The sequence below is a fragment of the Pontibacter sp. MBLB2868 genome (assembly GCF_051904785.1).
In the GTDB taxonomy this organism is placed as follows: Bacteria; Bacteroidota; Bacteroidia; order Cytophagales; family Hymenobacteraceae; genus Pontibacter.
In genome coordinates, this window is record NZ_CP196710.1 from 4,091,847 (window position 1) to 4,207,189 (window position 115,343).

A 115,343-nucleotide genomic window follows, 5' to 3' on the forward strand; every position below is an offset into this window, starting at 1 on the left:
TGCTTGAAGATATAGCTAGTTATGAGGCATTGAAGCAAGGAAGAGTTAGGACAATACGTGTAAATTCATTTGATGAACTACCAATCGCACTAATTAAGGCTAGAATAGCTTCAGGTTTAACTCAAAAAGATTTAGCTGAAATATTGGGAATAAAGGAGCAGCAAGTTCAAAGGTATGAAGATACAAGTTATGAAGGTGCTAGTTTCAGAAGACTTAAAGAGATTGCTCAAGCTTTACAGCTCAAGATCAAGGAAGATGTTTTTGTATCTGAAGATTTGATCTCTAAGTCTACTATGTTTTCTAACTTAGCTAAAATTGGGTTTAAGAAAGAGTTTGTATTAAACAGACTTTTGCCTCAGAATTTAGCTTTACAATTATCGGGCTCAATACATGCAAGTAAAGATAAAGTTTTACAAGCTGCATCAGTTATTTCAAGAATACTGAATGTTGATGTTGAAAAACTGCTAACTGGCTATGACCTGAACCTAGATATAACTCAAGTATATCAAACACGATTTAAGAAGCCTAGTAATGCAAAAATAGAAAAAATAGCTCCTTATACTATATATGCACAAATGGTAGCTATGATACTATTAGAAGCATGTAAACATTTAACTAGAAAAGAAATACCTGAAGATTATATAGCTTTTCGAAATCAAATAATTCACAGGTACAATGTAATTAATTTTGAAACGGCTCTGCAATATACATGGGATTTAGGCATTCCTGTGTTGCCTCTTAGTGATTCTAGTTATTTTCATGGAGCCTGTTGGAGAGTAGATTTTAAAAACGTTATTGTTTTAAAACAGAAGACAAATTCTGGTACTAGATGGCTATATGACTTGATCCATGAAGTAAGGCATGCCGCTCAACATCCAGATAATCCAAGTCTTAATTTTATTGAATCCAATGATGACTTCAATGAAGAAATGGTTCTCTCTAAGGATGAAAAAGATGCTAATATTTTTGCAGGACAGGTCTTGTTAAACGGTAAGGCTAATGAACTATCTAGAAGAGCTATAACAGAAGTTAATGGTTACCTTCCAAAGTTAAAGGCAAAGGTTGTGGAAGTGGCTAATAATGAGGGTGTTGATTCGGGGGCTCTAGCTAATTACATTGCTTTTAGGCTAATGGCTGAACAGAGGGTAAACTGGTGGGGAGTAGCAACAAACTTACAATCTGATCAGGGTGGGCATTGGGAGATAGCTAGTAATTTGCTGCTAAAAAATGCAAAGTTAGATGTCTTATCAGATATAGATAAAGAAATTCTAATTAATGCATTAAGAAAAGTTTAAATCAACGCTGTTGTAATGGAAAGTTTAGATTTTGATGAGCCACTACCAAAAGTCACTTGTACTAGTACTGATTGTGATGAAGGGCTCCATTGTTTTAGGCCTAAACGAGCTAAGCCCGAGTTGTTGACTGGCGGTAATTGTCATGCTTGTGATGTTAGTTTAGTCGATTGGGAAAACCTGTCAACTTTAAAAGTTGATGAACTTTTCATTGCAATGCGGCAAGAGTTTATAAGAGAAAAGTTCTGGACAATTCCACTTAGTAAAAGTTTAAAGAACTCTACCTTCATTAAAGGCAGAACTAAACTTGAGAAAGAGGTTAAGGCTAGATTGTCGAAATCTATTAAAAACCCAGGTAGAGAAATTTTTAGAGATGGGATTCAAACTCCTGTAGACAAAGAAAATATCATTTTTTATGCCCAACATGCTACTGCAACTTGCTGTAGAAAGTGCATCAAATATTGGCATAGGATTCCTTATGATAAAGTATTGTCTAATGAAGATTTAGATTATCTTGGAATGCTTATTATGAAATATATTGATGAAAGAGTGCCGAATATTCCTAATAACGAGGCACAACAGGAGTTAAACTTTTGATATAATTTTACGAGAAAACCCTTGGCAGAACACATAAATACATTAGAGCGCTCTGAGCATTTGAGAAATAAAGGGGTTGATTTAGAAACTCGGAAAGTACTTATAACCAGCTTTAGGGAGACAGAGCAAAGTAAAGATATTACCCTATCGTATAATTGTAATGGATATGGTCGTATCCATCACTTTAGAAGAGAGAGTGATACATTCTTTCCGCCTAATTCTTTACCTATTGACCCTGCTTCAAGAGCCTTAGGACTGCCTTATGAAGACTTAATTAAGGTGCAAGTCTTTCAGAATGCTATATGCAGTTGGCGGTGCTGGTATTGCTTCGTTGATTACAGTTTGTTAAATGCAAATATGAAAAGATCATCATTTCTATCCGCTGATGATTTGATTGATTTTTACCTAGATGAAGACTTCAAGAGCCCTATAATTGATTTGTCTGGGGGGCAGCCTGATCTTGTTCCTGAATGGGTTCTATGGTTTATAGATGCTCTAGTTGCGAGAGGTCTTTCACAAAAGGTTTACCTGTGGTCAGATGATAATCTAAGTAATGACTATTTGTGGAAGCACTTAACTAAGCAAGAACTAGTTAGAATTGCTTCATATCCTATGTATGGAAGAGTAGGTTGTTTCAAAGGGTTTGACCCCAACTCATTTTCTTTTAATACTAAAGCTAGGCCTGAGTTGTTCTACAACCAGTTTCAAATTATGAAGCGACTAATTGCTACTGGAATTGATATGTATGGGTATATTACACTGACGTCTAATACAGATAAGGATTTAGGAAGAAATATTTCTAATCTTATTGATAAACTGCAAGAAGAGGTTCATCCTTTGTTTCCTCTAAGAACCATCCCTTTGCAAATAAAAGAATTTACACCTACTCTGTCTAGAATGAAAGAAGACCATTATCGCTCATTAGAAATTCAAAAAGATGCAGTAATGTGTTGGAACAATGAGTTGCAAAATAGATTTTCAAAACAAGAGTTGTCTAAAAGGATTTTTGAGCATAAGCTTTACTAAGTATTATATAAATCAACAATGAGTCTTCCTGCTTTAGAATCCACTCCTGATTATTTGGAGCACCTCCAATCTCACATTATATATTATCTTAAAAAAGAAAGCCCTGCAGAGAAGACTCTTTATAATATTATAGCTAATGCAAAAGGGGCTTATCCACTAGATGTATTATACATATTGAAGAAAGAAGGTATCACATATATAGAAGACAAGCAAGCATACCTTGTAAAGGATAAAGTCGCACTACTGCACTTATCCAAGACTGTATCATCAAATAGAATGTTTTCTGATCCTCACCCTGCAGATTATGACTGGAGATTCGACGCTTCAACTGCTTCGTTTATAGTAAATCATTCAATAAAAAATCTAGGTAAATGTGATGGAGAAATAGCCTTACTTGGTGCTAAAACACTTTACCCTCTGCTTATTAATAAAGGTTATCCAGCCAAACTTTACATTAAGAGCTCTTCTTTGATAAAAGAGCTAAAGGATGCAGGCTTTGAACATGGATTAATCGAAGCTGACTTATTAAATCCAATAAAAGAATCCTTGAAGGTTTTTTCTGCTGTAATCGCTGATCCTCCATGGTATAATGAGTTTTATGAGGCTTTCATGTTACGTAGTAGTGAGCTGTTACATATTGGTGGCAAATTGTATCTAAGCGTGCTGCCAGAGCTAACAAGACCTTCTGCAAAAGAAGATAGAGCTAGAATAATTGAGTTAGCATCATCTATGGGACTTGTGTTTATTGATGAGCTTGAAGGAGAGTTATCCTATGAAACACCAAGATTTGAGTATAATTCATTAATCGCTAATGGTGTATTTTGTGCTAACTGGAGGAAAGGTGATCTTTGGGTTTTTAAGAAAGAAAACGAAATTGATTATTTCATAAAACAATGGCCAGTAGATGAGAATGAGCAATGGGTTGAATTCACTATTGGGAATAAGAAAATCAAACTTAGGGAAAAAAAGGAAATGGCTTTTAAAGCTTTTGAATTCTATCCTGCAGATCCTAAAGGGTTTACATTTTCCTTTGTTTCTAGACGCTCACCGCTAAGAAAAATGATTGATCTTTGGACTTCTGATAACATAGCATTGAGAATCGATAATTTGCCCTTAGTAGAGCTCTATCTGAAAAACCTAGAGAAAGGATGTACTATAAGTGAGGTAAGTTCTATGTTAGATCAAGACATAAATGTCTCGTCGTACGAGAAAAATAGACTTTTGGAGCTAATAAAGATAATTGTTACTGGCCAAATTCAATAATGATGTTTGATATAAAGTATTCGGCAAAAGGTGTCGAAGAGTGGAAGGATAGTTTGTATACTGCTCTTAATAGAGTTTTACTATATGATGATTACTGGAGACAAGTATTTAACAATGAATTGTATAAATGTAATATTAGGGTTCATCTAGGCGTTTTTGTGGAGCCATATCTTCAATATATTCTGGATGGGCAAAAAACACTAGAGTCTAGGTTTTCTGTAAATCAAACATCCCCTTATAAGAAGGTAGGTAAAGGAGATATAATATTAATAAAAAAATCAGGTGGACCTATTGTTGGAGTTTGTAGAGTTACAGAGGCTTGGTCATATGAGCTTGATAAAAGCCTATGGGAAGAGATTAAAGGTGTTCATGCAAAAGCTTTATGTATTAATAATCCAGAATTTTGGGAAAGAAAAAAGAATGCTAATTATGCTACCCTAATGAAGATTACCAATGTAAAACTATTGGAGCAATCTATAAACTTCATAAAAGCGGACAGAAGAGGTTGGATTGTCCTTGATACAAAATAAAAGTGTAGGTAGATTGATGGTATTAGCATTTTCAGGCAAAATAGGTAGTGGTAAATCATCATTAGCAAAAAAAGTAGCGAAAGAGTTAGACTGGAAGTTGGTGAGTTTTGGTGATTTTGTTCGTAAAGAAGCCACTAATAGGGGGATTGAGCACCAACGCGAATATTTACAGGATCTTGGAGAAGAGCTATTGCAGGTTAACTCTTACATATTCTGTAAATCTGTTCTTGATCAGATAGAATGGCAAAACAAATCCTTTATCATTGATGGGATTAGGCATTGGGCAGTTTATAAAATTTTGCAGGAGCTAGTGTCTCCAATGCCAATCTGCTTGATCTATTTAGCAATAGATGAGTCTGAGCGACTTAATAGGTTGGGGAAGAGGGATGATGTTTCTTCTTTAAGTAAGATGCACAATATTGATAATCATCCTACAGAGGTGGATGTTCAATTGAAGTTGCCTAGTGAGGCTACTTTAGTTTTAAATTCAGAACTTCCTGTAGGCGTTTTAGTTAAGTCAATAACGAGTTGGGTTTTTAATAAAAAGAACCTATAAAAGCAAACTAGATATCCTCCTGGTTAAGATCTTACTGTAGCTTTATATCAATTCTAATAAATCCAATCACTGTGGCTGCAACCTTTCTTTAAAAGCAAATATTTGAAGTTCTTAATGTAGTTTCTAATTTATTTAACATTGAAAGTAACTCTAGTTGATGTTGTAGTGAGACAGTACATGAGACAGATAAGAATTGAATAGTAGCCTTTTGTGCCTAATAGCGTAAACTAGTTAAAGTCTCATCTGTTTAAGTTAGAATAGGAGGGAAGGTTCAGGATTGAGTTTAAAAAGCCCTGTAAAGCCACTAAAACAAGAAACCCTCACCGGTTAAGGAGAGGGTTTTGCTGGTGGTGATGATTGGAATCGAACCAACGACACAAGGATTTTCAGTCCTTTGCTCTACCAACTGAGCTACATCACCAGCTCTTGTTGTGCCCCTTGTTTCTAAAGGGTATGCAAAAGTAGTAACTAACTTTTAAGTAGCAAACATTCTTGAGAAAAATATTTTAAAAAATGGCGCTGCCGTACATCTTTCTCATTATTCTGCTATCTTTATATACCAAATAGTATGTATAACGAATAAATTGCCGTGATAATAGGACTAGAGAATATCATCTTCTTGATTGTGGCCGCTATAGGCATTGGCCTCTTTGTGTGGCAGATCAGCAAGATCCGCAAAAATGTACTCATGGGCCGCGACCTTGTGATAGCGGATAACCCGTCAGAGCGAATTAATAAAACATTGCTGGTAGCCTTTGGTCAGCAGAAAATGTTTAAGCGTATGTTGCCCGCAGTGCTACACCTGTTTGTGTATGTAGGCTTCCTGGTGATCAACATTGAAGTACTGGAAATTCTGATCGACGGTATTTTCGGGACACACCGCATATTGGGTTTTGCCGGTATCCTGTACAGCGGCCTTATGGCGGTAAATGAGATCCTGGCCGCACTGGTTATAATTGCCTGCGTTATGTTTTTATGGCGCAGAAATGTCACGCACGTGCCGCGCCTCTCTAAAGGTGTAGAAATGCGTGCCTGGCCTAAGCTGGACGCTAACCTGATCCTAATCACCGAGATCGTGCTGATGATCGCTCTGTTTGCCTTTAATATCTCTGATCTGAAGCTGGCGCAACTAAGGGGAACGCACCTTGCAGGAGCATTTCCGGTAAGTTCTCTATTTGTGAATGCCCTGGGCAGCGACCCTGACACTTTGCATGTGATAGGCCGTGTAGGCTGGTGGTTCCATATCCTGGGCATTCTGGCCTTTATGAACTATCTGCCAAGCTCCAAGCACTTCCACATCATCATGGCTTTCCCGAACGTGTACTTCTCTAAGCTGTTGCCAAAAGGTAAGTTCACCACAAACCCAGCCATCACACACGAGATCAAGGCCATGCTGGACCCTAGCTACCAGCCACCCGCTCCGGAGATGGATGCCGAAGGAAATCCGATTATCCAGCGCTTTGGGGCAAGAGATGTGGAAGACCTGACCTGGAAACAGCTCATGGATTCCTATACTTGTACCGAGTGTGGCCGCTGCACATCCGTTTGTCCGGCCAATATAACAGGCAAGCTGCTGTCGCCGCGCAAGATCGTGATGGATACCCGCGACAGGATGGAAGAAAAAGGAGAGCACCCGGCAATTTATCACCCTAACCACTATAAAGAAATGGGTGTGGAGCGTGTAGAGGTAACCGAAGAGAAAACGTTGCTTCGTGGCTATATCACTCCTGAAGAGCTTTGGGCCTGTACCAGCTGTAATGCCTGCGTAGAAGCCTGCCCGGTGAATATCGATCAGCTGTCTACTATCATGGACCTGCGTCGCTTCCTGGTGCTGGAGGAGTCTGCTGCGCCGGCTTCGTTGAACGCTATGTTTACCAACATCGAGAACAACGGTGCGCCGTGGGCTTTCTCGCCTGCCGACCGCTTTAACTGGGCCGACGAATTATACGTGCCAAGCAACAACTAATTATCAGATATAAGACATAAGAGGTAAGACACAAGATTCAGGGTTATATGAATGGCATAATAGATAATAAAAAGTCTTGTGTCTTCAGTCCGGTGTCTTGTGTCCTTTTTAAAATAACAGATGGAAGAGAATAAGAGATTAGTGAAAGTGCCTACTATGGCCCAGATGGCCGCGAACGGCGAAGAACCGGAGATCCTGTTTTGGGTAGGTTGTGCAGGTGCTTTCGATGACCGTTATAAAAGAGTAACCCGTGCTTTTGTGCAGATACTGGAGCATGTGGGTGTGAAGTATGCTGTGTTGGGAACAGAAGAAAGCTGCACCGGCGATCCGGCTAAGCGTGCCGGTAACGAGTTCCTGTTCCAGATGCAGGCGCTTACCAACATCGAAGTGCTGAATGCTTACAACGTAAAGAAGATCGTGACGGCTTGTCCGCACTGCTTCAACACCATCAAAAATGAATACCCTGACCTGGGAGGAAACTATGAGGTGATTCACCACTCTACGTTCCTGCAGCAGCTGATAAACGAAGGGAAAGTACACGTAAAGGGCGGAGAGGCTTTCAAAGGACAACGTATTACCTACCACGACTCCTGCTACCTGGGCAGAGCGAACGATATCTACGAGGCGCCTCGCGATGTGTTGGCTGCCCTGGATGCGGACCTGGTAGAGATGAAGCGCAGCCGCGCCAATGGCCTTTGCTGCGGTGCCGGAGGTGCCCAGATGTTTAAGGAGCCTGAGCCCGGGGATAAAGATATTAACATTGAGAGAACAGAAGAGGCCCTGGCTACCTTGGGAGCCGGCAATGGTGTGATCGCCACGGCTTGCCCATTCTGTATGGTGATGATGAATGATGGTGTGAAGAACAAGGAGCAGGAAGAAACCGTAAAAGTTTTCGACATTGCCGAGCTCATCGCACAAGCTGAAGGATTAAGTAAATAAACTATTGCGACATTTCATCATCAACTGTGTAGCCACGCAATAGTTTAACTATTCAACCATTACTATGTATATTCCGTTTGACGAATTGCCGCCACATGCGCGCCTCTGGATTTACCAGGCCGACAGGCCGTTAACCGAGGCGGAGCAAAGCGAAATAAAACCGATTCTGGAGCGTTTTGCTACTGAGTGGAGTAGCCACGGGAAAGGCTTACAGGCATCTGCAAAGTTGCTTTATGGCCAGTTCCTGGTCCTGGCTAATAATGAATCTGCGACATCGGCTAGTGGCTGTTCCATTGATGCCTCTGTGCGTTTTGTGCGGGAGCTGGAGCAGCAGTTCGGAGTTTCATTTTTTGACCGGACTAAGCTGGCCTTTTTAAAAGAAGGTGAAGTAGAGCAGGTTAATCTAAGTGACCTGAAAAGCAAAGTGGCGGCAGGAGAGATAGATCAAAATACTTTATACTTCGATACTTTAGTAAATAATTATGGAGAGCTGCAACAGGCATGGCCACGGCCTGCCGGTACTAGCTGGCTCACCAAATATTTCTGATAAAGCAAACACTAACCATACTTGTTCATGCTTCAAACGCTACATATCGGGCATCTTGCGCATCAGTTTAAACTAGCTGCGCTGCTACTGCTGCTGGCACTGTTTCTGGGCTCCTGCGGGGCTGGTAAAAATATCAGTAAAGGTGATAAGAGGTTTGAGCAGGAGCAGTACGAGCGTGCGATTCAGTACTATACCAAAGGACTTGAAAACGCAGCTAACCCGGGAGAGGTGAATTACAAAATAGCGGAAGCTTACCGCCTTTCTAATCGCCTGTCAGAAGCTGAACCATATTATAAAGCTGCCCTGGATGCAAACTATCGCAAAGAAGATGGTTTTTTCTACTACGGACTTGCCCTGAAGGCTAATGGCAAGTATGATAAAGCACGCGGACAGTTCCAGGACTATATGAAGTTTGGCTCTAACCCGGAGTTAAAAGCAAGAGCTGCCCGTGAGATAGAGAACTTCAGCACCATACAAAGTATACTCGATAAAGCGCCACGCTACGAGATACAGAACCTAGAAGCCCTGAACACAGAAGGCTCAGAATTTGCACCTTATGTGTTGAATAATGACCTGGTCTTTTCTTCCACACGTGGAGCAGATAAAGTATACATGGGCAATGGCGAAGGCTTTATAGACATTTTTGCGACACCACTTGCTGACTCTGTTGCAACTATTGGGGGTAATGTGCGCAAGTATGAGAACATTAACCTGGAGGGGATGCACGATGCGCTGCCAACCTTTACCGACGAAGGCCGCACCATGGTTTTTGCGCGTAGTAACGAAGGGACCAAGAAAGGCCGTCAGAACGTAGACATGTTCATTTCCTTTTTCCGTTCCGGCGCCTGGAGCGAACCAAAGCCGCTAAGCATTAACGACCCTCGCGCCTGGGATTCATCGCCGGCTTTCTCGCCGGATGGCAAAACATTATACTTCTCGTCTGACCGTAAAGGCGGCTTGGGCGGAAATGATATCTATAAATCTACCATTGACGACAACGGACGTTTTTCTGCCCCTGAAAATTTAGGCCCATCTATCAACACCCCAGGCAACGAAAGCTTTGTGTCTGTTGGTCCGGATGGCACGCTTTACATTGCATCGGACGGATTGCCTGGATTAGGTAACCTGGACCTGTTCCGGATAGAAAATGGCAAGCCGGTAAACATGGGGCAGCCAATCAACTCTCCCGGCGACGATTTCGGAATATTTCTGCAGAACGAGAATAAAGGCTTCTTTTCATCTAACCGTGAAGGCGGCAAAGGTGGTGACGATTTATACTACCTGAGCAAATCAGCGCGTAAGTTGGTTAATTTCTTTGTGGATGGAACACTTTACCAACTCCGTGAAGGTGCCAAACAGCGTGCGGCTGTGCCAAGCCATGAGGTAACCTTACAGGATGAGGCAGGTAATGCCCTCCGTAGTACGAAAACAGGCGAAAATGGCCAGTTTACCTTTGCGTTGGATACAGCCTCTACATACTTCCTGATAGCAGAAAAACCCGGCTTCTTTACAGCACGCCAGCGCATCAGCACAGTTGATAAGATGCCGAAGCAGGAGGACCTGACGGAGGAGGAAAATGAGGTGCGCCTGACAGCCACGTTGGTACTGAATGAGATCGTGAAAGAAAAGGCGATCGTGCTGGAGAACATCTTCTACGACTACGACAAAGCAGATATACGTCCGGATGCAGCCGTAGAGCTTGATAAACTGGTGCAGGTGCTAAACGATAACCCAGGTATTTCGATAGAACTTAGCTCACATACCGATGCCCGCGGCAGCGATGCCTATAACCAGGATCTGTCGCAGCGCCGGGCAGAGTCTGCTGTAGAATACATTATCTCGAAAGGTATAGACCGCTCGCGCATCTCAGCTAAAGGCTATGGCGAGAGCCGCCTAGTGGTGAAAAATGCTACTACCGAAGAAGAACATCAGCGTAACCGCCGTACAGAATTTAAAGTAGTGCGTATACAAGAGTAATCAGTGTAGCGCTACAAAAGTAAAGAGCCGCATAAGTTTATACTTGTGCGGCTCTTTTTGTCTGTAGGACCGGATCCAACCACCCCTGCCCCTCCTTATCCTAGGAGGGGAGCTCTATTTCTATTTACCAAAGGCGCTTCTTATGCGCTGTAGTACTGACTCAAGATGTTCGAATACTTCTTTATTCTCAAAACGGAGTACTCGAATATTCAAGCTTCTTAGCCACAGATCACGCTCATAATCGGCATATTCTGCAGCATCATTATTATGTACCTGTCCATCCAGCTCAATAGCCAGCTTCTCAAATGGGCAATAAAAGTCGAGAATATAATTACCTGCACTGTGCTGACGTCTAAATTTTCTCCCTTCCAAGCTACCACCTTTCAAATGCTTCCACAGTTCAGCTTCCGCAGGCGTTAAATTATTTCTCAAATGCCTCCGGTTCTCTTTCAAATACCTTCTGTTGTGCGTTACCATTAAGTAGTAATAACTTGTTATAGTAAAGTAAACGCAAGGAAGTAGGATGAGTAGAAAAAAACTCCCCTCCTAGGATAAGGAGGGGCAGGGGTGGTTGGACCCGGTAGTGCAAAATCGGTTACTTTTATTTCCAGTCCATACTGCTTATCCCGTTCGCTTTGCTAAATTTGTAAGCAAATCATCCACAGCTATGGAAGAAAATAGATATTTGCGCCGCGGCGTTTCTGCCTCCAAGGAAGACGTGCACAACGCCATAAAGAACATCGATAAAGGACTTTTTCCGAAAGCGTTCTGTAAGATCATCCCTGACATACTCACCGGAGACCCAGACTACTGCGCCATCATGCACGCCGACGGGGCCGGTACCAAATCCTCGCTGGCTTATATGTACTGGAAAGAGACAGGCGACCTGAGTGTGTGGAAAGGAATTGCCCAGGATGCCGTAGTGATGAACACCGATGACCTGCTTTGCGTGGGTGCTACTGATAATATCCTGCTTTCCTCTACCATTGGCCGGAATAAGAACCACATTCCCGGAGAGGTGATTGCCGCCATCATCAACGGTACCGAAGAGGTGCTGCAGATGCTTCGCGATAAAGGCGTAGGCATTTACAGCACAGGCGGTGAGACTGCCGATGTGGGTGACCTGGTGCGCACCATTATCGTGGACAGCACCGTAACCGCCCGAATGCGTCGCGACGAAGTGATCTCTAACGACAACATACAGCCCGGCGACGTGATCGTAGGTTTTGCTTCTTACGGGCAGGCAAAGTATGAAGAGGAGTATAACGGCGGCATGGGCAGCAATGGCCTTACGTCAGCTCGCCACGATGTGTTCCATAAATACCTGTCAGCTTCTTATCCGGAGAGCTATGACCCTGAGTTGCCTGTAGACCTGGTTTACTCCGGTAACTACAGGTTAACCGATATTGAGAAAGAAACAGGTATGGAAGTAGGGAAGCTGGTGCTTTCGCCAACACGTACCTATGCGCCTATCGTAATGGAGATACTAAAGCAGCACCGCCAGCACATACATGGCATGGTACACTGCAGCGGAGGTGCTCAAACTAAAGTACTTCACTTTACCGATAAGGTTCACATCATTAAAGACAACCTGTTCCCGGTGCCGCCGCTGTTCCGCATTATACAGGAGCAAAGCCATACCGATTGGAAAGAAATGTATAAAGTCTTTAACATGGGCCACCGCCTGGAGATCTACCTGCCGGAGCAGTATGCGCAGGAGCTGATCGATATCTCGAAATCGTTTGGTGTAGAGGCGCAGATCATTGGTCGCGTAGAGGCAAGTAAGAGTAACGAACTCACCATCAGAAGCAGTAAAGGCGAGTTTTACTACGAAGGGTAAATACAAAGTGTAAACTTATACTTATGAGTAGCCGCAGGTTCATAGCCTGCGGCTATTTTTTTGTCGAGGTATGTTACCTTTTGATGTTTTTCGAGCTTCTATAATATTGTAAAGCGCTTGACTTGTCAGTTTTATTGGCAAGTAATGTTGTTTGTGGCGATAAATTATGATGTTACTTTAAGGGTAAGATCTTCCTGCTTTAATGTTCTTTATTTTATATATGTTTGTTTTATCACTAACTAAATAAAAATTTTACATGAAAAAGCAAACTTTTACCCCCCCCATTTTAATGCCACTTTGCTAAAGTTACTACTCAATAAACTGGATATGAAAACACCGTTGTCCTGTCTTTTCCTGCTCTTTTTTCTCTCATTTTCTGCTTTTGCACAAAAGTCTACTGCTGCAGACACAACGAGTAAAAGGTTTTACGCTGGTATTGAGCTTACAACTGTCGCATATTCAATTGGTGGATTAGATACAAAAGTAAGGGGGAGTATTACGCCCTACGCGCAATTAAACTTTGGTTATCGGCTAAGCAGGAGGATGAATTTACAAATAGGTGTAGGATTTGGCAGAGATAAAGAAAGTGGAGTTTCAAGCATCTACTATGGTCGCAACGATACCATTATCTACTATAACCGCAGCAGGGATAACCACGGGGTAGCGGTTCCGCTTTTGGTGCAGTATACACCCTTTAATCCGGACAGGCGGTTAAACTTTTATGTTACTGCCTCTTTAATACCAGTATTTGGCGAGGTTAATCAACATGAATCAGAAACTTTTGAAGGAGAAACAAAAGATACCTACGAAGCCCATGATTCCGGTATTTATGTGCTTGCCACCGCTGGATTAGTGCTTAACTACAAAATAAGCCAACGCTTTGAGGTCTACGGCAAAGGGAATTTATTGTATAAAGATCTGCAAGGCTATAGTTATTATGCAGAAAGAGCTAAGTCTGTGGCTGTTGGTTTAAACTATAGCTTTTAAAGAACAGGAATAAAACCCTCTGCTCCTCTGCTCTAAATCAAACTTCAGCTTTTAAACATGAAAGCGTGTGCCCTGCAATGGAGCAGAGGTGGTACCACCATAATTAAGGATTTTAAAAGTTCAGAAACACATGGTTTCGGGTATATCTATAATCTTGAATTTATTAAAGATAGTGATTCACTCCCAGCTGCAGAGGACGGTTACACAAGAATTGATGTAGATTTAAATAAAGGTGCAGGGGGTAATACATTTATCTATCTTTTACACGGGACTCGGAGAAAATTAGCAAGTATCATAAAGATTACCCAAATAGATTTTCCCCTGTCACAGATATTCGTGCGCAAGGCTATACAACGGGTTTAAGTGAATGGGTAGCAGCTCCCGAAGGTTGGTCTTACATTTATGAATATACAGGTAATTGGGCTACTCCAAGTGAGTTATTTGATTACAAAATAATTGATCTTTCTTCGGATTTTGATCTAACGGGTGGTCTTATTTCGATTGTTGCCTTAGATAAGATTAATCCTAGATCTGCAGTAATTTGTGGATTCGCGGTAGCAGGTTGTGGAGTAGCTGCAGCAGCGCTCGTTACTACAAGTGTTGCCACTGCTGGGTTAACTGGTATGGTGTTAGCTGGGGTTGGTTATTCTCTTGCAACAGCATCATTAGCTGGCTGTTTTATGTAAAATTTTTGTTTCAATATATGGATAAGTATAAGTTACTCTTTATTATTATTTGCACTATTATTGGTGCACAAGTAGGATATATCATTCTACTAAATGTTACTGGTAAGGAGTTGGTATTTATACTGCTATCAATTATTGGTTTACTATTCGCCTCTATAGCAGTATTAATAAATATGAAGAAAAAAGCTAGCAAACATTAACCTCGGCCGGCACCGTTATCATTGAAGAATCTATGTACTAAGGTATGATTCAATGATAAAGTTGTTTAGGACGTGCAAATAGGCAATACCCAAACGATTTTAACAATAGAGAAATAAGCCCAAAGTAAAAAACAAAAAGGGTTAATAATAGCTGTCTATTGTATAGTCACATAGCCGCAGGTGTATCATCTGCGGCTTTTTTTTGTGTAAAATTAATAATTCATAAAGGTGTGCTAGCTAATAAATGCTATTAGGTAAAAAACTGTATCGTACAAACTCAGTCTCATAGCCAAAGTATAATCCTGGCACAATAATTGGCTTAGCGGAAGTATAAGCAAAAACCTATACTTCGATGAAAAAGCTTCTACTTCCGCTCTTGCTTGTGCTGCTGGCTGTGCCGGTGTTTGCACAAGCCTCTGTCTTAACCTTCACCGCCGAGCGTGGCGAGGTGTTCCATATTCAGCTAGACGACAGAACCGTTAACCACACCGCTTCTAACTTTGTGCGCATTGCGCCGGTGAGGCCGGGCAAGCATTATGTGGAGGTGAGGGTGAGAACACGCCATGGAGTATACACAATGGGGCAACGCATTGTAGTGCCCAATGGGGTAGAGGCTAACTATGCCGTACGCACCGTAGGCAGAAGCGGTAAAGCTTACCTGCGCCTGATCAGCGAAGTGCCCTTAGCGCCTCCGGTACCAAGACCACTGCCCCGCTACCCGGACCGCTATGACGACCACGATCGCGATCACCGCTACGAGCCCGTGCCACCACGCTACGACGATCGCTACAGAGGCGATTGCCGTAACCTGATGACAGGCCACGAAGTGGATCGCCTGATACAGACCATGCACAGCCGAGACTTCGAGAGCACCAAATTAAGTATTGCCCGCGATGCGATGCGCAGCGGAAGTATACTTGCCGAAGACCTGAAGCGCGTACTGCAGCAGTTTGATTTTGAAACCACACGCGTAGAGTTTGCCAAATACGCCTACGACTATCTCTGCGACAAAGAACACTTCTACTACATCTACGACCTCTTCAAGTTCGACAGCAGTGTGCAGGAACTGGAGCGGTATAGTGGCAGGAGGTGAGGAGAGTTCTACTAATGATTGACCCACCCCTAGCCCCTCCAGGGAGGGGAGTTTTAGTTGTACACGATTAAATTTTGTACGATGTTCCCCTCCTCGGAGGGGCTAGGGGTGGGTTCTTAGATCTACTGATGTTTAAGTACCCACCCTTCAATTTCCCGAAGTACGTTTGATATATCTCGTTTTACAGCAGCATCATCAAACTTTAGAAACCTAACACCAAGCTTTTCTAGTTCAGCCTGTCTGGCACAGTCTTCCTCATACTTATAGTCATGACTGTCACCATCCACTTCAATAGCAAGCATCAACTCCTTACAGTAGAAGTCAACAATGTAATTACTCAGGGGCTTTTGCCTATCAAAGTCTAAGCCGAGCAACTTCTTACCTTTGAGCTCATTCCAGAGCAGAGTTTCTGATAGAGTACTATTTTGGCGAAGTTGCCTGGCTAGCTCTTTCAGGTATGGTTTATAAGGGATTATAGTTCGTTTCATGGGTGCATGATTGACCCACCCCTAACCCCTCCGAGGAGGGGAATCGTTCCTGGTATTTGAAATAAAGATGCAGCAAGGTGGCGTAAAATAAAGATGTTATTATGTGAATTCGTCTGCACTTGAATCCACAACTAGTATTTAGTCTTCATCAAAGTGTAATGGTACGAAATTCCCCTCCTTGGAGGGGTTAGGGGTGGGTTTTACAACTGCGAGCCTGTCTAAAACTAAAGAAGCCGCTTCCGGAATTATCCGAAAGCGGCTTCTTTGTCATATGAGTTGTAAGTATAATCACCCATCCACTCATTCAAATTTCATAACTACCTCAGCCTGTCCACAGACCTTACCAGGTCCTCATCCCGTTTGATGAAACGGTTGGCCAGGGCGTTAAGTAGCAGTGCCAGCATCGGCATATAGAAACCAGCCTGATACGCACCGTTGTTATCAGCCTTAACTAATTCTGCACCAACATAGGCAGCGTAGTAAAAAGATGTTCCCAGCAGCGCAGCAATGATCAGCGTGTTCAGCAAGCCAAGCTTCATTTGGTTCAGGCGCTTTTTATATTGGAAAATCTCGAAAAATGCGACCACGGCTGCGGTAATAGCCAGTAATCCGATGGCAAAAGTATTTTCCTGCGGAATGGTGCCAGGCGCTATATTTTCTTCTGTTGCGTATGATTTAATGTTCCAGGCTGTTAGTACAACTTCCTCACCGGTGGTAGCATCAGTCTTAGACCAAAGCGGTAAAAACAGCATAGCTACCATAGCCAGCACCAGCAGGAACAGAAATACGGATTGAATTCTTTGTATCATGAAGCGGTTAATTTAACTTGCAATGAGATGCAAAATTAGACAAAGACCTGTAAAACCAAAACATAGATGTACGCAGCATACATAATTGATATAATTAGAACGCCGGTTGGCAAGTTTGGCGGTACCCTTAGCTCGGTTCGCCCAGATGATATGGCGGCCCTTGTTATGAAGGAAATAGTGGCCCGTAATCCTAACCTAGACCCTGCACTTATCGAAGATGTGGTGATGGGGGCAGCAAACCAGGCTGGCGAGGATAACCGGAATGTGGCGCGTATGGCGCTGTTGCTGGCGGGGCTTCCGCAGGAGATTGGTGGCGTTACCGTAAACCGCCTTTGCGCTTCTGGTCTGCAATCCATTATAGATGCGTCCCGGGCAATTAGTGCCGGAGACGGAGAAGTATACCTGGCGGGTGGTGTGGAAAGTATGACACGCGCCCCATTTGTGATGGCGAAAGCTGAAACAGCTTACTCCCGTACTCCGGAGATTTATGATACTACCATTGGCTGGCGCTTTACTAACGATAAGCTTTCGAAGCTGCACTACCCGTTTGCCATGGGCGAGACAGCCGAGAACGTAGCAGACAGGTACAACATTTCACGTGAAACCCAGGACGAGTTTGCCCATAGCTCACAACTGAAGTATAAAGCTGCTGCCGAGGCCGGTAAATTCAAAGATGAGATCGTGCCGGTGCATATTCCGCAACGAAAGGGTGAGGATATCGTGTTCGACACGGACGAGCATCCGCGCCTTTCTTCAGAAGAGAAGCTGGCAAGCCTGAACCCGGCGTTTAAAAAAGGAGGTTCGGTAACGGCAGGTAACTCCTCGGGTATAAATGATGGCGCTGCGGTGTCTATCGTGGTAAGCGAAGAGTTTGTAAAGCGCTATAACTTAACACCAATGGCGCGCGTGGTTTCTGCTGCCGTTGCTGGCGTAGATCCTGCACACATGGGTATCGGTCCGGTTCCGGCTACACACAAAGCACTAAAACGCGCCGGTTTAAGTATAAACGACCTCGACCTGATCGAACTGAACGAAGCATTTGCGTCGCAGGCAGTGGCATGTATGAATGAGCTTGGCCTGGACCCGTCAAAAGTAAATGTAAATGGTGGGTCTATAGCCATCGGGCATCCTCTTGGAGCTAGTGGTACCAGAATATCCGCTACACTGCTTCATGAAATGAAACGCCGTGAAAACGTAAAGTATGGTTTAGCTACCATGTGCGTAGGTGTAGGGCAGGGTGTAGCCGTTATTTACGAAAAACTGTAATACCCCAGCGCCTGTTGTGCGGGGCTCTCTAGGGCACTCCTCTTAAAAATAAGAATTAAAAGTCCGCTCTTTAGCCAGAGTGGACTTTTTTGCTTTTTAAGGTGGTGTAATAACTATAATTAATTTCGCTATATAGTTTTTGGCACCCACTTTGCATTACCATGCCTGAACCTAAAGAACAAGCATATGAAAAAGTTACTCACAATCGCCTTAATGTTGTCTTTTGCCTTTGCAGGTCAGACTGCATTCGCAGATGGCCACGGACATGGTAACGGTAATGGCAAAGGGAAAGCCAAGGGTAAACCATCTTTTGTTGATAAAAAGCATCGTGCTCATGAGGAGTGGAAGCGGGAGAAAGAGTACGAGAAAGAATATAAGAAGCGCTACAAAAAGCACGACAAAGATGATGATCGTGATGATGATGTATGGAGCCGGCGCAGAGAGGATGAAAGAAGACGTGATGACGACAGGAGAAGAGAGGATGACCGCTGGGAGAGAAGCCGTGAAGAACAGCGCCGCAGAGAAGATAGCCGCCGTAGAACTGAAAACCGTTCTGTGGGGCAAGTTATCTTGGATGGTGTTCGTAACGGACAGGCAGGTTCTAATTAATATAAAGGAACTGGCTTAAAGCTTAAAATATAAAAGCTGTTTGAATCCCTGCACAGGTACTAAGCCTGTGCAGGGATTTTTTATACCTTTGCCACATGCGGTACTTTTTAGAGATAGCTTACGACGGAACCCGTTTTCACGGCTGGCAGGTGCAGCCAAACGCCCTCACGGTGCAGGAGGTTTTGGAAGATTCCCTAAGTAAGATGCTACGTGAGCCGATAAGTACCACAGGCAGTGGCCGCACCGATACAGGCGTGCATGCCAGCCAGCAGTTCGTACATTTCGATACAGAACAGCTTCTGGACCCACAGCATGTTGTTTTCAGGTTAAACCGCATCCTGCCAAATGATATTGCCGCTCTTAATTTATACTTAGTAACTGATGAGGCCCATGCCCGCTACGATGCCTTTGCCCGCACATATCACTACCACATCACCCTCCGCAAAGATCCTTTTAAAAGATACCATGCCTGGTACCACAGCCGTCCGCTGGATATAGCAAAGATGAATGAGGCGGCGGCCATACTGCTGAAGTATGAGGATTTTACTACCTTCAGCAAAGTAAAAGGCGATACCAAACATTATCGCTGCGAAATGTACGAAGCCACCTGGAAGCAGGAAGGGGAGGAGCTTCTATTCACTATCAGTGCCAACAGGTTTTTGCGGGGTATGGTGCGTTTGGTGGTAGGCACGCTGGTAGATGTAGGCCGTGGGAAATTATCGGTGCAGGAATTTGAGAAGATCATAGCCAGCCAGGATAGGAGCAGGTCAAGTGCCGCAGCTCCTTCAGAAGGTTTGTTCCTGGCTAAGGTAGAGTACCCGGAGAACATATTTCAGAAAATCACCCAAACAAAAATATAAAACTATGCAACTGGAAGAAGACCATCTTGGGCCGCATTTAAACGGTAAACACGTGCGGCCTGAAAGTTTAATGATGAGTTACGGGTATAACCCGGAATGGTCAGAAATGGCAGTAAAAGCTCCCATCTATCAAACGTCCACCTTTGTTTTTAAGAACGCTGAAGAGGGCAAAGCCTTTTTTGAGTTGGCTTATGGCCTGCGCGAGAAAGATGCTGAGGAACAGTTGGGCTTGATCTATAGCCGCCTCAATAACCCCGACCTGGAAATACTTGAGAACAGACTGCGTGTTTGGGACGGCGCCGAAGATGCAGCCGTATTCGCCAGCGGTATGGCAGCCATCAGCACAACTCTTCTGGCACTTCTTAAACCGGGCGATGTAATCCTACACAGCGAACCGATCTACGGGGGCTCCGACTACTACATCAAAAACATTCTTCCAAAGTTCGGCATCCAGAGTATCGGCTTCCAGGCAAGCGCTACTTCTGAAGAGGTGTCGCAGTTACTGAAAAACTCAGGTGTGGCGGATAAACTGGCGATGATCTACATTGAGACGCCAGCCAACCCAACCAACCACCTGGTAGACATCGAAGCTTGTGTAGCGCTTGCAAAAGAGCACTCTACAGAAGAGCGAAAAGCAGTGGTAGCCGTAGATAACACCTTTTTAGGACCTGTTTTCTCGCACCCGCTCAAACATGGCGCTGACCTGGTTTTGTACTCTGCTACAAAATACATCGGAGGTCACTCTGACCTGATAGCCGGTGCCTGCGTTGGTTCTGCAGCCCTAATGAAAGCAGTAAAAGGCATGCGCACCTTTACCGGCTCCATGGCCAGCCCCTGGACGGGATGGATGCTCATGCGAAGCCTGGAAACGCTCAAGATACGTATGGAAGCCCAAAGCAGGGGTGCTGAAGAGGTAGCTGCTTACCTAAAACAACATCCCAAAGTTGAGAAGATCTATTACCTTGGCGACCTGCAGGATAACCCGCAGCAGCAGGCAATCTATGACAAGCAGTGTACCGCAGCCGGTTCTATGATTTCTTTTGACCTGAAAGGCGGTGAAAAAGAAGCCTTCAGGTTTTTGAATAGCCTCAGATTGATAAAGTTAGCAGTGAGTTTGGGTGGCACAGAATCTCTGGCAGAGCACCCTGCCTCTATGACCCACTCCGATATTTGCCTGGCAGACAGAGCCAAAATGGGTATCGGCGAAGGTATGGTCAGAATATCGGTAGGGGTAGAACACCCTGAAGATATTATTTCAGATATTGAGCAGGCGCTGGAAAGAGTATAAGTTTATAAATTTGATAATTTAAAGAGGCTGGAGCTGTTTATGGTTTCAGCCTCTTGTTTTTTAGCCGCTCAGGTTTTCTTACATATTTGCAGTAACAAAAAGAATCCTACCCCTCTCCGTTAATCCTGAAAATTCCTGAACCAAAACTATTAACTTTACAACCGGTTAAGCATAGGCGTACGTACAGAAGAGACTGTTTCGTTTAGTAATTACATCTTTGCCACCTAAATCTAGATATCCACGTTGGAAGACAAACCAAAAAATACAGGTAAAGTATTCGATTCAGACGTACTGAAACGGCTATTCACGTTTGTGAAGCCCTACGTGCGGATCTTTTACTTTATCATTTTCCTGACCTTTGCATCGGCTATACTTGCCGCACTGCGCCCCTTCCTGATACAGTATACTGTAGACCACGAAATTCTGCAGAACGACTGGGAAGGACTGAACAAGATGTTCGTGATACTGGGCGTGCTGCTGGTAGTGCATGCCATTGTGCAGTACCTGCATACCTACTTTGCCGGTTGGCTGGGGCAGCATGTGGTCCGTGATATCCGCATCAAACTTTACCGTCATATTCTCGACCTGCGCTTAAAGTTTTTTGACAGAACCCCGATCGGAACGCTGGTAACGCGCAATGTATCGGATGTGGAAACGCTATCGGATGTATTCAGCGAAGGGCTGGCCGCCATGATAGGGGATATACTGCAGTTGGTGTTCATTGTGGGCTTCATGTTTTACATTGACTGGGAGCTGGCGCTGGTGAGCCTTTCCACTTTCCCGATCATGCTGATCAGCACTTACATCTTTAAAGAAAAGATAAAAGATACGTTTCAGGAGGTACGAACGGCAGTAGCGAGGCTGAACTCATTTGTTCAGGAACACATTACAGGCATGAGCATCGTGCAGATCTTCAATAATGAAGAGCGCGAAATGCAGAAATTCAAGGATATCAATAAAGAGCACACCCGCGCCAATGTGCGGTCTGTTTTATACTACTCCATCTACTTTCCGGTAGCGGAGATAATAGGCGCGGCAGGCTTAGGTTTGCTGGTTTGGTATGGTGCGCATGGAGTGATAGACGATGAAACATCGTTAGGAACTCTGATGGCCTTTATACTTTATATTCAGATGTTCTTCCGGCCTATACGCATGATCGCTGACCGGTTTAATACACTGCAGCTGGGAGTGGTTAGCACGGAGCGTTTAATGCGCCTGCTCGATAGCAAAGAGATGATAGCCGACAACGGAACCTATGCCCCTGAAAAAATTAAAGGCAATGTACGCTTCGAAAACGTGTGGTTTGCTTACAACGATGAGGAGTGGGTGCTGCGCGATATTTCATTTGATGTGAAAGCCGGTGAAACAGTAGCATTTGTGGGGGCGACAGGTGCCGGCAAAACATCTGTGATCAACCTGCTAAACCGCTTTTACGAAATTAATAAGGGTCATATCATCGTTGACGGGCATGATTTGAAAGAGTATGACCTGAGCGTGTTGCGCCACCACATCGGGGTAGTATTACAGGATGTATTCCTTTTCTCCGGTACTATAGCCGATAACATCAGCCTGGGCAACAAAAATATTACGGAAGAGCAGATGTGGGAGGCCGCTGACCTGGTGGGGGCTCGCAAATTTATAGAGCGTTTGCCGGGTGGTTTGCACTATAAGGTGATGGAGCGTGGAGCCACCCTTTCGGTAGGGCAGCGCCAGCTGATTTCTTTTGTGCGTGCCATGGTATACAACCCTGAAGTTATCATACTTGATGAGGCAACCTCCAGTGTTGACTCCGAAACCGAAGAATTAATACAGTACGCAATAGACCAGTTAATGCATGGCCGCACGTCCATTGTGATTGCACACAGGCTGTCTACTATTCAGAAAGCAGATAAGATCATCGTGCTGGATAGGGGGGAGCTTAAGGAGATGGGCAATCATGAAGAGTTGCTGGAGCACAACGGTTACTATGCGCAACTGTATCATATGCAGTACAAGAACATGATCGATTTATGAAAAAACTCTTCTACGTAATGGCCGGTCTGGCCATCATTCTACTGGTGCTTTATACATACATTGGTGGTTTTACAGCACCTGAGGTTACCGTAAAAACTTCTGATACCATGTATGTGGCAGGGCAGCCTTTTGAAGGCTCCGTGGACGACGAAGCTATGGGGCAGGCTTTTCAGCGTGCCGCAGAAGTGCTGAAGAACAAGGAGCTGGAAGGCATGCTGGGCAACATTTATTACAATGATCCGGACAAAAGCGGGGATAGCCTTAGAGCCTTTATAGGAGTTATCGTGCCAGACGCCGGTGTTACGTTGCCTGCCGGTTATACTTTGCGTACTGTGCCAGGCGGAAAAAAAGTAGTACATGTAGAGGTAGATGCAAATGTGGTGCTATCACCAAGAAAACTTTATGCTGCTGCTTTTGACTATGCCAAGGAAGAGAAACTGAAGCTGGAAGACTTTTATGTGGAGTGGTTTCCGACAGATGACAAGGGTATGCTGGAGGTGCCTTTGCAGCAGTAAGCAGCTATACTTGTAAGTATAAAATTATACTCTATATTTGAGTAAGGGCGCTCATTCTCTCCGCCCCAAAAACTATACACTAAATATTTTGGGTAAGAAAGCAGAGGCTAAAAAAGAGCTGATACTGGAAGCTGCAAAGTCAGTTTTCGGGAGGTTAGGTTACAGCAAAGCCACCCTCGATGATATTGCGCATGCTATTGGTTTAAAAAAGCCGACGCTCTACTATTACTACAAAAGCAAGGAGGTACTTTTTATTGAGGCCTTTTCGCAGGAGTGGAAGGAGAGCCTTTCTCGCATCAAGCATATAGCTGAGCAGGAGCCCAATCCTCATGAGCGCCTGCTGCTGTACATCCGGTCTTCGTTGCGCTACTACCAGGAAATTGTAACTCAGCACACTATCTCTATTAAAGTACTGATCGAAACACGTACCCTTTTTCAGGAGCTTTTTCGTGAGTCCAGGGCCAAAGAAGCCAATTACTATGCAGCTGTTTTAAAAGAAGGCATAGCGAACGGTACGTTTAAATCCTGCGAAGCCGAGCGTGTAGGATACTCAATTATGGTTGTGAAGGACCTTATCCAGTTCGACGAGTTTCAGCGTGCAGATTTTCATAAACTCCCTTCCATTGATTTTGAAAAAATAGAGCAGGATGTACTGTTCACGGTAAATCTTATCTTAAACGGAATCGCATATAAGTTGCCGCAGTAGCAATTTTATGTTCGGTCGGGCAAAGCTGTAGCAAGTGTGGTTTAAGTGAGGCACACGTAAAAAATGCATTGGTTTTTATGAAACCAATGCTCGGTCCGGCTAATATCAAACACAAATGTTTTGTTGCGCTACTGCTGTGCTGGAAAACTCAGTCAGTATCAAAGAGTGGATTTATACTGGTCTAATTTAGCTTTCAAAGCCTCGACATCGGGGTGATGCCCTTTGGCGACTTCTGCTGCATCCAGTTCCAGGAGCATGTCCTGCATCTGCTTTAGATAAGCGGTCTTCTCTTTTTTGAGGCAGCCCTTGTGATGGTCATCGCAGGACCCATCTCCGTTCATAGGCTTAAACATGCTGCCTTCTCCGTAAATGAGCCACTGGGGGTTCAGTTCTTTAAAGTTCTTCACAATCGCCACAAGGTCATCAAGTAAGTAATTCTGACCTGAAATTATGCTTGCCAGGGTGGTTTCATCACTACCGGTCATGGCCTTAAGTTGCTCCATGTCCAGTTCTTTTAGGTTGGTGTAAAACCTGAATCTTTTACCGATTTGCTGTAAGTCGATGGCCATAAACAGAAAAAATTTGGGTTGTAAAATTTGCTATACGTTGGTATAACAGAATCTGTACTAAAAAAGTCCCACATTCTGTAAATGAGGTTACCGGGCACCTTACATCTGGGCTTACAACGAGCTAAAAAACAGAAACGCTACTCCGTATCTTCAGACTGAAGCTGACGCTCGTAAAGCACCTTGTAAAGCCCATCCTGGTTTATCAGTTCCTCATGCGTGCCGTGCTGTACAATCTCACCATCATCCAGCACCAGTATCCTGTCGGCAAGCTTTACAGAAGAAACCCTGTGCGAGATGATAATAGAAGTGCGGTTGTCCATGATGCGGCGCAGGCTGTTCAGAATGGCGTTCTCTGTTTTAGTATCCACCGCTGACAGAGAGTCATCGAGGATGAGTATGCGTGGCTCCCGCACCAGCGCCCGGGCAATAGATACGCGCTGTTTCTGTCCACCCGATAGAGTAATGCCCCGCTCCCCAAGCTTGGTCTCAAACTTATCCGGGAAGCGAACAATGTTCTCATAAACGTCGGCATCCTTGGTAGACTGCACCATCTGCTCCTCGGTTATACTTGGCAGGCCAAACCCGATGTTATTACTGATGGTATCAGAGAAAAGGAATACGTCCTGCGGCACATATCCAATCTGGCTACGCAGGCTTTTCAGGTTATAGTCGCGCACATCCACCCCGTCTATCAGAATGCGGCCACCGCTCACATCATACATTCGTGGCAGCAGGTTGGCAATAGTGCTTTTGCCTGATCCGGTATTACCGATAATAGCCAGTGTTTCGCCATGCTTTATATCAAACGATACATGCCGAAGCGCATGGATGTTGGTATCGGGGTAAATGAAGTCAACGTTCTCGAAACGGATGTCGCCTGTGATGTCTTTGCTGATGTTTTCGCGGGTAACAATGTCGTTCTTGGTATGCAGAAACTCGTTGATGCGCTCCTGCGATGCTGCGGCACGTTGTACCAGGCTGGCTGTCCAGCCCAGCGAGGTAACAGGCCAGGTAAGCATGTTCACGTAAATAATAAACTCAGCAATGTTACCTGTTGTGATGCTGCCGTTTATCACCTCCTGGCCGCCAATGTATATTGTAATAATGGTGCTAAGACCTACCAAGAACAGCACGAGCGGGAAAAACAGGGAATTGACAAAGTTTAGCTCCAGCGATTTGTCTTTATAAGTGTTACTGGCTGTCGTAAAATTATTGTGTGAGTCATCTTCCCGCACAAAAGACTTGATAACACGAATACCGGAGAAAGCCTCCTGCACAAAAGTGGTAATGCCGGAGAGGCTGCGTTGTATCTCATCGGACTTGCGCTGGATAATGTTATTCACATAGTAAATGCTCACGGCCAGGACTGGCAGCGGGATCAGGGTATACATTGTCAGCTTCACATTAACAGACAGCATATACGGGATCACCATCAGGAAAAGCACCACCAGGTTTATGCCGTACATAATGGCCGGGCCAACATACATCCGCACACGGCTCACATCTTCAGAGATGCGCGACATCAGGTCACCGGTGTTGTTTTTGCGGTAAAAGCTAAGGGGCAGGCTCTGGTAATGCTCGTATATTTCGTTCTTAAGGTCGTTCTCTATCAGGCGGCTCATCACAATGATCGTCTGGCGCACAAAAAACAGGAAAACACCGCGCAGCAAGGCCATAACCAGTATCACGACACCATAAACCAATATGCTTTTGGCAAATATGTCATAAACAGTTTCCTGTTGCTCCAGCCCTTTATAGAGGCCATGCAGGTTTATTCCTTCCTTTATCAGGTTAAAGGCATGGCGTACTACCTGGGCTGGCAGTATCTGGAAAAAGTTGGAGATAATAGTAAATACAATACCCCAGAGGAGCCTGTACTTATACTTGAGTAAATATTTATTTAGGTAGCTTAATGATTTCACAGCAATAGATTAAGTACTCAGGGGCTTTTACGTTGACTTTCAAAGTACAAATTGAATTAATCAAAAAAAGAATTAATTTTGTGGCGCGAAACGGGGTGGCACAACTTGCCTCTTTTACGCAAAGATAGAATAACCCTTAATCAATTACCTAAATGGTCGAATTAAAAGAAGTAGAACTGAAGGACAAGTCAGTCTTCGGTCAGATTTCAGAATACAATCATGAGAAAGTTGTTTTCTGTCATGACCAGGAAACAGGCTTGAAAGCTATCATCGGTATCCACAATACGGTGCTTGGCCCAGCTTTGGGTGGTACGCGCATGTGGTCTTATGCTTCTGAGGCAGAGGCGCTTGATGATGTGTTGCGTCTTTCCAGAGGGATGACTTATAAGGCTGCAATCTCAGGTTTGAATCTTGGTGGTGGTAAAGCCGTTATCATTGGGGATGCTAAAAAAGACAAGAATGAGGCTTTGCTTCGTAAGTTCGGCCGGTTTATCAAGAACCTGAACGGTGCTTATATCACGGCAGAAGACGTGGGGATGACTACAAAGGATATGGAGTATATTCACATGGAAACTGAGCACGTAGCTGGTTTACCTGAATCTATGGGCGGTAGCGGAGACCCTTCTCCGGTAACGGCTTATGGTACTTACATGGGTATGAAAGCTGCTGCTAAGAAAGCATTTGGTTCTGATTCCCTTGAAGGCAAAAAAGTTTCTGTACAGGGTGTTGGCCATGTAGGCGGTTACCTGGTAGAGCTATTAGCGAAAGAAAATGCTCAGATCTTTATCACTGACATCTACGAAGATCGTCTGCGTGAAGTATCCGAAAAATATAACGCCAAAGTAGTAAGCATGGATGAGATCTATGATCTTGATGTAGATATCTACTCTCCTTGCGCACTAGGCGGAACTATCAACGATAACACACTTGGCCGCTTAAAATGCCAGGTAATTGCAGGTTGCGCCAACAACCAGTTGCGCGATGAAAAGATTCACGGGCCAGCGCTGATCGAAAAGGGTATTGTATACGCACCGGACTTCCTGATCAATGCAGGTGGTTTGATAAACGTTTACTCTGAACTGATCGGGTACAACCGCGAAAGTGCTTACGCACAAACAGAGCGTATTTACGGCTATACCCTGGATATCTTTGAACTTGCTGAGAAAGAAGGCATCCATAACCAGGCTGCAGCCATGAAGATGGCCGAAAAGAGAATTCAGAGCATCGGCAAAGTTCGCTCTACTTTTTAAGTACTGAACTTGAAACATATAGTGTTGAAGACAAAAGTGCTGCATTAACCTGTAGCACTTTTGCTTTACACACAACAACACTAAAAGGAACTATAAGCAGTCTGCTTTGCATTCTTTCTTATAGTTTAAGTAATGTGCTCTGAAGAGTACAGCAAAGATTACATGTGCTCAGGCACAGACTATAGAATTACATTAATAATACGTTCTTTACTTTAATATTATGCTCAACCGCAGAACACTACGAATCAAGGCAATGCAAGCTATTTATGCCTATCAGCAGGCCGAAGGTTCCGATTATCTGCTGGCGCTAGACCAGATAAGCGATGATTTCGCCCCAGACCTGAACTCTATGGAGGTGCAGGACAAGAAATTGCTTGAAGGGAAAAAGCAGATCGCACAAATCCTTTTTAAGGAGTGGTACGAAACGCGCCAGTTCGAAACAGAGGAAACAGATAAAGAAATAATCGATGCGGTAAACAGAGCCATCGTTTATTACAACAATATTATAAAGAAAGATTATAAGCACTACAGCAGCCTGATGCTGAGTGCTGTGGAGCGTATATATGACCACTACCTGGGCACCCTGCAGATCCTGGAAGTGCTCGTAAGCCTGATAGAGGAAGAGGAGGAGAAAAAAGAGAAACGTTACACGGCTGCCACAGGCCCGGATGTGAAGAGTTTCCTGCGTAACCGCGTTGTACACCGACTGCTTAACAACGAGTCTTACAAACAACATATCATTCGCCGCAATATTAGCTGGGGCTCTGATATCAGTGAGATACGTGCCGTGTACAGAAACATATTGAAGCAGGACGAAGCCTTTCTGGCCTACCTGGCAACACCTGATCCTACCCTGGAGCAGGACGCGGAGATAGTGAAACATATTTTCAAAAACATTATCTTTAAAGAAAAAAACTTACAATCTTTGTTTGAAGAGCAGGATCTGAACTGGATAGAAAATAAAACTATCGTAAAGAGCCTTGTTAATAAGACAATAAAGATCTTCAGCGAGGAGACAGATGAAGAGCCGGTGCTGCTGGACCTGTCGGCTAACTGGGAAGATGATAAAGCCTTTTTTGAGGAACTTTACCACCAGACGCTACAAGAAGATGAAAAGTATGAGGCGATGATAGCTGCCAGTGTGAAGAACTGGGATGTAGAACGCGTAGCCCTTCTCGACAAGATCATACTTAAGATGGCACTTTGTGAAATGCACATCTTCCGAAGCATTCCTGTTAAAGTTACCATCAACGAGTACATCGAGATCTCAAAACTTTATAGCACGCCGAAAAGTAAGCAGTTCGTTAATGGTGTGCTCGATAAAATGGCGCAAGAGCTTACAAGCAAAGGAGAGATTCGCAAGTCAGGCCGTGGCTTGATCGATAACAAATAAGCCGGAAGCACCTGCATTAGCCAATAGATTGAATTAGCCGTAGTAAGGAGAAATTTTGTCCCTATATACAAGAATATATAAACGATGAGTAAGAAGACAAGCAACTTATTAGTCTTTATGTCAGGCGCTGCTGTGGGTGCTGCCTTTGGCATTCTGTTCGCCCCGGAAAAAGGAAGAGAAACGCGTAGCTGGCTTAGCTATCGCCTGGAAAGATACCGCGATACACTCTCTGACCTGTTGGAGCAATTAGTTGCCAAAGGAGATAACCTGCCTTCAAGCGCCAAGTCTGAAGGACAGCGCGTTATACAAGATGCAAAAGATAAAGCAGAAAAGCTTTTAGGTGATGTAGACTCACTTATAAACGAAATTAATAGCCGGAAAGAACTATAAAGTATGAGACAAGTAACCCTTATTCCTGGCGACGGGATAGGACCTGAGATTACAAATGCTGTAAAAGCTATTTTTAGTGCTGCCAACGTGCCTGTTACTTGGGAAGAGGAGAATGCCGGGCAGACGACCTTTGATGCCATTGGTGAGCTGATTCCTGCTACACTGATCGCTTCTCTTAACAAAAACCGCGTTGCGCTTAAAGGGCCGATCACTACGCCGGTAGGCAAAGGCTTTAAAAGTGTGAATGTGCAGCTGCGCCAGATGTTTGATTTATATTCAAATGTGCGTCCGGCTAAAACAACCAAAGGTATAACCACCCGCTTTGATAACGTAGACTCTGTGCTTTTCCGTGAAAATACGGAAGGCCTGTACTCCGGTCTCGAAATGTTTGATGAGCGCCTGCAGATCTCTGACTCAGTAGCGCGCTTAACGCGTGTTGGATGTCAGAAGATTATCCGTGCTGCATTTGAGTACGCTAATAAGCACCAGTGCAAGAAGGTAACAGCTGTGCACAAGGCAAACATCCTGAAAAGTGCCGGGGCCTTGTTCCTGGGCGTATTCAAAGACATCGCAAAAGACTATCCGCACATCGAGGCGGATGATAAGATCATCGATAACATGTGCATGCAACTGGTTGCAAAGCCTGAGCAGTTTGATGTTATTGTTACAACCAACTTGTTTGGCGATATCCTTTCTGATCTTTGTGCCGGCCTTGTTGGCGGACTTGGTGTAGTGGCTGGTGCTAACATCGGCGACGAAATGGCTATTTTTGAGGCCGTGCATGGCTCTGCTCCTGATATAGCAGGCAAAGGCATTGCTAACCCAACAGCATTACTACGCTCTGCCATCATGATGCTGCACCACCTGGATATGAAGGAGGAAGCAAACCGCATCGAAGTTGCACTGGAGGCCACTCTGGCTAACCCGGAAGAGTGTACCGGCGACCTTGGCGGTAAAGCTAATACAATGGAGTTTGCACAGAATATCATTTCAAAACTTTAACACGAAAAATTTTCTGATATGAAAAAGAACCTGATTTTAGCAGCAAGCTTTGCCGTAGCGATATTTGCGACTAGCTGCGATACTAAAACCACTGATAACGATGTAGTAACCGAAAACGAGATGGCTGCCCAACCAGCTGTACAGCCTGTGGCAAACCCTAATGTGGCTGCTACTGAGGAAGTGGTTGCACCGGAGAATGCTCCTGTTATTGCTTTTGCTGAAACAACTTATGACTTCGGAACCATTAAGCAGGGTGAAGTTGTAGAGCATACTTTCCAGTTCACAAATACCGGTAAATCACCTCTTATCATCGAGAGTGCTTCTGCTTCTTGTGGTTGTACTGTTCCTGAGCCTCCGAAAGAGCCGATCGCTCCAGGTGAAACCGGCAATATTAAAGTGCAGTTCAACAGTACTGGCAAAGTTGGTCAGCAGTCTCCGACTGTAACAGTGCGTGCTAACACCGTACCTAATATTACACAAGTATCTTTGAAAGGCACAGTAGAGCCGAACAACGTTCCTGCAGCCGGATCAAATGGACCGGTAAAAAGAAATTAAGCTTAAAATATACAGCTAAGAGAATCCTCACACATGCAAACCATTTTCCTACAAGCCGCACCAGACGGCGGAATGCTGCCACAGCTTCTGATGTTCGGTGCTATTATCCTTGTTTTCTACTTTTTCATGATCAGGCCACAGCAGAAAAAAGTGCGTGACCAGAAGAAATTCCGTGACGAGCTTACAAAAGGCATGCACGTGATCACAATTGGTGGATTACATGGCAAACTGATAGACGTTGAAGATAATACTGTGATAGTGGAAGTTGACAAAGGCGTTAGGTTAACCTTCGATAAATCTTCCATTTCTATGGAGGCTACTGCTAAAGCACAAAAAGTTTAGAAACGTTGCCGATTGAGAAAGTCAGAAATATAGTTTTATGGTTTGCGAAGCCATTTAGACCGCAAACAAAGCAGTACTGGAGAGTAGTACTGCTTTGTTTTGTGGCGGCTTCTACATTCTGGCTACTTAATGCACTGAACAAAAGCTACTCCACCCAGACAACATATCCGGTAAGATTTGTTTATAACACGGAGGAACTTATCCCCATAAAGCCGCTGCCTGAAGAAGTTGTTATAAATGTAACCGGAAAAGGCTGGAAACTGCTGCGCAAATCGCTGAGGGTGGAAGTGCAGCCCGCCGAAATCTATATCCGTAACTTACCTCGAAACAAATTTCTACTTGGCTCTGCCCTGCGTCCTGCACTGGTAAATGCGCTGGATGGCTTACAGCTTAATTTTGTGGTAACAGATACACTCTATTTCAATTTTAACGAAAGAGTGTCCCGTACTATCCCTCTGCGCCTGGATCCTTCTCAAAAGCTTACCGGAGAAAAGCATGCTGTTATAGGACCTGCTCTGATAGAGCCGGATTCAGTTGTTTTTACAGGTCCGTCTTCTATGGTAGACAGCCTCCCAAGTCCGATACTATTGCGCCTGCCGCAGGAACCGCTAACAGAACCCGCCAAGATCAAAGTGCCCATAAATTACAATAACAAGTCCATGGTGACAGTTAACGTAAAAGAGGCAGAAGTGAGGCTCAATGTTAAGAACCTGGTGCAGGAAGAACGGCAGATTATACCTGAGATCGTAAATGTGCCGGCAGGTAGAGAAATTACCTTGCGCCCCCCATATGTGCTGGTGCGGTACCAGTTGCTCGAAGACTCCATTCCTTCCTTGAACAGGGATAACTTTAAAGCTATCCTGAATTACAAGCGTTACAACCGTCAAGACTCTACCCTTGTTCCAGAACTTGTGCAAAAGCCCGGAGGCGTACGGAATGTAACTTTATGGCCGGAGCACATCAAAGCTGTTGTAGAGTAATCAGGACTATGCTTAAAGTCGGAATAACAGGCGGGATAGGTGTTGGTAAAACAATAGTTAGCCGAATATTTAGCTTACTTGGTGTACCTGTTTATGATTCCGATGGAAGAGCAAAATGGGTTATGCGCCACAATGCGGTGTTACAACAGGAGTTAACAGGCGCATTCGGAGAAGAAACATTCACAGAAGAAGGGGAGCTGAACCGTGCTTATCTGGCCAAAATAGTTTTTAAGAACCCACAGCGGCTCGAACAGCTGAACAGGCTGGTACACCCCCATGTACGCAGAGATTTTCTTAGTTGGGTAGCCGGACATGCCGACAAGCCATACGTTATGAAGGAGGCAGCTCTGATGTATGAGTCCGAAGCCTGGAGGCAGATTGATACCATGATCGCTGTTTATGCACCCATGAATGTCCGGATTAAGCGCCTGCTGCTACGCGATACCCATCGCACGGAGGACGACGTAAGAGCCATAATTGAGAAGCAGCTAAGCGAGGAAGAGAAAATGGCGCGCGCAGATCACATTATCTATAACGACGATCAACAGCTAGTGATTCCGCAGGTACTTGCCTTGCATGCGCATTTCTTAAAACAGGCTTTGGTCTGATCTAAAAATCTACAAAATTATTTCAAGTATGGAATAGCTACTACACGGAAGTGGCCTGTTATACTTTTGCCTGAATTCTAGCGTTTTGGAAATGTAGGAGAAGGAAAAAAGAAGTAGAGGAAGGGGCTCTTGAAAAGTATGGACATAAAAAAAGGACAACTTTTAAGTTGTCCTTTTGTGGGGCGTACTGGATTCGAACCAGTGACCCCCTGCTTGTAAGGCAGGTGCTCTGAACCAGCTGAGCTAACACCCCGTTTTGTCTTTTTAGAGACCTTTTGTCCCCGTTTGATGATGCAAATATGGGGGTTATTTTTGAAACCGCAAAACATTTACAAAAAATTTGTAATTTTTTTTTTCTTGCCTCTACTGCTATTGTACGCGTGTTATTACTGCGTTAACTTTAGGTTTTGTAAGGTGCTAAAAATCTGAACTTTCGCTCGGTGAAGAAAAGAGGTGTAAAAAAAATGCTATTTTATGTTGCTGCCAGTTTAGTGGCTGCAGTGAGCGTAGCGTTTGGATTGGCGTATGTGTATCAGGATAAAATAATCGAACTTTTTGTTACTGAAGCTAACAAGCATATCAAAACAAAAGTAGAGGTAGCTCAGATCTCACTTTCACTTTTTGAAAAATTCCCGCAGATAGCCGTATCACTGGACCAGGTGAACGTACACGAAGCCCTACCCGATAGCGACGAGTCGCTTGCGAAAGCAGACAAGCTATACTTTACTTTTAGCATACTGGATGTATTACGCGGGAAATACAATATAAAGCAGCTCTTTATGGAGCAAGGCGAAATTTATGTACGTGTTTTACCCGACGGACAGGTGAACTATCAGGTGTTTGTAACAGATAGCACAGCACCGGCTAGTGAAGACTTTTCTTTTGACCTGGAGCAAATAACACTGAGCCAGGTAGCAGTACATTATATTGACCAGCAACTGAAGCAGACTTATGAGTTGGATGCACACCAGTTAGAGGCGGCTCTGGCGATAACAAACGAAGTAGTGGCAGTTCAGGCAACAGGGAGCGCTACCATTCATACCATTCAGGTTGGGACAGGAGAATATTTTAAAAACAAAAACGTAAATCTGACTACAGCCCTTCAAATAAACCGGCAGGCCCAGACAGTGCAGCTGCAGCCCTCGGTAGTGCAGGTGGAAGGGGCTGCATATGAAGTAGGAGGGGCAATTAGCTACGGAGGCCCAACAACCCTGGACCTGAAGCTAAATGGCAAAAATGCTGACCTGCAGTCGTTGTTCTCGTTGTTACCTCAGCATATAACACAGGACTTTAGCCAATATCGTAGCGAAGGAGATATCTACTTTAATGGCACCGTTAAAGGAAGTGTGTCAGGTGCAGAGAGCCCTGCGATAACCTTTAACTTTGGTGCCCGCAATGCCTCTTTTTATCATCCGGATGTAAAGCAGCGGATTGAGAAGATTAACCTTACAGGTAGCTTTACGAATGGGGAAAAGAGGAACGCTACCTCATCAGTGCTCGAGCTGAAAAACCTGTCGGGTATGCTGAACAGGCGTCCATTCAAAGGCAATTTAAAGTATAGCAACTTTAATAACCCTCATATCGCATTTGATATACAGGGTATGCTTGATGTAGGCTATGTGCTAGGGCTTGCTAAGTTGCAGCAGGTGCGTAATGGAAGTGGCCTGGCAGATGTGCGAATTGCGTTCTCAGGAAACCTGAATGAGTTTAAAGCTCATCCGGGAAACACTACACTATCCACTTCCGGCGATATAACCCTGCACAATGTCTCGTTAGGGTTACAGGATATTCCGCTGCCATTAACAGGCTTGAATGGCAACTTTATGTTCAAACGAAACGATGTGGCGGTTTCTGATTTCAGGGGGAAACTCGGTGAGTCGGATTTCATGATCAACGGGATGTTTAAGAACGTAATGGCGTGGCTGATACTTGAAAGGCAGCGCTTGTTGGTGGAAGCTGATTTTAACAGCAACTACCTGAACTGCGATCAGTTGCTGAGTGAGAAGTTGAACACCCCAGAGACAGCCCGAACCGGTGGTGGAGGAGATTATAAGTTTAACGTATCACCAAACATTGCTTTTAACTTAAGCGCAACGATAGATAGAGTGAAATTCCGGCGTTTCAGGGCCAAGAATGTAAAAGGTGAAATAACGCTTCGGGACCAGGTCGTTTCATCTCCTAACATCTCTTTTAATGCCATTGGGGGTAATTTTGCGGTGCGGGGCAACCTGGATGCACGAAACAGGAATCACATAAAAGTTAGCACTGCCACTAAGTTGAACAACATGAGTGTAGACAGCCTCTTTTATGTCTTTGAAAATTTTCAGCAAAACTTTATCATGGACAGGCAGTTGCGCGGACAGCTTACAGCGGATATAGTTTCTGAGGTATACTTTGATAGCCAGCTGAACCCGAAAACTGACCTGCTGCAGGCCGAGATAACGGCCACGGTACGTAATGGCCAGTTACTCAATTTTGCACCCATGCAGAAGATGTCGGCTTTTGTGAAGCGGTCAGAGCTGGCTAACATGCGCTTCGCAGAGCTTCACAATAGCTTCTGGATCCAGCAGCGCACCATCTATATTCCTGAGATGGATATTCGCTCCAGCCTCTCTGCTGTGCCCACCGTCTCGGTGTCCGGGACACATACTTTTGATCAGGATATGGATTATAAGATCAAACTCCCTCTGTTTGGCAGCCGTCGACCAGACAAAGATTCTGCTTATGGGGTTGTGGCAGAAGATTCAGACGCTGGTAATAGTAGTTTGTTTCTAACCTTAAAAGGTAAGGAGAGTGACTTTAAATTAGCTTATGACGATGTGCGGGTGCGGCAGAAGATAAAAGCTGATCTGAAGCAGGAAGGGCAGGAGCTAAAGGAGTTGCTCAAAGGCAAAAAGCCAAAGGACAAAGAGAAGAAAGTGGAACTACAGGAGGGAGAGTATTTCGATTTCAATTAACTCCTGTGGCGTAGACCCATTGTTATATTATTTAGTGGAGGCAGCGCATTACTGATTCTAATTGTTGAAATAAGTAATATATGGAACATACTATTTTTACGTTCACGTAAGATAAAAGTGTGTTTACCAGTAAAAGTGGGCCTTGTAGCGGAAAAGTTATACCCCAAGGGTAACTATAGGCATAGAAGCCCGTTAAACAAACCAAATCTACAAAATAAAGATCAGTAGGTTTTACAAGAGCAGTAATAATAACAAACTTTAAATTCTGGTATAGATTATATTAAAGTTACTGCGAAACGAAACAGATTAATATTAAATTAAAGATATAAGGGTGAAAAAAAAGCAGGAGCTTCTCCTGCTTTTTTGTTTTCTTTATTTTATATCAGAATCTGATCCGACATAGAAGTTCTTTTTTGGTTCCGGCTTATCATGGCCAGGCGATGAGCGCTGAATGTAAAGCGTTTGTGTAGGGAATGCAAATTCTGCTTTATGCCTTTCCACTATCTCTACTATCTGAAAGTTGATCTCCTCTTTGATATCGATAAACTCGTTCCAGTCCATGGTGTCTACAAAGTATAATACCATGATATCTTTAGAATGCGGCCCTAAGTTTAAAAAGCGGATACGACCATCCTGGTTGGTGCGCGGGTGTTTGTCAATGTATTCCTGTATGTCTCTGGTAATAGCGCGAATTTGCTCAGAAGAGGTAGCGTAGGTTAAGTTAATATCGAATTTGGCTCTTCTGAAAGTGCGGAGCGTCAGGTTGTCGAGCGGTTTATCGATCATGTGCTTGTTGGGCAGCGTCACGAAGCTCTTTTCCAATGTTCTGATGCGTGTGCTTCGGAAGCCGATCTTTTCCACAACACCAACAAGTTCTCCTACCTGTACCAGGTCGCCTACCACAAAAGGCTGATCCAGGAAAATAGTAAAAGAAGCCAGCAGGTTCTCCAGGCTTTCTTTGGCTGCAAACGCAAGTGCCAGACCACCCACCCCAAGGCCTGCTATAAGGCCGGCAACGTTCACATCGAATACAGCTCCCAGCATGATCAGGAAAGCGAAGATCACCACCATTACTTTAGAGAAGTCCTTAAAGAATGGCACTAACTGGTCGTCCAGTTTTGAGGAAGTTCTTTCTGCCCGGTGCTTGAGTATCAGACCGATAAAATCCACGAACCGCAAGAGTACCCAGGTAAGCGCTACAATCACAAACACCTGGTAGGTGCGGAACATAAACGTTTTTAGAAAAGGGTCATTTTTGCGAAGCTCGCTTGGATCTAAGGGGTAATCCAGCACCTGGAACGCCAGGTACAGGAAAACAAGGAACATCAATACCTCTAAAGGCTGGATAAGCAGGCGTCTGAACTCAGGTAAGCTGTCCTCGTGAGAGAACCGGTTAACCAACCTATACAGAATAGTGGAAACGATCCTGGATAAGACCGTTTTAAAGATGAAGCCAAACAATAGAATACCTGCTGAAAGCAGGTATTCTGATAAATTGTTACCCAGAAACTGATATTCTAAGATATCTCTCCAGTTCATAATAAAAAAGTTTACAGCAACTGGCTTAGCGCAATTTCGAAACTAGTTTTGGCGATTTCTGACTTCTGAGAGTGCTTCTCATGTGTTTTTACTAAAGCTTCACGGATTATTGTAGAAATATCTGTGAAGATAGCCTCATCAGTGATCTCTACTTCGCTTTCCATGAGGTAAGCAAATACGCGCGCCATTCCGCAGTTGGCAATAAAGTCAGGTATAACAGATAAGTTGCGGTCAGCGAATTCACCGGTAGACCCGAAGAATATCTCAGGGTCCTGGAAAGGCACGTTGGCACCACTAGAGATAACTTCCATGCCGTTGTGGATCATCTGCTCAACCTGGTCTCTGGTGACAAGGCGCGAGGCAGCTGCAGGAATGAATATCTCGGCAGGTACTGACCAGATGCGTGCGTTTACCTCTTCAAAAGAAAGCAGGCCTTCCGGGTTAAGTGCATTCCCCTGACGGTTCAGGAAAAGGTCTGTAATCTCATTGAAAGACAAACCTTCTTCTTTTATGAGGCCGCCTGCCCTGTCTATGATGCCTACTACTTTCACACCTTTGGAAGAAAGATAGTAAGCCGCCGCTGCACCCACATTGCCCCAGCCTTGAATGATGGCACGCTTGCCTTCAAATTGTCCGCCCCAGATATCGTAGTAATGACGCACAGCCTCTGCAACGCCAAAACCGGTGATCATATCGGCCACAGTATACTTACGGGCAGTGGAAGGGGAGTAGTGCGGATCCTCGATCACCTTTACAACACCCTGGCGCAGTTGCCCGATCTTATTTATTTTTTGAGGTTCAGTGGCGTTAAAGTGCCCGTTAACAATGCCTTCCTGCGGGTGCCACAGGCCATAATCCTCTGTAATAGGGATCACCTCGTGTATCTCATCAACGTTCAGGTCGCCACCTGTTCCGTAGTAGCTCTTAAGGAGTGGAATCACTGCTTTGTACCAGCGCTCTAAAACGCCTCGCTTGCGAGGGTCGGCAGGGTCAAAGTTTATACCTGACTTGGCGCCGCCTATAGCAGGGCCAGAGACTGTAAACTTAACCTCCATCGTTTTAGCAAGTGACTCTACCTCGCGTTTGTCCAGGCCTTTGCGCATCCTGGTGCCTCCTCCGGCAGCGCCGCCCCGAAGAGAATTAATAACTACCCAACCTTCGGCCTCTGTCTCGGCATCTTTCCACTCAAAAACTATTTCTGGTCTTTTATTCTCGAATTTCTCTAATAGGTCTTTCATGCAATGGATGTTGATTTCTGTGCTTGTGCAAAGGTACAAAAATAGAGGAGAGGATACAGTAAAGGTATTTAGGCTAAATAAATTGCGCCTCCAACATTATCTTGCGAAGCTCCTGTTACGCTCTTAAGGCAATTGTACTCTCCTCGCCAGCGCAGCACGCCCAGGAAAGCAAAGATGAGGGCCTCCTTAAAAGAAACGATCTCGGGAGCCGGAACCTCTACTTTATACTTATCCCCAAGGTACTGCTGTATTAGTTCGGCCAGGAAAGTATTAAATGCGCCTCCGCCTGTAAGCAGCACACGGTGCACCCCCTGCTGGTGCAGGGTTGGGAGCGCCTGCCGGATTTGAAACGCAATATGATGGCACACAGTATGTAATTTATCCTGCACACTTGAGTTATCATCAGAAATAGTTTGCAGGCTATTGCGCAGTACCCACTCCTTGCCTAACGATTTAGGAGGGGATGAGGAGAAATAAGCAGGCTGGTTTAGTGTCTGAAACAATGTTTGCTGCATTTCGCCCTGGCGTGCTGTCTCTCCTTTGTCATCGTAAGGCTTGCTAATCAGGTTAGCCAGTGTGTTTAGCAGCATATTGCAGGCGCATATATCAAATGCCATCCTTTTGCCTTGCTGCGAGTAAGAAACATTTGCTATACCACCAAGGTTAATGCAGTAGTCATATTCCTTAAAGAGTAATTCGTCTCCTATAGGAACCAAAGGGGCTCCCTGGCCGCCCAAAGCTATGTCTAACGTTCTGAAGTCGCAGACAACAGGTAAACTGGCTTCTGAGGCAATATAAGCGCCATGTCCCAGTTGTAGAGATGTGTGTTGGTCTGGTTGGTGAAAGATGGTATGGCCATGTGAGGCAACTAAATCAGGTGCGATTCCGTGTTGTGTTACAAACTGGTGCACCTGCTGGCCAAGGAATTTTCCGTAAGCATGGTGAAGTGCAATTAGTTGGCGTGCTGTTGTAGTCTCCGCATCACGGAGGGAGTCAATTAAAGTATTGGAATATGTTAATGTACTAGTATTTAGTATTTCATATATCCAATTTTCTTTTTTATACGTAAATCTACAATATGCAATGTCTATACCGTCTAACGACGTTCCGGGCATTAACCCGATAACATGATAAGTATCCATAGACGAAAATATAAAATTACGTTGAAAGCAACTCAGCTAAATAATGTAAATGTCGTATATACCTTATTATGAATTGATGTGATTAAATGTATGTAGAAACTGTTAGGTATAAATTTTAATTATGAAAAGTTTGTTGTCAAGAGTTGAATCCAAGAAAATAGATAAGGCAGCTGCCATGCTGAAGGTACTGGCACATCCAAAGAGGCTGGCTATTGTCGATTTGCTGGGTAAAGAAGATAAGATGACTGTTACAGAGATCTATAAGCACTTAGATCTACCACAGGCAATTGCTTCTCAGCACCTTATCACATTGAAGGACAAGGGAGTTTTGTCCTCATTTAAAGTAGGTACTAAGATCTACTATTCCCTCGCTATTCCTAAACTTATTGATGTGATAGATTGCCTGGAAGAATGCTGTATCGACATCTAAAAGTGGAGGCACAGGCTGTAATAGCCTGCAATCATTTTGTGGAAACAAAGCCAAAGGTCCCCGTAACCTCTTCATTTATGAAGCTTACGAGGACCTTTGGCTTTTTATTCACTAAGAAAATATAGCTATTTACTAATTTTAGTGGTTTACTTCTGAAGATTGATTTTCGAGATCAAATAAATCGTTCAGAACATCTATCAGTGTTTCGGCTTCGCCGCGTTTACAGGCTGCTTTTAGCTGAAGTACAGGTAGTTTGAGTATTTTTTGCATCATAGACTTGGTTACATTATCAAGTCGCTTAACCTCGTCGGGGCCAAGTTTTTTCATGTAACGGGCCATCTCCTCCTGCCGGATCGTTTCCAAGGCATTTTTGAGTCGGTTGATCGTCGGCGAAACCATCATTTCCTTAGACCAGTCGTTAAACTGCTCAATAGACTCTTCTATAATTTGCTGCACCTTAGGAACAGAGCTTATCCGACGCTGTAAAGCCTCAGAAGCCTTGTTCTGAATAGTATCAATATTATACACCAGCACACCAGGTATACTTTCCAGGTCAGCCTCCACGCTGCGTGGCACAGAAAGGTCGATAAAGAACTTAAATGAAAGAACGTTCAGGCGCTTTACCATTTCCTTTGTAAAGAAAGGTGTTTCCCGTGCTACGGAAGATACAATGACATCCGCTTCTTTCAGTCCCTGTACGATATCCTCAAACGGAAGTACCTCCAGGCCACACTCTTCAGCCAAGGCCTGCGCTTTGGCTTGCGTACGGTTCGTGATTTTGATATTTTTAAAACCGGAGTCTTTCAGGTTACGGCATACATCGGCACCAATCTCCCCAAGCCCTACTACCAATATGTTGGGCTCCACTACATCGGTGGTCAGCTCCTCGATCAGTTCAATAGCTGCATAAGAAGTAGAGGCTGCACCATCGCGGAAAGAAGTTTCCTGTACAACGCGTTTATTAGTGAAGAAGATCGTATGCATTAAGCGGTGCAGGAACGGACCAGCTGTTTCATTGTCGGCAGACCACTGATAGGCAACTTTTACCTGGTTGGAAATCTGCATATCCCCCACTACCTGCGACTCAAGGCCCATTGCCACCTCGAACAGATGCTGAACAGCATCATCATGTTCGTTCAGAATGGTAAAATAATCAAAGTACTTAGAGATATTATCAATGCCTTTGGTAATCCCGAGCAGCTTTACAATCTCCTGGCTATAGTCAGTGTCGGAGCTGTAGTATACTTCTGTGCGGTTGCAGGTAGAAAGAACCAGCACGTCAGTAGCCTGGATAAAGGCTTTGAGTGTCTGGAGAAACTGTCTGCAGGATGTTTCATCTAAGGCAATCAGCTCCCTGATATCCAGCGGCGCTTTCTTGTAAGACAGGCTGATTGCTTTAAAGTTCTGAAGCATAATAACGTTAGTTCTACTAAAGTGCAAATTTAAGGTTCAGATTATTAAAATGAAACTTACTTGCCCTTAATGTTTAATTTATACTAATTTAAAATAATTTACGTGTACACTGCATGATACCCATTTACTCTCAGAAGAACAGGATTAAGCTTGTTGTTGTTATCGTAGCCCTTATAATAGGGGCTGCTACCATCACCTACACCAACATTTTAGTCAGCAAACTATCTGAACGCGAACAAGAACTGGTGCAGTTATATGCAAAAGGTCTCCGGTACATGATCAATGCGCCCAGCGATGATAATATTGTCTTCATCGAAGAAGAGATCTTGTCAGCTAACACTACAGTGCCTGTTATCTTAACAGATGAGTATGAAAATATTCTCGATTCTAAGAACATAGATTTTCCCAAAAACATTTCAGAAGCAAGAAAAGCTGAACTGCTACAGCGTGAGATCGAGAAAATGAAGTCTGAGCATGCTCCAATTGTAGTGCCCTGGGCGGAGGGGTCAGAGAATTATGTGTTCTACAAAGACTCTGCGCTGCTCTCTCAGCTGCGGTTTTACCCGTATGTGCAGCTAATTGTAATTGCCTGTTTTGCTCTGATGGCCTATTTTGCCTTTAGTTACTCACGCCGTGCTGAGCAGAACAGGGTGTGGGTAGGTTTGGCTAAAGAAACCGCGCACCAGTTAGGTACTCCGCTATCTTCGCTTATGGCATGGTACGAATACATTAAATCGAGCCCCAAATTTGAGCATGAGCCAATAATAGAGGAACTGGGGAAGGATGTACGGAGGCTGGAGGTAATTACAGAGCGCTTCTCCAATATAGGTTCAGTGCCCTTGCTCCGCGATGAGAACATACTGCTGGTTACACGAAATGCCATTAATTACCTGCAAAACCGCATCTCACGGCAGGTTAATTTTTCCATTGAGTCAACATTCTCTCCGGATATTACTGCTAAGGTAAACGTGTCGTTGTTTGACTGGGTGATCGAGAACATCTGTAAAAATGCAGTAGATGCAATGGAGGGTAGAGGAAGTATAACGATACAACTGGTGCTATTGGGCAAGGCGAACATAGCCGTGGATATAACGGATACAGGCAAAGGGATACCAAAAAGCAAAGTAGCTTCTGTTTTTCTGCCGGGTTTCACTACTAAAAAGAGGGGCTGGGGCCTGGGGCTGGCACTAGCTAAGCGCATCATCGACAATTATCATCGGGGTAAGCTCTTCGTGAAATGGTCGGAGGTGGGCAAGGGAACCACTTTCCGTATCGTCCTGAACAGATAAAAGAAGTTACCGGGGAATAGGTTTTAAAGAAAATGCGAAAAAGTGCTTAAGGCTTAAGCTGTGGTAGAAGTTGTAAGGTATAATGAAACGCATAAAATGGCTTGGGATGCTTTTGTAAAGGCATCCAAGAATGGCACTTTTTTGCATTATCGTGACTATATAGAGTATCATGCGGATCGTTTCAAAGACCATTCGCTGTTGTTTTACCGCAAGGGGAAACTGCTAGGCCTTTTTCCGGCGAATGAGCAAGAAGGGGAGATAAACTCGCATGGAGGCTTAACATATGGGGGCCTCCTGTCTGATATGCGAATGAAGTCAGGCGTCATGCTGGAAGTGTTTGAGAGGTTGAGGATGTATTTGCAGCAGCAAAGCTTCAAAAAACTGAGGTATAAAACTGTTCCTCATATATATCATCGGGCACCTGCCGAAGAAGATCTTCTTGCACTTTTCAGGATAGGCGCAACTATTTACCGGCGGGATCTGCTTTCTGTTTTAGAGCCGGCAACTGTAAAGTATAGCAAGAAGCGCAGATGGGAGATCACTAAATCACAGCAGATGCATAATCTGATAGTGGGCCGCTCTCATGATTTCAGGCAGTTTATTCACGTAGTAGCAGATTTGTTGCAGCGGAAATACAACGCTGTTCCTGTTCATAATGTGGCAGAGATTACTTCTTTGGCAACTAAGTTTTCGGAGCATATAAAGTTATTTTCAGCCACTGACTCAGAGGGTGTTATGTTGGCTGGGGTGTTAATTTATGAGACGGATACTGTTGCCCACTGCCAGTATATAGGGTATACCGAGCAAGGTAAACTGAAAGGTGGCTTGGGTGTGCTGCTTGATTATTTGTTGAAGGAGGTATTTGCCGCGAAGCCATACTTCGATCTGGGTGCCTCTATGGAGCAAAATGGATTAGAGCTAAACAGCAAGCTGTTGGCTAATAAAGAAAGTTATGGTGCCCGGGCTGTAGTGCAGGATTTTTATGAATTGGATCTGTAAAATAAGCGCACCCCTTCAGCTTCAGGAGGTGCGCTTATACTTTTATGCAGCTTTGGCAGAAGCCACTGCTACCGTATTCTTTTTACCCAGTAACTTTATAATACCCCAAAGTACTGCCGCCCCTATGGCATAAACGAGCAGCCAGTGCACGCCCCAGCTTGATAAATTTGTGCAGATCAGGTTCGCTACCAGGGCTACTGTCAGAGCGTAAGGTAGCTGTGTCTTCACGTGATCAATATGGTTACAACCCGAAGCAAGCGAGCTAAGTATGGTTGTATCGGAAATAGGGGAGCAATGATCACCGAAAACCGAGCCAGCCAGTACCACAGAGATCACATTGTAAATGATCGGCATTGTTTCCTCAAGGCTCAGCCCCTGCGATTGACTCACATACCATGCTGCAGGAAGCATAAGCGGATATAGTATAGCCATAGTGCCCCAGCTGGACCCTGTTGAAAAAGCTATTACAGCTGCCAGGAAAAACGTGATCTCAGGTAAGAAGTGCGCCGAGATATTACCAGAGAACAGGGATGTAAGGTATTCTGCTGTATACAGCTCCTGTGTTACAGCAGCCAGCGACCACGCCAGGATCAGGATAAGTATGGCCGGAAGCATTGTTTTGAAGCCAACCACTAACGATTCCATCGTTTCGGCCAAGGTCATTATTCGCTGGCCGACAGTTAACGCAACTGCTATAAGCACACCACTCAGGGAAGCCCATATCAGTGCAACATACGAGTTGGAGTCTCCGATGGTGATAGAGAGTTTCCGCATAAAGCCAATACTGGTATCAGCCCAGACTTCAGGGTTATAACCTGTATAGAGTAAGCCTATCAAAGTGCCAAAAATAACAACCACTACTGGTATCAGGGCATTCACGGCTCTGGTACGCGAAGGATCGATGGGTTCAAATTCAGCCATTTCCATTTGTTGCTTCTCCTGGCCTGCCCGGTCCATGCCTGCAGCTGTTACAGCCCCGGTTTCGCGTGCTCTTATTTCAGCATGGTGCATTGCGCCAAAGTCACGGTTCATCAGGATCAGGAACAGCATGAAAATTAGTGTGAGTACCGGGTAATAAGCATACTCCAGGGAATGGAAGAAAAGCGAATAAGCTCCTTCTTCGATGCCCAGGGAAGTAGCGGCATCTTTAATGTAGCCCAGCTCTGCACCAATCCAGGTGGTTACAAAGGCAATGGCTGCTACAGGTGCAGCAGTACTGTCAACCAGGTAAGCAAGCTTTTCGCGCGATACACGGTGCCCGTCGGTAACCGGGCGCATGGTATTTCCAACGATCAGGGTATTGGCATAATCATCAAAAAATATTGCAATACCCAGTGCCCAGGTAACCAATTGGGAGCTTTGTGCAGAACGTGCATACTTTGACAAGATATTTACCACACCAGCCATACCACCGTTCTTTGAAATGATGGCTACCATTCCTCCGATCATCATCGAAAACAAGATGACCGACACATGATCTGAATCTGTCAGGGCCTCCATCAGGTAAGTGTCGCCAACAGCCAGCAGCCCAGTGAAAATTGATTTGAATGAAAGACCGTAAATAACAAACCCACCAATCCATATTCCCGCAAATAGCGCTATCAAAACTTCTCTAAAAATAAGGGCTAGTACAATGGCAATTAACGGTGGAAGGATAGAAAGCCACATCGGGAACTCCTGAACCCCCAGGGGTGCTTCATCATTCATGCTATACAAGCGGGCGATGGTGTGTGTGCCTAAATTTGCCGTAACCTGCACTAATTTCTTTGCTTCAGGTAAGGTGAATTTTGCATCTCCTTCTGTAAAACTTATCTCCTGCAGTTCGCCATTAATGCGGAGCGGTAATGGGCCGCTATATTTTATCTGATTGCCCAGCGCATCTGTTGTGCTCAGTGCAAAAGCCGTGTCGTTTACAGCCTGTAGTTTAAGCTCTTCAATAGTGTCTTTTCCAGGCATGTTCTGCGCCTTTAAATTAAAGGCAATCAAAAGCAGCAGCAATAGACTAAAAAGTATTTTGGGTAGCTTCATTAATAGCGGATCAGAATTTACAAACCCTTAAGTAAGTAAATATTTCTAACAATCAGAAACTATTCCTGACGTCTGTATTAGCCTCCAATGATATCGGACTCTTTTTTAAAGAAAAAAAGCCTAAAGTCTCTAATAGTAAGATGTCTTATATAGTATTCATTGTATATAGAAGTAATATTATGCAAGCATACTATGTTTAAACATTGTATATGTTTTGTACTAAAACAGCGAGTTTAAAAATCTTAAGTCCTTTAAAAATATATTATTTTAAAAAAAAATTATGACTTTGCTTATAATGATCTATGATATGCATTTAAATTTTAAAAAAATGCAAGTACAATTAAAAATATGATGCAATTGCTATGAAACTATTTGTAAATAAGTTTGACAATATATATCTTCTATATAATTCAAAATAGCGCTCCACTTGCATCAAAACAGGCTTAATAGTAATAAAGATTATAAATATAATACTGCATGAAATAGATAATCCCAAAGAATAATTGGATAATTTATTTGCATGTCTTTTAGTATTTATTAGAAAAGTTAAATTTGTCTGCTCCGAATCACGGCTTCATCGTGTGGTGGCGGAAGAAATAGTTTTGTGTTTTATTAATTTTTAATGAACTGGTTTGGGTCAGTGCCTATGAAAACTTTTACATATTTAAAAATGACCAGATTTGGTTGTTTCACTAGTTTAGTTTTGACTCTGTTATTTCTGCTTCTGCAGCATGCGGATGTGCAGGCACAGAAATATTGGCGTGGAGGAGCAGATAATAGAACTGCCACAGACTGGAATACTGCTGCTAATTGGCAGCCGGCTGAAATTCCAGGCCCAAATGATGATGTATTCATAGGTGATGCAGGGTTTGATGAAAAGAATTATCCTGATATCCCTCCAGGCTCTGTTGTTTCAATAAAATCTCTAACTGTTGGTGTAGAAAAATCCGGCAAATTACTTGTAGGAGCTAGTGATTTTAGTGTCAATGGAAACGTTACTATAGGTGCCTTTGGAGAGTTTGAAAACCATGGATCATCGGCTTACTATAGCGGTAATTTTGTAGTACTAACAAAGGAGGTCTCAAGTGGGGTTTATAAAAATGGAGTTTATAAAGAAACAGGCTATTCTTCTAATCCAGGATATGCATGGGGTAACTCAACTAGTAAAATTTGGCCATACACAGAGTTCATTGGTACAGGTAAAACTATACTGTTCCCTTCATCCTCAATGGGTTTTAGTTACCTTAAAATAAGTGGATCTGTAAAAATGTTAAGCGGCATGTCGCTTATAAAAGTAAATAGAGTTAGAAAGCATAAGTCAAAACCTGATGAAATAATCGCCAGTGAAAATCCGAAAATGTATGTATCCGGAACTTTTGATCCGATGGGGTATAAAGTTGCTTTTGATGGTACTCCTACTTTTGTTGTAGAGCAAACAGGTACTATATATGTTAAGGCAGTAAATTACAAAGAGAATTATGCTTACTCAAGTACAGGAAATGCTATATTCCCTATTATGGATCCCTTGGGTACAGTTAGTTACAACAGGTCAACTGCTGATTCGTTCTCATCTGGAGATCAGAATGTACTTTCTTCTCAGCAATATGGAGTTCTAAGTATAAGTGGAACAGGAGTAAAAACGTTAGAAGCCCCGGTAGGAAGTCCGGTTGTGCAAACGTCCATTGTGTCTAACTTATTAGTAGAATCGGGAACTTTAGATATTATTGGATATACCTTAAATAGGACCAGTATAGGCGGAACAATGAGTGTCTCCTACGATGCAACATTGAAGTTGAGCGGTATATCTAATTTCCCCGCAAACTTTAGCACAGTAGACTTAAAAACTACCAGTACCACCATATATTATGGCGCTGCTCAAAATGTGCAGCATGTACCAAAAGGCTATGGAAATCTGCACTTGATTGGTTCTGGGGCCAAAACAATGCCTAATACTGCTGGAGCAACTATGGTAATTGCAGGGAATTTATTAGGAGAAGGAAGTGCTTCCTTTACAGCTACAGCAGATATGGCTATAGCGGGCAATGTTACTTTAGGAAATACGAGTGGCACAAGTACTGCTTCTTTTGATGGTAGTAGTTTTACACATACTGTTGGTGGTGACTGGACGAATAACGCAGACTTTACCGGGAATACAAGTACGGTTAGATTAATAGGTACAGGAAAGGTGATTTCCAGAACAGCGAACGTAACTGCGGCTTTAAAAAATGAATTCAATAACCTGGAAGTAGCTGGTTTAGGGACAGCTATTACAATCCCTGGCACTCAAACATTGGTTATAAAAGGTAATTTAAGTACAACTGGCGCGGGTACCCTAACGCAAAGCACAGGCAGCCTGACAATGGAAGGCGCGGCTAAAACGATAAGTGGAAATAGTATTGTATTGAATGATTTTATAGCTAATGGCAGTACAACTACTACGACATCTTTTACTGTTAAAGGTAACTTCACTGTTAATAGTGGTAAGTCGTTTGTTGCAACAGGCGGAACAATTACAATGGCAGGGGATGGAAGTAAGAACATAATCAACAGTGCTACTTCAATTGCTAACCTTACTTTCTATGGGCTGCGAATTGATGCCAAAACACTTACCAGTTCCTCGTTCTATGTAGATTCTGATTTAAGTGGGAATAATCTTACAGCTGCTACGGCTGGCACTGTCGAGTTTAGAGGTGCTACTGCAACATTTGCGGGTACACACAACTTGTTTAAGGTAGTAGTATCTGGTACAGACAGACGAATGGTGACAAACTCAAATATGGGAGTTGCCAGTACACTTACTGTATCAGGAAATCTTAATGTAACAGCTAACATACCTAATACAGTAACCTATAATGGTACAATAGCTCAAACAGTTGCTCCTATAACCTATCACCATCTGGTATTTGATAAAACTGGAGCTAAGAAGGCAGATAATGCCCTCACTGTAAATGGGAATTTAGAAATAAAAGGCGGATCGAATTTTAATGCAGGAGATGTAGCTTACACGCATAATATCTATGGAAATTGGATAGACGCTGGAACTTTTACTGCAGGAACAGGTACTATAGTGTTCGCCGGAAATTCAAACACTACTATAACAGGTGCGACTACTTTTAATGATTTAAAGATATTGAAAGACAACGTGTCAAATTTTGTCTCTCTAAATGGGTCTGATATAACAACCAATAATATCTATTTAACAACAGGTTTTCTTAAAACAGGAGCAACTAATAGGGTAATAGTTTTGATTGATCGCTATGATACCGGCTGGGTAGAAGGTACAATAACAAGGCGATTGTCTAGTTTTAATGCTGGGACCTCCTATTTATTTAATGGACCATATGTAGCTATCAAATTTGGAACAGTATCCAGTACTGTAACAGAAATCTCTGTTACTTCTAATCCTGCAGTTGTAAATTTCCCTGGCTCAATACCAGTAAATAGACTATATAAAGTAGTAACGAATGGTAGCTATTCAAAGGCTCAAATACAGCTTCAATATGAAGACTCTGAGCTAAATGGTAATAAAGAAGGAGGTAGTGCAGAATTTGGAGATGAGGATGGATTAAAAATTTCGTACTCTGACAACGACAATGCTGGCTGGTCCCAAGGAAGGAAAAATGGTAATAACTATACTAGTAACTGGGTATCAGATAATGGGATTGATGCTGCAAGACCTGAAGGCTATACCGATTTGAACAAATTTTGGGTTATTTCAGACAAACCAACTAGATTTTCATGGGATGGTGATGTAAACAAAAATTGGGAACAAGGAGGAAATTGGTTGAGATATAATGAAAGCCAAGTTTGGGAAAGAACACTGCTTGTGCCATCACCCTCTGATATTGCTGAACTTGGTAGAGAAGTACCTAAAAACCAGCCTCACATTAATTCTGAAATATATGTCAAAGGTGTACAGTTCTTTCCTAATAATAAAATAGTATTGTCATTTGATTCAACCTCTATTGTGACTTCCCTACCGGCCCTAAACGTAAGAGGAAATATAGTGGCATTGGAGACTGGAAGTATAGAACATGTTATAAAGACAGCAAATCGGAAGTTAGAAACAAATAGTAGTCTTATATTAGATAATATAAACCATAGAATACATATTCGTAAAACTAGTAACAATATAATAGTCACTGGTAACGTGGTCCAAAGTGGTGCTAGCATTAATATAGGTTCTGGATTCCTTAAGATAAAAGGAGATTACAGCTATACTAGTGGTGCTTTCACTACTGCAGCTGCGGCTGGTACTGTAGTATACGAAGGTGGTAATGCACAGACAGTAGCAAATGTTCCTTATTACCATTTGAACATAAATAAATCTGGTGGTGTGGCACAGTATAGTACATCTGGTAGTCCTGTAGTAAAGGGTAATCTTACTGTAACAGCAGGTACAATGTTGCTTCAGGGATTTAATGCTCTTACTGTAAATGGTAATATCATTATAAATGTAGACGGGGTTCTAAATGCGAACACAGCTAACATTAATGCTAAAGGTGACTGGACAAGAGCAACTACTGGCAAATTTATTCCAGGAACTGGTACAGTTAGTTTTATTGGAACAGGAGCTCAAAACCTTACCGGTTCAGTATTCAATAATTTAGTCATAAATAACGGTCCTACAGGGTATGCGAAAGTAATAACATCAGATGCTACTATAAATGGTGATTTAACTATTACTAGCGGTAAATTACTATTGAGCGAAGCAATCAAAGCAAACAGGAGTGCAGCAGGTGGAGTATTCGAAGTTGCAGCAGGAGCTTCATTAGAGTTAAAAGGAGCAGATAATTTTCCATCCAATTTTAATACAAATACTTTAGCTAGTACAAGTAAAGTATTATACTCTGGGACAATAGCCCAGAAAGTTAGGCCAATAGTTTATGGAAAACTTGCTTTGTTGCAAGGTCAAGCTTACCCAAAGACTTTAGATGGAGCATCTTCTGTTCTTGATAGTTTAATTCTGAAAGCTGATGCAACATTTAATGTAAATAACCAGACATTAACATTGCATGGTCATTTCGTTAATGATGGTATTTTCTTACCAGGTTTTTATGATCCGGCAGTGTCGCCCACAGGAACTCTAATACTTGCTAGGCCATTAGTACTGACAGGTACAAGAAAGAATATAACAGGTAAAACGTTAACAGTAAACAACATGATTATAAGTGTTGCTGCAATGTATAACTTCAGTGCAGAGAAATTAGTGATTAACGGTAGTATAGATATTACAGGCAACGGAGATGTTTATGCTAAACCTGATGAACCGAATCCTAAAGATAGAGGATTTATACAAGCAAATATCTTTTCTAATGGATTCTTCGAGACCTCAGTTGATGTTGAGATAGCGGGTGATTTCAAAAATTCAGGAATGTTGTTTAGTAATGGGAAAGCTAAATTCTTAGGAGGCCGTAAACAAACTATTCAGTTATTAGCTCCCATAATTCCATATAATGAAAAAGCTCCAACAGTAGAATTTGCAGGAGATATTTCACCAATATTAAACTCAACAAGGTCACCAGAGTTTGCGGATGTTATCATTAGTAATACTGCAGGTGTTACCGCTAGTGTTGGTTGGGGAGTAGCAGGTATTTTCACGATTACGCCTAATGCGAAATTCTTTGCAGGATCATATACCCACAAATTATATTCGGCTTTTTTAAATTATGGAATCTTTGAAAGTTCAGGAGTTTTAGACTTTTCTACACCTTATCCTTTTGCAGATGCTCCTGCTGGTCATCCTTTCAAGTTTGGAAGCTTTACAAGTACAGGAACATTAAAATTTGGAGGGACCGGCCAAATTCTATTGTCTGGAAGTGTTTCTCCAACGCTGAATAACTTGATTATATCTAACAGTAAAGGTATAACAACAACAACATTAAGTCCTGACTACATTTTAGCGATAAAAGACTGGAAGTTAAATGGGAGCTTAATAATTGAGAGTACAGGGAAGTTAAATGCAATACCAGAGGTGGCTAGTAAAGGTTTGATTGGAACAAACTTTTTTATAAAGGGTGACATCACTAATCAAGGGTACATCATTAGTGTGAACCCCGATCCATTAAATCCTGTTCCATTTGGAATTGGAGCAAACTTTACGATAGAAGGGTCTAACTCTAGCATAAGTGGTTCAGGTACTACAATGCTAGGAAACCTTACAGTCGCACCATTAGCAAAATTAACTATCAATAAACCAATAAATATTTATAGTAGTTTAACACATAATGGGCTGGACTTTAATTCAGCAAACTCACTTATAACTTTCATTGGTGCAGGTCCTTCTAGTATAATTTCAGGTGTAGAACCAGTTACTCCACTTAGCTTAGGAAGGCTGCAAGTATTTAAAGACACACAGCCAATGTTTGTGAATCTGGAGACAGATATCGATAAAGTATTAAGTGTAACAGTAGCAAAGGGAACACTTGATCTTAAAAATAAAAGTATAGTTGCTTATCCAGATGTTGAAGAAACTACAACTGATGAATTTGGTAATCCAGTAACAGTTTTCAAGCCAGTAGAAACTATTCTAACAGTAGTCGATGGTGCTACAGTAAAAGTTGGAGGGGATAAAACTTTACCAGATGTAGATGTAACAACACTGACTCCAGCTAGTAATGTAATCTATTATGGTGGCAAGCAGGAAGTCAAGAATGTTCAATATGGCAACTTAAGGCTAGAGAATACATTAGGTTTAGATAAACAAAAGACCTTCTTGCCTGCTGAAGGAACTACTAAAATTGCCGGTAGTTTTGTATTAGACAAGACACCAGAAAAAGTTGTAACCAGATCAAGGGTAACAGCCCCAGCAACAATAGAATATAATGGAGGTGATCAGCAGATAGCCGGTATAGATTACAATAATTTATCACTTACAACTGGCGGAGCAAAAACATTGAATGATATTGTTGGAGTAGCAGATGCTTTTACTAATACTGGAGCTGCAACTGTAGATGCAGTAACAAACGCTACAACAGTTAATTACAATGGTACTGTGGCACAGGATGTTTTGCCTCTAAATTATCATCACCTGCAGTTTAATAACACTGGTGTTAAGACATTACTAGCAGGTGAAACGGGCATAGCCGGAGACTTTACAGTTACAACACCATCTACGAACTTAGCTATTAACGCTACTACTGTTAATTTTAATGGTGACAGGGCTCAAAAAGTAGCAGCTGTAGATTATGATAATCTACGCTTTTCTGTGAAGGGCAAGAAGACAATAACTGGAACAGGTGCTACAGTAAACGTAAAAAACAGTCTGCTTCTTTCGACAGGTTCAGTTTCACCGTTGGCTGATAATGTGATAGAAGTAATAACTGGATCAAACAAGATTGTTCTAAATCAGGCAAGTGGTACAATTAGTGAAGGCGAGAATGCTTATGTAACTGGCTTCGTTGAAACCCAACGTACCATGACAACAGCGCTAGAAAACTTTGGGGGCTTAGGTATAGAAATTACTCCGACGCTGGCGCCAGGGCTGGTAACCATTGTTCGGGAAACAGGTCGTGCTGTCGGTCCATCAAATAACAGCATTTTGCGGAACTACTCCTTTGTAGTCGCAGATGTAAACAGCAAGTTAGATGCTAGGGTTACTTTCCATTATTTTACCCATGAATTGAATACTCTTACTGAAAGTACATTACAGCTTTTCAACTCGCTGGATGGTGTAAAGTGGTACTCGCACCCTAACTCTATTCCTAATGAAACCAGCAACGACTTAATAGCCACGGGAGTGCCTACTTTAAGACGCATGACCTTAGCAAGTACAAATACCCCGTTACCAGTAGAGCTTATTTACTTTAAGGCAGAGAAAAATGGAAGTGAAGCGCTCTTAACATGGGAGACTGCTACGGAAGAGGATAACAAAGGCTTTGGGATTGAGGTTTCTGAGGATGGATTTAGCTACAGAGAGATTGGTTTTGTAAGCCAGGGTACCGGTACTACCCGCGCAGCTATTAAATATACTTTCAAGGATATAGAGCAAGGTAAAAATGGCATGCGATACTATCGCCTGAGACAGCAGGACTTTGATGGCAAGGTAACATATTATGGTCCACGCACACTTGCCTTTGAAATAGTAAAAGAAGTGGCAGTGTATGCTTACCCTAACCCGTTCCAGAGCAACTTAACTGTAAACGTAAGTGCTGTTGTGCCAGGGCAGGCATTGGTTGAGGTCTACAATGTTACCGGGCAGAAGTTGGTATCTCAGTCTTACCAGGTGAAGGCCGGTGTTACTTCGTTGCCGCTGAGCGTTGAAAAGTCTATTGCACAGTCAGGAATATATTTTGTTACTGTAGAAATAAACGGTCAAAAGCATCGACTGAAAGTGGTAAGAAAATAACCAAAACAAAAAAAGGCAGCTGATTAACAGCTGCCTTTTTTTATGCCAATGAGTCGTCCTAGAATAAGTTGACACTATTTAGACTTATGCAAGGAAAAGAAGAAACAGGTTGCAGCAGACGCAGCAGTCGTGATTATCCGCTAGGCTTTAAACTGGCTGTTGTCAGGCAGGTTGAAGAAGGCGAGCTAACCTACAAGCAGGCCCAGCGCCATTACGGGATCCAGGGGCGCTCCACGGTTTTAGTGTGGCTTCGGAAACACGGCCGGTTGGATTGGCGTTATCCCGGTATACACACACGTATGAAAGAAGCCGAAACACCCGCCCAAAAGATCAAGCGCCTGGAGCGCGAACTCTCTGATGAACGTCTCCGCAGGCAGGTTCTCGAGAAGATGGTAGAGGACATTGACCAGCAGCTTGGCACTGGTTTTTCAAAAAAGCCCTTACCCGGACAATGTGGTTCTTCCAGAAAGAGAAAAGCGTGAGCCTGTCGCGTCTCTCTTCTTTGTTCGGGTGCAGCAGGCAATCGCTCTACCAGCTGAGGGCGCGGCAAACCAGGCGCGCAGCACAACTGGCCCCTGTCAGGGAACTGGTGCAGGAGGTGCGCCGGCAGCTGCCCCGGGTGGGTGCCCGTAAGCTCCACTACCTGCTCTCGGCACAGTTGCAGGAGCAAGGCGTCAAGCTGGGCCGTGACGGGCTGTTTGCTTATCTGCGCACAGAGCACCTGCTTATCGCCCCCCGCCGCAGCTACACCAAAACCACCCACTCCAAACACTGGCTCAGGAAATACCCCAATCTGGTGAAAGAACTGGCCGTAGAGCGGGCAGAGCAGGTGTTTGTCTCTGACATCACGTATGTCAAAAGCCGGCAGCGCACCCATTACCTCTCGCTGGTCACCGATGCCTTCAGCCGCCGCATCATGGGCTATGCCCTGAGCGACGACCTGAGCGCCGAGAGTGTGGGCAAGGCCCTGAAGATGGCTGTGAAGGAACGCAAGACGACTTTGCCGCTCATCCACCACTCGGACCGCGGGCTGCAGTACTGCTCGCAGCACTACCAGCGCATCCTGCAAAAGCACAGTATCCAGCCTTCCATGACCGATGGGTATGACTGCTACCAGAATGCATTGGCTGAACGCATGAACGGCATACTCAAAGAGGAGTTCCTGATTTACCCCTGTAATACCAGACAGGAACTGGATGTGCTCGTAAAACAGGCAGTGGAAAGCTACAACACCCGAAGGCCTCACCTGAGCCTGAGGATGCTGACACCACAGCAGGTACATGAAAAAACCTGTGAGCCAAGGCCCACAGGTTCTGTAAAATCATCGTAAAACCTGTCAACTTATTTTAGGACGGGTCACAATACGTGTTTTATTATTTAGCCCGATTCACAATAAAAACGCCTGCCATTATCACTAACATCCCCAGGTAGTGCCACAGTTGAATTGTTTCTCCATCCAAAACGCCCCACATGAGTGCTACAATTGGAATAAGATAAGTAGTAGAACTGGCAAACAGCGTTGTGGAAATGTGGATGAGCTTGTTGAAAAGCACAAGTGCAATGGCGGTGCTGAACACGGCAAGTATAGCGATATACATTAATGCCTCCCAGGCGCCGGGAACATGCTGCAGCTTATAAAAGAAACTAGTTGTAAGGAGGTAAGCCAGTGAAACCGGGCCAACCGTTAAAAGCGCCAGGCCAGAGATAACATAAGGTTTTAGGTCGTGGAGCTTGTGCTTGATAATGTTAACACTGCCGCCGTAACAAATAGTAGCCACTACGATGTAAAGGCCATAATACTTGTTGTCAAGGTCGGTGCTTCCGTTGCCTGAGAAAATAAGTATAACCGTTCCTGCTATGCCTATAACAATGCCAAGCATGCGCATCCAGGTAATTGACTGCCTGAAGAACATGGCACCTACCAATAAGGTGAATAAAGCTGTCAGGGAGTTGAGCACACCTGCCAGTCCACTGGCCAGGCGTGTTTCGGCATAAGCAAATAAAAATGCTGGTAACAGGTTGCCAAGTACGCCGCTGCCAACTAAATATTTCCACCGGCCCCGCTCTACCTTACGCACATGTTGCAGAGCAAAAGGTAATAGGGTCGCACAGGCAATCACCATACGTAGTGCTCCCAGTTCACCTGAAGAGTAGACTACCAGGCCCTTCTTCATAAGAATAAAGGATGTGCCCCAGATCAGGGTCAGAATAATAATTAAGAGCCAGGATAATGCATTATTGGTCTTTTCAGGGGCGGGAGCAGTAGCGGTTTTAATAAGAGTAGGTTTAAGATTTTTGGAAACTTGAAATCCGAAGTGAGTAAGATAATAAAATTGTTACCACTGCAACCAAGGTACATAAAGTGCCTTGGTTGCAGTGGTATTTCAATAGTTTAAGAAACAACTCCTGCTACCAGCGTAACAAAGCCAGAGTGTTTATCACCAGCAACTTGCTTTTAAGGTTGCTATGCCTCTTCGTAAGCCATTGTTTGTGCGATCTCATCCAGCGTGTCGTATATCTCCTGTATATCCTCGGACTGCACCATGCGCATGCGGAGCGGCTTAAAATGCGGCAGACCACGGAAGTAATTAGTATAGTGACGGCGCATTTCAAAAATGCCCAGTTTATCGCCCTTCCACTCAAGAGAGTGTGTGAAATGTTGGCGACAAACTTCTACGCGTTCTTCCAAAGTAGGACCAGGTAGAATCTCCCCGGTTTTCATATAATGTTTTATCTCATTAAAGATCCACGGATATCCAATGCTGGCGCGCCCGATCATAATGCCATCAACGCCATACTTGTTGCGATACTCCAGTGCCTTCTGCGGCGAGTCAATGTCGCCGTTACCGAAGATAGGGATCTGCATGCGCGGGTTGTTCTTTACCTCGGCAATCAGGCTCCAGTCAGCCTCTCCTTTATACATCTGCACACGTGTACGGCCATGTATACTTAGCGCCTGAATACCGATATCCTGTAGCCTTTCAGCTGTTTCTACAATGTATTTGGTGCTCTCGTCCCAGCCCAGCCTGGTTTTTACTGTAACCGGAAGGTTTGTAGCTTTTACAATTTCTTCGGTCATCTTCACCATCTTGGGTACATCGCGCAGCAGGGCAGCCCCTGCGCCTTTACATGCCACGTTTTTAACAGGGCAACCGTAATTAATGTCAATGAGGTCAGGGCCGGCCTGTGCTGATACAATGGCCGCTTCCCGCATTGACTCAATATCTGATCCGAATATCTGAATACCGATAGGGCGCTCGTAATCAAAAATGTCAAGTTTCTGCACACTTTTGGCGGCATCGCGTATCAAACCTTCAGAGGAAATAAACTCAGTGTACATAAGGTCAGCCCCGTTGGCTTTGCACACTTTACGGAATGGCGGGTCACTCACGTCTTCCATCGGTGCCAGCAGCAGCGGAAACTCACCCAGCTCTATGTTCGCTATCTTTACCAAAGCAAAATTTAAATTTTAGCGTAAATTTACGTCAATTAAACCTAATCTACTCTATGAAAGGTTTCATATCCAAAGATCTACATCCATTTTGGGTGCTGTTGCTGCTGTTAGCTTTTATGACGGCAGGCTATTTTGTGGCGAGTTTTGTGTATAGCTTAATTGTTAACTGGGTCTACGGGATCAGTATTTTTGAGCTGGTTGAGGTAGTCGAAAACCCTGCTGCACACCCGAATGGTGCCAGCGCTATGCTGATGTTTCAGGGGGTTGTTCAGTTCTTCTCCTTTGTTATAGCGCCGCTGTATCTGCTAAAGGCCTTTGGGTACAACTTAGATACCTACCTGAACTGGAAAGTATGGCCAGGCCTGGGGCTGGTGCTGTTAAGTGGCTTGCTGATCATACTTATAATGCCAGCGAACTCACTGGTTATCGACTGGAATGCCAACATGGAACTGCCAGGCTTTCTGGAAGAATTCGGCAAGTGGGCAAGGGCTAAAGAGGATGAACTGGCAGAGCTTACAAAGCTGATCGCAGATTTCAGCACGCTGCCTAAGCTACTGGTAGGGATCATTGTAATTGCTGCCATTCCTGCTATTGGTGAAGAGCTCGTTTTCAGGGGGGTGCTCCAGCGCCAGTTGCATCGCTGGACGGGCAACACACATGTCGCCATCTGGATAGCTGCCATTGTGTTTGCTGCAATACACATGCAGTTCTTTGGTTTTGTGCCAAGGGCTATTTTTGGAGCTCTCTTTGGCTACCTGTATTTTTGGTCAGGCCGGATAAGTGTCCCCATCCTGGCGCACTTTATCAATAACGGATTTACCGTTTTCCTGCTTTACCTGCAGCAAACAGGTAAAATTAATTTCGATGTGGAAAGTACCGATGCAATGCCATGGATAAGTGTGGCGCTTTCGCTAATATTAAGTGTTGGTGTACTGTATTACCTGTACCAGCAATACTCGCCGTTGCCTGTGCGACCCGAAAGCATAGCTGAGGCAAAGGCAGGAATCCGTGAAGAAGAGGAAGACAGAGATTATTAGCCATTGCCGTGCCCAAACCTGTAAAATAAACCCTAACCTACGCCCCACCCGGCACCGATCAAAGCCTTTTACATGAGTAACAAAATATCTACTCTCAGCAACCTTAGTCAGAGAATTATTGTAGGGGTGCTGGGCGCCGCAGTTTTTGTAGGTAGCATCATCTTTGGCGAATGGACCTATTTCCTGCTTTTCCTGGGGCTCACTCTGTTGGGCATTGCAGAATTTTATAAGCTGGTACAAGTGCAGGGAATAATGCCCCACCGCGGCGTGGGCATAACGCTGGGTATTTTGTTCTTTATATCCATGTTCTTAGTAGAGAAAGAACTGATGCCGGAAGAACTGCTCTACCTGTCTGTGCCAGTACTCTTCCTGATATTCATTCTGGAGCTATACAGAAAGCAGCCTCACCCATTTACGAATATTGCTTTTACTTTTTTGGGCGTGGCTTATGTGGCCGGACCTTTCGGATTGCTGCACACGCTGGGCTACCTGAACGGCGAATACAGCTGGCAACCTATACTAGGCCTGATGTTGTTGATCTGGGCCTCTGATACCGGGGCCTATATTTTTGGGAAGAATTTCGGCAAGCACAAACTATTTGAGCGAATATCACCGGGTAAAACCTGGGAGGGATGGGCTGGCGGTACGCTTCTGGCTGTAATTGTAGGGTATGCAATGTCCTTTTTCTTTTCAGACCTGGAGCTTTACCAGTGGGTTGGAGTGGCCATAATTGTAGCAGTATTTGGTGTGCTAGGCGATTTAACCGAGTCGCTGCTTAAGCGTAGCCTGGGTGTAAAAGACTCGGGCACCTTGCTTCCCGGGCATGGCGGCTTGCTTGATCGCTTTGATAGCCTTTTGATGGCAATACCATTTGTAGTAGCTTTTCTAAAGATCTTCTAGAAAAATTTTGATTGTCCCCTTAGGAGGTTGCAAGTATAATTCTCAACTTTACCGCCTGAATAATTAATCACTCACCGCTTAATTTTATAGTAGATGATGTTATACAAAGAGCCTGCACCGATAAAGGACAGAGAAAACCCTTTCGAATCGATGATGTCGCGCTTCAATATTGCTGCTGAGGTGCTGGGACTGGATGAGGAAACATACAATGTCCTGAAGTCTCCTGCTCGCCAGGTGATCGTAAACGTTCCGGTTACGATGGATGATGGCAAAGTGCGTGTGTTTGAGGGATACCGTGTAGTACACTCTACTATACTGGGTCCGTCAAAAGGTGGTATCCGGTATGCGCCGGATGTATTTCTGGATGAAGTAAAGGCCCTTGCTGCCTGGATGACCTGGAAATGCGCCGTGGTAGATATTCCTTATGGTGGGGCAAAAGGTGGTATCATCTGCGATCCATACTCTATGTCTGCCGGCGAGATCGAGCGTTTAACAAGAGCTTATACAGCTTCTCTGGTAGATCTTTTTGGTCCTGACCAGGATATTCCTGCGCCAGACATGGGTACAGGTCCGCGTGAGATGGCCTGGTTGATGGACGAATACTCTAAAACAAAAAATTCAACGGTACACGCAGTAGTAACCGGTAAGCCGCTTGTGCTTGGTGGTTCTCTGGGCCGTGTAGAGGCTACTGGCCGTGGGGTAATGGTATCGGCTATGGCTGCTATGGAAAAGCTGGGCATGGACCCAACTAAGTCCACTGCTGTTGTACAGGGTTTCGGTAACGTAGGCTCCTGGGCAGCTAAACTAATGGCAGAACGCGGTGTAAAAATATTAGGTATCAGCGATGTAAGCGGCGCATATTGGAATGATAACGGTATCGACATCGAAGGCGCCATTGAGTATAAGAATGCGCACAACGGCCGACTGGAAGGGTATAAAGGTGCCGAGCAGATGGATCCGGATGAGTTGCTGACTGCCAAGGTGGATGTATTAGTACCTGCTGCTGTTGAAGATGTGATCACGATCAAGAATGTTGATAAAATTCAGGCCCGCCTGATAGTGGAGGGTGCTAACGGACCAACTTCTTACAAAGCAGATAATATCATCAACGAAAAAGGGATTATGGTTGTACCGGATATCCTGGCAAACTCTGGTGGAGTAACCGTATCTTATTTTGAGTGGGTACAAAACCGTATGGGCTTTAAGTGGACCCTGGACCGCGTTAATGAGCGTGCAGAGCGTATCATGAACGAATCATTTGAGCGTGTTTATGCCGCATCGCAGAAGTATAATGTGCCAATGCGTATCGCTGCTTATATAGTGGCTATTGATAAAGTAGCCATGACGTACAAATACCGCGGAGGCTTCTAAGAGAAGTTTTTTGTAAGAATAAGCAAAACTTTATATAATTTTGACACAGGATAATAGCTCATCCACGTAACTGGATGAGCTATTATAAGTTATATAAGTACCCGCGGCAAACATAGCAAAAATGAAAATTCATAAAGAAGGACGAAGAATTCTATTTTTTACATTACTGATATTATTGGTGTTGAACCTGTTACTTTACCAATTCAACGCTGAAAACAATACCTTTAACAGAATCTTCTCTGGTGTTTCCGTAGTACTTTTTCTGCTGATCCTTCAGTTTTTCCGAAGCCCTTACCGTAACCTTTTATTACACGAAGATTTACTTGTGGCACCTGCCGATGGTAAAGTAGTGGTGATCGAAGAGGTGGAAGAGCCGGAATATTTCAAGGATAAGCGCAAGCAGATCTCCATTTTTATGTCACCGATCAACGTGCACATTACACGTAACCCGGTGTCTGGTATCGTTAAGTATTTTAAGTATCATCCAGGCAACTATTTTGTGGCCTGGCACCCAAAGTCAAGCACGCAAAACGAGCGTACAACAGTGGTAGTAGAGTCTACTGGCGGGCCGGAAGTATTGTTCAGACAGATTGCCGGAGCCATGGCACGCCGCATTGTGTGGTATGTAAATACCGGTGATGAAGTAAGCCAGGGCGAAGAATTTGGCTTCATCAAATTTGGCTCAAGGGTAGATATTTTCGTGCCGCTTGATACAGAAATAAAAGTAGAGCTGGGTCAGAAAACAAAAGGTGGACAGACAGTAATAGCGCAGCTTAAAACAGAAGCCCCTACATTCTTTGGATAAGACTCTTTTGAGATATATGCTCTAAGAATTGAAGTATAAATCAAAAAAAGAAAGCCGCTGCAAGTATAACCTGCAGCGGCCTTCTTTTTTATAAAACAGGATTTAAAAGCCCGGCTATTCCGTCCGAATATTCTGCCGTAAGTTTAGCCAAGGCGTAACTTTTGGCTGTACATGATGCCAGTTTGCAACTGGCTTTCGGCGCGACGCGAATAGAAAAGTACACTTTACAAGATGTATACTTTATCGCTTGTTGTCGAAGTATAAAGTATAGCTTCGGCTAACACAATGTTGCTTTTGCAAAGCAAAGCAGTTACAAACTGCAGCCATACTTAGCCACAAGTTGCGCAAAAGCTAAACTTGCGGCAGGAATACTTAGCTACTAACAATTGCTTAACAATACTAATACCAGCTCTCTACCAGTTTCATTAACTGCTCCAGGTACTTCTGGTCTATTTCATCAAAATCGTTAAGCTTATCACTGTCTACATCAAGCACCAGCTTTACTTCTCCATCTTTAATGGCTGGTAAAACGATCTCAGATTTGGAGTCGCTGCTGCAGGCGATGTGCCCCGGAAAAGCTTCCACATCCGGAACCAGGATTGTTTCCTGGCGGGTGTAGCAGGCACCACAAACACCTTTGTGGTAAGGTATGCGCGTACAGGCTACTGGTCCCTGAAAAGGACCCAGAACCAACTGTCCCTCCTTATTAAAGTATACACCTACCCAAAAGAAGCCTAAACCTTGCTTAAGGGCAGCCACCATGTTAGAAATATTAGCGATAAGGTCTGTCTCGCCGGTTACCAATGCTTCTATCTGCGGAAGCAGCGCTTTATATTTTTCCTCTTTACTGAGGGCTTGGTCTACTAATAGAGATTCGGCCATGATTTGATTTTGATTTAGTGAATATGTGAATGACTGAATTGAAAAAGTGATGGTAATGTTTCTGTTTGGAAATTATGAACGACTGCAACCCGATTATAAGTTCAGGTAATGCAACAGCTTATCAGGTCCTAAAGTTTGTACTTCGGCGAACCTGCCGAAGGTCATATGGGGAGCTTTAATGCCGTTGCCCAAAGTTTTATGTATGCTTTTGAACACTATTGCTTCATCCCACAGGTTAGCCTGCAGCAGGCTTTCCAGTAAAAAGGTGCCGCCTTCTACCATTACTGACTGAACGTTGCGCTGATGCAGGTCCTGCATGATCTGCGGAAGCATCAGTTCCTCTTCCTGCAGTTTAACAAAGTATAAATTCTCCTGCTCTTCCTGTTTCTTATAATTATAAATTACCGTCGGCTGGCTCTTATCAAACAAGTGCAGTTTCTCAGGCAGCAGCAGTTGCTTGTCAATTACAAGGCGTAGCGGGTTTTTGCCACCCCATAGGCGTGTGTTAAGGCGCGGGTTATCATATAGAGCTGTGCGACTGCCCACCATGATTGCCTGCTCCTCAGAGCGCCATTTATGTACCAGGCGCTGTGCCAGTTTCCCGCTAATCTGTTGCTGCTGGTAATTTGCAGCGGCAATAAAACCATCGGCTGTTTCGGCCCACTTAAGAAGTATAAAAGGGCGCTTTTTGCTATGGAAGGTGAAGAAGCGTTTGTTTAGCTCCAGCCCCTCATCTTCCAGCACACCTACTTTTACCTGGGCTCCGGAATCAAATAGCTTTTTAATGCCCCTGCCTGCCACCAACGGATTTGGGTCAGTATTACAAATAACTACATCTTTCACGCCGTTGCTGATCAGGAGGTCGGCGCAAGGCGGTGTTTTACCAAAGTGCGAGCAAGGTTCAAGCGTTACATATACCCGGCTTTCAGGCAGCAGACTTTTGTCTTCTACGGCGGCAATGGCATTCACTTCTGCATGAGGGCCACCGTATTGTTTATGCCAGCCTTCTCCAATTATCTGCCCTTCGTGCACTACCACACAGCCTACCATTGGGTTAGGGCTTACAAAGCCGCTCCCCAAACGGGCAAGTTCCAGAGCGCGCTGCATGTATAGTTCGTCGGCCATAGTTATAGATAGCAGGTTTAAGGTTAGCGTATCAGGAGAAAAGAGAGCTGGCGGTGCCTGTTCCTGGTCTTAACTCGTACCTCTAAATTAAAGACTTGTAACACTAAAAAAGTTATTTTTGCAAAGATACCTATAATCTAAATGAAAGTATAGCCGTGGCCACAATCCAGGAATTGCAGTTTTTTATCCGTGAAAATATTAACCAGGCTTACCCGGAACCTGAAGCCGGTGCAATTGCACAACTGGTGCTGGAGCATGTGCTTCATAAGTCGCGGGTGCAGCTGAGCTTGCAGCAGCAGGAGACGGTAACACAAGCGCAGGAAGAGGAGGTGAAGCAAGCTGTTCTGCGGTTGCAGCAGCAGGAACCGGTGCAATATGTACTGGGAGTTGCGCACTTTTACGGACTTGAACTGCAGGTGGATGAGCGGGTGCTGATCCCAAGGCCTGAAACAGAGGAGCTGGTAGACAGGGTGATAAAGCAACACAAAAACAGAGAGCACCTGCGCATACTTGATATTTGTACAGGCAGCGGCTGCATTCCTTTAGCCCTGGCAGCTAACCTGAACACCGATAGCGTGGTGGGGTTGGAGGTATCAACAGGTGCCCTGGAAGTGGCGCGGGCAAATACTGCAAAACTAAACCTGCCTGTAGAGTGGCTGGAGCACGACGTATTTAAGCCAATACCAGGTATAGCACCAGAATCGTTAGACATCATTACAAGCAACCCGCCCTATGTCCGGGAAGATGAGAAAAAACAGATGCGCGAAAATGTGCTGCAGTTTGAGCCTCATCTTGCGCTTTTTGTTCCCAACGCTGACCCGCTGAAGTATTACAAACGAATTGCCGCCATTGGATTGGAGCTGTTGAAAAAAGGTGGTAAGTTATACTTTGAAATAAACGAACAATATGGTGCACAGGTAGCAAAACTACTGTTAGAGCACGGGTATAGTAGGGCAGAAGTGGTCCAGGATCTTTTCGGGAAGGACAGAATGGTGGAAGCCGTTAAATAACACACGACAGCCGGTAGTAACGAATTTATTATATCCTGACTTACTTATACTATAAACTTGTACCTTTGTAACAACACTTTTGCTGCCTATGGACTACTTTGCACATAATACTGCTGTGATCGATGAGGGTGCCAGAATTGGCAAGGGTACTAAAATATGGCATTTTGCACATATTATGAGCGGCTGTATTATTGGCGATGAATGCAATATCGGGCAGAATGTGGTGGTGTCGCCGGAGGTGGTGTTAGGTAGAAATGTGAAGGTACAGAATAATGTGTCGATCTATACTGGCGTTACCTGTGAAGATGACGTGTTCCTGGGGCCATCCATGGTTTTTACCAACGTAATAAACCCGCGCAGTTTTGTGAACCGGAAAACGGAGTTTAAAGCTACCCCGGTTCGTAAAGGTGCAAGTATAGGTGCTAACGCCACCATCATTTGTGGAGTTGAGATAGGAGCCTTCGCCATGATTGGCGCAGGTGCTTTGGTTACGAAAAGTGTACCTGCTTTTGCGCTAGTTTATGGTGTTCCGGGAGTGCAACATGGCTGGGTAAGCCGCTACGGGCATAAACTAGCATTTAATAGCGCGAGTGAGGCTATCTGCCCTGAAACAGGTGAAGTATACTTACTACGGAACGGGCAGTGCGAACTGAAAGCAGAAGACAAACAAAAGAAATAGATTAACAGGTAAATAAACCCTAAGAAATTGTCTAAAGGAAAAATCTTAGTAACAGGTGGAGCCGGCTACATTGGCTCACATACAGTTGTTGAGCTGGTAGAGGCAGGCTTCGAGCCCATTATCATCGATAACTTCTCAAATTCAAAAGAAAGTGCCCTGGAGGGGATCAAGGCTATACTCCATAAAAGTATAATTTGCCATACCATAGATTGTACCGATGCTGCTGCACTCAGAAAAGTTTTTGAGCAGGAGCAGGATATACAGGGCGTAATTCATTTTGCGGCTTATAAAGCAGTGGGGGAGTCAGTGGAAGAGCCGCTGAAGTACTACCACAACAATGTGGGTTCACTGGTAACGCTGTTGCAGGTAATGGCTGAATTTAAGGTGTTTAACCTGGTGTTCTCATCTTCCTGTACCGTCTATGGTATACCGGAGAAGCTACCTGTAACAGAGCAGACGCCGGTGCAGAAAGCAAACTCACCTTACGGCAACACTAAAAAAATATGCGAAGAGATTCTTACGGATCTGGCCAGCAGTGGCAACAGCAACATAAAAAGTATAGCGCTACGTTACTTTAACCCAATTGGCGCACATCCATCGGCAAAGATCGGAGAGCTTCCACTGGGAGTGCCAAATAACCTGGTACCTTTCATTACGCAAACAGCCGCTGGCATCCGTGAGCAGATCACTGTTTTCGGGAATGACTACGACACGCCGGACGGTACCTGTATCCGTGATTACGTGCATGTAGTAGACTTAGCAAAAGCCCACGTGGTTGCTGTAGAAAGGCTACTGCAAAATAAAGCGGAAAGTATAGAATTCTACAACGTGGGCACCGGAACAGGTAATACGGTTTTAGAGGCGATACATGCCTTTGAGCATGCCACAGGGCAGAAGCTTAACTATAAGATAGGGCCGCGCCGTGCAGGGGATGTGCCTAAAATTTATGCCGATGTAACCAAGGCTACAGAAGTACTAGGCTTTAAAACAACCAGCACCCTGGAAGAAGCCATGCAAAGCGCCTGGGACTGGCAATTATCACTACAAGACAATACAGCAAAAGTATAAACATGAAAATATTAATTACGGGCGGAGCTGGTTTTATCGGCTCGCATGTGGTGCGGCTGTTCGTCAACAAGTACCCGAGCTACCAGATCTACAACCTCGACAAGCTGACCTACGCCGGTAACCTGGCTAACCTGACAGACATTGAGGACAAGGAGAATTATACCTTCCTGAAAGGCGACATTGTGGATGCAGATTACCTGGAAGAGATCTTCACTGCCTACGGCTTCGATGCGGTGATTCACCTGGCAGCCGAGTCGCACGTGGACCGCTCTATTGCAGACCCGCTGGCCTTCGTGCAAACAAACGTGATCGGTACAGTCAACCTGCTGAATACGGCCAAGAAGCACTGGGCCGACGACATGGGCAAGCACTTGTTCTACCACATCTCCACTGACGAGGTGTACGGTTCGCTGGGCGAGGATGGGCTCTTTACAGAGGAGACGCCGTACGACCCGCGCTCCCCGTACTCGGCCTCCAAGGCCTCGTCTGATCATTTTGTCAGGGCCTGGTACCATACGTACGGGCTGCCTGTGAAAATCTCCAACTGTTCTAATAACTACGGACCAAACCACTTCCCCGAGAAGCTCATCCCGCTGGCTATCCATAACATCAAAAGCGAAAAGCCGGTGCCGGTATATGGCAAGGGAGAAAATGTGCGCGACTGGCTCTACGTGATCGACCACGCCCGCGCCATCGACCTGATCTTCCATGAGGGCAAAGTAGGCGATACCTACAACATTGGCGGCGTGAATGAGTGGAAGAACCTGGACCTGATCGAGCTTTTGTGCGACGTGATGGACGAGAAGCTTGGCCGCGAGCCAGGCCACTCCAGAAAGCTGATCACCTTCGTGAAAGACCGTGCCGGGCACGACCTGCGCTACGCCATCGACTCTAGTAAGCTGATGGACGAGCTGGGCTGGAAACCGTCGGTGACTTTTGAGGAGGGGCTGCGCAAGACCGTGGACTGGTACCTGGCCAATAGCGAGTGGCTGGATAACGTGACCTCTGGCAACTACCAAAGCTATTATACCCAGCAGTACGTGAACCGCTAAGGCGGAATTACGGCAACCGGATTTTAAACTATTAGCCGTGCTCAAAAGCATTGCAGCCACCTGACGGTGATGCACCAGGCACACTAACCTCTATACTAACCCAATGAAGGGAATCATACTAGCCGGCGGTTCCGGCACCCGTTTACACCCGCTGACGCTGGCGGTAAGCAAGCAGCTCATGCCTGTCTACGACAAGCCCATGATCTACTACCCGCTGGCCACGCTCATGCTCTCGGGCATCCGCGAGATCCTGATCATCTCCACACCGCACGATCTGCCTATGTTCGAGCGCCTGTTGGGCGACGGGAGCCAGATTGGCTGCGCATTCAGCTATCAGGTGCAGGAGGTGCCCAACGGGCTGGCGCAGGCCTTTGTGCTCGGGGAAGAGTTTATCGGAAGGGACAAAGTAGCACTTATCCTGGGCGACAACATCTTTTACGGCTCGGGCATGAGCAAGCTGCTGCAGGCTAACAACGACCCGGACGGGGGCGTGGTGTACGCCTACCACGTGCAGGACCCGGAGCGCTACGGGGTGGTGGAGTTTGACGGGAACCGCAGGGTGATCTCTATTGAGGAGAAGCCCAAGGAGCCTAAGAGCAACTTTGCAGTGCCAGGCCTCTACTACTATGATAACGAGGTAGTGGAGATCGCCAAAGCATTGGAGCCGAGCCCGAGAGGGGAGTACGAGATCACGGACGTGAACCGCGAGTACCTCAGAAGAGGCAAGCTGAAGGTGGGCATTCTGGACCGCGGCACGGCCTGGCTCGACACGGGCACCATCCAGTCGCTGATGCAGGCGGCCACGTTTGTGCAGGTGATCGAGGAGCGGCAGGGGCTCAAGATCGGCTGTATTGAGGAGGTGGCTTACCGCATGGGCTATATCACAGCCGAGCAACTGCAGCGCATAGCAGAGCCTCTCAGAAAGAGCGGCTACGGCGATTATTTATTAAGTATACTCAAGTAAGATACTAAATCGAGTTATATCAGAAAGTCGGGCTAAAATGTTTTGGTCCGGCTTTTTTTTGCTGCTAGCGGATAACAAAGCCCAGCATCAGGCCTGTAAGTATAAGTATAGGGGGCGGTATTCTGGTGAACATCAGCAGGCAGAAAGTAGCTGCCACAATACCGAAGTTAAGTATGGTATTTTCGATAGGGTGATAAAGAAGTATAGCGGCTGCCACCACCATGCCGGAACTGACGGCGCTGATTCCCTCTAATGATGCGCGCACAACTCTGTACTTTTTCAGTTCGTCCCAAAACCTGATCACGAAGAATATTAAGAAAGTGCCTGGCAGAAAAATGCCTACCGTGGCTACAAACGAACCTAACAGTTGTCCGGCTACGCCAAACCTGCGCATAGCCAGGTTTCCTACAAAAGAAGCGAAGGAAAAGGTAGGCCCAGGAAGCGCTTGTACAATGGCATAACCGGAAAGAAATTCTTCACCGGTTAAATAATGCTTAAAGTCTACAAATTCTGCATACAGCAGCGGGATAAGCACTTGTCCGCCACCAAACACAAGGCTGCCGTTACGGTAAAAGTTCTCGAATAACCTGACTGGTAAAGATGAGGTGATACTACCAAGTACGGCAGCTGTGAGCAGTACGCCCACAAAAAGAATAAAATTAGCCCACTGAATCTTCAGCTTTTTATCCTTCTCCAGGGGGTGTTGCTTAAAACGCAGTGCTGTTACAGCGCCACCTGCTATCAGTAGTGCTGGAAATACCCAGGGCGAACTGAAGAAGTAGGCAAGTATAGCTGAGATCACCATTAGTACCACACCGGTTTTGGTGTTCACTACTTTAGAGCTGATCATATAGGCTGCGTAAGCCACAAAACCAACCGCCATGGGCTGAATGATACGCAGGAACTCCAGGGATATACCCTGATCCTGTAAGTATGAAATAGTGAGTGCGGCTATGGCCATTATGGTTGCCGCTGGAGTAATCCAGACAAGCAGGGTAAGATAGGCAAGGTTAGGCCCACCGATCTTGAATCCAATGGCAGTAATAGTTTGCGTAGAAGTTGGCCCGGGTAGTATGGAGCAAAGGGCATTTAATTCAATCAGCTCCTGTTCCGTGAGATAACGGCGTTTGTCGACAAGCAGCTTAAACATTAGAGCAATATGCGCTTGCGGCCCCCCAAAAGCTGTGAGGGCTAGCATCAGTACGTCTTTTAAAAAGATATAGTAGCGCAGACTCATGGCATAAACATAAAAAAAGAGAGACGGCTTTTACGCTACCTCTCTTTTTTATTATTGCTGTATTTACTTATCCTTTTTTCAAACCAAGCTCCACTAGTCGCTCATTCAGGTACTCGCCTGCAGTAGCATCCGGGTAAGCCTTTGGGTTTTGCTCATCTATGCAGCTCTCCAGGCAGGTAAGATCCATTTCGGAACGCGGGTGCATGAAGAACGGAATAGAGAAACGCGAAGTATGCATCAGCTCGCGTGGAGGGTTAACCACACGGTGAATAGTTGACTTCAGTTTGTTGTTTGTTAATCGTGCAAGCATATCGCCTACGTTTACAACCACCTGCTCTGGCAATGCCGTTATCGGAATCCACTGCCCATCGCGGCGAAGCACCTGCAAACCATCCGCACTGGCACCCATTAGCAGGGTTATCAGGTTGATGTCTCCATGCTCTGCGGCACGTACTGCGTCAGCAGGTACGCTATCTGGGTTCTCGATCGGGAAGTAATGGATAGGGCGCAGAATGCTGTTACCATACTTTACTTTCTCATCAAAATAATTCTCATCCAGGCCAAGGTGAATCGCAATGGCGCGTAATACCTCTTTGCCTGCCGCCTCCAGTTTACGGAACGCCTCCAGGGTTACCTCTTTAAACTCAGGCACCTCCGTCGGGAAGATGTTTGCAGGATATTCTTCTTTGATAGGGTCGGTATCCGGAATATCACTCAGCTCCTGGCCAACATGATAAAATTCTTTCAGGTCACCGGTATTAAAGCCTTTTGCTTTTTCTTTTCCTTTACCTACATAGCCACGCTGGCCGGCAAGTTCCGGGTGCTCATACTTCTCTTTTACCTCATCAGGCAGGGCAAAAAACTTTTTAGTAGCAGCATATAGCTTCTCCGTTAGGTCATCGCTCAGGCCGTGGTTACGTAGTGCAATAAAGCCTATGTTCTGGTACGCCTCGCCCAGTTGCTTTACAAATCGAGCTCTTCTTTCCGCATCTCCTGATGTAAAATCAGCTAAGTCCAGGGAAGGAACCTCATCAAACAAAATCTCGCTCATATAGTTCTCGCTGTATACTTTTTAATAATCTGCACGTAGGCTTATTCAGCTACGCAACGCGTGCAATATACAAAGAAAAATAAAATCGCTAAATTAGCTGTATTGCTAACTAAATAATTTTAAAACATGAAAAAAACATACGTATTATTAGCCTCGGCTCTGATGTTCGGTTTTACCGCCTGCGACTCTACCAAACAGACGCAGGAAATGGGAACAGAAACTCCAAGTGAATCAACAAATGCTGAAGGCCCAACACCTGCAGGCGAGGTAATGAGTAAAGATGGAATCCGTGTGTTTGGCTTCGACGACTCGCCAAAGTTTCCTGATGCACAACTAACGCTCGTAAAGCCGGAGGCAGGCGCAAAAGTAGCGGCAGGACCTGTACAGTTTGTTTATGACCTTACCAATTACGAACTAACCAGCATGACGCCTTCTGAGCATGCCGAGCACATGGCTAATTCAGGTCAGGGCCAGCACATTCATAACATTGTGGATAATGAGCCTTATACCGCCCATTACGAAACTGAATTCACGAAAGACCTGCCGGAAGGAGACCATGTGATTCTTTCTTTCCTTTCAAGATCTTACCATGAAAGTCTGAAGCACAAGGGAGCTTATGACCTGCGCATGGTAACGGCCGGTAATCCTACTGAAAAGATGGAATTTAACATGGAGGCCCCGCACATGTTCTATAGCCGTCCTAAAGGAGAATATACTGGCAAGGATGCGGAACAGGTGATGCTGGACTTTTACCTGGTTAACACAGAACTGTCTCCTACAGGCAATAAAGTGCGCGCGACCATTAATGGAACAGAGTTTATGTTGGATAGATGGTTGCCATACATTATGGAAGGCCTGCCAATGGGAGAAAACACTGTTAAGTTAGAACTGGTTGATAACGAAGGAAACCTGATCCCGGGGCCTTACAACAGCGTAACGCGCACGTTCACGCTTAAGCAGCAGTAAAAGAGATTTAGAAGTATAAATAAAAGCCCCGGTTCTGAAGCAGAACCGGGGCTTTTATTTATATAGGTAAGCAGGCTTGCTGCTACTCCTTCGGCCTGTTAGGGCTTCCTCCACCTTGCTGGCCAGGGTTAGCGATAGAATTCCGCATGTCTGTATCGGACTGGATATTCTGCATGCGGTAATAGTCCATTATGCCAAGGTTGCCGCTTCGGAATGCCGCCGCAAGCGCCTGAGGTATTTCTACCTCGGCCTGTATAACGTTAGCGCGCGCCTCCTGAGCTTTGGCTTTCATCTCCTGCTCTACGGCAACGGCCATGGCACGGCGTTCCTCAGCTTTCGCTTCTGCCACTCTTAAGTCGGCTCCAGCCTGGTCTATCTGTAGTTTTGCACCGATGTTTTCACCAACATCAATGTCAGCGATATCAATAGACAAGATCTCATAGGCAGTACCGGCATCCAAGCCTTTCTGTAGTACCAGTTTCGAGATCATATCCGGGTTCTCCAGTACGCTCTTATGGGATATTGAAGAACCGATAGAGGTTACGATGCCCTCACCCACACGGGCGAGTATGGTTTCTTCTCCGGCACCACCCACCAGCTGGTTTATGTTTGCTCGCACCGTAACACGGGCTTTGGCGATCAGCTGTATGCCATCCTGGGCCACAGCGGCCACGTTTGGTGTGTTGATCACCTTCGGGTTTACTGAAGTAGTAACGGCCTCAAACACATTACGCCCTGCCAGGTCTATGGCGGTGGCCTGTTTAAAGGATAGCGGGATGTTTGCCTTGTCTGCCGAGATCAAAGCCTTGATAACCATCGGAACGTTACCACCTGCCAGGTAATGCGTTTCCAGTTCTGTTGTTGTCAGGTCTATGCCGGCTTTAGTAGAGTTGATCATGGAGTTTACGATCAGGCTTGGCGGCACTTTTCGGATACGCATGAACACTAGCTCCAGAAGACCTACTTTGACACCGGAAAAACGGGCAGTGATCCAGAGGCTTATCGGTACAAAGTATAAGAAAACAATAAGCAGGACAAGTACGCCTGCTATGAGAAATAGTGCTGAAAAGTTTTCCATCTGTTTAGGTTAGCTGATCTCTTCTACTAAGATCTTGTTTTGGTTTAGTTTGATAATGCGAATTGCTGTGTTAGGTAAAATATACTCTCCCATGGTTTGTACCTCGTGATGCCGGTCTGCAAACAAGGCTGTTCCTTGTGGCCTTAAAGCAGACACCGTTTTGCCTACCTCACCTACCTGCAGCGTGTGCGGGAAATCTTCGTTTACCCTGCCCCGGTTCTGTTCTTTCAGGGCAAAGCGGGACCAGCTGTCGGAGCGGAAACTATACACAAAAGCGACGGCCGCTATTAGTACAGTGGCCGCAAGTATAAAATGGCCGGTGGTGGTGCCCAATGCTGTGTAACCGATCCAGATGCCAATACCAGTCAGCACAAACCCCAGCACACCTACTATGGTAGTGCCAGGCACAAAGATCAGCTCTATAATAATGAGCAGTAAGCCAATCCCAATCAATAAAATAACTGTTATCCAGTCGAGGGGCATAATTTCTGTGCTTATATAAGTAAATATAGTAAAATCTAATTGATTGCTGTTGATTATTGTCAATAGCTACTATTTAGTACGAATAAATTTATTGGGTAAACGTGCTGTTGCAGAGGCCGGAAATGAAAAGCGCCACTCCCCGGGTAGGAGAGTGGCGCTTTTTGCCGAAAGGACAATCAGTACAAGGCAGTTGTCAGTTAGTACGCTTTCCCAAAGTACACGCGTTGCTTGCTTGGTTTTCCGGTAAGCATGTCAACACCGTTCTCTTCAGGGGTGTTAAGTGCGATGCAACGTATAGTTGCTTTGGTTTCTTCTTTGATGCGTTCTTCCGTTTCTGCTGTTCCGTCCCAGTGAGCTAATACGAAGCCGCCTTTTGTCTCCAGCACCTGCTTAAACTCTTCATAAGAATCTACTTTAGTCGTATGTTCTTCACGATAAGTCAAAGCTCTGTTAAAGATGTTTTGCTGTATCTCGTCCAGCAGCGCAGGGATGTAGTCGTCAAGCTCGGCAAACTGGTGTGTCGCTTTTTCTTTTGTATCACGACGGGCAATCTCGGCTGTCCCGTTCTCCAGGTCGCGGGCGCCAATGGCAATGCGCACCGGCACGCCTTTCAGTTCCCACTCAGCAAATTTAAAGCCCGGACGCTCCGTATCGCGGTTATCAAATTTTACACTAACGCCTTTGGCTTCCAGTTCGCGCTTCAGTTGGTTTACTTTTTCGCTGATCTGCGCCAGTTGCTCCTCGCCTTTATAGATCGGCACGATCACTACCTGGATCGGCGCAAGGTTAGGAGGGAGTACCAGGCCTTCGTCATCAGAGTGTGCCATAACCAGCGCGCCCATCAAACGAGTACTCACACCCCAGGAAGTTCCCCAAACATGCTCCAGGCCCCCTTCTTTGGTCGCAAACTTTACATCAAATGCCTTGGCAAAGTTCTGGCCCAGGAAATGCGATGTACCTGCCTGCAGTGCTTTACCATCCTGCATCAAACCCTCTATGCAATAAGTATCCAGGGCTCCCGCGAAACGCTCACTTGGTGTCTTTACACCCCTGATCACCGGCAGGGCAATGTACTGCTCTGCGAAGTCAGCGTAAACGTTCATCATTTTTACTGTTTCTTCTATCGCTTCCTCTGAAGTTGCGTGAGCCGTATGGCCTTCCTGCCACAGGAACTCGGCAGTACGCAGGAACAGGCGCGTACGCATTTCCCAGCGTACCACGTTTGCCCATTGGTTAATAAGCAAAGGCAGGTCACGGTAACTCTGTATCCAGTTTTTATAAGTGCTCCAGATAATGGCCTCGGAAGTAGGACGCACGATCAGTTCCTCTTCCAGTTTTGCCGTAGGGTCTACGCGTAGCTTTCCTGGTTTATCCGGGTCTGTTTGTAAACGGTAGTGCGTTACTACAGCGCACTCTTTAGCAAAACCCTCTGCATTCTGCTCTTCGGCTTCGAACAGGCTTTTGGGTACGAATAAAGGGAAATAGGCATTTTCGTGGCCAGTGGCCTTAAACATATCGTCCAGCACGCGCTGCATTTTCTCCCAGATGGCAAAGCCGTAAGGTTTGATCACCATGCAGCCGCGTACAGCAGAGTTTTCTGCAAGTCCGGCTTTTTTCACCAGCTCGTTATACCATAAGGAGTAGTCTTCGCTTCTTTTTGGTAGCCCTTTGCTCATATTTCTAACAATTGTTATTGTATATTGCTATTAATTAATGCTTTTGGAATAGTATTTGCTTCTGCAAATAACATAGGCAGATATCATTCTGGCTCAAAATTACGTTTATTATATTAGACTATTGATAAGGTTTTGCGCCATTGTGTGTTTATCTTTGATATAGAAGAAGTTTTACTACTAGAAGGTCATGAAAAAGTTTACGATACACACAATAGCCCCCGCACTCGCACTGTTGGCGCTGGGCTGCAGCAGCCCAACGGCTATGCAGTCAACAGAGTACGATGACATGTACTACAGCTCCTCAGATAAGACCGAGTATGTAGCTCCAGAGGCAACAGCGAGCACACAATCTTACCAAAACCCGGAGGAGGGAGAAGCTGCTCTTTCTGAAGGTCAGGTGCAGAACCCGGAGTACTCTAACAGAAGTAATGCGGTTAGCGATAACTATTACGGTGACGAGTATTACGATGGCAGAACATATGACCCGCGGGATAATTGGTACCGACCAAACTATTCATATATAGATCCTTATTGGGGGAGCACTTATACGCCCCGCCATTATGCCTATAGTCGCTACAATTCAGCTTTTTACGACCCGTTCTACGATCCTTTTTACTATGACCCCTTCTTCTATGATCCTTTTTATGCCAGGTCTCCGTTCAGGAGTGGCATTTCTATAGTAGTAAGCTACAACTATGGCTGGGGTGGCTGGAACAGGCCATATTATAGCCGCTGGTACCCGAACAATCCGTATTACCACGGCTACTATAGTGGTTACTACAATAATGCTTATGCCGGCAACAACTGGTATTATGACCGACCTATCATCGTAAACCCTGTAAAAACCCAGTATGGCCCCCGCAACGCACGCGGCACCGTAGTTACAGATGGCTCCGGCAGAAACGCGGGCAGGCCAATTCGTGGTGAGGCGTATGAAGGAGAAGTAAAACGTACAGAAAGCACAAGGCCAACTACAGGAAATGCAAGACCTGCGCGTCCGTCCAGGGCTGGTAATGCTACCGTAAACCCGGAAACAGGTTCAGAAACTAAAAATGCCTTGCCTGCACGACCAGGAAGAACAGAATATTATGTTCCGCGTGAGAGCCGTGAACGCTCCACACAACAGCCAGTGAGGGTAGGAGAGCAGGAGCAGCGTGTGCAACCAGTACCGCGTGAACGCAGAAGTACACGTACCCGTGAATATACTCCTGGAACAAGGCAAAGAAGTGAATCGCAGCAAAGGCCTGTACAAACCAGACCAGCCAGAGAGCAGCGCCGTGAGTCCACTCCGCCGCCAACCAGGTCTAATGATCGTCGGGAGAGCAGCAGTTCTTCCTCATCAAGCAGTTCTTCTTCCAGTTCTAACGAAAACCGTGGTGGCGGTCGCCCATCAAGAGGACATTAAATAGAAACACCCCATGAACATGAATAAGATATTTTTGGCCAGCCTGGCTCTTATGCTGGGCTGGGGCGGCAACGCCTTTGCCCAAAACGAGGTGGATGCCCTGCGCTACACCCGCCTGGGAGTAACTGGTTCTGCCCGGATTCAAGGCATCGGAGGTGCGCAGACAGCACTTGGTGCCGATATTTCTACGATCTCATCTAACCCTGCAGGTCTAGGGATGTTTCGGAGGTCGGAATTTAGCATAAGCCCCGGACTTCAGCTTAGCAGCACAGATACCAAAATAGGTGGACTGACTGCTACAGAAGATCAGAATGTGCTTAGTATACCCCATGCAGGTTTAGTGCTCAGCAACCGGAAAGACGATGATGATATCAGTGACTGGCGCGGAGCCAGCCTTGGTATAAGCTTTACCAGGCTGAATAACTTTAACCAGCGCCTGTCTTACCAAAACACTACTGAGCCCCCAAATACCATTGTGGATTATTTCGCAGACCAGGCAAATGTGAATGGCAGAACAGAGAGCGAGTTGGATGCTGAGTTTGGCAATTACATAACCCTCGAAGGACTGGCATACGGTACTTATCTGATCAATTTTGTGGATGAGTTCGGGAATCCGGTATCCGGTGTGCGGCCAATTTACAGCTTGGGTACTGTAGACCAAAGAGAAGACATTAAGCGCAGAGGTTCGCAGAACCAGTTTGATATAGGTATAGGCACGAGCTATAAAGATAAGTTGTACCTCGGAGCATCCCTGGGTATTCTCACAACCAACTTTACCCAGGAGAGCATCTTCCGAGAGTCAGGGTATTATGTAGATCAGTATGATGAAACTACTGGCGAAGTGATACTGGACGGTGACTACAGCCTGGAACTGCGAGATGAGTTTACGACCCGCGGTGCTGGTATCAACTTAAAAGTAGGTGTAATAGCCAGGCCGGTGGATGCCCTGCGTTTAGGGCTTACCTTGCAAACACCAACAGCTTATACTTTTACAGATACTTACCAGCGCTCCTTATATGCAACTACTGTAAACCCAACTTCTGGTGCCCCTGAAACCAATAGCGCTATTGAACTACCAGGTGAATTCACCTATAATTTAACTACTCCGTTCAGAGCGTCTGCAGGTGTGGCGGGCTTTATTGGCAAGTATGGCTTCGTGACGGCAGATGTTGAGTTCGTTAACTATAGCAATATGCGCTTCTCAGAGAGCGGTGATGACTTTGGAACCGTCGGGGAATATTTTAGCAGCGTGAACAGCCGTATTTCTGATACGTACCAGTCGGTGGTAAACTATAAATTTGGAGCGGAAGGGCGCTTTGATATTTTCCGGTTACGCGCCGGTTATGCCCACTCCGGAGATCCTTATAAAAATGCTTCGTTTGACGGCAGTATTAATGCAGTTACACTCGGTGCGGGTGTTCGCCTGAAAAACTATTATGCTGACATGGCCTATGTGCGAAGCAACACTGAAAGCCGCTACTCGCCATATACGTTTAGTTCTGGTGGCGGAGAGCCGGTAGTAGATATCAAAGAGCAACAGTCAACGCTGATGTTCACGATCGGTTATAACTTCTGATTTTAACTACATTATACTTGAAAACGGCAGCTCCGGAAAGGGCTGCCGTTTTTTTTTATTTTCCAATGTTTTCTGCTCCTGCTACTCGTCTGGGTATGGTTTTGGCTTCTATCTATGGCGAAACAATAATATTCATTTAACTTAGGGGTTAGCTAAACCTTAAATTCAAACACATGCATATCAAACTACGAACAAACCTTTTGGCTGCTGTTCTACTCTGCATCGCTTTTGTGGCGCAGGCGCAGCAGAAAAAGGATATTACCCTGGAGGACATTTACCAGAAGGGCACTTTCCGCTCACAATCGGTTTATGGCGTAAACTGGATGAACGACGGCCGCTACTACAGCTCCCAGGTGCCTGACGAGAAGAACAAGGTATATGATATTGTGAAGTATGATGTAACCACCGGTAAGCCTGTGGCAACCATCATCGAAGGGGAGAACCTGAAGCCCGAGGGAAGCGATCAGCCTATCCAGTTCGATGACTATACGTTCTCTTCAGACGAGAAAAAGGTGCTGTTCTCAACGGATACAGAGCAGATCTACCGCCGTTCTTCCAAAGCAGATTTCTACATATACGACATAGCTTCTAAAAAACTGTCCAAGCTCAGCGATGGTGGAAAGCAGTTATATGCTTCATTCTCGCCGGATGCTAAGCGTGTTGCTTTTGCCCGCGACAACAACATGTTTGTAACGGACTTGAGCAACATGAAAGAAACCCAGATAACCACCGATGGCAAGTTCAATTCCATCATTAACGGTTATTCTGATTGGGTGTACGAAGAGGAATTCAGCTTTGCCAAAGGTTTCCATTGGTCACCAGACGGTAAGAAGATCGCCTTCTATACGTTTGACGAAACCAACGTGCCGGAGTATAACATGCAGATGTGGGGTGAGCTTTATCCACAGGATTATAAGTTCAAGTATCCGAAAGCCGGCGAGGCCAACTCTAAAGTAAAAGTATCGGTGTATGACGTAAATAGCGGCAAAACCGTGAAGATGGACACCGGCAACGAGGAGGATATTTACATCCCCCGCATCAAATGGACCAACGATGCCAACCTGCTTTCCATCCAGAAAATGAACCGACTGCAGAACACGCTGGAGATTCTGCATGCCAACGCTACTACCGGAAAATCGGAGGTGGTATTGAAAGAAACCGATAAAGCCTACATCGATGTAACCGATGACCTGACTTACCTGAAAGACGGCAAGCATTTCATACATTCTTCAGAGGTAGAAGGCTTTAACCACCTGTACCTGTACAACATGAACGGTAAACTGGTGCGCCAGATCACGGATGGTAACTGGGAGGTAAGTGAATTTGTGGGCTACGACGAAAAGAACGACCGCCTGTACTACATGTCTACGGAGGTTTCTCCGCTGGAGCGCCACCTGTACAGCATCAACAGCAAAGGCAAAAAGAAAAACCGCTTAACTGAAAAGTCTGGTACGCACCGCGTGAACATGAGTAACGACTTCAAGTACTACCTGGATTATTACTCTGCCGCCAACGAGGTGCCAACTGTAAGCCTGCACTCGGCAAAAGATGGTAAGCTGATAAAGGTGCTGGAGGATAACCAAAAACTGAAGAATACGCTGGCGCAGTATGATATTGCCAAGCAGGAATTCTTCACCATGAATACGCCCGATGGAACGAAGCTGAACGGCTGGATGATCAAACCAACTGATTTTGACCCGAACAAAAAGTACCCTGTGCTGATGTTCGTGTACGGTGGCCCGGGCTCACAGACTGTAACTGACAGCTGGGGTGGTACCAACTACTTGTGGTACCAGGTGCTGGCCGATAAAGGTTTAATTGTGGTAAGCGTGGATAACCGTGGTACTGGAGCACGTGGTGCCGAGTTTAAGAAATCGACTTATGCTAACTTAGGTAAGTATGAGATCCAGGATCAGATTGATGCAGCGAAGTGGTTAGGCAGCCAGCCTTATGTAGATAAAGACCGCATTGGTATCTGGGGGCATAGCTTTGGTGGCTACATGACGCTGCTGGGCTTAACAAAAGGAGATGGTGTGTTTAGAGCAGGTATTTCAGTGGCTCCTGTTACCAGCTGGAGATTCTACGATAGCATCTATACAGAGCGATTCCTGAAAACACCACAGGAGAACGCTGCCGGTTACGATGATAACTCTCCGCTACAGTTTGCTGATAAACTAAAAGGCGACCTGTTGCTGATACACGGTACAGGTGATGATAACGTGCATTTCCAGAATGCTGTTGCAATGCAGGATGCGCTGATAAGTGCTAATAAGCAGTTCGAGAGCTTCTACTATCCGAACCGGAATCATGGCATCTATGGCGGCAATACGTACATTCACCGCTTTAAAATGATGACTAATTTCCTGGAGCGTAAGCTGATCAACCCGGATAAAAGCGGTAGTCTTAACCAATAATACAAGGGTATTACTTTCCCGCACAAATGTATAAAAATGGCCTGCCGGTTTTGGCAGGCCATTTTTTGTTTACGGGGGAGCCGGTTTGCGCAGCAGCAATTACGTTAACGCAGCGGGCGTTAGCATAAGTATAGGCTTTTAAATGGTGTAAATGCTTAAAATTTAAGTGGTTGTAGGTATCAGATATTTATTTTGCTTTTATATTTGACTTTTATTTTGCCACGCTAAACCCATAAACTATGAAGATTACCACATCGCTTTTCCTGGCACTTTTACTGTGCGCATTCCAGTCTGCGAACAATACCCGCGATAAGGCTTTAACCAGCCTTGCCGATGCCGAGCGAAACTTCTCGGCTACCTCAGAGGCCAAAGGTTTTCACCAGGCTTTTGTGGATAACATGGCCGAAGATGGTCTTGTATTCGCCCCAAAACCTACTCACGGTAAAAAATTGCACGCACAGGCTCCTGAAAGTCCTATGCTACTTACCTGGTATCCTGCTTACGCCGATATCTCCAGCTCTCTGGACTGGGGCTATACTACCGGACCATACCAGCTCAAGCTTAAACCAGAAGATGAGAAAGCAGCGGCAGCCGGATTTTACCTGTCGGTGTGGCGAAAGCAGCCAGATGGCCAGTGGAAGGTGGCCGTGGATCTGGGTAATTCTTTTTCTCCGGGTCTGCTGAAAGAAGAGGCATACCAGCCTTTAATGGCTAACACTAAAGAGAAAAAAGCAAAAGGCTCTAAAGAAGACCTATTGGCAAAAGATGTGCAGCCTGTACAGCCATATTTTGATGAAACGCTGATCTACCGTGAAGGTGAGTATCCTTACAAGTATAAAGATGGCGTAATTGAGCCAGCCTCTAACGTAGTGTACTCGAACTTAGGCCATGAGCTTTCTCCGGCAGCCGACATGGCGTACACCTATGGCAGCTACACCCAGCCTACAAGCAAGGGAGAAGAAACAGGTCATTACCTGAAAGTATGGAAAGTGGTAGATGGGCAGTGGAAGCTGGTGGCGCACAACCTGGTGCCCGACAGGAAATAATTCTTTGCAATAGCCAGTGCTTGGGCAAAAGAAATGCCTGAGCGCTGGCTATTTCTTTTCTGTTAACCTGCCGATGCAGGAGTACAACTGTTTTTTGTCTTCATTTTGCAAGGGTAGCTCATCTACAAAAGCATGAAGTTCTGCGGCTATGTTTCTGTTACCGGTCTGCTGCTTATACTCGTTTAGTTTATTGGTTAGCATGCGCATGTAGGAAGCCATTTCGTCAGCCTGTGTGGTAAGTTTGTTCAGGAGTTGCAGCATGCAATCCAGAAGTTCACTGTTATCATGATCGGGATACCGGATGCTGTGGTCTATCTCACTCCAGCCTTCCTCAAACAGGGTTCGGAGTTGTATTTCGGCAAAATAGCGTTGTTTTTCAGGCTTAGTCTCAATAACAAAATGGATGGCTTTATAGCCCGATGGGTGCACCAGCATCTTGCAGCCAAAGGAGGTAAGTTTGTTAGTAGCAGTACTCTTTTGTACACTCTTAACATAAGCATAGGGCTCCCGTTTCAGTTTCCACTTGTCCAGGATGTAAAGGCCGATCTCTTCCCAGGCTTCCTTGTGCAGGTGCAGTACCCGCACACCCACCAGGTCATTGATCAGGTCCATGTAATTACTGCTGGTAATAGTTCTTTGCGGATACTCCTTCTTTTTCCGGACAATCTTTTTGAGCAGGTGCTGGGGTTCTTTTACCCGGTACTTTATACTATGAACTCCTTTCGCTTTCTGCATAAGTCGCGAGATAAATCCTGCAATATCTGTAAGCTCCGTTTGCCTGGTAAGGTAGTCGTTGTAAATGTCTAGCAGGTGCTGTGGATCAATTCCTAACGCACGTAATTCCTCCTCACTTTCATCGAGCAGAGAAAGTATAAAGGGTACAGTCGCTTTCTGTGTCGGGTTGTTTTCGCTCATTAGGGGAGGACATTAGTTGGCCCTCTTGTAAAGTATAATAGGTTTTTGAACTAAATGTTGCGTGTTAAGCCTGCTGGTTAAGTATAGCCTGGTGGTTTTTACTCCTTTACAGCAAGTTGCGCATTGATAAGCGGTGTTTTCGGAGCCAGAAAAAAGCCGGTAAGGCTGGCGAAGATGATTGGTACAAACTGATGAAAGCCCGTCATGGTGGCCAGCAGAATAGCCGTGCTGATGGGCGTACGGGTAACACAGGCGTTGATGGCGGCCATACAACTCACCATGATAAGCGGCAGGTTCTGGCCCGGGAACAGTTGATTTACAACCAGCCCTACCGTTGCCCCCAAAAAGAACAGCGGAATGATAAAACCGCCGCGCCAACCGGAGGTGACCGTAAAAGCGATCGCCAGGATCTTAGCCACGACCAATATCAACAGGAACTGCAGCGAGAATTCCTGTTGCAGCAGCACGTTCAGCTCGTTATGGCTAAAGTAGCGCGAAAGGGGCACAAAATAAGCAATCGTGCCTACTAATAATCCACCAATGGCCATGCGCACGTAAATCGGCAGCTTTATAGCTTCGAAGATGCTACGCGACTTACGAATCGTAAAGATAAAAACCCAGCCTGCTGCCGTGCCTGCCAGGGCGTACAACATAGCATAAAAGAAGTCGTTCAGCTCCGGCGTAGTATATATTGGGAAAACCCAGGTGGGACCGATGCCGATGTGCGTGATAAAAATGAAGATAACATAACCGGAGCAGCTGGCCACCAGGGCTGGCATCAGGGCTTGGTAGTACTCGCTGATGTGCTTGTGGTGCTGAATCTCGAGAGCAAAGAGGCTGCCGCCCAGCGGGGCTCCAAACAAGGCCGTAAACGCGGAGGCCATGCCGGCTATGCTCAGCGAGCGAAGGTCCTCGCCACGCAGCTTGAGCTTTTTGGCAATCCAGGTGCCCGTAGAGCCCACCACCTGCACCAGTGGCGCCTCAGGGCCTGCACTGCCACCACTGGCTATGCAGAGCCACGACGACAGGATCATGGAAGGATTATTTTTAGGCTCCAGCCTGCCACCTTTAAAACGGATGTTGTTCACGATCAGGTCCATCTCCCCCGGGTCGCCCAGAAAGTGAATGACCAGGCCCGCCAGCAGGCCCGCTACAGTCATGAGCGGGATAACCATTAATCCCTGGAACTGCGACAGATAATGCAGGAGACCTTCCAGTACAGTCCAGTAAAAGCTGGCTATTACGCCGCCCACAATGCCCACAGCCACCCACAGCAGGAACAGCTTACTGAACACAAATGGATTGAATTGCAGCGGATAGTTTAATTGGTTCCGAAGCGAAACGGCCAGCCTTCTTCTCTTAAAGTCCATCAGGCAAAGGTAAAGCCTCCTACAGCTTTACACAAACATTCTGCGGTTCTGTAAAGAATCGTAGCGCTTCAAAGCCTCCCTCACGCCCTACGCCAGAGCTTTTCATACCGCCAAAAGGAGTGCGCAGGTCACGAAGCAGCCAAGTGTTGATCCAGATGATGCCGGCGTGGATCTGGTGCGCCACGCGGTGCGCACGGGTAAGGTGCTGCGTCCAGATGGTAGCGGAGAGGCCGTAGTCGGTGCAGTTGGCATATTGGATAACCTCTTCTTCGGTATCGAAAGGGATGAGCGTTACCACCGGACCAAAAATTTCTTCAGTATTGGTGCGGCACTCCGGCGAGAGCCCTTCGATAACAGTAGGGGCAATAAACCAGCCGTTGGCGCAGCGTCCTTCTACCTGCACCTGGTGGCCTCCGGTAAGTATGGTGCCACCTTCTTCTTTGGCCAGTTCGATATAGGAGAGTACTTTTTGCATATGCTGCTCCGATACCACTGCACCCAACTTAGTGCCTTCCTGTAGGGGATCACCAATGGTCATGGCCTTCACCTTCTCTACAAAAGCTTCCCTGAATTTGTCGTACAGCGGCCTTTCTATGAAGATACGGGAACCACACAGGCAGATCTGGCCCTGGTTGGCAAAAGAGGAATGAATAGAAGTATGGAGTGCGTTATTAAAATCGCAGTCGGCAAAGATGATATTCGGGTTTTTGCCACCAAGTTCCAGCGACAGCTTTTTGAACATAGGTGCTGCTGTGGCGGCAATACTGCTTCCGGTTTTAGTGCCTCCGGTAAAGGAGATAACAGGTACTTTAGGATGTGCTACTATTGCCGCTCCTACTTTGTGGCCGTAACCATGCACGATGTTCAGAACACCTGCAGGCAAGCCAGCCTCCATGCATAACTCCGAAAACAGGTAAGCCGTCATGGGTGTTACCTCCGATGGTTTGGCAACCACACAGTTTCCGGCGGCAAGGGCAGGGGCTATCTTCCAGGTGAACAAGTATAAAGGCAGGTTCCAGGGAGAGATACAGCCTGCCACACCATGCGGATGCCGCACCGTGTAGTTAATCGCTTCGGTGCCTTCCATGTAATGTGCCTCGGAAGCAAAATGCTGTATAGCCGTGCCGTAAAAGCGCATGTTGCTGCTGGCGCGAGGTATGTCAACAGTCTTTGCAAGCTTCAGTGGTTTACCGTTATCTATAGATTCCGCTTCAGCCAAACGGTTCAGGTTCTGGTCGATTAGGTCGGCAATGCGCATCATAATCTGGCCCCGCTTTTCGGCTGGCGTTTTAGACCATGACGGGAAAGCGGCCTGCGCGGCCTTTACAGCCTGCTCCACATCCTGCTCATCAGAATCCGGAATGTAGGAATACAGCTCGCCCGTAGCCGGGTTATAGTTGTTGATGTATTGCCCTGCTAAAGGCTCTGTTAGCTGACCGTTTATATAGTTCTGAAGCTTCACTGCATTTGGGAAATAGAATTAAAGTTATGATTGGGGCTTACAAACACCCTGTTCTACCGCCATCGACAGGTACATTGATACCATTGATGTAAGCAGCGGCAGGTGTGGCCAGGAAAGCGGCAGCGGCGGCTACTTCTTCCGGCTCAGCGAAACGGCGGGCAGGTATTTCAGACATCATATCTTGCTCCGTTGCCTCTATACTAATTCCACCTTTTTGTGCCTTACTCTCGATAATGGACTCTAAACGCCCTGTACGGGTAGCGCCTGGCAGTACATTGTTCACTGTGATGCCAAAAGGACCCAGTTCATTGGCCATTGTTTTAGCCCAGCTGGCTACAGCCCCGCGAATCGTGTTGGATACACCTAAACCTTTAAGTGGTTGCTTTACAGAAGTGCTGATCACATTGATGATGCGGCCATACCTTGCCTCCTTCATGCCGGGTATCACAGCCTTGGCTAAAAGGTGGTTGGCGATCAGGTGCTGGTTAAAAGCATTAATAAACTCATCTGAAACAGCCTCTGTGATTGGTCCGCCGGGAGGGCCTCCCGTGTTGTTAACAAGTATGTGTACAATTGATTTCTTTTTCAGGTAGGCCTGCACGTTTATGTTCAGGTCGTAGGGGTCAGAGAAATCGGCTACAATGTAATCGTGCTGCTGCCCTTTGCTTGTATCGAGTTCCTGAGTTACAGCTTCCAGTTTGTCTTCGTTGCGGGCTATTAGCGTTATGCTTGCCCCTAGCTGTGCCAGTTCTATTGCTATCGCTTTGCCAATGCCTTGCGTGCTGCCGCACACAATGGCTTGTTTGTTTGTTAGGTCCAGGTTCATAGGATAAATGTACGGAAAAGCCATTAAAATTGTATAGCGAGATGTGCCTGCTATACTTACGTTACCATCTTTGCCTGCTTTTGCGTACCTTCAATTTATCAACTTAACCAATAAAACTATGGCTATAGCAAAACCTTTCAACTTTAAGCAATGGATAGATGAACACCGCCACCTGCTTAAACCACCCGTAGGAAACCAGCAGGTGTTTAAAGGCAACGACGACTTTATTGTGATGGTAGTAGGTGGCCCTAATGCCCGGAAAGATTACCACTACGATGAAGGAGAGGAGTTCTTCTACCAGTTGGAAGGTGATATCACACTCAAGATCATAGAAGACGGGAAGCAGGTTGATATTCCGATCAAAGAAGGGGAGATATTTCTGCTTCCTCCGCGCGTGCCCCATTCCCCGCAACGCCCGGCCAATACCATCGGGTTGGTGATAGAGCGCTATCGCAAAGAAGGAGAAAAGGATGGCTTCCTGTGGTTCTGTGAGAACTGCGGCAATAAATTGTATGAAGAGTATGCCGATGTAACGGACATTGTAGAGCAGCTGCCAAAGATCATGAGCCACTTCTGGGATAGCATGGAGCACCGCACCTGCAACGTATGCGGTACTGTGATGGAGCCGCCTGTTAAGCCGGCATAAAATCAATAAGGCTATGAATACGAGGGCAAATTGCGGGAGAGAGAAGTAAAGAACGGTGCTTTTACCGACCTGGTTTACGATAGCATCTAAAAGGAAAAACCATCCTCCCAAACACCTGCTTTAGGCTAAGCTTTTAGTATAATACGTGCGTAGAAAGTATAAAATGCTTATATTGTTGGATTGCTTAATTCAGCCGTACAACGTATAGTAGTACTTTTCGTTCGTTTAACAGCATGCAAGAAAATAAGCCTACAACAAGTATACTTACCGATCACGATCTGCTGAAGATCGACATACACACGCATATTTTGCCTGCCACCTGGCCTAATCTGCGTGAGCGCTATGGCTATGGCGGCTTCGTTAGGCTGGAGCACCACAAGCCTTGCTGTGCCCGTATGATGATGGACGATAAGTTCTTCCGGGAGATACAGGATAACTGCTGGGACCCGAAGGTGCGCATGCACGAGTGCAGCCAGCACAAGGTGGGCGTACAGGTGCTAAGTACGGTACCCGTTATGTTCAATTATTGGGCAAAACCGGAGCATACCCTCGACCTTTCTATGATGCTGAACGACCACATCGCCGGTATTGTAGCCGATTATCCGGATCGCTTTGTAGGGCTTGGAACCTTGCCGATGCAGGCCCCTGACCTGGCCATAAAAGAGCTGGAGCGTTGTGTGAAAGAGCTGGGTATGGCCGGTGTACAGATCGGTACGCACATCAACGACTGGAACCTGGAGGCACCAGAGCTTTTCCCGGTATTTCAGGCGGCAGAAGAATTAGGGGCCGCAGTTTTTGTGCACCCCTGGGATATGTACGGCAAAGAGAAAATGACCAAGTATTGGCTGCCATGGTTGGTAGGGATGCCTGCCGAAACTAGCCTTGCCATTTGCTCCATGATCTTTGGAGGGGTGCTGGAGCGCCTGCCAAAGCTACGGGTGGCTTTTGCCCATGGTGGTGGCTCTTTTCCGGCTACAGTAGGGCGTATCGCGCATGGTTTCGAAGTTCGCCCTGACCTTTGCGCCATCGACAACAACGTAAATCCTCGCGATTACCTGGGTAAGTTCTACCTCGATTCGCTGGTACACGACCCTGCAGCTTTAGAATATCTTGTTAACCTTGTTGGTGCTAACAGCATTGCCCTCGGCACTGACTATCCTTTTCCGCTTGGCGAACTGGAGCCGGGCAAACTGATTGAATCTATGCCTTACGACCTGGCGACCAAAGAGCGCATGCTTAGCGGTACTGCCCTGGAGTGGCTGAACCTGGAGAAAAGCAGGTTTGTGAAGGATGGGGAAAAAGTAAGGGAGAGAGTTTAGTATCTGTTATTCCTGTCCAGCTTGTCTACGCTGTCATCTCGAACACAGTGAGAAATCTCTACAGGACTTTGGAAGATCCTGCTATGCTTTCTAGCTGCCTTTGATCCTCAGTCTTAGCTTTGTCCTTTTGCATTTCTGGCTTTGGTGCGCTCTAGCCCGCGAGGGCACGTCCTCGGGCATCGCGCTGCTTTCGCTTCCTTTGCTCCTACGTCACAATGCCTCGCTGCCCGCTCGTCACCGGAACCTCTCGAGGCGCTCAACCCCAGGACTGGGATCAGTTCGATAGCTTCAGCTTTTGCTGTACGATAGGAACAATTCCCCTCCTCGGAGGGGGCAGGGGTGGGTTCATTATAGCAACTTCGGCAACAGTGTCTCTACTTTAGCATCATTATAGCAGAAATGATCAACGCCTGGCGCGGGAATCATTCCCGTGACTGTTTGTGGATGAGAGTCTCCAGACTCGCTGATCCCTTCATGGGCTAGAGGTCAAAGAATAGCCAGCCATAAGCCTCAGATCTCTAACTTGTTTCGAGCGAAGGCAGGGGTGGTTGGAGCAGGTACTGCAAATCCTTATCTTCGCGATAAGAAAGTATAAAGCCGACATAGAACGGCTTCAAAAATAAAATCCGCACAGATGAACTATCAGAATACCCTTGCCTTTGCGCAGGAGCAAGACAGACAAGATCCCTTATATCATTTCAGAGAGCGTTTTCACTATCCGCAGGTAAACGGCCACGATGCTATTTATTTCTGTGGTAATTCACTGGGCATACAGCCAAAGACTGCACAAATGTACATCGACAATGAGATGTATAAATGGGCTAACCTGGCTGTAGAAGGACATTTTAAGGGAGAAGAGCCGTGGTTTAACTACCATGAACTGCTAACTCCTGCTGCTGCCCGCGTTGTTGGCGCTAAAGAGAGCGAAGTGGTGATCATGAATCAACTGACCGTGAACCTGCACCTGATGCTGGTGTCGTTCTACAGGCCGGAAGGCAAGCGGTTCAAGATCATTACAGAAGGTGGCGCTTTCCCGTCAGACCAATATGCACTGGAGTCGCAGACACGTTTCCATGGCTATAACCCTGATGAGGCTGTAGTAGAGCTGTTCCCGAGAGAGGGAGAGCAGACGCTGCGCACCGAAGATATTCTGGCAAGTATAAGAGAGCATGGTGAGGAGCTGGCATTGGTTATGATGGGTGGCATTAACTACTACACTGGCCAGGTTTTCGACATGGAGGCTATTACGAAAGCAGGACATGAAGCTGGTGCCATTGTTGGTTTTGACCTGGCACACGCTGCCGGTAATGTGCCGCTTAAAATGCACGATTGGGGTGTGGACTTTGCCGTGTGGTGTACTTACAAATATCTGAATTCTGGTCCGGGTGGTACATCAGGCGTATTTGTGCACGAGCGCCATGGCAATAATCCTGATTTGCCGCGCTTTGCCGGTTGGTGGGGGCACGATGCACAGGCTCGTTTCCAGATGAAGAAGGGTTTTGTGCCGATGCAGGGAGCAGAAGGCTGGCAGCTAAGCAATGGGCAGATCATTCCGTTTGCCATGCACCGTGCCTCTCTCGAGATCTTTGATGAAGCGGGGATGGAAAACCTTCGTGCGAAAAGTGAGAAATTAACCGGTTACCTGGAGTTTCTGATAGATGATGTGCACGCTGGCAAGGATGTGATGGAAATGATAACGCCACGCGACCCGGACGCGCGCGGTTGCCAGATTTCTATACTTGTAAAAAAGGATGCCCGCCTGTTGTTTAACAAGCTGATGGAGGCTGGCATTATCGTGGACTACCGCGAGCCAAACGTAATTCGTGTAGCACCTACGCCACTCTATAACAGCTTTGAGGAAGTATACCGCTTCTCAGAGATCCTGCACGAGTGCTTGCAGGCGCACTAACTGCTACTAAGATCTAAGCTATCATTAAGCGGCTGGCTCTCCTGAGGTCAGCCGCTTTTGTTTTTCAAGAGGTTTAGTTTCTGAAATATAGTATATTCGTTAGTCAAGTTCCGTTTAGCCGCCTGCTGTTGGTTGGCTAAACGGAATAACTTCCGTTTATAAACAAGTTGACAAAAATTATAATATATGAAAACAAAACTATTCACACTAATTCTTCTAGTCTTCTCTTTTCAGGTGAAAGCCCAAACAGAGACACCGATCAGTTACAAAAAGGCGATTTTTATAGAAGCCTTTGGGCAAGGCTTGAATGCCTCTGTCAACTACGATATGCGAATTAAGAAAGGCGCACAAAGTGGACTTGGCTTTAGACTTGGTGTTGGAGGTATCTTTACAGGTACATCAAATGCTGACGCAGGAAATAGAGTGAATGGCGTTGTAGCGTTTCCAATGGGCTTGAACTACTTAATTGGAGAAAACAAAAGCTCATTCGAAGCAGGCGTAGGGGTCACACCTCATCACGCTCGTGCTGATATTTACAGTCCCACAAGTGCTAAAATAATTGACAAAAATGGTTGGGATACGAATGGTTACTTAAATCTTGGCTATCGTTTCCAGCCGCTCACTAATGGGTTTATGTTTAGGCTCAACTGGACTCCAGTAATTAGCAACACAGGTTTCTTAGCACAAAATTTTGGTCTTTCAGCAGGGTACAGCTTCTAACTGATTGTCAAGTCTTACCATTCAATGTGCTGGTAGATTCTAAAACCTACTGTAAGCCGTGAGAAAATAACTTGTGTCAACACGGCACAGGCTCCATACTCGGCTACACCTCGTCCATAGCCTGTACTAATCCGTTGGTGTGTATTTGAATTTATAAAAATGATAAAAAAGAGCCTTTGCTTCATAGCCTTAGTTGTCCTGTGTTCCTGTGAACAGCAGGAGAGTAAATTAGAAGCTGCAACAACAGAAGCAGAACAAACTAAAACGGAAGGCAGCACAGAAGCAAGCTGGCTCAATCCAGAATACCTAACAGCTGACTTTAACGGTGACGGTCATTCAGATACAGCCTTCGCAGTAATAATCAATAATAAGAAAGGCATTAGAATAAAGCACGGGAATACCAACGAAGAATTTGTTATAGGTGCTGGAAAGGATTTTGGAAACGGTGGTGATGACTTTTATTGGGTAAAGAACTGGAACATCGTCACGGACAGTATGACTTACGAAGTTACTTTCATGGAAGAAGGAGATATTGACGGAAGCAGAGACATAAAGCTTGAACACCCTGCTTTTTATATCGGAACCGAAGAAGAAGGTGGAGCTACAGTAGCTTGGAAGGAAGGTAAGTATGTTTGGATACACCAGGCGGACTAAAGAAAAACAAACACCAACAAGGTGCAGCTTTTAAGCTCAGCTACGCTTCGCCCATCAGCTGCACAAGTACGTCAGACTGTCTAATAACATCTTACTTCCGGCAACCTTTGTCAAGCTAAGCAGCTAAGTGATACTACACGTATCCACCTAAGCTATGAAATTCAAACAAGCCTACAGCCGGGACGAGCCTCCCGGTGGTGGGGCCAGCCTGGAGGGGCTGATCTCCGCCGACAACGAGGTGCGCTTCATCGACGCCTTCGTCGATTCCCTTCCGCTCGAGAAGCTGGGCTTCCGCACGGCCTTCCCCGAAAACGGGCGACCTGCCTATCATCCTTCCATACTGCTCAAGCTCCTGGTCTACGGTTACCTGAACCGCATCCGCTCCTCGCGCTGCCTGGAACGGGAGTGCGGCCGCAACCTGGAGGTGATGTGGCTGCTGGGCCAGCTGGCTCCTGACCACAACACCATCGCCAACTTCCGCAAGAACAACTCAAAGGCCATCACCCGCGTCTTCCGCGCCACGGTTCGGGCGGCGCAGCACTTTGACCTGATCGGCGGCGAGCTGCTGGCGGGCGATAGCACCAAGCTGCGGGCCCAGAACTCGAAGAAGAACAACTACAACCGGGGCAAGATCACCCGCCACCTCACTTACATCGAAGAGAGGCTCTCGGACATTCAGCAGGCCCTGGCGCAGACAAACCAGGTGGAGCCGCTTTTGGACGCCATGGCCCGCCACGCGCTGCGGCGCGAGCACTACCTGAGGCTTTTGCGCTACCTGGAGGACTCGGGTGAGGACCAGGTCTCCACTTCCGATGCGGAGAGCCGGCAGCTGATCATCCGCAACACCATCACCGAAGTGGCCTACAACGTGCAGGCGACCGTCGATGCCAAGCACTACCTTTTGCTCGACTACCGCGTCACCAACCACAACGACCGCCTGGCGATGGGAGGCATGCTCCGCAGGGCCAAGAGCATTGTGCGCAACCACTCTTTCACGGCCCTTTTCGACAAGGGCTACTATGCTGGCTCGGAGCTGGAGACCGCCCAGGGGCTGGGCATCACGGCGCTGGTGGCCGTGCCGGCGCCCGCATCCAACGCGCCGGACCCAGCCTATAACGTAGAGCACTTCGCCTATGACCACACAAGCGATACCTATACCTGCCCCGAGGGCCACACCCTCACCACCAACGGCCACGTCTACACCAAGCACCTGAGCCGCGCCCACCCGACCAGCTTCCACCAATACCGCACCAAGGCCTGCAAGACGTGCGCGGCGCGAGCTCGCTGCACCACGGCCAGGAACGGAAAGCTCATCGAGCGCAACACCTACACGCCGGTCTTTGAGCGAAACCGGCGGAACATCGCCGCACAGCCTGATCTCTACAAGCGCCGGCAGGCTATCGTCGAGCATCCTTTCGGCACGCTCAAGCGGCAGTGGGGCTACAGCTACGTGCTCACCAAGCAGGGAATGGAACGCGCCTCGGCTGACGTGGGCCTGATGCTGGTGGCCTACAACCTGCGCCGCATCTTTAATATCGTCGGCTTGGAGCGGCTGCTGGCTTACTATGCCGCCTCTTTAAGCGTGTTGTGGACCCTAAAAGCCATGTTTTGGGCCTGCTGGCGGGGCTGCAGGCAACGTATAAAAGTCCCTTCCTCTAGTGCAATATATCTACAAATCGCTATCTTTAACCAAGAACCGAGCGGAGGTTTTTAGACAAACTGCCGTTAGGCGCAACAATTGGCAGACAACGATTAAAGACAATTAATTAAATTCAACATTACCTTATTCGCTCTGGCGCTATTTCTTTTTTCTTCGTGCAATCCGTTTACCTTAGAACCTTTGGATGTAAAAACAGTTAAAAGTAAACAGGATCACCGCAAGATGGTTTCATACAAGTGATATTACGAGCGTACACAATCATGTAGAAATAAACACTTACAGAGGCTGGGTGCAAGTCTTGGAAGCAGACGGGAGCGGGTATGAAATTTATGACTTCTTTGGCCAATCCACGACCCTTTACAGGTCAACAAAAGGAGAAAAGCTGCTGGCTTTAGTGAAACAGCAGAGGAAAATGCAAAAAGATTGTGTATAGAATACAAACTCTCCACATTGGAAGAAACCCTGAAATTGAGGTGAGAAATAATGAAAGCTGATACTAACTAACTACGCCTGACAAAGCATTTTTGAAAGATTTACTTTTTCAATCTCTTCAATGTAAACGGCTCGCCGGGTGCTAAAACCTTTAGTCCACGCGGGGTCTTCATTGCTAAGCCTTGTACATTGGCATGAGCCCCCTGCGTTGCATTCCAAGGTCCCTTGGTGAACTCACAAACCCCTGAAGGAGACCCTGGCAGGACGAAAGGAAATCCTTTTAGAACGGTGATAATGACAGAGAATATAAATACTAGTATCTGGCTTAAAATATGAGGCAATTATTTTGCCTGTCGCTATTGTCAGCCAGATCGTTTTACAACACAAAACAGGCAAACATGAGCACATCAAATGCTGGTATACAAACAATGATGCTTCCGTCAGGCAGGTCGATACCTGTATTCGGCCAGGGCACATGGCTGATGGGAGAAATATCCTCTAAGCGAAATGCAGAACTTGCCGCACTTCAAAGGGGCTTAGACTTGGGCTTAACGCTCATTGATACTGCTGAAATGTATGGCGATGGAGCCGCTGAAGAGCTGGTAGGCCAAGCCATAGAAGGCCGTCGGAAAGAAGTTTACCTTGTGGGTAAGGTACTTCCACATCATGCCACCAGACAGGGTGTAATAGATGCCTGCCATCGAAGCCTCAAACGGCTAAAGACTGAATACTTAAACTTATACCTGTTGCACTGGCCAGGCCAAATACCACTTGATGATACATTGGAGGGTTTTACCTATCTCAAGGATCAGGGGTATATTATTGATTACGGTGTAAGCAATTTCGATACGGCAGATATGAAGGAGGCACTGACGTTACCCGGAGGCGATGGAATAGTGACTGACCAGGTTATGTATAATCCTGCACGCCGGGGTATCGAATACGACCTGGTGCCCTGGTGCCGTCAGCGTGCCATTCCCATTATGGCCTATTCGCCGTTAGAACATTCGCCCGAAGACCGCAGGAAAATGCTCGAAAATCCAGCATTAAAATTGGTTGCAGAGGCACATGAAGCCACTCCGGCACAGGTGGCCTTGGCATGGCTGCTTCACCAGAATGTAATTGTAACCCCTAAAGCAGGCACTTCAAAGCATGTAGAAGAAAATCGCCGTGCCCTCGATATCACCCTTACCGAAGAAGATCTGTCAAGACTCGATCAGGCCTTTCCGCCACCGCACAAAAAGGTGCCGCTTGAGGTTAGGTGAGCAGCTCTTCAATGTACAGTACACGGATATAAGAAAGCATGTATTATAAAATCTTCATGGTACCGGCATAATAGGGGGTTGCCCATAGGCGCAAGGTATTTCGGCGAAGAAATATTTTAATCCACGCGGGGTCTTCATTGCTAAGCCTTGTACATTGGCATGAAACCCCTGCGTTGCATACCAGGGTCCCTTGGCCAACGCACAATCCCTTGAAGGAGACTCTAGCAGGACACCCCCTGGTAATAATAGTAATAATATTGTCAAAGAACTATAAAGCACATCTAAAGGCGACGCTCCATTCAACCGTGATTTTTTATTGCGACAGGAAGTTTGATATAGAAGTCTTCAACTAATACTGCACAGCCTCTAATAGCTTCGAATGCTGTCGCGACATATATATTAGGATGCTGTAATAGCAACTGCAAGATGAACACATGTCGGCTTACACTTTGTAATGAGTCATTGCTGATATAGGATTTGTAAAGGCATTGGGCCTTCATTGATCTATAAAGGAAGCTTTTTCACAATCTATTTGTTTGCTGCCGTATACCTGTTGGCGGTACCCGGTTTGCTCATTTACTGGTTTTCCGCTACACAACAGCATGCCATGCTGATGACGTTTTTCCCTGTTTATGTTCTTGTGATTTTAGTCTGGTTATATACCTTCATTGAAAGTATGTCGGTATGGGCGCAATGGTTTACCCGTTTAAACCCGGTTAGCTATTTTATAGAGGTGATGCGGAGATAGCATTTAAGGGCAGCCGCCTTGCCCGCATTGTGCGGTCTATAGTTATTGTAGCGGCCTTTGCTGTAGCATTAAACGTTTGGGTCGGATTGAGTTACCGGAAGCGGGTAAGGAAAAACCCACCCTTTTGTGCAAGGTGGGTTTATTACCGAAATATCTCATCTTCGGTTCTCTATGGCCTCTACCAACAGCCTCTCTTATTATTAAAAAAGCTTTACGCTGATGCGGCTTTTGCTTTTTGACCTGCGGATTGCTTCAACTCACTTTTCGATTTACCTGGTTTTAAAATCACTTTAGTCCAGCCATTATCCCGGGCATCAAAATGCTGGTAGCCGTTAGGAGCATCCTCTAAAGGCAATTCATGCGAGATGATGTGGGATGGAATGGCTTTACCTGTAGAGATCAGCTCGCAAAGCTCACGGTTATAAGATTTGACATTGGCCTGCCCCGTAGCGATACGCTGCCCTTTCATCCAGAAATTACCAAAGTCAAAATCCATATGTCCTTTTTTCTGTAGGGGATCTTTGGCATTGGGATCCTGGTTTATAAACACGCCAACCACCCCGATAGAACCCGTGAACTTGACAGCCTGAACCAGGTCGTTCATGGTTTGGTTGGGCTGTTCTTCATTCCGTTGATTGCAGCATTGGTAACCCACGCATTCGCAACCTCTGTCGGCGCCTTGCCCATCAGTCAGATCCATTACTTGCTCAACGGCAGAACCTTTTGAAAAATCTATAGGAATAGCTCCTAATTCTTCAGCCAGTTTCAATCTGTCCGGATGCATATCAACCACCATGATTTTACTGGCCCCTTTAACGCTGGCTGAGAGCGCGGCCATTAACCCAACCGGACCGGCACCAAAGATAACCACCGATTCTCCCGGTTTTAAACCCGCCAACTCGGTAGCATGATAGCCTGTTGGAAAAATATCGGACAGCATTACATAATCGTTTTCCTTTTCTGCGGCACCTTCGGGCAGTCTAAGGCAATTAAAATCGCCATACGGCACCCTCAAAAATTCCGCCTGTCCTCCGTTATAAGGGCCCATGCCAGCAAAGCCATAGGCTGCACCTGCAAAGCCGGGGTTCAACTTAAGGCAATAGGCGGTTAACCCCCTTTCGCAGTTTTTGCAATGGCCACAGCCGATATTAAAAGACATGCATACCATATCACCTACCTTAATTTCCGACACCGCTTTACCAACCTCTACAACTCTTCCGAGATTTTCGTGTCCCAGGACTCTACCCGTCTCCATATTGGTTCTGCCTTCATACATATGAAGATCAGAACCACAAATATTGGTGGTGGTTATTTGTACCAGCACATCGGTTGGTTGTTCTATTTTGGGATCCGGCACATTATCAACTCTTACGTCGTATGGGCCATGATAAACAAGTGCTTTCATATAGAATGTTTTAGAAGTGAAAAAAATGAATAATTGTAGCGTGAGAAACGCAAAAACATATACTATAACCAGCTCTTCAAAATCCTTATGCTGGTATACTTGATCTAAAACTCATAAAGCTCACTCTCGCAGGTGGAAGCGAAATTGATATTGGGTGAGGAATTAATTGGGTGAGGAATTATGTGTATGGTATGGTGCGAAGCAGGCACTTATAATTAAAGAAAAAAAGGAAGTTATTACTTAATGGCTCAGGAAATTTTTTAGGTCAGATTGTTATTATCACAGGTTGAAAAAATATCAATACTGGTAAAAGAGAATACTGAATATTATGAATTTATCAGTCAGGCGTTCCTGTAAAAATAAAGTCACCTATTCTGCACCACCTTCAATAAAGATGTTTTTCCTTTTTGCTCTTCAGTTGCAGCACAATATCTTTCAGGCTGCCGGTGTAAAAACTTATTTGTCCTTTGTCGGGCTTTGGGGTTCTGGTGATGACGTACGTGTCTTTGCCTTCGTATAGAAGCTAAGGCACCTACGATAGATATCACCCATTCATAAGTTTTTCTGCTGAGGATCACGGTGTTAATTGTTTTGATAAAAGATGCATAGCCGTTGTCTTCCCCTTTATGTTCTACGCTGGATAAAAAAGAAAGACCATCATTGGGCTTGACAATTTAGTCGACATGGCTCATGGCAATGTACAGCACTACTTTTATTTCGGTAGTCATACTTGCTGTAAGTTAGCGGAATTGGTAACTCCAGAAACTATATTAAAATTTAAAGATTAAAAATTAAATAAGAGCAATTTACTGCGAAATATAGAATAACTTAAAAAAATATAGAATTCTTGTAAGTTGCGAATGATAAAGAACTGCACATAACAAAGGCTTTTCGATAGTGGGACGAGACCTCGAAATTCAACAGTAGTTCTTCGATTGAGCTTTTGTGCAAAACTAAACGCAAGTGCTACAATTGCCCCACCATCGCAAAGCCTCGATCCGTTATGAATGACAGCAAACTACAAATAATAACTGGGCTTCTATCCGCCTTTCTGGCAATCAGCTTGCTTGTGAAGTTGCACTATATACCTGGCGGAATGATTTTATCTGGCTTGTTTTTAGGAAGTATGCTTTTGGTTGCCATCATCTTCGGCTGTTTAGTTGTTGCTGGCATTTTAAGAGTAGTAACTAAAAAGTATTCTTTTATTACTCTGTTTTCAGTTGCTACAATAATCTCATTCTTGGTTTTTCATTATAAATTGTACTCTCCGACTTTAAAGATTATAGTACCAAATGGCTTTACCGGAGAAGTTACTCTTATTTTGGCAAACGTTGATGAAAATATTTTAAATGTTGATAGCAATGGAATCGGTTATATAAATCAATGGACTTTTGAAAAGACTTATACAGAGCCTGTTGTATATACGAGTGACGGTAACAACATCAAAGAACGTCTAGTCGGTTTTAACCCCTCAGCTTTTTGGGGTAATGGAAAGGTGTGCTGTATTCAGGGAAAGGAAATTCATACTTTAAATTTTGAAGTTGTGCCGTTGGAGAAGTTAGGCGAAAAGCAATACTACTCGAAAGATTTGACAGCATTAATTGATACAGCCCTAGTTCTTGCTGTAGAACCTGACAGATATACAAGAGCCCAGACTGAAGCTTTTGAAACTGATATAAAGTAAGAAAAACCTTTGCCAACAAAAGCTATTGTACATAAACGTACCATAGCCCAAGCGTTATGCAGTTGAAATTACTAAATGGTAAAAACAGGTATACCAGCTAATACTTATTCTCTGATTCCTAAAGTAGTTGTTCTATCTCTGCTGCTTGGGTATGTTATAGAAAATACTCTTTTGGCGATTGGCTTAGGAATCCTGTCAGGACTTATTCTGCATGTTTGGGGTAGCTACTATGATTGTGTGGTACATCTGGAAAACGGTGTAGCGAAATTCTACTTCCTAAGACCATTCTTCTTCAAAGAAGAGCATGACCTGAAGCATCTGGACAAGGGGGAGATTATCAGAGAAGATAAGGATAGAACCCAGAGAGACATTTGGTGGCAGGCTGATATGCTCTTCCAGTTCAGCTATGACAGGTTGATTCTACATAAAGGTGCAACAGTTCATGAAGTCAGATTCAGAACAAATGAGAATGACTTGCCTAAACTTGAAGCAGCAGTTATAGAAATATCTGAAAGAAAAGAAGGTGTAACGATGGATAAAACTATATAATTTAGGTTCAGCTACGCCTCCTCACTTTATACGCATGCACATTGCCATTTAACTTATTTTAAAATAAATGAAATTTACCTCTTTCCTCCTAGTTATTATACTTGGCTTTATAACACTTGTGGCAAATGGTCAAAATATTAAACCATTAGAAGCTGTATCAAAACAAAATCATGACAACAAGCAGCAAGCTATTATTTATGGAAACTTTGTACAACGTTTAGGCTTTAGTAGTGGCGGGTTTGCTCAAGATATCAGATTAATAAATGTTGAAACAAATGAAGTTTTTAGCCTTCGCGTCAAACCAACGTTTAAATCAGCCAAGGAAAATAGTTTTTGTTTCTATATAAAACCTGGTACTTATAAAATATTAAATTACTGGTGGACTGAGAGTAAGTGGTATGGAGGTAAAATGTTCACCGAATATATTTTCAAAGGAATAGAATCATCAATTGCTTCTGACAAACTAAAGAAAGGACAGATCCGGCAAAATGACCTGGAACAATTCTCTTTTGAAATTTCGGATAGCTCGGTTTACTATCTCGGTACATGGCATTTTGATAAAGAGCTAGTTTCTTTTAGCCATGAAAAAGAAGGACTCGATAAAATTATTCAAGCTAAGTATCCTGAAATTAACTGGGAACAGGCAAAAGTAGAAATTCCAAAATAAGAACAAGTCATTTGCTGTATATACTGCATGCTTCAGCTGGAGCCTCACAAGTTGCCTGTACAAGCTCATAAACCAACTCCTTATTAGCACAGCCAAAGGGATGCGTATCAGTAAGTTAATTTTATTCACAAAGCGTATTTAAGAATCAAATTCACTAAATTGGTGCTATGCATAAAGGGCGGTTAGAAGCGTTCAGTGACGGGGTGCTGGCCATCATCATCACAATTATGGTGATAGAGATAAAGGTGCCACACGGAAAAGACCTGAAGGTCTTGCAGCCACTCATACCGGTAATAGTGAGCTACGTCCTGAGTTTTATTTACCTGGCTATTTACTGGAATAACCACCACCACATGCTGTATACCGTGAAGCGTGTGACCGGCGATATTCTGTGGGCAAATATGCACCTGCTTTTCTGGCTTTCTCTGATTCCGTTTGTTACGGGCTGGATAGGGGAGAACCACTTTGCTCCTGTGCCCCTGGCGCTTTACGGCTTTGTGTTGTTAATGTGCGCCATTGCCTACATGGTCCTGCAAAAGCGCATTATCAAAAATCATGGTCCGAACTCTATACTCTCCAAAGCAATAGGGAGTGATATAAAAGGCAAGCTATCTCCTGCTCTTTATCTCATTGCTATTTTCTCTACCTACATCAGCTCTTGGATTGCCGGCGGCATATATGTTGCAGTAGCCTTAATGTGGCTGATTCCTGACAAGCGTATTGAGGTGATCGTGACCCATGATACAGCGAACAGCACCGAACTGGATCCTTTACAACAAAAGGCGCAAGGGCGTTTGCCAGGTTAAAGTTAAATGCCTCCCGCTTATTCTACTCGTCGCTAAGGCAATCCGAAGGGTTTAGTCTGGCAGCTTTTATCGCTTGCATGCCTACGGTTAAACAGGCAATGGCAAGCGCAAGCACGCCTGCTCCTGCAAAGTACCATAGTTTCAGCTCAATTCTGTAAGCGAAGTTGTTCAGCCAGTAGGTTACAATGAAGTAGCTTAAAGGTAGCGCAATAAGTATGGACGTCAGGACGAGTTTTGAAAAGTCAACGGAAAGCAGGTAGGTAATATTAAGTTCGCTGGCACCAAGTACCTTACGTATGCCGATCTCTTTCATCCTTCTTTCGGCAGTAAAAGTGGCCAGGCCAAACAGGCCGAGGCAGGAGATCAGAACAGCTAGTCCGGCGAAGTATTTGGAAAGAACCGCTACACGCTGCTCAGCCGCGTACATGCTCTCAAAGTCATCATTCAAAAACTTATAATCTAGCACATAGCCCGGGTTATAGGCACTGTAAAGCTCCTGGAGCTGCTCAATAACGCTTTTTTCTCTTCCGGCTTCAATCCTGGCCATTACTTTCATAGATTGGTTGGGCTCCAGCCTGAAGAACATAGGTTTTACCTGCTCATGCAGCGACTGAAAGTGAAAGTCCTTAACAACGCCGATTATCTTCTTGTCTTTGCCCCACAGGTTTACAGTTTTTCCAATTGGGTCTTGCATGCCCATAGCAGCAATGGCAGCCTCGTTAAAAATGATTTTTGAAGTGTCCGTAGAAAACTCTTCTGAAAATGCCCTGCCTTCTTTTATGCTGATGCCCAGCGTTTCAATCATATTGTAGTTAACAGCCACTGTCTGAAAGGCAACATCATCGTCAGGATTTTTACCGGGCCACTTTAAACCTATAGTAGAACCATAGTCGCGGATAATGCTGCCCCCGCTAGAGGCATTCGTAATACCCGGAATTTTCCTGACCTCTGAAAGAAACGGTTCCAGGTGCTGCTGCACTTTGCCTTCAGCCGCAAAATAGATAACGTTGTTTTTGTTATAGCCTAAATTTTTGGTCTGTACATACTCAATTTGCTTGTATACTACCAGTACCGACACGATCAGGACAACTGAAAGCGTAAACTGAAATATAACCAGGCCTTTCCGTGCCCACATTTCGCCGCCCAGCCCTTCCAGCTTTCCCCTTAACACCGCTGCTGGTTTAAAACCAGAAAGGTATAAAGCAGGGTAGCTGCCTGCCAGAACCCCTGTAAGCAAGGCAATGCCAAGTGCAGCTAAAACAAAGTATAAGTTGAACGAAACAACCAGTTGTTTACCTGTGATCTCGTTAAAAGGTGCTTTGGTTAACTCTACCAACATCAAGGCAACAACAAGCGAAGCTAAAGCCATCAACAACGACTCTCCCAGGTATTGCAGGGCCAGCGACGTACGGCTGGCTCCCATGGCCTTTTTTATACCCACTTCTTTTATTCGCCTGGATGCTTTTGCCGTGGAAAGGTTCATGAAGTTAATGCACGCTATCAGCAGGATAAACACGGCAATAATGGAGAACAGCCGGACATACTCTATCCGGCCACCTGCCTGTACGCCGTTCTCATAGGTGTCGTACAGATAGTTATCTGGATAAGGTCTGGTAAATAAAGTAACGTTTGAGTCAGGTAGTTTACTTTTAATGAACCCGGAGATCTTCTGGCTAAACTGGTCCGGATCGGCGCCATCCTGTATAACCAAATAGGTTTCAGCATTGTGGTTGTCCCAGTGAATACCGCTGCCCATCATATCTTTAAATTCTTCGAATGAGGTCAGGAAGTCGAATTGTCTGGAAGAGTTGCGGGGCACGTTTTTAAAAACACCCGTAACGATCACGGGCTCTTCAAAATTCAGGATCTGCCACTCTATCATTCGGCCTACCACATTTTGTGTTGTGCCAAACAGTTTCAAGGCCAGGTCTTCTGAGATCACGATGGCATTCTTATCTGCCAGCACCTGATCTTTATTGCCCTGGATCAGGGGATATGAAAAGACATTGAAAAAATCTTTGCTTACAAACTGGCCACTTGCGCTGATGTGTTTGTTGCTCTCGGAAACAATAAATTTGTCGGGGATGATGGAGGAACTGACGGCATATTTTACCTCGGGCACTTCTGCTGCCAAAGCCTCACCTAAAAGTCCGGGGCCTGCTTCGCTCGTAACAATGGCTTCGGCATTATGGTGGTTGGTCATCACCTGCAAAAGCCTGCTATCGTTTTCATGGAAGTTATCAACAGACAGCTCATCGTTCACCCACAAAAAAATAAGCAGCGCACAGGCCAACCCCGTTGATAAACCTATGAGGTTAATGAAGAAGGTGCTCTTAAACCGCTTAAAATTTCTATAAAGTAAAAGTAGACTGTGTCGGATCATAGTTTCTGATTTCAGCAGGCGTAAAGGAACAATACAATGGCTTTGTACAAGCCAACAAGTATGCCACACTAAAATATGGTTCTATAGCCCGTAAGGCCTGTTTGCTAATTAAATGCTGTTCGATAACAGACACCATAACGTACGATATCGCACAAACATGTTAGCCTGTAGCAGGATTTAAGATGCCTGAATATCAGCTCAAAAGTATTTTTGCCTATGCTAGGCCCTTACCTGCTCTTCTCTGAATTCTTTCATACGTTTAAAATAATCCCTGGCTGCACGCATCACCTTAGGCGATAGCAGCAAAGCCGAAACCATGGTCGGGATAGCCATCATGGCATACATGCCGTCTATCAAAGCGATTACAGCTGTGATAGAGGCTACGGCGCCAAAGATGATGGTAAGCACATAAAAGTAGTTGTAGTAGTGTTTATACTTTGCCCCGAATAAAAAACTGAAGCACTTAGTACCGTAGTAGGAGTAGGAGAACAGCGAAGTGAAGGCGAAGATCAGCACGCATACCACCAGCACATAGCTGCCAATGCCGGGCATAGAGGAGTTAAAGGCATGTGCTGTCATGCTTACGCCATTGCCATCAGAGGTCTGCCAGGCGTTGGTAAGGATGATGGCAAGGCCAGTGAGTGTACAAACTACCAGCGTATCAATAAAAGGACCTAACATGGCTACCAGCCCTTCCCGGATCGGCTCGTCGGTTCTGGCTGCTCCATGCATCATAGAGGCTGTGCCTATGCCCGCTTCGTTTGAGAAAGCGGCCCTGCGCGCCCCCGCAATAATTATAGCGCCAACAGCGCCGCCTAACACCGCATCTGCAGCAAAAGCATCTTCAAAAATTAAAGCAAAAGCTGCCGGAATGCTCATATAGTTACTGGCCATGATGTAAAATACTGCCAGCATATACAGCACCACCATGCCCGGCACCATTTTTCCGGCTACATGGCCAATACGCTTTATCCCTCCAAAAATTACCATAGAGGTAATGATAACCAAGGTAAGACCAATTCCGAGGTTCCAGTAGAACGGATGCGTTGTGGCAATGCCGTTTGGCACTAGCACCACCTCCCGGATAACCTGTGTCAGTTGGTTTGCCTGAAAGATGGGAAGCGTTCCAAACAGGCCAGCAATAGCAAAGAAGGCTGCCAATGGCTTCCACTTTTTACCTAGGCCTTCTGTTATCACATACATAGGGCCTCCTTCCAGGTGGCCAACACTGTCGCGGCCGCGGTACATCACAGACAGGCTACAGGTAAAGAACTTGGTTGCCATACCTACAAAAGCGCTCACCCACATCCAGAACAGCACTCCGGGGCCACCCAGGGCAATGGCTACGGCCACACCGCTGATGTTACCCATGCCTACTGTAGCGGCCAACGCACTCGACAAAGCCTCAAAGTGATTGATATCACCTGGGTCGTCCGGGTCGTCGTACTTGCCACGAAGCACATTAATGGCGTGCCCCAGGTAGCGGAAAGGAAGGAACCCGGAGTAGAACATAAAGTAGAACCCGCCACCCATCAGCAGGAGGAGCAGAGGCATGCCCCAGGCGGCATTGCTAAATGCAGTTAAAAAGTCTTCTAATGCTTTCAAAACGGTAATTTGAGCTTTCAGTAAAGTATAAAGATAGGCACAAATTGTAAATAAACGTATGGTAGGCTACGGTAAAAAGGCTGCTGCGTATCCTGTGTTACCTTATCGGAGGTTACATGAGTGCAAGCGGCTGCAGTACATCTGAAGAATTAAACCAATTGTATGTCTACTTATATACTTGTGCTCACGTTGGTGGGGTTGGCAGCACTTTCTATGGCCTGGGTGCCCTCCCTGCTGAAGCGGACCTTTATTTCGTACCCCATGGTATTTATGCTGCTGGGCATGCTGGTGTACCTGCTGCCTTACGAACTGCCCCAGCCTGACCCTATCTGGCAGGAGGATTATGTGGTACGCCTGACGGAACTGATCGTGATCATTTCGCTGATGGGATCAGGACTGAAACTGCGGCGGAAAGTGAGTCTGAAAAACTGGAAAATTCCGTTAAGGCTGGTAAGCATCACCATGTTGTTGTGCATTGCGGGCCTTGCGCTTTTAGGCTGGGGCGTATTAGGGCTTGCCCCGGCTGCGGCCATCCTTTTAGGAGCCGTGCTGGCGCCTACCGATCCGGTTTTGGCTGAGCAGGTACAGGTAGGGCCACCCAGTGAGAAAGAGGAAGATGAAGTGCGGTTTTCGCTAACGGCTGAAGCAGGGTTGAACGACGGCATGGCTTTCCCGTTTACCTGGCTGGCAGTAGTCATAGCGGTTGCTGCCGGTACCGAAGGCGGGTGGTTTGGCGATTGGCTGCTACGCGATCTGTTGTACCGTTTGGTAGCCGGAACTGTGATCGGTTTCGTGATAGGGCGGGTGCTGGCTTTCCTGATTTTTAAACTACCCAGGAAGACAAATTTTCCGAAAGCCCAGGACGGCTTTATGGCACTTTCAGCTACGCTGGTATCGTACGGACTTACGGAGCTGGCGCATGGCTATGGTTTTATTGCCGTATTTATCACAGCCATTACCATGAGCAGTTTTGAGCCGGAGCATGAATACCACACCGAAATGCACGACTTTGTGAACCAGGTGGAGCACATCCTGATGGTTATGCTCTTGCTGGTGTTTGGGGGCAGCCTGGTATATGGCCTGCTCAACTTCCTTACCTGGCAGGGGGCTATAATTGGCCTGGCCTTTCTGTTTATCATAAGGCCTTTGGCTGGTTTGATTGGTTTATGGGGTATCAGTCTGCCTTTTCATGAGAAAATAGCGATCAGTTTCTTCGGCATCCGTGGCATAGGGTCCTTCTTTTACCTCTCTTTTGCGCTGGATAAAATTGATTTTGTGGATGCGGATCAGTTATGGTCTGTCGTTGGTTTTATTGTGATGGTCTCTATTATCTTACATGGTTTTACAGCCTCAAAAGCCATGGGCTACCTGGATAGGCGGCGCAACAGGAGAAAAGCAGTTGCCCAAAAACCTGTTCTCTGAATCAGTTAAAATTTTATACTTTAAACGCATGCCAACACTACTCCACCAGATAGACATGCCGGAGGCCGAAGTATACTTTGCCTCTCATTTTTTCACACCAGCAGAAAGTGACCTGTATCTCAAAACTTTAGAGGAGGAGGTTAACTGGCAGCAGGAAAGTATAAAGCTATTCGGTAAGCTGCGCCCTATGCCCCGGCTAACGGCCTGGTACGGCGACAAGGGGTATACTTACTCCGGGTTGCATAATAAGCCGCAGCCATGGCTACCGGTATTGCAGGAGCTAAGGGAGCGGGTGGAAAAGGCCAGTGGGCAAACCTATAACAGTGTGCTGCTAAACCTCTACCGGACAGGGCAGGATAGCATGGGGTGGCACTCGGATGATGAAGCGGCGCTGGGGCCAGGTATAGCCAGTGTGAGCTTTGGGGGCACCCGGAAGTTCAGGTTCAGGCATAGAAGCCGGAAAGACCTGGAGCCGGTAAGTTTAGACCTGAGCCACGGCAGCCTTTTACTGATGCAAGGGCAAACGCAGCATCACTGGCTTCACCATGTCCCAATAACTAAGCGTAACGTACAACCTCGCATTAACCTAACTTTCCGAAATGTGATAACATAAAGGCTTGCCAATACGGTTCTGAAATCTTTACTTTACAAGTACCGGAGGTTTATTACGCACTGAAACTATGACCAAGAAAAAGAACGTCGCCATTATGGGGGCTGGCCTGGTGGGCTCGCTTCTGTCTTTGTACCTGGCCAAGCGGGGCCACAACGTGCACCTGTATGAGCGCAGGCCTGATCTGCGAAAGACAACCGTAGATGGAGGGCGTTCTATAAACCTGGCCCTGAGCGACCGTGGCTGGCGTGCCCTCCGCGGTATTGGCATAGAAGAGGAGGTGCGTAAAGTGGCCATACCTATGTACGGCCGCATGATGCACGATGAATATGGTAGCCTGACTTATCAGCCATATGGTAAGGAAGGGCAGGCGATCTATTCAGTATCCCGTGGTGGCCTGAACATAGCGCTGATGAACCTGTCTGAGCCAAACGAAGATATCACGTATCATTTTAACAGGCAGGCCTTAGATGTAAACCTCCGTACCAATGAGGTGCAGCTGCGGAATACAGAAACAAATGCAGTGGAAATAATAGAGCCTGATCTGCTGTTCGGTGCCGACGGGGCTTTCTCGGTGGTGCGTGGCGCCATGCAGAAAACGGAGCGCTTTAACTACGAGCAGAGTTACCTGGAGTATGGCTACAAGGAACTTACCATACCTGCTACGGCAGACGGAGGATGGGCGCTGGAGAAAAATGCGCTGCACATCTGGCCCCGGGGCAACTATATGATGATTGCCTTGCCGAACCTGGATGGCAGCTTTACCTGCACGTTGTTTTTCCCTTATGAAGGAGAGCGCTCCTTTAATGCCATTAAAAACGATACTGACCTGCTCAACTTCTTTCTGCAGGTGTTCCCGGATGCCGTGCCACTGATGCCGGACCTGGCCCAGGATTATTTTTCCAACCCGATCGGGTCATTGGTAACAGTTAAATGCTTTCCGTGGAGTTACGAAGGAAAATCTTTGTTGATTGGAGATGCCAGCCATGCCGTAGTGCCATTCTATGGCCAGGGAATGAACGCAGGTTTTGAAGATATCACGGTTCTGGACCAGATGCTGGATGGCTTTGATGGGGAAAACTGGGAGGCGCTGTTTAAAGCCTTTGAGCGCAGCCGTAAACCTAATGCCGATGCCATCGCGGACCTGGCAGTAATGAATTTTATAGAGATGCGCGATAAGGTGGCTGACCCGCGTTTCCTGCTCCGCAAAAAGATAGAAGCAAAGATCTCAGAGCAATACCCTGATAAATGGATTCCGCTTTATTCCATGGTTACCTTCTCCGACTTCCCTTATTCCTACGCCCTGGAAACAGGCAGGCAACAGGACAGGATCATGAAAAAAGTGATGAAGCATATTCAAAGCGTGGGAGATTACGAAAAGCCCGAAGTGCAAAAGCTACTGCAGAAACAACTGGTGCAGAAGGAAAAGCTGAAGAAGTACCAGCCACAAGAGGCCTAAGGTAGCGCTATCTGTCGAGCCAGGCTTTAAAGTCGTTTACTTTTTCGCGGCTAACAACTACCTCGCCGGCAGGCGTAGGATGATGCAGCTCCAGTTTCAGGCGACTGTTAGACCAGGCAACAATATCTTTTACAGCTTTTAGCTTAACCAGGTAGCCACGGTTCACCCGGAAGTAGCACTCCGGATCAACAAGGGATTCCACCTGTTCCATTGTATAGTCGATGGCGTAGCGCTTCCCGGCTGTGGTCTGCAGAAAAGTAGCTTTTTCGTAACTATAAAAACAGGCTGCTTCTTCCACCGGAATAGTATGCAGGTGTTCCCCAACTTTCACTACAAACCTGGTTTTATAGCTTTTGCCCCCGTTCAAAAGCTGTAATGTCTGCTCCAGTGCCCCAAGCTGTGGCGGAGCGGCATGGCTCCTTATCTTCCTGAACTTCTCCAGGGCAGCCTGCAACTCGTCTTCGTCAATAGGTTTTAACAGGTAATCGATACTGTTTACCTTAAAGGCCCGGATAGCATAGGAATCATACGCAGTGGTAAAAATGACTGGTACTTCTACGGGCACCTGGTCAAACACTTCAAAGCTTATGCCATCGGCCAGCTGTATATCCATAAAAATAAGGTCGAGCTGTGGCTTTAAATTTAGAAGCGCTACCGTTTTTCGTACAGAGGGCGTAGTAGCCACTATTTCTGCAGTGCACTCGATCCGCTTTAGCAGGCTGGCGAGCCTGTCAGCTGCAAGTTTCTCATCTTCTACGATCAGTATCCTCATCAGCCTTTTAAGTATAAAAGAGGCAGTTTAACCGTAAAATCACTCTCAGAGCGTTCTATCAGCACTTTTTTATCTGTCAGGTAGCTATATCGGGCCTGCAAATTAGTGAGGCCGGTGCCCGTGGATGCTTCGCGAACTTTACGCTCCATCAGGTTATTGCTGATAACTATAAAGCCATCTTTCAGATATAGCCGCACCTGAAGTGGCTGCTCTTCCATGGCAATGTTGTGCTTAATGGCATTTTCCAGCAGCATCTGCAAGGCTAAAGGCACCACCATCAGCTCTGTACTCTCCGGAAGGTCATTCTGTATACAAAGCGCATCCCCGTGCCGTATTTTCTGAAGGTAGATGTAGGAGTTCAGGAAAGCCAGCTCCTCTGTTAAAGGCACTACTTCTTTCTGCCGGCTATCCAGCACATAGCGGTATACTTCTGATAACTTCCGGATAAACTTAACTGCTGCTCGCTGGTCCGTTTCTACCAGGCTGGTTAAAGCGTTCAGGCTATTGAACAGGAAATGCGGGTTCACCTGTGCCCGCAAAACTTCATACTCGGCCCGAAGGTGCTCGCGCTTGAGCTTCTCTTCATTAACGGCCAGTTCGCGCCAGCTATGGAAAAAAGAGAGGCTATACATAACGAAGGTGATCAGGGTAGTGATGCCCACCTGGAAAAGCATCATGTTGTGGAACCTTGGGCTGGTGATAATGTCAAAACCGTTGCCGCGGATATAAATATAAAAAATGATGTTCAGCAACAGGAATACACACGTGGAGTAAAGGAGCATGGCCAGTACCGAAAGTATAAATCGCTTGCCAGGCTCCTTTATCCAGCTGACATACTTGCTAAGCCCTCCGGCGATATACCCGTTGCCCAACCAGATAGGCAGAATAAGAAAAAAGTTATACGTTACGTTTGTGATAAAATTTTGCCAGCCAAAAGAGTGGTTGAAAGTAAAGAAGAGCTGTATGGCTATGGCCAGGGCAACCATAGCGAGAAGCTGCTTATAAAGAGTGTTATGTTTGATAACCGATGTTTGCATTACTCCAGAAATATAGCAGATTGTGATTTAAGTTTCTAGTGGCTGGGGTAGTTAATTGTCAGTTACATCTGGCTAACATAGATTCATTCTGGCTTTTTCCCCAGGCCGGAGTGAGTGTTGGCGCTTGCTTTTGCAGGTCAAACTTAGCTTTAGCCTGTTCAAACTGTGGCTTGGCAGCCTCAGGTCCACCTCCAAACATAGAAGGAGTATAGTATAAGTTTGTCCCCATCAGGTAGTAAGCCCGCGGATTATCCGGGTTAAGGTTTTTTGCTTTTTCAAGAGCCTCAGTAGCCAATCCGCTATACTTCATGCCGCGCACCATTGGCGATATCTGAATGCGGGTCATGTGCAGCAACCCCTGCAGGGCATGCAATTCCGATTCTTTTGGCTGCAAATGTAGTGCCTTGTTCAGTTGTTCCTGCGCCTTGTCAAGGTAAAGGTCCTTTTTATCAGACTCCCGCTCCGGCTTACACATGTTAATAAAGCTCAGGGTGGCATAGTATAAAGGGAGCCATTGCCCTTGTTCTGCGCTGGCAATGCGCTCAAATATATTGGCTGTCTGCTGGTATTCTTTCACCGTTTTTGCATTGCCTAAGGCCTGTATGTTTTTAGCCATAGCCGATTCATAGTTCCCCTGCTGGGCCAAAGAATTAAATGCTACAAGTATAGCAGCAACGAAGAAAATGACTGTCTTTTTCATGTTATATGTGTTTATGGTTTTCCTTAATATTTGATCAAAATGTATGAACTGATACTATTTTAATGATGAATGCTCTTTCCGCCGAAGTTGATGAACACCCCCATAAAGAGAAATCGTTTGGCAGGAGGCCCGACTTTCTGGCTGCTGAAATTCCCCGTTTCGTCTGGCGTGGAGGCGTAGCGATAGCCAAATACCTGATCGCTCCCCAGCAAGTTGGTAGCTGACACATACACCACTGTAAAGTTGCCCCGGATGTTGGTGAGGTAGCTGGCATTCAGACTTAAGTCGTGGTACTTTGGCGTCGTTTCCTGGTTAAAGCCTGCCTTGTTTGGGTTGTAGTAGGGGCGGCCGCTGGCAAAAGAGTAGGTGGCACCGAACTGTGTTTGTAGCTTGGGCACAAAATGTTTGTAAACTACTGCCACGTTATGCTTTGATGCAAAGGCAGGCACTGCCTGTTGCGGGTAATCGCGGTAGTTACGGCGTGTGTCCAGCAGCGAATACGAAACCCAGTAGTCACCGTTTTTAATACTTTTCCTGTCGCGCCAGAAGATGTCTATGCCCTGGGCATAGCCCTTGCCATTGTTATTATAGCTGCCAGGCAGGTAAGGGTATGCAGGATCATACTTCACGAGCTGATCATACTTCTTAAAGTAGCCTTCGACCCGTAAGGTGCGGTCATCTTTCTGGCGCTGGTAATTTAGGATGTAGTGCGTAGCGGTTTCGTTTTGTAACTGGTCGGTTACCTTCAGAAAAGCGGCTTCCGGCAATTGGTAAAACCGGCCAAAAGCGGCGGATACCTGGCCGTAAGCATCAGTTTTGTAAGCCAGCGACAGGCGGGGTGCCAGGTTTGCCTTGTTGATTAATGCAGTATACTCTGCCCTTGCTCCTGCACGAGCCACCAGGTTATTACTCAAATGCCAGTCGGCTTCGGTAAAAGCGGCAGTCATAAGTTCGTTAAAGCCGGCATTTATACTTGTTGCGCCTGCGTGTTCCTGGTATTGCTGCTCGTAGCGGCGCAAGGTCAGTTCTGTGCCATACTTTATCCAAAGAGGTTCTGCTACCTGATGTTCCAGCGTTGCCTTTGCCTGCAGCGTGTTATCCTGCTCTGCAATCTGCTGCTCATCTACCTGAATGTTATCTGTGTTTCGCATAAAACTTAACCCGGTACGGAGGGCAGTCTTAGCTGAAAGCAGATCCTGGAAAGTGATGTTGCTGAAATAGTTGCCGTTCCGGAGTTTTACATCCTGTTTTACACCATCGGGGGTAGGCTGCGACAATGCCAGTGTTGATCCTGTGAAGCTGCTGTATGCTTTTAGCATGCCTGTATCGGAGGTCTTATGCCGGAAGATCAAAGAGCCGCCCTTACTTTTGGGGGCCTGTGTCCAGGTTATATTCTGGTCGATCAATTTAGTATAAGGGGCCAGGTTACTGTAGTCGGCGGTCATGGATAAGGAGGTATTGGCCCAGCGTTGTGTGTGAGAGGCGCCAAGCCCGACAGACATGATGGAAACACCTGTTTCTGTGTTTTCGGGTAAGCCATTGCTTCGTAGAAGCAGCGCTGACGATAAAGCCTGGCCATACTCGGCTGAGTAGCCGCCAGAACTGAAAGTAATGCCGCTGAACATAAAAGGAGAGAAGCGGCCTCGTGCCGGCAGATCGGGTACGGAAGAATTATAAGGTTTTTGCACCAGTAGCCCGTCGATAAAGGTTTTGGTCTCATAACTGTCGCCGCCCCTTACAAAAAGTTTGCCTTCCTCGCCTACGCGCTGTGCTCCCGGCAGTGTGTTAATGGCAGCAAATATATCGGCAGTGGCACCGGCAGTTGTGGCAATATCCAGGGAGCTGAGCACAGTACTGCGCTTTTCATCTCCGGCCTCAAAGGCACCTGCCGTAATAGTCACACTTTTTAGCTCACTCAGTTTTTCCTGTAGCCTGAAGGTTACTGCTGATGCGTCTGTCTTGAGGTCAAGTAACAGCTCTTGTTGTTCGTATCCTAAAAAGCTGGCGACTACGGTTTGTGTGCCCGTGGCAGCGGTTGTAAAGCTAAAAGTGCCTTCAGTGCCGGAGGAGGTGCCGTCGTAACTGCCCTTAACGAACACGTTTGCCCCTATTATCGGCTCGCCCCGCGTATCAAGCACTTTGCCTGTAATGGTATGTTGGTTTTGTGCCAGCACCAGCAGTGGTGCCAACCAGAGTAATGTCAGAATGCCTGTAAATGTACCTTTCATAGTCGTTGTCGTTAACATCTGACTCAAAGGTGCAAAAGCATTTAACAGATCAGAATTTAAACCTGATGAACTGTAGGATAGGGTGGATGAATTGTAAAGTAGCAGGGAGCGCATAAAAAAAGGGCGATACACGTATCGCCCTTTTTTGTATTGCCTTAAGCAGTCTCTATCTTACGACTGAGAGCTTTGTTACCTCTTTGGAAGTACCTGATTGTACAGAAACAAAGTAAATGCCACGGGTCATCTTATCCAGTTTAAGCGAATAATCGAAAGTGCCTTTTGCATCAGTCCATAACTCGCTGTGTACTACACGGCCGCTCATGTCGGTTACCTGAAGTGCTACAGCAGAAGCATTGTCTGCTACTGTGATCGCGATGGTAGCTTCGGAGTTGGCCGGGTTCGGATAAACAACCAGCGTGTTAGAAGCTGATTTAGCAGTTTCGAAGGCTGCAGTTGCCGCCGCTGTAGTAGAGGCATCGGCAAAGATGCCAGACCTTGAACCTGTAAAGGTAGCGCGTGGGCCACCTGCTGTAAACACGGCTCTCATTCTTTCTTTCTGGCCATAAGTAAACATGTACATGCAGGCATCATACGTGTAATCCATGTAATTCATGAACATGTCGCTTGTGTTGTTGCAGGTAGGCTTAGGGAAAGAAGGGCAACCACCATTAGATGTTTGCTGCGTAGGAGTATCGTCTACGTAGTCGTTACCGCAACGTCTGTCTCCCCAAATGTGGCGCAGGTTCATCCAGTGGCCAATTTCGTGAGTGGCTGTGCGACCTAAATTATAGTTGCCGGCAGTGCCGCCAGGCAGGGAGCTGTATAAGCAAACCACACCATCGGTAGCAGCGCTACCTCCCGGAAACTGCGCATAACCAAGTAAGCCGCCACCTAAATTACAAACCCAGAAGTTCAGGTATTTGCTGGCGTCCCAGGCATCGCGGCCACCCTGGCTAGTATATTTTACGGCATCATTAGAAGAGAAAGACGCAACAGATGTGGCTGTTCTGGTAATTCCTCCTAATGTAAATTCAATCTCGGTATCTGCATCCAAGCTCCCGAACATGGAAGGCAGCTTGCTGATATCCGCATTCTGCTTTCTGAAATCCTCATTCAGTACCCTGAGTTGCTCATTTATCATGGCATCAGATACGTTTTGGTCAGCAGTGTTGTACACCACATGGAACACTACCGGTATCCTAACTATGATTCCGGTTGGTGCAGGCTCTGGCGACGGTGTTGTAGGGTCGGTTGGCTGTGTGGGTTTTCCTTTGGCAGCATTTGCCACAACTTTTTGAGTATGACGCTCAATGGCTTCCATTCTTCTTTCCAGACCCGGATTTTCCTTCATCTGTCTTTCCAGTACATCCATGGTAGCGCAGCTTTTAGCAGGCTTTCCCTGCTGTGCAAAAGCCATGGTGTTTGCCATTGCAATTATTGCAATCAGGCACAGTAAAATTCTTTTCATATTAAAATGTTTAAGGTGAGTATGACTATTGTTAAATAGCGTTAATGAAGTAATATACAATAAGTAGCTGATTTTTATAATAAATTAAACTTTTAATTAAATAAAATATTTTGGAATGCAATTAGGTATAGCTTACCTGCAGTACTGGTAAAAGCATGCCCTTGCCAGATGGCATAACTATTTTCTTGAAAAGTGGTATAGCAAAATGGAGCTTAGCGCTCCCTTCAACGAATCTTATCATTACATAATTACAAGCCCGAATTTTATGAAAATAGCCTATAAACTAAAAGGAACAGCCATAACTGCGCTGATACTGATCGCTTTGGCACTTGGTACAACAGCCACAGCACAACAAACTTCGCAGCCGGCACAACAACAGCAAGCACCGCAGAACTTTACTGATAAGGAGCTAAAGCAGTTTGCCGATGCCAGTAACCGCTTAATGGAAATACAGCGTAAAGGCGAGGAGAAAATGCTGAAGATACTGGAGGAAGAAAAACTGAGTGTAGACAAGTTTAACGAAATGGCTCAGGCGCATCAGCAGGAAAAACTGGATGAGGTAGTAGCCACCGAACAGGAAAAAACAGCTTTTAACAAAGCGGCAGAACGCATGATGGCAATGCAACCTGCCCTGCAAAAGGAAGTGGAAGCTGCTATTCAGAAAGAAGGGATGCAACTGGACAGGTATGAGCAGATAATGGTAGCTTACCGCCAGGACCCTGTGTTACAGGAAAAGCTGAACAAGATGATGGCTCAGCAGTAGGCACCTATTGTAACACATAAAAGTAAAAGGCCCCGCTACATCAGGTAGCGGGGCCTTTTACTTTTATGTGTTACTGAGGCTTTTCCTCTTGCGGAGGCTGCTGCCCATGAGCGAACTCCACAATTTTGAATGTT

The 115,343-nt window shown here is 45.6% G+C and carries 95 protein-coding genes and 2 tRNA genes (2 of these 97 cut by a window edge); 63 read left to right on the forward strand and 34 right to left on the reverse strand.

Annotation, left to right across the window (positions count from 1 at the left end):
• The 6 genes in view from ACSX1A_RS17485 to ACSX1A_RS17510 are tightly spaced (at most 21 nt apart) and all read left to right on the forward strand, a layout consistent with a single transcriptional unit that may run on beyond the window.
• Window positions 1-1,295, forward strand: the 3' portion of a protein-coding gene (locus tag ACSX1A_RS17485; protein WP_439880930.1) for a helix-turn-helix transcriptional regulator. It extends 157 nt beyond the left edge of the window; 1,295 of the gene's 1,452 nt are visible here — the last part of the coding sequence; its start codon lies beyond the left edge, outside the window; the stop codon is at window positions 1,293-1,295.
• A 15-nt stretch (window positions 1,296-1,310) separates the two neighbouring features.
• Window positions 1,311-1,889 (forward strand): DUF4186 family protein, encoded by a 579-nt coding sequence (locus tag ACSX1A_RS17490; RefSeq protein WP_439880931.1) that lies wholly within the window; start codon window positions 1,311-1,313, stop codon window positions 1,887-1,889.
• Window positions 1,890-1,910: 21 nt separating this feature from the next.
• On the forward strand, window positions 1,911-2,915 hold the full coding sequence (locus ACSX1A_RS17495; RefSeq protein ID WP_439880932.1) for a hypothetical protein: 1,005 nt from the start codon (window positions 1,911-1,913) through the stop codon (window positions 2,913-2,915).
• 18 nt (window positions 2,916-2,933) lie between these two features.
• The gene (locus ACSX1A_RS17500) at window positions 2,934-4,178 is read left to right on the forward strand and encodes a hypothetical protein (RefSeq protein ID WP_439880933.1); all 1,245 of its coding nucleotides are present in this window, start codon (window positions 2,934-2,936) and stop codon (window positions 4,176-4,178) included.
• On the forward strand, window positions 4,178-4,708 hold the full coding sequence (locus ACSX1A_RS17505) for an ASCH domain-containing protein (RefSeq protein ID WP_439880934.1): 531 nt from the start codon (window positions 4,178-4,180) through the stop codon (window positions 4,706-4,708). The genes ACSX1A_RS17500 and ACSX1A_RS17505 overlap by 1 nt, the downstream gene beginning before the upstream one ends.
• Before the next feature lie 16 nt (window positions 4,709-4,724).
• Window positions 4,725-5,264 carry an ATP-binding protein gene (locus tag ACSX1A_RS17510; RefSeq protein ID WP_439880935.1) on the forward strand — a complete coding sequence of 180 codons (540 nt, stop codon included), beginning with the start codon at window positions 4,725-4,727 and terminating at the stop codon, window positions 5,262-5,264.
• Between the two features lie 345 nt (window positions 5,265-5,609).
• Here ACSX1A_RS17510 and ACSX1A_RS17515 read toward each other — a convergent pair.
• A tRNA-Phe gene (locus ACSX1A_RS17515) sits at window positions 5,610-5,685 on the reverse strand.
• A gap of 171 nt (window positions 5,686-5,856) precedes the next feature.
• On the opposite strand from ACSX1A_RS17515, the gene ACSX1A_RS17520 reads away from it, so the two are divergent.
• From ACSX1A_RS17520 to ACSX1A_RS17535, 4 genes are all read left to right on the forward strand, one after another.
• A complete protein-coding gene (locus ACSX1A_RS17520; RefSeq protein ID WP_439883566.1) occupies window positions 5,857-7,230 on the forward strand; it encodes a 4Fe-4S dicluster domain-containing protein in 1,374 nt (457 codons plus the stop codon).
• 120 nt (window positions 7,231-7,350) lie between these two features.
• Complete coding sequence (locus ACSX1A_RS17525) at window positions 7,351-8,169, forward strand: (Fe-S)-binding protein (protein ID WP_439880936.1); 819 nt, start codon at window positions 7,351-7,353, stop codon at window positions 8,167-8,169.
• A 64-nt stretch (window positions 8,170-8,233) separates the two neighbouring features.
• Window positions 8,234-8,716 (forward strand): hypothetical protein, encoded by a 483-nt coding sequence (locus ACSX1A_RS17530; RefSeq protein ID WP_439880937.1) that lies wholly within the window; start codon window positions 8,234-8,236, stop codon window positions 8,714-8,716.
• Between the two features lie 27 nt (window positions 8,717-8,743).
• Window positions 8,744-10,693 (forward strand): OmpA family protein, encoded by a 1,950-nt coding sequence (locus ACSX1A_RS17535; RefSeq protein ID WP_439880938.1) that lies wholly within the window; start codon window positions 8,744-8,746, stop codon window positions 10,691-10,693.
• A 120-nt stretch (window positions 10,694-10,813) separates the two neighbouring features.
• On the opposite strand, the gene ACSX1A_RS17540 is transcribed toward ACSX1A_RS17535, so the two are convergent.
• On the reverse strand, window positions 10,814-11,170 hold the full coding sequence (locus ACSX1A_RS17540) for an endonuclease domain-containing protein (protein WP_439880939.1): 357 nt from the start codon (window positions 11,168-11,170) through the stop codon (window positions 10,814-10,816).
• Between the two features lie 190 nt (window positions 11,171-11,360).
• Here ACSX1A_RS17540 and ACSX1A_RS17545 point away from each other — a divergent pair, with 190 nt between their 5' ends.
• The 3 genes from ACSX1A_RS17545 to ACSX1A_RS17555 all read left to right on the forward strand — a co-directional run bounded on the left by ACSX1A_RS17545 (window position 11,361) and on the right by ACSX1A_RS17555 (window position 15,499).
• A complete protein-coding gene (locus ACSX1A_RS17545) occupies window positions 11,361-12,533 on the forward strand; it encodes an AIR synthase related protein (protein ID WP_439880940.1) in 1,173 nt (390 codons plus the stop codon).
• Window positions 12,534-13,076: 543 nt separating this feature from the next.
• The gene (locus tag ACSX1A_RS17550) at window positions 13,077-13,520 is read left to right on the forward strand and encodes a hypothetical protein (RefSeq protein WP_439880941.1); all 444 of its coding nucleotides are present in this window, start codon (window positions 13,077-13,079) and stop codon (window positions 13,518-13,520) included.
• Between the two features lie 1,238 nt (window positions 13,521-14,758).
• Complete coding sequence (locus ACSX1A_RS17555; protein WP_439880942.1) at window positions 14,759-15,499, forward strand: DUF4476 domain-containing protein; 741 nt, start codon at window positions 14,759-14,761, stop codon at window positions 15,497-15,499.
• Between the two features lie 122 nt (window positions 15,500-15,621).
• Here ACSX1A_RS17555 and ACSX1A_RS17560 read toward each other — a convergent pair whose 3' ends face one another.
• Together ACSX1A_RS17560 and ACSX1A_RS17565 are read right to left on the reverse strand one after the other, a co-directional pair.
• Entirely contained in the window at window positions 15,622-15,987 is a 366-nt protein-coding gene (locus ACSX1A_RS17560; RefSeq protein ID WP_439880943.1) for an endonuclease domain-containing protein, read from the reverse strand.
• A gap of 317 nt (window positions 15,988-16,304) precedes the next feature.
• Complete coding sequence (locus tag ACSX1A_RS17565) at window positions 16,305-16,796, reverse strand: DUF4293 domain-containing protein (protein ID WP_439880944.1); 492 nt, start codon at window positions 16,794-16,796, stop codon at window positions 16,305-16,307.
• A 66-nt stretch (window positions 16,797-16,862) separates the two neighbouring features.
• Here ACSX1A_RS17565 and ACSX1A_RS17570 point away from each other — a divergent pair, with 66 nt between their 5' ends.
• The 7 genes from ACSX1A_RS17570 (at window position 16,863) to ACSX1A_RS17600 (ending at window position 24,053) form a co-directional block, all read left to right on the forward strand.
• The gene (locus tag ACSX1A_RS17570; protein ID WP_439880945.1) at window positions 16,863-18,062 is read left to right on the forward strand and encodes a thiolase family protein; all 1,200 of its coding nucleotides are present in this window, start codon (window positions 16,863-16,865) and stop codon (window positions 18,060-18,062) included.
• Between the two features lie 186 nt (window positions 18,063-18,248).
• Complete coding sequence (locus tag ACSX1A_RS17575; protein ID WP_439880946.1) at window positions 18,249-18,671, forward strand: hypothetical protein; 423 nt, start codon at window positions 18,249-18,251, stop codon at window positions 18,669-18,671.
• A gap of 95 nt (window positions 18,672-18,766) precedes the next feature.
• Window positions 18,767-19,531 (forward strand): tRNA pseudouridine(38-40) synthase TruA, encoded by a 765-nt coding sequence (truA, locus tag ACSX1A_RS17580; RefSeq protein WP_439880947.1) that lies wholly within the window; start codon window positions 18,767-18,769, stop codon window positions 19,529-19,531.
• 4 nt (window positions 19,532-19,535) lie between these two features.
• On the forward strand, window positions 19,536-20,819 hold the full coding sequence (locus tag ACSX1A_RS17585) for a cystathionine gamma-synthase family protein (RefSeq protein ID WP_439880948.1): 1,284 nt from the start codon (window positions 19,536-19,538) through the stop codon (window positions 20,817-20,819).
• Between the two features lie 243 nt (window positions 20,820-21,062).
• Window positions 21,063-22,832: an ABC transporter ATP-binding protein gene (locus tag ACSX1A_RS17590; protein WP_439880949.1), complete on the forward strand. Its 1,770-nt coding sequence runs from the start codon at window positions 21,063-21,065 to the stop codon at window positions 22,830-22,832.
• Window positions 22,829-23,347 (forward strand): GyrI-like domain-containing protein, encoded by a 519-nt coding sequence (locus ACSX1A_RS17595; RefSeq protein ID WP_439880950.1) that lies wholly within the window; start codon window positions 22,829-22,831, stop codon window positions 23,345-23,347. The genes ACSX1A_RS17590 and ACSX1A_RS17595 overlap by 4 nt, the downstream gene beginning before the upstream one ends.
• Before the next feature lie 88 nt (window positions 23,348-23,435).
• Window positions 23,436-24,053, forward strand: a complete 618-nt coding sequence (locus tag ACSX1A_RS17600; protein WP_439880951.1) for a TetR/AcrR family transcriptional regulator — start codon at window positions 23,436-23,438, stop codon at window positions 24,051-24,053.
• A 158-nt stretch (window positions 24,054-24,211) separates the two neighbouring features.
• Here ACSX1A_RS17600 and ACSX1A_RS17605 read toward each other — a convergent pair whose 3' ends face one another.
• Window positions 24,212-24,622, reverse strand: coding sequence for a hypothetical protein (locus ACSX1A_RS17605; RefSeq protein ID WP_439880952.1), 411 nt, complete (start codon window positions 24,620-24,622; stop codon window positions 24,212-24,214).
• Window positions 24,623-24,759: 137 nt separating this feature from the next.
• The gene (locus ACSX1A_RS17610) at window positions 24,760-26,544 is read right to left on the reverse strand and encodes an ABC transporter ATP-binding protein (protein ID WP_439880953.1); all 1,785 of its coding nucleotides are present in this window, start codon (window positions 26,542-26,544) and stop codon (window positions 24,760-24,762) included.
• A 152-nt stretch (window positions 26,545-26,696) separates the two neighbouring features.
• Here ACSX1A_RS17610 and ACSX1A_RS17615 point away from each other — a divergent pair, with 152 nt between their 5' ends.
• From ACSX1A_RS17615 to coaE, 8 genes are all read left to right on the forward strand, one after another.
• Window positions 26,697-27,794, forward strand: a complete 1,098-nt coding sequence (locus ACSX1A_RS17615; RefSeq protein WP_439880954.1) for a Glu/Leu/Phe/Val family dehydrogenase — start codon at window positions 26,697-26,699, stop codon at window positions 27,792-27,794.
• 220 nt (window positions 27,795-28,014) lie between these two features.
• Entirely contained in the window at window positions 28,015-29,187 is a 1,173-nt protein-coding gene (gene nusB, locus ACSX1A_RS17620; RefSeq protein ID WP_439880955.1) for a transcription antitermination factor NusB, read from the forward strand.
• An 84-nt stretch (window positions 29,188-29,271) separates the two neighbouring features.
• Window positions 29,272-29,577, forward strand: coding sequence for a YtxH domain-containing protein (locus tag ACSX1A_RS17625; protein WP_439880956.1), 306 nt, complete (start codon window positions 29,272-29,274; stop codon window positions 29,575-29,577).
• Between the two features lie 3 nt (window positions 29,578-29,580).
• Entirely contained in the window at window positions 29,581-30,579 is a 999-nt protein-coding gene (locus ACSX1A_RS17630) for an isocitrate/isopropylmalate dehydrogenase family protein (RefSeq protein ID WP_439880957.1), read from the forward strand.
• Between the two features lie 18 nt (window positions 30,580-30,597).
• The gene (locus tag ACSX1A_RS17635; protein WP_439880958.1) at window positions 30,598-31,134 is read left to right on the forward strand and encodes a DUF1573 domain-containing protein; all 537 of its coding nucleotides are present in this window, start codon (window positions 30,598-30,600) and stop codon (window positions 31,132-31,134) included.
• A gap of 33 nt (window positions 31,135-31,167) precedes the next feature.
• Window positions 31,168-31,476 (forward strand): preprotein translocase subunit YajC, encoded by a 309-nt coding sequence (gene yajC, locus ACSX1A_RS17640; protein ID WP_439880959.1) that lies wholly within the window; start codon window positions 31,168-31,170, stop codon window positions 31,474-31,476.
• A 101-nt stretch (window positions 31,477-31,577) separates the two neighbouring features.
• Window positions 31,578-32,456, forward strand: coding sequence for a hypothetical protein (locus tag ACSX1A_RS17645; protein WP_439880960.1), 879 nt, complete (start codon window positions 31,578-31,580; stop codon window positions 32,454-32,456).
• 8 nt (window positions 32,457-32,464) lie between these two features.
• A complete protein-coding gene (coaE, locus tag ACSX1A_RS17650; protein ID WP_439880961.1) occupies window positions 32,465-33,064 on the forward strand; it encodes a dephospho-CoA kinase in 600 nt (199 codons plus the stop codon).
• 178 nt (window positions 33,065-33,242) lie between these two features.
• Here coaE and ACSX1A_RS17655 read toward each other — a convergent pair.
• Window positions 33,243-33,317: transfer RNA gene (locus tag ACSX1A_RS17655), tRNA-Val, on the reverse strand.
• Between the two features lie 211 nt (window positions 33,318-33,528).
• Here ACSX1A_RS17655 and ACSX1A_RS17660 point away from each other — a divergent pair.
• A complete protein-coding gene (locus ACSX1A_RS17660) occupies window positions 33,529-36,021 on the forward strand; it encodes an AsmA-like C-terminal region-containing protein (RefSeq protein ID WP_439880962.1) in 2,493 nt (830 codons plus the stop codon).
• Window positions 36,022-36,393: 372 nt separating this feature from the next.
• On the opposite strand, the gene ACSX1A_RS17665 is transcribed toward ACSX1A_RS17660, so the two are convergent.
• The 3 genes from ACSX1A_RS17665 to ACSX1A_RS17675 form a co-directional block, all read right to left on the reverse strand.
• Complete coding sequence (locus tag ACSX1A_RS17665) at window positions 36,394-37,560, reverse strand: mechanosensitive ion channel family protein (RefSeq protein WP_439880963.1); 1,167 nt, start codon at window positions 37,558-37,560, stop codon at window positions 36,394-36,396.
• Window positions 37,561-37,571: 11 nt separating this feature from the next.
• Entirely contained in the window at window positions 37,572-38,798 is a 1,227-nt protein-coding gene (locus tag ACSX1A_RS17670) for a Glu/Leu/Phe/Val dehydrogenase dimerization domain-containing protein (protein WP_439880964.1), read from the reverse strand.
• Between the two features lie 68 nt (window positions 38,799-38,866).
• A complete protein-coding gene (locus ACSX1A_RS17675; RefSeq protein WP_439880965.1) occupies window positions 38,867-39,940 on the reverse strand; it encodes an anhydro-N-acetylmuramic acid kinase in 1,074 nt (357 codons plus the stop codon).
• A gap of 121 nt (window positions 39,941-40,061) precedes the next feature.
• Here ACSX1A_RS17675 and ACSX1A_RS17680 point away from each other — a divergent pair, with 121 nt between their 5' ends.
• Window positions 40,062-40,370, forward strand: a complete 309-nt coding sequence (locus ACSX1A_RS17680) for an ArsR/SmtB family transcription factor (RefSeq protein WP_187068257.1) — start codon at window positions 40,062-40,064, stop codon at window positions 40,368-40,370.
• Between the two features lie 138 nt (window positions 40,371-40,508).
• Here ACSX1A_RS17680 and hemA read toward each other — a convergent pair whose 3' ends face one another.
• Entirely contained in the window at window positions 40,509-41,783 is a 1,275-nt protein-coding gene (gene hemA, locus ACSX1A_RS17685) for a glutamyl-tRNA reductase (RefSeq protein ID WP_439880966.1), read from the reverse strand.
• Window positions 41,784-41,896: 113 nt separating this feature from the next.
• Here hemA and ACSX1A_RS17690 point away from each other — a divergent pair, with 113 nt between their 5' ends.
• Both ACSX1A_RS17690 and ACSX1A_RS17695 read left to right on the forward strand, forming a co-directional pair.
• Entirely contained in the window at window positions 41,897-43,072 is a 1,176-nt protein-coding gene (locus ACSX1A_RS17690) for an ATP-binding protein (RefSeq protein ID WP_439880967.1), read from the forward strand.
• A gap of 60 nt (window positions 43,073-43,132) precedes the next feature.
• Window positions 43,133-44,071, forward strand: a complete 939-nt coding sequence (locus tag ACSX1A_RS17695; protein ID WP_439880968.1) for a GNAT family N-acetyltransferase — start codon at window positions 43,133-43,135, stop codon at window positions 44,069-44,071.
• 42 nt (window positions 44,072-44,113) lie between these two features.
• Here the strand turns inward: ACSX1A_RS17695 and ACSX1A_RS17700 are convergent, their stop codons facing one another.
• Entirely contained in the window at window positions 44,114-46,099 is a 1,986-nt protein-coding gene (locus ACSX1A_RS17700; protein WP_439880969.1) for a Na+/H+ antiporter NhaC family protein, read from the reverse strand.
• 646 nt (window positions 46,100-46,745) lie between these two features.
• Here ACSX1A_RS17700 and ACSX1A_RS17705 point away from each other — a divergent pair.
• Complete coding sequence (locus ACSX1A_RS17705; protein ID WP_439880970.1) at window positions 46,746-54,446, forward strand: T9SS type A sorting domain-containing protein; 7,701 nt, start codon at window positions 46,746-46,748, stop codon at window positions 54,444-54,446.
• A gap of 86 nt (window positions 54,447-54,532) precedes the next feature.
• Window positions 54,533-55,776, forward strand: a protein-coding gene (locus tag ACSX1A_RS17710; RefSeq protein WP_439880971.1) for an IS3 family transposase whose coding sequence is annotated in 2 segments (ribosomal slippage) — window positions 54,533-54,883 and window positions 54,886-55,776 — 1,242 coding nt in all. Because the reading frame shifts where the segments join, the coding sequence is not laid out codon by codon here.
• Between the two features lie 43 nt (window positions 55,777-55,819).
• Here ACSX1A_RS17710 and ACSX1A_RS17715 read toward each other — a convergent pair.
• Together ACSX1A_RS17715 and dusB are read right to left on the reverse strand one after the other, a co-directional pair.
• Window positions 55,820-56,722 (reverse strand): DMT family transporter, encoded by a 903-nt coding sequence (locus tag ACSX1A_RS17715; RefSeq protein WP_439883567.1) that lies wholly within the window; start codon window positions 56,720-56,722, stop codon window positions 55,820-55,822.
• Between the two features lie 188 nt (window positions 56,723-56,910).
• Window positions 56,911-57,900, reverse strand: a complete 990-nt coding sequence (gene dusB / locus ACSX1A_RS17720; RefSeq protein WP_439880972.1) for a tRNA dihydrouridine synthase DusB — start codon at window positions 57,898-57,900, stop codon at window positions 56,911-56,913.
• 53 nt (window positions 57,901-57,953) lie between these two features.
• On the opposite strand from dusB, the gene ACSX1A_RS17725 reads away from it, so the two are divergent.
• From ACSX1A_RS17725 to ACSX1A_RS17740, 4 genes are all read left to right on the forward strand, one after another.
• Window positions 57,954-58,937, forward strand: coding sequence for a lysostaphin resistance A-like protein (locus tag ACSX1A_RS17725; RefSeq protein ID WP_439880973.1), 984 nt, complete (start codon window positions 57,954-57,956; stop codon window positions 58,935-58,937).
• 72 nt (window positions 58,938-59,009) lie between these two features.
• On the forward strand, window positions 59,010-59,837 hold the full coding sequence (locus ACSX1A_RS17730; protein ID WP_439880974.1) for a phosphatidate cytidylyltransferase: 828 nt from the start codon (window positions 59,010-59,012) through the stop codon (window positions 59,835-59,837).
• 96 nt (window positions 59,838-59,933) lie between these two features.
• Window positions 59,934-61,208, forward strand: coding sequence for a Glu/Leu/Phe/Val family dehydrogenase (locus ACSX1A_RS17735; protein WP_439883568.1), 1,275 nt, complete (start codon window positions 59,934-59,936; stop codon window positions 61,206-61,208).
• A gap of 121 nt (window positions 61,209-61,329) precedes the next feature.
• Complete coding sequence (locus tag ACSX1A_RS17740) at window positions 61,330-62,013, forward strand: phosphatidylserine decarboxylase family protein (protein WP_439880975.1); 684 nt, start codon at window positions 61,330-61,332, stop codon at window positions 62,011-62,013.
• A gap of 399 nt (window positions 62,014-62,412) precedes the next feature.
• Here ACSX1A_RS17740 and ACSX1A_RS17745 read toward each other — a convergent pair whose 3' ends face one another.
• Together ACSX1A_RS17745 and ribD are read right to left on the reverse strand one after the other, a co-directional pair.
• Window positions 62,413-62,895 carry a GAF domain-containing protein gene (locus ACSX1A_RS17745; protein ID WP_439880976.1) on the reverse strand — a complete coding sequence of 161 codons (483 nt, stop codon included), beginning with the start codon at window positions 62,893-62,895 and terminating at the stop codon, window positions 62,413-62,415.
• Window positions 62,896-62,988: 93 nt separating this feature from the next.
• Entirely contained in the window at window positions 62,989-64,020 is a 1,032-nt protein-coding gene (gene ribD, locus ACSX1A_RS17750) for a bifunctional diaminohydroxyphosphoribosylaminopyrimidine deaminase/5-amino-6-(5-phosphoribosylamino)uracil reductase RibD (RefSeq protein WP_439880977.1), read from the reverse strand.
• A gap of 155 nt (window positions 64,021-64,175) precedes the next feature.
• Here ribD and prmC point away from each other — a divergent pair, with 155 nt between their 5' ends.
• From prmC to rfbA, 5 genes are all read left to right on the forward strand, one after another.
• A complete protein-coding gene (gene prmC, locus ACSX1A_RS17755; RefSeq protein ID WP_439880978.1) occupies window positions 64,176-65,030 on the forward strand; it encodes a peptide chain release factor N(5)-glutamine methyltransferase in 855 nt (284 codons plus the stop codon).
• Window positions 65,031-65,118: 88 nt separating this feature from the next.
• Complete coding sequence (locus ACSX1A_RS17760) at window positions 65,119-65,709, forward strand: acyltransferase (RefSeq protein ID WP_439880979.1); 591 nt, start codon at window positions 65,119-65,121, stop codon at window positions 65,707-65,709.
• A 27-nt stretch (window positions 65,710-65,736) separates the two neighbouring features.
• Window positions 65,737-66,777: a UDP-glucose 4-epimerase GalE gene (galE, locus tag ACSX1A_RS17765; RefSeq protein ID WP_439880980.1), complete on the forward strand. Its 1,041-nt coding sequence runs from the start codon at window positions 65,737-65,739 to the stop codon at window positions 66,775-66,777.
• Window positions 66,778-66,779: 2 nt separating this feature from the next.
• Window positions 66,780-67,829 (forward strand): dTDP-glucose 4,6-dehydratase, encoded by a 1,050-nt coding sequence (gene rfbB, locus ACSX1A_RS17770; protein ID WP_439880981.1) that lies wholly within the window; start codon window positions 66,780-66,782, stop codon window positions 67,827-67,829.
• A 103-nt stretch (window positions 67,830-67,932) separates the two neighbouring features.
• The gene (gene rfbA, locus ACSX1A_RS17775; RefSeq protein WP_439880982.1) at window positions 67,933-68,793 is read left to right on the forward strand and encodes a glucose-1-phosphate thymidylyltransferase RfbA; all 861 of its coding nucleotides are present in this window, start codon (window positions 67,933-67,935) and stop codon (window positions 68,791-68,793) included.
• Window positions 68,794-68,857: 64 nt separating this feature from the next.
• Here rfbA and chrA read toward each other — a convergent pair whose 3' ends face one another.
• Together chrA and ACSX1A_RS17785 are read right to left on the reverse strand one after the other, a co-directional pair.
• Complete coding sequence (chrA, locus tag ACSX1A_RS17780) at window positions 68,858-70,030, reverse strand: chromate efflux transporter (RefSeq protein WP_439880983.1); 1,173 nt, start codon at window positions 70,028-70,030, stop codon at window positions 68,858-68,860.
• A 67-nt stretch (window positions 70,031-70,097) separates the two neighbouring features.
• Window positions 70,098-71,081 carry an isopenicillin N synthase family dioxygenase gene (locus tag ACSX1A_RS17785; RefSeq protein WP_439880984.1) on the reverse strand — a complete coding sequence of 328 codons (984 nt, stop codon included), beginning with the start codon at window positions 71,079-71,081 and terminating at the stop codon, window positions 70,098-70,100.
• A 126-nt stretch (window positions 71,082-71,207) separates the two neighbouring features.
• On the opposite strand from ACSX1A_RS17785, the gene ACSX1A_RS17790 reads away from it, so the two are divergent.
• Window positions 71,208-72,047: a hypothetical protein gene (locus ACSX1A_RS17790; protein WP_439880985.1), complete on the forward strand. Its 840-nt coding sequence runs from the start codon at window positions 71,208-71,210 to the stop codon at window positions 72,045-72,047.
• Between the two features lie 82 nt (window positions 72,048-72,129).
• Here ACSX1A_RS17790 and floA read toward each other — a convergent pair whose 3' ends face one another.
• The 3 genes from floA to proS form a co-directional block, all read right to left on the reverse strand.
• Window positions 72,130-73,125 (reverse strand): flotillin-like protein FloA, encoded by a 996-nt coding sequence (gene floA, locus ACSX1A_RS17795; protein ID WP_439880986.1) that lies wholly within the window; start codon window positions 73,123-73,125, stop codon window positions 72,130-72,132.
• Window positions 73,126-73,134: 9 nt separating this feature from the next.
• A complete protein-coding gene (locus ACSX1A_RS17800; protein ID WP_439880987.1) occupies window positions 73,135-73,608 on the reverse strand; it encodes an NfeD family protein in 474 nt (157 codons plus the stop codon).
• 197 nt (window positions 73,609-73,805) lie between these two features.
• Window positions 73,806-75,284 carry a proline--tRNA ligase gene (gene proS, locus ACSX1A_RS17805; RefSeq protein ID WP_439880988.1) on the reverse strand — a complete coding sequence of 493 codons (1,479 nt, stop codon included), beginning with the start codon at window positions 75,282-75,284 and terminating at the stop codon, window positions 73,806-73,808.
• Window positions 75,285-75,471: 187 nt separating this feature from the next.
• Between proS and ACSX1A_RS17810 the strand changes: the two genes are divergently transcribed.
• The 4 genes from ACSX1A_RS17810 (at window position 75,472) to ACSX1A_RS17825 (ending at window position 81,725) form a co-directional block, all read left to right on the forward strand.
• A complete protein-coding gene (locus ACSX1A_RS17810; protein WP_439880989.1) occupies window positions 75,472-76,689 on the forward strand; it encodes a hypothetical protein in 1,218 nt (405 codons plus the stop codon).
• A 19-nt stretch (window positions 76,690-76,708) separates the two neighbouring features.
• Window positions 76,709-78,265, forward strand: a complete 1,557-nt coding sequence (locus tag ACSX1A_RS17815) for an OmpP1/FadL family transporter (RefSeq protein ID WP_439880990.1) — start codon at window positions 76,709-76,711, stop codon at window positions 78,263-78,265.
• A 173-nt stretch (window positions 78,266-78,438) separates the two neighbouring features.
• Window positions 78,439-80,679 carry a S9 family peptidase gene (locus ACSX1A_RS17820; RefSeq protein WP_439880991.1) on the forward strand — a complete coding sequence of 747 codons (2,241 nt, stop codon included), beginning with the start codon at window positions 78,439-78,441 and terminating at the stop codon, window positions 80,677-80,679.
• Between the two features lie 239 nt (window positions 80,680-80,918).
• A complete protein-coding gene (locus tag ACSX1A_RS17825; RefSeq protein ID WP_439880992.1) occupies window positions 80,919-81,725 on the forward strand; it encodes a YybH family protein in 807 nt (268 codons plus the stop codon).
• Between the two features lie 48 nt (window positions 81,726-81,773).
• Here ACSX1A_RS17825 and ACSX1A_RS17830 read toward each other — a convergent pair whose 3' ends face one another.
• The 4 genes from ACSX1A_RS17830 to ACSX1A_RS17845 form a co-directional block, all read right to left on the reverse strand.
• A complete protein-coding gene (locus ACSX1A_RS17830) occupies window positions 81,774-82,640 on the reverse strand; it encodes a RelA/SpoT domain-containing protein (protein ID WP_439880993.1) in 867 nt (288 codons plus the stop codon).
• Window positions 82,641-82,738: 98 nt separating this feature from the next.
• Complete coding sequence (locus ACSX1A_RS17835; RefSeq protein ID WP_439880994.1) at window positions 82,739-84,010, reverse strand: chloride channel protein; 1,272 nt, start codon at window positions 84,008-84,010, stop codon at window positions 82,739-82,741.
• 19 nt (window positions 84,011-84,029) lie between these two features.
• Window positions 84,030-85,472: an aldehyde dehydrogenase gene (locus ACSX1A_RS17840; protein ID WP_439880995.1), complete on the reverse strand. Its 1,443-nt coding sequence runs from the start codon at window positions 85,470-85,472 to the stop codon at window positions 84,030-84,032.
• Window positions 85,473-85,509: 37 nt separating this feature from the next.
• Window positions 85,510-86,298, reverse strand: coding sequence for an SDR family oxidoreductase (locus ACSX1A_RS17845; RefSeq protein WP_439880996.1), 789 nt, complete (start codon window positions 86,296-86,298; stop codon window positions 85,510-85,512).
• Window positions 86,299-86,416: 118 nt separating this feature from the next.
• On the opposite strand from ACSX1A_RS17845, the gene ACSX1A_RS17850 reads away from it, so the two are divergent.
• The 7 genes from ACSX1A_RS17850 to ACSX1A_RS17880 all read left to right on the forward strand — a co-directional run bounded on the left by ACSX1A_RS17850 (window position 86,417) and on the right by ACSX1A_RS17880 (window position 94,903).
• Window positions 86,417-86,944: a 3-hydroxyanthranilate 3,4-dioxygenase gene (locus tag ACSX1A_RS17850; protein WP_439880997.1), complete on the forward strand. Its 528-nt coding sequence runs from the start codon at window positions 86,417-86,419 to the stop codon at window positions 86,942-86,944.
• A 233-nt stretch (window positions 86,945-87,177) separates the two neighbouring features.
• Entirely contained in the window at window positions 87,178-88,263 is a 1,086-nt protein-coding gene (locus ACSX1A_RS17855) for an amidohydrolase family protein (protein ID WP_439880998.1), read from the forward strand.
• A gap of 634 nt (window positions 88,264-88,897) precedes the next feature.
• Entirely contained in the window at window positions 88,898-90,172 is a 1,275-nt protein-coding gene (kynU, locus tag ACSX1A_RS17860) for a kynureninase (RefSeq protein ID WP_439880999.1), read from the forward strand.
• Between the two features lie 186 nt (window positions 90,173-90,358).
• Window positions 90,359-90,892, forward strand: coding sequence for a hypothetical protein (locus tag ACSX1A_RS17865; RefSeq protein WP_439881000.1), 534 nt, complete (start codon window positions 90,359-90,361; stop codon window positions 90,890-90,892).
• A 159-nt stretch (window positions 90,893-91,051) separates the two neighbouring features.
• The gene (locus ACSX1A_RS17870; protein WP_439881001.1) at window positions 91,052-91,546 is read left to right on the forward strand and encodes a hypothetical protein; all 495 of its coding nucleotides are present in this window, start codon (window positions 91,052-91,054) and stop codon (window positions 91,544-91,546) included.
• 154 nt (window positions 91,547-91,700) lie between these two features.
• Complete coding sequence (locus ACSX1A_RS17875) at window positions 91,701-93,260, forward strand: IS1182 family transposase (protein WP_439881002.1); 1,560 nt, start codon at window positions 91,701-91,703, stop codon at window positions 93,258-93,260.
• Between the two features lie 710 nt (window positions 93,261-93,970).
• On the forward strand, window positions 93,971-94,903 hold the full coding sequence (locus tag ACSX1A_RS17880; protein ID WP_439881003.1) for an aldo/keto reductase: 933 nt from the start codon (window positions 93,971-93,973) through the stop codon (window positions 94,901-94,903).
• Between the two features lie 959 nt (window positions 94,904-95,862).
• Here the strand turns inward: ACSX1A_RS17880 and ACSX1A_RS17885 are convergent.
• Window positions 95,863-97,056: a glutathione-independent formaldehyde dehydrogenase gene (locus ACSX1A_RS17885; RefSeq protein WP_439881004.1), complete on the reverse strand. Its 1,194-nt coding sequence runs from the start codon at window positions 97,054-97,056 to the stop codon at window positions 95,863-95,865.
• Window positions 97,057-98,059: 1,003 nt separating this feature from the next.
• Here ACSX1A_RS17885 and ACSX1A_RS17890 point away from each other — a divergent pair.
• The 4 genes from ACSX1A_RS17890 to ACSX1A_RS17905 all read left to right on the forward strand — a co-directional run bounded on the left by ACSX1A_RS17890 (window position 98,060) and on the right by ACSX1A_RS17905 (window position 100,762).
• Window positions 98,060-98,740 carry a hypothetical protein gene (locus tag ACSX1A_RS17890; protein ID WP_439881005.1) on the forward strand — a complete coding sequence of 227 codons (681 nt, stop codon included), beginning with the start codon at window positions 98,060-98,062 and terminating at the stop codon, window positions 98,738-98,740.
• A 75-nt stretch (window positions 98,741-98,815) separates the two neighbouring features.
• A complete protein-coding gene (locus ACSX1A_RS17895) occupies window positions 98,816-99,289 on the forward strand; it encodes a hypothetical protein (RefSeq protein WP_439881006.1) in 474 nt (157 codons plus the stop codon).
• Window positions 99,290-99,356: 67 nt separating this feature from the next.
• Complete coding sequence (locus tag ACSX1A_RS17900) at window positions 99,357-99,956, forward strand: hypothetical protein (RefSeq protein ID WP_439881007.1); 600 nt, start codon at window positions 99,357-99,359, stop codon at window positions 99,954-99,956.
• A gap of 167 nt (window positions 99,957-100,123) precedes the next feature.
• The gene (locus ACSX1A_RS17905; protein WP_439881008.1) at window positions 100,124-100,762 is read left to right on the forward strand and encodes a TMEM175 family protein; all 639 of its coding nucleotides are present in this window, start codon (window positions 100,124-100,126) and stop codon (window positions 100,760-100,762) included.
• A gap of 22 nt (window positions 100,763-100,784) precedes the next feature.
• On the opposite strand, the gene ACSX1A_RS17910 is transcribed toward ACSX1A_RS17905, so the two are convergent.
• Both ACSX1A_RS17910 and ACSX1A_RS17915 read right to left on the reverse strand, forming a co-directional pair.
• Window positions 100,785-103,145 (reverse strand): ABC transporter permease, encoded by a 2,361-nt coding sequence (locus ACSX1A_RS17910; RefSeq protein WP_439881009.1) that lies wholly within the window; start codon window positions 103,143-103,145, stop codon window positions 100,785-100,787.
• A 219-nt stretch (window positions 103,146-103,364) separates the two neighbouring features.
• Complete coding sequence (locus ACSX1A_RS17915) at window positions 103,365-104,750, reverse strand: alanine/glycine:cation symporter family protein (protein WP_439881010.1); 1,386 nt, start codon at window positions 104,748-104,750, stop codon at window positions 103,365-103,367.
• Window positions 104,751-104,912: 162 nt separating this feature from the next.
• Between ACSX1A_RS17915 and ACSX1A_RS17920 the strand changes: the two genes are divergently transcribed.
• From ACSX1A_RS17920 to ACSX1A_RS17930, 3 genes are all read left to right on the forward strand, one after another.
• A complete protein-coding gene (locus tag ACSX1A_RS17920; protein ID WP_439881011.1) occupies window positions 104,913-106,172 on the forward strand; it encodes a cation:proton antiporter in 1,260 nt (419 codons plus the stop codon).
• Window positions 106,173-106,200: 28 nt separating this feature from the next.
• Window positions 106,201-106,785 (forward strand): alpha-ketoglutarate-dependent dioxygenase AlkB family protein, encoded by a 585-nt coding sequence (locus ACSX1A_RS17925; protein WP_439881012.1) that lies wholly within the window; start codon window positions 106,201-106,203, stop codon window positions 106,783-106,785.
• A 67-nt stretch (window positions 106,786-106,852) separates the two neighbouring features.
• Window positions 106,853-108,241: an FAD-dependent oxidoreductase gene (locus tag ACSX1A_RS17930; protein WP_439881013.1), complete on the forward strand. Its 1,389-nt coding sequence runs from the start codon at window positions 106,853-106,855 to the stop codon at window positions 108,239-108,241.
• A gap of 7 nt (window positions 108,242-108,248) precedes the next feature.
• On the opposite strand, the gene ACSX1A_RS17935 is transcribed toward ACSX1A_RS17930, so the two are convergent.
• From ACSX1A_RS17935 to ACSX1A_RS17955, 5 genes are all read right to left on the reverse strand, one after another.
• Window positions 108,249-109,013 carry a LytR/AlgR family response regulator transcription factor gene (locus ACSX1A_RS17935; RefSeq protein ID WP_439881014.1) on the reverse strand — a complete coding sequence of 255 codons (765 nt, stop codon included), beginning with the start codon at window positions 109,011-109,013 and terminating at the stop codon, window positions 108,249-108,251.
• Entirely contained in the window at window positions 109,013-109,999 is a 987-nt protein-coding gene (locus ACSX1A_RS17940) for a sensor histidine kinase (RefSeq protein ID WP_439881015.1), read from the reverse strand. The genes ACSX1A_RS17935 and ACSX1A_RS17940 overlap by 1 nt, the downstream gene beginning before the upstream one ends.
• A 109-nt stretch (window positions 110,000-110,108) precedes the next feature.
• Window positions 110,109-110,750, reverse strand: a complete 642-nt coding sequence (locus tag ACSX1A_RS17945; RefSeq protein ID WP_439881016.1) for a hypothetical protein — start codon at window positions 110,748-110,750, stop codon at window positions 110,109-110,111.
• 59 nt (window positions 110,751-110,809) lie between these two features.
• On the reverse strand, window positions 110,810-112,978 hold the full coding sequence (locus tag ACSX1A_RS17950; protein WP_439881017.1) for a TonB-dependent receptor: 2,169 nt from the start codon (window positions 112,976-112,978) through the stop codon (window positions 110,810-110,812).
• 166 nt (window positions 112,979-113,144) lie between these two features.
• A complete protein-coding gene (locus ACSX1A_RS17955; RefSeq protein ID WP_439881018.1) occupies window positions 113,145-114,446 on the reverse strand; it encodes a M43 family zinc metalloprotease in 1,302 nt (433 codons plus the stop codon).
• A 265-nt stretch (window positions 114,447-114,711) separates the two neighbouring features.
• Here ACSX1A_RS17955 and ACSX1A_RS17960 point away from each other — a divergent pair, with 265 nt between their 5' ends.
• Window positions 114,712-115,209, forward strand: a complete 498-nt coding sequence (locus ACSX1A_RS17960) for a DUF4168 domain-containing protein (protein WP_439881019.1) — start codon at window positions 114,712-114,714, stop codon at window positions 115,207-115,209.
• Window positions 115,210-115,279: 70 nt separating this feature from the next.
• On the opposite strand, the gene ACSX1A_RS17965 is transcribed toward ACSX1A_RS17960, so the two are convergent.
• A protein-coding gene (locus ACSX1A_RS17965) for a hypothetical protein (protein WP_439881020.1) crosses the window boundary here: on the reverse strand, window positions 115,280-115,343 show its end. The gene runs 1,511 nt beyond the window's last position; 64 of the gene's 1,575 nt are visible here — the last part of the coding sequence; its start codon lies beyond the right edge, outside the window; it ends in the stop codon at window positions 115,280-115,282.

What these genes read in the sequence shown, in the direction of transcription:
- ACSX1A_RS17490 (WP_439880931.1), top strand. Translation starts at nt 1,311, where the DNA reads ATGGAAAGTTTAGATTTTGATGAGCCACTACCAAAAGTCACTTGTACT.
- ACSX1A_RS17500 (WP_439880933.1), top strand. Translation starts at nt 2,934, where the DNA reads ATGAGTCTTCCTGCTTTAGAATCCACTCCTGATTATTTGGAGCACCTC.
- ACSX1A_RS17505 (WP_439880934.1), top strand. Translation starts at nt 4,178, where the DNA reads ATGATGTTTGATATAAAGTATTCGGCAAAAGGTGTCGAAGAGTGGAAG.
- ACSX1A_RS17510 (WP_439880935.1), top strand. Translation starts at nt 4,725, where the DNA reads ATGGTATTAGCATTTTCAGGCAAAATAGGTAGTGGTAAATCATCATTA.
- ACSX1A_RS17525 (WP_439880936.1), top strand. Translation starts at nt 7,351, where the DNA reads ATGGAAGAGAATAAGAGATTAGTGAAAGTGCCTACTATGGCCCAGATG.
- ACSX1A_RS17530 (WP_439880937.1), top strand. Translation starts at nt 8,234, where the DNA reads ATGTATATTCCGTTTGACGAATTGCCGCCACATGCGCGCCTCTGGATT.
- ACSX1A_RS17535 (WP_439880938.1), top strand. Translation starts at nt 8,744, where the DNA reads ATGCTTCAAACGCTACATATCGGGCATCTTGCGCATCAGTTTAAACTA.
- ACSX1A_RS17540 (WP_439880939.1), bottom strand. Translation starts at nt 11,170, where the DNA reads ATGGTAACGCACAACAGAAGGTATTTGAAAGAGAACCGGAGGCATTTG.
- ACSX1A_RS17545 (WP_439880940.1), top strand. Translation starts at nt 11,361, where the DNA reads ATGGAAGAAAATAGATATTTGCGCCGCGGCGTTTCTGCCTCCAAGGAA.
- ACSX1A_RS17550 (WP_439880941.1), top strand. Translation starts at nt 13,077, where the DNA reads ATGAATTTACAAATAGGTGTAGGATTTGGCAGAGATAAAGAAAGTGGA.
- ACSX1A_RS17555 (WP_439880942.1), top strand. Translation starts at nt 14,759, where the DNA reads ATGAAAAAGCTTCTACTTCCGCTCTTGCTTGTGCTGCTGGCTGTGCCG.
- ACSX1A_RS17560 (WP_439880943.1), bottom strand. Translation starts at nt 15,987, where the DNA reads ATGAAACGAACTATAATCCCTTATAAACCATACCTGAAAGAGCTAGCC.
- ACSX1A_RS17565 (WP_439880944.1), bottom strand. Translation starts at nt 16,796, where the DNA reads ATGATACAAAGAATTCAATCCGTATTTCTGTTCCTGCTGGTGCTGGCT.
- ACSX1A_RS17570 (WP_439880945.1), top strand. Translation starts at nt 16,863, where the DNA reads ATGTACGCAGCATACATAATTGATATAATTAGAACGCCGGTTGGCAAG.
- ACSX1A_RS17575 (WP_439880946.1), top strand. Translation starts at nt 18,249, where the DNA reads ATGAAAAAGTTACTCACAATCGCCTTAATGTTGTCTTTTGCCTTTGCA.
- truA (WP_439880947.1), top strand. Translation starts at nt 18,767, where the DNA reads ATGCGGTACTTTTTAGAGATAGCTTACGACGGAACCCGTTTTCACGGC.
- ACSX1A_RS17585 (WP_439880948.1), top strand. Translation starts at nt 19,536, where the DNA reads ATGCAACTGGAAGAAGACCATCTTGGGCCGCATTTAAACGGTAAACAC.
- ACSX1A_RS17595 (WP_439880950.1), top strand. Translation starts at nt 22,829, where the DNA reads ATGAAAAAACTCTTCTACGTAATGGCCGGTCTGGCCATCATTCTACTG.
- ACSX1A_RS17605 (WP_439880952.1), bottom strand. Translation starts at nt 24,622, where the DNA reads ATGGCCATCGACTTACAGCAAATCGGTAAAAGATTCAGGTTTTACACC.
- ACSX1A_RS17615 (WP_439880954.1), top strand. Translation starts at nt 26,697, where the DNA reads ATGGTCGAATTAAAAGAAGTAGAACTGAAGGACAAGTCAGTCTTCGGT.
- nusB (WP_439880955.1), top strand. Translation starts at nt 28,015, where the DNA reads ATGCTCAACCGCAGAACACTACGAATCAAGGCAATGCAAGCTATTTAT.
- ACSX1A_RS17625 (WP_439880956.1), top strand. Translation starts at nt 29,272, where the DNA reads ATGAGTAAGAAGACAAGCAACTTATTAGTCTTTATGTCAGGCGCTGCT.
- ACSX1A_RS17630 (WP_439880957.1), top strand. Translation starts at nt 29,581, where the DNA reads ATGAGACAAGTAACCCTTATTCCTGGCGACGGGATAGGACCTGAGATT.
- ACSX1A_RS17635 (WP_439880958.1), top strand. Translation starts at nt 30,598, where the DNA reads ATGAAAAAGAACCTGATTTTAGCAGCAAGCTTTGCCGTAGCGATATTT.
- yajC (WP_439880959.1), top strand. Translation starts at nt 31,168, where the DNA reads ATGCAAACCATTTTCCTACAAGCCGCACCAGACGGCGGAATGCTGCCA.
- coaE (WP_439880961.1), top strand. Translation starts at nt 32,465, where the DNA reads ATGCTTAAAGTCGGAATAACAGGCGGGATAGGTGTTGGTAAAACAATA.
- ACSX1A_RS17660 (WP_439880962.1), top strand. Translation starts at nt 33,529, where the DNA reads ATGCTATTTTATGTTGCTGCCAGTTTAGTGGCTGCAGTGAGCGTAGCG.
- ACSX1A_RS17665 (WP_439880963.1), bottom strand. Translation starts at nt 37,560, where the DNA reads ATGAACTGGAGAGATATCTTAGAATATCAGTTTCTGGGTAACAATTTA.
- ACSX1A_RS17670 (WP_439880964.1), bottom strand. Translation starts at nt 38,798, where the DNA reads ATGAAAGACCTATTAGAGAAATTCGAGAATAAAAGACCAGAAATAGTT.
- ACSX1A_RS17675 (WP_439880965.1), bottom strand. Translation starts at nt 39,940, where the DNA reads ATGGATACTTATCATGTTATCGGGTTAATGCCCGGAACGTCGTTAGAC.
- ACSX1A_RS17680 (WP_187068257.1), top strand. Translation starts at nt 40,062, where the DNA reads ATGAAAAGTTTGTTGTCAAGAGTTGAATCCAAGAAAATAGATAAGGCA.
- hemA (WP_439880966.1), bottom strand. Translation starts at nt 41,783, where the DNA reads ATGCTTCAGAACTTTAAAGCAATCAGCCTGTCTTACAAGAAAGCGCCG.
- ACSX1A_RS17690 (WP_439880967.1), top strand. Translation starts at nt 41,897, where the DNA reads ATGATACCCATTTACTCTCAGAAGAACAGGATTAAGCTTGTTGTTGTT.
- ACSX1A_RS17700 (WP_439880969.1), bottom strand. Translation starts at nt 46,099, where the DNA reads ATGAAGCTACCCAAAATACTTTTTAGTCTATTGCTGCTGCTTTTGATT.
- ACSX1A_RS17705 (WP_439880970.1), top strand. Translation starts at nt 46,746, where the DNA reads ATGAAAACTTTTACATATTTAAAAATGACCAGATTTGGTTGTTTCACT.
- ACSX1A_RS17725 (WP_439880973.1), top strand. Translation starts at nt 57,954, where the DNA reads ATGAAAGGTTTCATATCCAAAGATCTACATCCATTTTGGGTGCTGTTG.
- ACSX1A_RS17730 (WP_439880974.1), top strand. Translation starts at nt 59,010, where the DNA reads ATGAGTAACAAAATATCTACTCTCAGCAACCTTAGTCAGAGAATTATT.
- ACSX1A_RS17735 (WP_439883568.1), top strand. Translation starts at nt 59,934, where the DNA reads ATGTTATACAAAGAGCCTGCACCGATAAAGGACAGAGAAAACCCTTTC.
- ACSX1A_RS17740 (WP_439880975.1), top strand. Translation starts at nt 61,330, where the DNA reads ATGAAAATTCATAAAGAAGGACGAAGAATTCTATTTTTTACATTACTG.
- ACSX1A_RS17745 (WP_439880976.1), bottom strand. Translation starts at nt 62,895, where the DNA reads ATGGCCGAATCTCTATTAGTAGACCAAGCCCTCAGTAAAGAGGAAAAA.
- ribD (WP_439880977.1), bottom strand. Translation starts at nt 64,020, where the DNA reads ATGGCCGACGAACTATACATGCAGCGCGCTCTGGAACTTGCCCGTTTG.
- ACSX1A_RS17760 (WP_439880979.1), top strand. Translation starts at nt 65,119, where the DNA reads ATGGACTACTTTGCACATAATACTGCTGTGATCGATGAGGGTGCCAGA.
- rfbB (WP_439880981.1), top strand. Translation starts at nt 66,780, where the DNA reads ATGAAAATATTAATTACGGGCGGAGCTGGTTTTATCGGCTCGCATGTG.
- rfbA (WP_439880982.1), top strand. Translation starts at nt 67,933, where the DNA reads ATGAAGGGAATCATACTAGCCGGCGGTTCCGGCACCCGTTTACACCCG.
- chrA (WP_439880983.1), bottom strand. Translation starts at nt 70,030, where the DNA reads ATGAGTCTGCGCTACTATATCTTTTTAAAAGACGTACTGATGCTAGCC.
- ACSX1A_RS17785 (WP_439880984.1), bottom strand. Translation starts at nt 71,081, where the DNA reads ATGAGCGAGATTTTGTTTGATGAGGTTCCTTCCCTGGACTTAGCTGAT.
- ACSX1A_RS17790 (WP_439880985.1), top strand. Translation starts at nt 71,208, where the DNA reads ATGAAAAAAACATACGTATTATTAGCCTCGGCTCTGATGTTCGGTTTT.
- floA (WP_439880986.1), bottom strand. Translation starts at nt 73,125, where the DNA reads ATGGAAAACTTTTCAGCACTATTTCTCATAGCAGGCGTACTTGTCCTG.
- ACSX1A_RS17800 (WP_439880987.1), bottom strand. Translation starts at nt 73,608, where the DNA reads ATGCCCCTCGACTGGATAACAGTTATTTTATTGATTGGGATTGGCTTA.
- proS (WP_439880988.1), bottom strand. Translation starts at nt 75,284, where the DNA reads ATGAGCAAAGGGCTACCAAAAAGAAGCGAAGACTACTCCTTATGGTAT.
- ACSX1A_RS17810 (WP_439880989.1), top strand. Translation starts at nt 75,472, where the DNA reads ATGAAAAAGTTTACGATACACACAATAGCCCCCGCACTCGCACTGTTG.
- ACSX1A_RS17815 (WP_439880990.1), top strand. Translation starts at nt 76,709, where the DNA reads ATGAATAAGATATTTTTGGCCAGCCTGGCTCTTATGCTGGGCTGGGGC.
- ACSX1A_RS17820 (WP_439880991.1), top strand. Translation starts at nt 78,439, where the DNA reads ATGCATATCAAACTACGAACAAACCTTTTGGCTGCTGTTCTACTCTGC.
- ACSX1A_RS17825 (WP_439880992.1), top strand. Translation starts at nt 80,919, where the DNA reads ATGAAGATTACCACATCGCTTTTCCTGGCACTTTTACTGTGCGCATTC.
- ACSX1A_RS17830 (WP_439880993.1), bottom strand. Translation starts at nt 82,640, where the DNA reads ATGAGCGAAAACAACCCGACACAGAAAGCGACTGTACCCTTTATACTT.
- ACSX1A_RS17835 (WP_439880994.1), bottom strand. Translation starts at nt 84,010, where the DNA reads ATGGACTTTAAGAGAAGAAGGCTGGCCGTTTCGCTTCGGAACCAATTA.
- ACSX1A_RS17845 (WP_439880996.1), bottom strand. Translation starts at nt 86,298, where the DNA reads ATGAACCTGGACCTAACAAACAAACAAGCCATTGTGTGCGGCAGCACG.
- ACSX1A_RS17850 (WP_439880997.1), top strand. Translation starts at nt 86,417, where the DNA reads ATGGCTATAGCAAAACCTTTCAACTTTAAGCAATGGATAGATGAACAC.
- ACSX1A_RS17855 (WP_439880998.1), top strand. Translation starts at nt 87,178, where the DNA reads ATGCAAGAAAATAAGCCTACAACAAGTATACTTACCGATCACGATCTG.
- kynU (WP_439880999.1), top strand. Translation starts at nt 88,898, where the DNA reads ATGAACTATCAGAATACCCTTGCCTTTGCGCAGGAGCAAGACAGACAA.
- ACSX1A_RS17865 (WP_439881000.1), top strand. Translation starts at nt 90,359, where the DNA reads ATGAAAACAAAACTATTCACACTAATTCTTCTAGTCTTCTCTTTTCAG.
- ACSX1A_RS17870 (WP_439881001.1), top strand. Translation starts at nt 91,052, where the DNA reads ATGATAAAAAAGAGCCTTTGCTTCATAGCCTTAGTTGTCCTGTGTTCC.
- ACSX1A_RS17875 (WP_439881002.1), top strand. Translation starts at nt 91,701, where the DNA reads ATGAAATTCAAACAAGCCTACAGCCGGGACGAGCCTCCCGGTGGTGGG.
- ACSX1A_RS17880 (WP_439881003.1), top strand. Translation starts at nt 93,971, where the DNA reads ATGAGGCAATTATTTTGCCTGTCGCTATTGTCAGCCAGATCGTTTTAC.
- ACSX1A_RS17885 (WP_439881004.1), bottom strand. Translation starts at nt 97,056, where the DNA reads ATGAAAGCACTTGTTTATCATGGCCCATACGACGTAAGAGTTGATAAT.
- ACSX1A_RS17890 (WP_439881005.1), top strand. Translation starts at nt 98,060, where the DNA reads ATGAATGACAGCAAACTACAAATAATAACTGGGCTTCTATCCGCCTTT.
- ACSX1A_RS17895 (WP_439881006.1), top strand. Translation starts at nt 98,816, where the DNA reads ATGGTAAAAACAGGTATACCAGCTAATACTTATTCTCTGATTCCTAAA.
- ACSX1A_RS17900 (WP_439881007.1), top strand. Translation starts at nt 99,357, where the DNA reads ATGAAATTTACCTCTTTCCTCCTAGTTATTATACTTGGCTTTATAACA.
- ACSX1A_RS17905 (WP_439881008.1), top strand. Translation starts at nt 100,124, where the DNA reads ATGCATAAAGGGCGGTTAGAAGCGTTCAGTGACGGGGTGCTGGCCATC.
- ACSX1A_RS17910 (WP_439881009.1), bottom strand. Translation starts at nt 103,145, where the DNA reads ATGATCCGACACAGTCTACTTTTACTTTATAGAAATTTTAAGCGGTTT.
- ACSX1A_RS17920 (WP_439881011.1), top strand. Translation starts at nt 104,913, where the DNA reads ATGTCTACTTATATACTTGTGCTCACGTTGGTGGGGTTGGCAGCACTT.
- ACSX1A_RS17925 (WP_439881012.1), top strand. Translation starts at nt 106,201, where the DNA reads ATGCCAACACTACTCCACCAGATAGACATGCCGGAGGCCGAAGTATAC.
- ACSX1A_RS17930 (WP_439881013.1), top strand. Translation starts at nt 106,853, where the DNA reads ATGACCAAGAAAAAGAACGTCGCCATTATGGGGGCTGGCCTGGTGGGC.
- ACSX1A_RS17935 (WP_439881014.1), bottom strand. Translation starts at nt 109,013, where the DNA reads ATGAGGATACTGATCGTAGAAGATGAGAAACTTGCAGCTGACAGGCTC.
- ACSX1A_RS17940 (WP_439881015.1), bottom strand. Translation starts at nt 109,999, where the DNA reads ATGGTTGCCCTGGCCATAGCCATACAGCTCTTCTTTACTTTCAACCAC.
- ACSX1A_RS17945 (WP_439881016.1), bottom strand. Translation starts at nt 110,750, where the DNA reads ATGAAAAAGACAGTCATTTTCTTCGTTGCTGCTATACTTGTAGCATTT.
- ACSX1A_RS17950 (WP_439881017.1), bottom strand. Translation starts at nt 112,978, where the DNA reads ATGAAAGGTACATTTACAGGCATTCTGACATTACTCTGGTTGGCACCA.
- ACSX1A_RS17955 (WP_439881018.1), bottom strand. Translation starts at nt 114,446, where the DNA reads ATGAAAAGAATTTTACTGTGCCTGATTGCAATAATTGCAATGGCAAAC.
- ACSX1A_RS17960 (WP_439881019.1), top strand. Translation starts at nt 114,712, where the DNA reads ATGAAAATAGCCTATAAACTAAAAGGAACAGCCATAACTGCGCTGATA.